102 protein-coding genes and 1 pseudogene (2 of these 103 only partly in view) are annotated in these 115,343 nt (G+C 60.2%); 51 read left to right on the plus strand and 52 right to left on the minus strand.

What is annotated here, in order from left to right:
* Positions 1 to 1,902: the 5' portion of a 7TM diverse intracellular signaling domain-containing protein gene (locus tag AB4N74_RS19985; protein ID WP_460097022.1), read on the minus strand. It extends 453 nt beyond the left edge of the window; 1,902 of the gene's 2,355 nt are visible here — the first part of the coding sequence; the start codon lies at positions 1,900 to 1,902; its stop codon lies off the left edge, out of view.
* A gap of 304 nt (positions 1,903 to 2,206) precedes the next feature.
* Here AB4N74_RS19985 and AB4N74_RS19990 point away from each other — a divergent pair, with 304 nt between their 5' ends.
* The 4 genes from AB4N74_RS19990 to AB4N74_RS20005 all read left to right on the plus strand — a co-directional run bounded on the left by AB4N74_RS19990 (position 2,207) and on the right by AB4N74_RS20005 (position 5,725).
* Positions 2,207 to 3,004 (plus strand): hydroxymethylpyrimidine/phosphomethylpyrimidine kinase, encoded by a 798-nt coding sequence (locus AB4N74_RS19990; protein WP_099759363.1) that lies wholly within the window; start codon positions 2,207 to 2,209, stop codon positions 3,002 to 3,004.
* 18 nt (positions 3,005 to 3,022) lie between these two features.
* The gene (gene thiE / locus AB4N74_RS19995; protein WP_093434631.1) at positions 3,023 to 3,646 is read left to right on the plus strand and encodes a thiamine phosphate synthase; all 624 of its coding nucleotides are present in this window, start codon (positions 3,023 to 3,025) and stop codon (positions 3,644 to 3,646) included.
* A gap of 15 nt (positions 3,647 to 3,661) precedes the next feature.
* On the plus strand, positions 3,662 to 4,945 hold the full coding sequence (hemL, locus tag AB4N74_RS20000; protein ID WP_093434628.1) for a glutamate-1-semialdehyde 2,1-aminomutase: 1,284 nt from the start codon (positions 3,662 to 3,664) through the stop codon (positions 4,943 to 4,945).
* A gap of 225 nt (positions 4,946 to 5,170) precedes the next feature.
* Positions 5,171 to 5,725, plus strand: coding sequence for a tetratricopeptide repeat protein (locus AB4N74_RS20005; protein WP_003228518.1), 555 nt, complete (start codon positions 5,171 to 5,173; stop codon positions 5,723 to 5,725).
* Between the two features lie 112 nt (positions 5,726 to 5,837).
* On the opposite strand, the gene AB4N74_RS20010 is transcribed toward AB4N74_RS20005, so the two are convergent.
* Positions 5,838 to 6,167 carry a DUF1820 family protein gene (locus tag AB4N74_RS20010; protein ID WP_003185742.1) on the minus strand — a complete coding sequence of 110 codons (330 nt, stop codon included), beginning with the start codon at positions 6,165 to 6,167 and terminating at the stop codon, positions 5,838 to 5,840.
* Positions 6,168 to 6,300: 133 nt separating this feature from the next.
* Between AB4N74_RS20010 and miaB the strand changes: the two genes are divergently transcribed.
* The 5 genes from miaB to lnt all read left to right on the plus strand — a co-directional run bounded on the left by miaB (position 6,301) and on the right by lnt (position 11,694).
* Positions 6,301 to 7,629: a tRNA (N6-isopentenyl adenosine(37)-C2)-methylthiotransferase MiaB gene (gene miaB, locus AB4N74_RS20015; protein WP_093434625.1), complete on the plus strand. Its 1,329-nt coding sequence runs from the start codon at positions 6,301 to 6,303 to the stop codon at positions 7,627 to 7,629.
* A gap of 193 nt (positions 7,630 to 7,822) precedes the next feature.
* On the plus strand, positions 7,823 to 8,821 hold the full coding sequence (locus AB4N74_RS20020; protein WP_093434622.1) for a PhoH family protein: 999 nt from the start codon (positions 7,823 to 7,825) through the stop codon (positions 8,819 to 8,821).
* Positions 8,814 to 9,308 carry an rRNA maturation RNase YbeY gene (gene ybeY / locus AB4N74_RS20025; protein WP_095122053.1) on the plus strand — a complete coding sequence of 165 codons (495 nt, stop codon included), beginning with the start codon at positions 8,814 to 8,816 and terminating at the stop codon, positions 9,306 to 9,308. The genes AB4N74_RS20020 and ybeY overlap by 8 nt, the downstream gene beginning before the upstream one ends.
* Positions 9,309 to 9,313: 5 nt before the next feature.
* Complete coding sequence (locus AB4N74_RS20030) at positions 9,314 to 10,153, plus strand: HlyC/CorC family transporter (RefSeq protein WP_007909641.1); 840 nt, start codon at positions 9,314 to 9,316, stop codon at positions 10,151 to 10,153.
* 17 nt (positions 10,154 to 10,170) lie between these two features.
* Positions 10,171 to 11,694: an apolipoprotein N-acyltransferase gene (gene lnt / locus AB4N74_RS20035; protein WP_116255900.1), complete on the plus strand. Its 1,524-nt coding sequence runs from the start codon at positions 10,171 to 10,173 to the stop codon at positions 11,692 to 11,694.
* Positions 11,695 to 11,777: 83 nt separating this feature from the next.
* Here lnt and AB4N74_RS20040 read toward each other — a convergent pair whose 3' ends face one another.
* Positions 11,778 to 12,539, minus strand: a complete 762-nt coding sequence (locus AB4N74_RS20040; RefSeq protein ID WP_095125492.1) for a YdcF family protein — start codon at positions 12,537 to 12,539, stop codon at positions 11,778 to 11,780.
* Positions 12,540 to 12,643: 104 nt separating this feature from the next.
* Entirely contained in the window at positions 12,644 to 12,967 is a 324-nt protein-coding gene (locus AB4N74_RS20045) for a hypothetical protein (RefSeq protein WP_095048767.1), read from the minus strand.
* Positions 12,968 to 13,222: 255 nt separating this feature from the next.
* Between AB4N74_RS20045 and leuS the strand changes: the two genes are divergently transcribed.
* The 4 genes from leuS (at position 13,223) to arfA (ending at position 17,947) form a co-directional block, all read left to right on the plus strand.
* Positions 13,223 to 15,829 carry a leucine--tRNA ligase gene (gene leuS / locus AB4N74_RS20050; RefSeq protein ID WP_257356227.1) on the plus strand — a complete coding sequence of 869 codons (2,607 nt, stop codon included), beginning with the start codon at positions 13,223 to 13,225 and terminating at the stop codon, positions 15,827 to 15,829.
* Between the two features lie 87 nt (positions 15,830 to 15,916).
* On the plus strand, positions 15,917 to 16,522 hold the full coding sequence (locus AB4N74_RS20055) for an LPS-assembly lipoprotein LptE (protein ID WP_093434604.1): 606 nt from the start codon (positions 15,917 to 15,919) through the stop codon (positions 16,520 to 16,522).
* A gap of 39 nt (positions 16,523 to 16,561) precedes the next feature.
* Complete coding sequence (holA, locus tag AB4N74_RS20060; RefSeq protein ID WP_460097025.1) at positions 16,562 to 17,599, plus strand: DNA polymerase III subunit delta; 1,038 nt, start codon at positions 16,562 to 16,564, stop codon at positions 17,597 to 17,599.
* A 183-nt stretch (positions 17,600 to 17,782) separates the two neighbouring features.
* On the plus strand, positions 17,783 to 17,947 hold the full coding sequence (gene arfA / locus AB4N74_RS20065) for an alternative ribosome rescue factor ArfA (protein ID WP_016986126.1): 165 nt from the start codon (positions 17,783 to 17,785) through the stop codon (positions 17,945 to 17,947).
* Positions 17,948 to 17,998: 51 nt separating this feature from the next.
* Here the strand turns inward: arfA and AB4N74_RS20070 are convergent, their stop codons facing one another.
* On the minus strand, positions 17,999 to 18,931 hold the full coding sequence (locus tag AB4N74_RS20070) for a hypothetical protein (protein ID WP_093434598.1): 933 nt from the start codon (positions 18,929 to 18,931) through the stop codon (positions 17,999 to 18,001).
* 241 nt (positions 18,932 to 19,172) lie between these two features.
* On the opposite strand from AB4N74_RS20070, the gene AB4N74_RS20075 reads away from it, so the two are divergent.
* Positions 19,173 to 20,495: a lytic murein transglycosylase gene (locus AB4N74_RS20075; protein ID WP_460097027.1), complete on the plus strand. Its 1,323-nt coding sequence runs from the start codon at positions 19,173 to 19,175 to the stop codon at positions 20,493 to 20,495.
* A 125-nt stretch (positions 20,496 to 20,620) separates the two neighbouring features.
* On the opposite strand, the gene AB4N74_RS20080 is transcribed toward AB4N74_RS20075, so the two are convergent.
* The 13 genes and pseudogenes from AB4N74_RS20080 to AB4N74_RS20140 form a co-directional block, all read right to left on the minus strand.
* Positions 20,621 to 21,571 carry a S66 peptidase family protein gene (locus AB4N74_RS20080; protein WP_414925477.1) on the minus strand — a complete coding sequence of 317 codons (951 nt, stop codon included), beginning with the start codon at positions 21,569 to 21,571 and terminating at the stop codon, positions 20,621 to 20,623.
* Positions 21,572 to 21,744: 173 nt separating this feature from the next.
* Entirely contained in the window at positions 21,745 to 22,743 is a 999-nt protein-coding gene (gene lipA / locus AB4N74_RS20085; RefSeq protein WP_161986515.1) for a lipoyl synthase, read from the minus strand.
* A 25-nt stretch (positions 22,744 to 22,768) separates the two neighbouring features.
* The gene (gene lipB / locus AB4N74_RS20090; protein WP_320336278.1) at positions 22,769 to 23,416 is read right to left on the minus strand and encodes a lipoyl(octanoyl) transferase LipB; all 648 of its coding nucleotides are present in this window, start codon (positions 23,414 to 23,416) and stop codon (positions 22,769 to 22,771) included.
* Positions 23,416 to 23,691, minus strand: coding sequence for a DUF493 domain-containing protein (locus tag AB4N74_RS20095; RefSeq protein WP_008087908.1), 276 nt, complete (start codon positions 23,689 to 23,691; stop codon positions 23,416 to 23,418). The genes lipB and AB4N74_RS20095 overlap by 1 nt, the downstream gene beginning before the upstream one ends.
* An 85-nt stretch (positions 23,692 to 23,776) precedes the next feature.
* On the minus strand, positions 23,777 to 24,934 hold the full coding sequence (locus tag AB4N74_RS20100) for a D-alanyl-D-alanine carboxypeptidase family protein (protein ID WP_038361911.1): 1,158 nt from the start codon (positions 24,932 to 24,934) through the stop codon (positions 23,777 to 23,779).
* A 187-nt stretch (positions 24,935 to 25,121) separates the two neighbouring features.
* Positions 25,122 to 26,130, minus strand: a pseudogene (locus tag AB4N74_RS20105) (septal ring lytic transglycosylase RlpA family protein).
* Positions 26,130 to 27,140 carry a lytic murein transglycosylase B gene (mltB, locus tag AB4N74_RS20110; protein WP_093434581.1) on the minus strand — a complete coding sequence of 337 codons (1,011 nt, stop codon included), beginning with the start codon at positions 27,138 to 27,140 and terminating at the stop codon, positions 26,130 to 26,132. Before mltB ends, AB4N74_RS20105 begins: the two are co-directional and overlap by 1 nt.
* Before the next feature lie 17 nt (positions 27,141 to 27,157).
* Positions 27,158 to 28,261: a rod shape-determining protein RodA gene (gene rodA / locus AB4N74_RS20115; RefSeq protein ID WP_175559619.1), complete on the minus strand. Its 1,104-nt coding sequence runs from the start codon at positions 28,259 to 28,261 to the stop codon at positions 27,158 to 27,160.
* 31 nt (positions 28,262 to 28,292) lie between these two features.
* Positions 28,293 to 30,188 carry a penicillin-binding protein 2 gene (mrdA, locus tag AB4N74_RS20120; protein ID WP_093434576.1) on the minus strand — a complete coding sequence of 632 codons (1,896 nt, stop codon included), beginning with the start codon at positions 30,186 to 30,188 and terminating at the stop codon, positions 28,293 to 28,295.
* A 10-nt stretch (positions 30,189 to 30,198) separates the two neighbouring features.
* The gene (gene rlmH, locus AB4N74_RS20125; RefSeq protein ID WP_003185785.1) at positions 30,199 to 30,666 is read right to left on the minus strand and encodes a 23S rRNA (pseudouridine(1915)-N(3))-methyltransferase RlmH; all 468 of its coding nucleotides are present in this window, start codon (positions 30,664 to 30,666) and stop codon (positions 30,199 to 30,201) included.
* A 9-nt stretch (positions 30,667 to 30,675) separates the two neighbouring features.
* Positions 30,676 to 31,170 (minus strand): ribosome silencing factor, encoded by a 495-nt coding sequence (rsfS, locus tag AB4N74_RS20130; protein WP_016986117.1) that lies wholly within the window; start codon positions 31,168 to 31,170, stop codon positions 30,676 to 30,678.
* A 72-nt stretch (positions 31,171 to 31,242) separates the two neighbouring features.
* Positions 31,243 to 31,965, minus strand: coding sequence for a nicotinate-nucleotide adenylyltransferase (gene nadD / locus AB4N74_RS20135; RefSeq protein WP_093434574.1), 723 nt, complete (start codon positions 31,963 to 31,965; stop codon positions 31,243 to 31,245).
* Positions 31,934 to 33,205: a glutamate-5-semialdehyde dehydrogenase gene (locus tag AB4N74_RS20140; RefSeq protein ID WP_099759364.1), complete on the minus strand. Its 1,272-nt coding sequence runs from the start codon at positions 33,203 to 33,205 to the stop codon at positions 31,934 to 31,936. The genes nadD and AB4N74_RS20140 overlap by 32 nt, the downstream gene beginning before the upstream one ends.
* A 177-nt stretch (positions 33,206 to 33,382) precedes the next feature.
* Between AB4N74_RS20140 and AB4N74_RS20145 the strand changes: the two genes are divergently transcribed.
* The 6 genes from AB4N74_RS20145 (at position 33,383) to AB4N74_RS20170 (ending at position 45,468) form a co-directional block, all read left to right on the plus strand.
* Entirely contained in the window at positions 33,383 to 34,078 is a 696-nt protein-coding gene (locus tag AB4N74_RS20145) for a DNA-3-methyladenine glycosylase (RefSeq protein WP_427119856.1), read from the plus strand.
* Positions 34,079 to 34,149: 71 nt separating this feature from the next.
* Positions 34,150 to 35,466 (plus strand): bifunctional DedA family/phosphatase PAP2 family protein, encoded by a 1,317-nt coding sequence (locus AB4N74_RS20150; protein ID WP_093434568.1) that lies wholly within the window; start codon positions 34,150 to 34,152, stop codon positions 35,464 to 35,466.
* A gap of 549 nt (positions 35,467 to 36,015) precedes the next feature.
* On the plus strand, positions 36,016 to 37,848 hold the full coding sequence (locus AB4N74_RS20155; RefSeq protein WP_460097030.1) for a hypothetical protein: 1,833 nt from the start codon (positions 36,016 to 36,018) through the stop codon (positions 37,846 to 37,848).
* A gap of 49 nt (positions 37,849 to 37,897) precedes the next feature.
* Positions 37,898 to 41,371, plus strand: a complete 3,474-nt coding sequence (locus AB4N74_RS20160; protein ID WP_460097032.1) for a calcium-binding protein — start codon at positions 37,898 to 37,900, stop codon at positions 41,369 to 41,371.
* Between the two features lie 353 nt (positions 41,372 to 41,724).
* Positions 41,725 to 43,452 carry a hypothetical protein gene (locus AB4N74_RS20165; RefSeq protein ID WP_460097034.1) on the plus strand — a complete coding sequence of 576 codons (1,728 nt, stop codon included), beginning with the start codon at positions 41,725 to 41,727 and terminating at the stop codon, positions 43,450 to 43,452.
* Positions 43,453 to 43,500: 48 nt separating this feature from the next.
* Positions 43,501 to 45,468 (plus strand): hypothetical protein, encoded by a 1,968-nt coding sequence (locus tag AB4N74_RS20170; protein WP_093434556.1) that lies wholly within the window; start codon positions 43,501 to 43,503, stop codon positions 45,466 to 45,468.
* Positions 45,469 to 45,527: 59 nt separating this feature from the next.
* Here the strand turns inward: AB4N74_RS20170 and AB4N74_RS20175 are convergent, their stop codons facing one another.
* From AB4N74_RS20175 to AB4N74_RS20195, 5 genes are all read right to left on the minus strand, one after another.
* Positions 45,528 to 46,088 (minus strand): hypothetical protein, encoded by a 561-nt coding sequence (locus AB4N74_RS20175; protein ID WP_093434553.1) that lies wholly within the window; start codon positions 46,086 to 46,088, stop codon positions 45,528 to 45,530.
* Between the two features lie 71 nt (positions 46,089 to 46,159).
* Entirely contained in the window at positions 46,160 to 46,390 is a 231-nt protein-coding gene (locus AB4N74_RS20180; protein WP_093434550.1) for a hypothetical protein, read from the minus strand.
* 114 nt (positions 46,391 to 46,504) lie between these two features.
* The gene (locus tag AB4N74_RS20185; RefSeq protein WP_093434547.1) at positions 46,505 to 47,095 is read right to left on the minus strand and encodes an LON peptidase substrate-binding domain-containing protein; all 591 of its coding nucleotides are present in this window, start codon (positions 47,093 to 47,095) and stop codon (positions 46,505 to 46,507) included.
* A gap of 10 nt (positions 47,096 to 47,105) precedes the next feature.
* A complete protein-coding gene (locus AB4N74_RS20190; protein WP_053124192.1) occupies positions 47,106 to 47,822 on the minus strand; it encodes an LrgB family protein in 717 nt (238 codons plus the stop codon).
* Positions 47,822 to 48,184: a CidA/LrgA family protein gene (locus AB4N74_RS20195; RefSeq protein ID WP_194934912.1), complete on the minus strand. Its 363-nt coding sequence runs from the start codon at positions 48,182 to 48,184 to the stop codon at positions 47,822 to 47,824. Before AB4N74_RS20195 ends, AB4N74_RS20190 begins: the two co-directional genes overlap by 1 nt.
* A gap of 193 nt (positions 48,185 to 48,377) precedes the next feature.
* On the opposite strand from AB4N74_RS20195, the gene AB4N74_RS20200 reads away from it, so the two are divergent.
* From AB4N74_RS20200 to AB4N74_RS20210, 3 genes are all read left to right on the plus strand, one after another.
* Positions 48,378 to 48,833 carry a MaoC family dehydratase gene (locus AB4N74_RS20200; RefSeq protein ID WP_007909575.1) on the plus strand — a complete coding sequence of 152 codons (456 nt, stop codon included), beginning with the start codon at positions 48,378 to 48,380 and terminating at the stop codon, positions 48,831 to 48,833.
* Between the two features lie 112 nt (positions 48,834 to 48,945).
* Positions 48,946 to 50,673: a C13 family peptidase gene (locus tag AB4N74_RS20205; protein WP_093434541.1), complete on the plus strand. Its 1,728-nt coding sequence runs from the start codon at positions 48,946 to 48,948 to the stop codon at positions 50,671 to 50,673.
* Positions 50,674 to 50,700: 27 nt separating this feature from the next.
* Complete coding sequence (locus tag AB4N74_RS20210) at positions 50,701 to 51,342, plus strand: oxidoreductase (RefSeq protein WP_093434538.1); 642 nt, start codon at positions 50,701 to 50,703, stop codon at positions 51,340 to 51,342.
* Positions 51,343 to 51,449: 107 nt separating this feature from the next.
* Here the strand turns inward: AB4N74_RS20210 and AB4N74_RS20215 are convergent, their stop codons facing one another.
* The 4 genes from AB4N74_RS20215 to AB4N74_RS20230 all read right to left on the minus strand — a co-directional run bounded on the left by AB4N74_RS20215 (position 51,450) and on the right by AB4N74_RS20230 (position 56,414).
* A complete protein-coding gene (locus tag AB4N74_RS20215; protein ID WP_007909569.1) occupies positions 51,450 to 51,734 on the minus strand; it encodes a YceK/YidQ family lipoprotein in 285 nt (94 codons plus the stop codon).
* Complete coding sequence (gene ubiX, locus AB4N74_RS20220; protein ID WP_007909567.1) at positions 51,727 to 52,374, minus strand: flavin prenyltransferase UbiX; 648 nt, start codon at positions 52,372 to 52,374, stop codon at positions 51,727 to 51,729. Before ubiX ends, AB4N74_RS20215 begins: the two co-directional genes overlap by 8 nt.
* Entirely contained in the window at positions 52,371 to 53,720 is a 1,350-nt protein-coding gene (gene mpl / locus AB4N74_RS20225) for a UDP-N-acetylmuramate:L-alanyl-gamma-D-glutamyl-meso-diaminopimelate ligase (protein ID WP_007909560.1), read from the minus strand. The genes ubiX and mpl overlap by 4 nt, the downstream gene beginning before the upstream one ends.
* Before the next feature lie 780 nt (positions 53,721 to 54,500).
* Entirely contained in the window at positions 54,501 to 56,414 is a 1,914-nt protein-coding gene (locus AB4N74_RS20230; RefSeq protein WP_257356255.1) for a sigma-54-dependent Fis family transcriptional regulator, read from the minus strand.
* Between the two features lie 301 nt (positions 56,415 to 56,715).
* Between AB4N74_RS20230 and exaC the strand changes: the two genes are divergently transcribed.
* From exaC to AB4N74_RS20285, 11 genes are all read left to right on the plus strand, one after another.
* On the plus strand, positions 56,716 to 58,236 hold the full coding sequence (gene exaC / locus AB4N74_RS20235) for an acetaldehyde dehydrogenase ExaC (RefSeq protein ID WP_016984137.1): 1,521 nt from the start codon (positions 56,716 to 56,718) through the stop codon (positions 58,234 to 58,236).
* Positions 58,237 to 58,516: 280 nt separating this feature from the next.
* Complete coding sequence (gene eat, locus AB4N74_RS20240) at positions 58,517 to 59,887, plus strand: ethanolamine permease (RefSeq protein ID WP_099757281.1); 1,371 nt, start codon at positions 58,517 to 58,519, stop codon at positions 59,885 to 59,887.
* A gap of 184 nt (positions 59,888 to 60,071) precedes the next feature.
* Positions 60,072 to 61,466, plus strand: coding sequence for an ethanolamine ammonia-lyase subunit EutB (locus tag AB4N74_RS20245; protein WP_099757283.1), 1,395 nt, complete (start codon positions 60,072 to 60,074; stop codon positions 61,464 to 61,466).
* A complete protein-coding gene (eutC, locus tag AB4N74_RS20250) occupies positions 61,463 to 62,296 on the plus strand; it encodes an ethanolamine ammonia-lyase subunit EutC (RefSeq protein ID WP_371914441.1) in 834 nt (277 codons plus the stop codon). The genes AB4N74_RS20245 and eutC overlap by 4 nt, the downstream gene beginning before the upstream one ends.
* Before the next feature lie 115 nt (positions 62,297 to 62,411).
* Positions 62,412 to 62,873, plus strand: coding sequence for a GNAT family N-acetyltransferase (locus tag AB4N74_RS20255; RefSeq protein ID WP_007910890.1), 462 nt, complete (start codon positions 62,412 to 62,414; stop codon positions 62,871 to 62,873).
* A gap of 230 nt (positions 62,874 to 63,103) precedes the next feature.
* Positions 63,104 to 63,754 (plus strand): DedA family protein, encoded by a 651-nt coding sequence (locus AB4N74_RS20260; protein ID WP_064118832.1) that lies wholly within the window; start codon positions 63,104 to 63,106, stop codon positions 63,752 to 63,754.
* Positions 63,755 to 63,758: 4 nt separating this feature from the next.
* Complete coding sequence (locus tag AB4N74_RS20265; RefSeq protein ID WP_460097041.1) at positions 63,759 to 64,571, plus strand: M90 family metallopeptidase; 813 nt, start codon at positions 63,759 to 63,761, stop codon at positions 64,569 to 64,571.
* Positions 64,572 to 64,683: 112 nt separating this feature from the next.
* The gene (gene ppa / locus AB4N74_RS20270; protein ID WP_003205933.1) at positions 64,684 to 65,211 is read left to right on the plus strand and encodes an inorganic diphosphatase; all 528 of its coding nucleotides are present in this window, start codon (positions 64,684 to 64,686) and stop codon (positions 65,209 to 65,211) included.
* Between the two features lie 223 nt (positions 65,212 to 65,434).
* Positions 65,435 to 66,181 carry a S24 family peptidase gene (locus AB4N74_RS20275; RefSeq protein ID WP_186621772.1) on the plus strand — a complete coding sequence of 249 codons (747 nt, stop codon included), beginning with the start codon at positions 65,435 to 65,437 and terminating at the stop codon, positions 66,179 to 66,181.
* A 430-nt stretch (positions 66,182 to 66,611) separates the two neighbouring features.
* Positions 66,612 to 66,851, plus strand: coding sequence for a type II toxin-antitoxin system RelB/DinJ family antitoxin (locus AB4N74_RS20280; protein WP_016984130.1), 240 nt, complete (start codon positions 66,612 to 66,614; stop codon positions 66,849 to 66,851).
* Entirely contained in the window at positions 66,841 to 67,137 is a 297-nt protein-coding gene (locus AB4N74_RS20285) for a type II toxin-antitoxin system RelE family toxin (protein WP_016984129.1), read from the plus strand. Before AB4N74_RS20280 ends, AB4N74_RS20285 begins: the two co-directional genes overlap by 11 nt.
* A gap of 54 nt (positions 67,138 to 67,191) precedes the next feature.
* On the opposite strand, the gene AB4N74_RS20290 is transcribed toward AB4N74_RS20285, so the two are convergent.
* From AB4N74_RS20290 to AB4N74_RS20315, 6 genes are read right to left on the minus strand one after another with little or no spacing between them, the layout of a single operon-like run.
* Positions 67,192 to 68,004, minus strand: a complete 813-nt coding sequence (locus AB4N74_RS20290) for a YfaP family protein (RefSeq protein WP_460097044.1) — start codon at positions 68,002 to 68,004, stop codon at positions 67,192 to 67,194.
* A 3-nt stretch (positions 68,005 to 68,007) separates the two neighbouring features.
* Positions 68,008 to 69,627: a DUF2300 domain-containing protein gene (locus tag AB4N74_RS20295; protein ID WP_460097045.1), complete on the minus strand. Its 1,620-nt coding sequence runs from the start codon at positions 69,625 to 69,627 to the stop codon at positions 68,008 to 68,010.
* Position 69,628: 1 nt separating this feature from the next.
* Positions 69,629 to 74,203, minus strand: a complete 4,575-nt coding sequence (locus AB4N74_RS20300) for an alpha-2-macroglobulin family protein (protein WP_460097046.1) — start codon at positions 74,201 to 74,203, stop codon at positions 69,629 to 69,631.
* Positions 74,200 to 74,850 (minus strand): DUF1175 domain-containing protein, encoded by a 651-nt coding sequence (locus tag AB4N74_RS20305; protein ID WP_460097047.1) that lies wholly within the window; start codon positions 74,848 to 74,850, stop codon positions 74,200 to 74,202. Before AB4N74_RS20305 ends, AB4N74_RS20300 begins: the two co-directional genes overlap by 4 nt.
* Positions 74,835 to 76,547 (minus strand): DUF2138 domain-containing protein, encoded by a 1,713-nt coding sequence (locus tag AB4N74_RS20310; protein WP_460097049.1) that lies wholly within the window; start codon positions 76,545 to 76,547, stop codon positions 74,835 to 74,837. The genes AB4N74_RS20305 and AB4N74_RS20310 overlap by 16 nt, the downstream gene beginning before the upstream one ends.
* Positions 76,548 to 76,595: 48 nt before the next feature.
* Positions 76,596 to 77,387, minus strand: a complete 792-nt coding sequence (locus tag AB4N74_RS20315) for a YfaP family protein (protein WP_460097051.1) — start codon at positions 77,385 to 77,387, stop codon at positions 76,596 to 76,598.
* Positions 77,388 to 77,742: 355 nt separating this feature from the next.
* On the opposite strand from AB4N74_RS20315, the gene AB4N74_RS20320 reads away from it, so the two are divergent.
* The 4 genes from AB4N74_RS20320 to AB4N74_RS20335 all read left to right on the plus strand — a co-directional run bounded on the left by AB4N74_RS20320 (position 77,743) and on the right by AB4N74_RS20335 (position 82,907).
* Complete coding sequence (locus AB4N74_RS20320; protein ID WP_003228627.1) at positions 77,743 to 77,985, plus strand: exodeoxyribonuclease VII small subunit; 243 nt, start codon at positions 77,743 to 77,745, stop codon at positions 77,983 to 77,985.
* Positions 77,982 to 78,869, plus strand: coding sequence for a (2E,6E)-farnesyl diphosphate synthase (gene ispA, locus AB4N74_RS20325; protein WP_460097053.1), 888 nt, complete (start codon positions 77,982 to 77,984; stop codon positions 78,867 to 78,869). Before AB4N74_RS20320 ends, ispA begins: the two co-directional genes overlap by 4 nt.
* A 91-nt stretch (positions 78,870 to 78,960) precedes the next feature.
* Complete coding sequence (gene dxs, locus AB4N74_RS20330; RefSeq protein ID WP_093434498.1) at positions 78,961 to 80,859, plus strand: 1-deoxy-D-xylulose-5-phosphate synthase; 1,899 nt, start codon at positions 78,961 to 78,963, stop codon at positions 80,857 to 80,859.
* A gap of 164 nt (positions 80,860 to 81,023) precedes the next feature.
* Entirely contained in the window at positions 81,024 to 82,907 is a 1,884-nt protein-coding gene (locus tag AB4N74_RS20335) for a TonB-dependent receptor domain-containing protein (protein ID WP_099757291.1), read from the plus strand.
* Positions 82,908 to 83,017: 110 nt separating this feature from the next.
* On the opposite strand, the gene AB4N74_RS20340 is transcribed toward AB4N74_RS20335, so the two are convergent.
* The 12 genes from AB4N74_RS20340 to nrdR form a co-directional block, all read right to left on the minus strand.
* Positions 83,018 to 83,818, minus strand: a complete 801-nt coding sequence (locus AB4N74_RS20340) for a cobalamin-binding protein (RefSeq protein WP_460097054.1) — start codon at positions 83,816 to 83,818, stop codon at positions 83,018 to 83,020.
* The gene (locus tag AB4N74_RS20345) at positions 83,818 to 84,237 is read right to left on the minus strand and encodes a hypothetical protein (protein WP_016984118.1); all 420 of its coding nucleotides are present in this window, start codon (positions 84,235 to 84,237) and stop codon (positions 83,818 to 83,820) included. Before AB4N74_RS20345 ends, AB4N74_RS20340 begins: the two co-directional genes overlap by 1 nt.
* Positions 84,234 to 84,851, minus strand: a complete 618-nt coding sequence (ribA, locus tag AB4N74_RS20350) for a GTP cyclohydrolase II (RefSeq protein WP_016984117.1) — start codon at positions 84,849 to 84,851, stop codon at positions 84,234 to 84,236. Before ribA ends, AB4N74_RS20345 begins: the two co-directional genes overlap by 4 nt.
* Positions 84,852 to 85,086: 235 nt before the next feature.
* Positions 85,087 to 85,824, minus strand: coding sequence for a substrate-binding periplasmic protein (locus AB4N74_RS20355; protein ID WP_460097057.1), 738 nt, complete (start codon positions 85,822 to 85,824; stop codon positions 85,087 to 85,089).
* Positions 85,825 to 85,861: 37 nt separating this feature from the next.
* Positions 85,862 to 86,365, minus strand: a complete 504-nt coding sequence (locus AB4N74_RS20360; protein ID WP_007910933.1) for a phosphatidylglycerophosphatase A family protein — start codon at positions 86,363 to 86,365, stop codon at positions 85,862 to 85,864.
* Positions 86,362 to 87,327, minus strand: a complete 966-nt coding sequence (thiL, locus tag AB4N74_RS20365; RefSeq protein WP_099757294.1) for a thiamine-phosphate kinase — start codon at positions 87,325 to 87,327, stop codon at positions 86,362 to 86,364. The genes AB4N74_RS20360 and thiL overlap by 4 nt, the downstream gene beginning before the upstream one ends.
* A 27-nt stretch (positions 87,328 to 87,354) precedes the next feature.
* The gene (gene nusB / locus AB4N74_RS20370) at positions 87,355 to 87,855 is read right to left on the minus strand and encodes a transcription antitermination factor NusB (protein ID WP_034153728.1); all 501 of its coding nucleotides are present in this window, start codon (positions 87,853 to 87,855) and stop codon (positions 87,355 to 87,357) included.
* Positions 87,852 to 88,328: a 6,7-dimethyl-8-ribityllumazine synthase gene (gene ribH, locus AB4N74_RS20375; protein ID WP_003228649.1), complete on the minus strand. Its 477-nt coding sequence runs from the start codon at positions 88,326 to 88,328 to the stop codon at positions 87,852 to 87,854. The genes nusB and ribH overlap by 4 nt, the downstream gene beginning before the upstream one ends.
* 91 nt (positions 88,329 to 88,419) lie before the next feature.
* Positions 88,420 to 89,511 carry a bifunctional 3,4-dihydroxy-2-butanone-4-phosphate synthase/GTP cyclohydrolase II gene (ribBA, locus tag AB4N74_RS20380; protein ID WP_039761895.1) on the minus strand — a complete coding sequence of 364 codons (1,092 nt, stop codon included), beginning with the start codon at positions 89,509 to 89,511 and terminating at the stop codon, positions 88,420 to 88,422.
* Between the two features lie 16 nt (positions 89,512 to 89,527).
* Positions 89,528 to 90,190, minus strand: a complete 663-nt coding sequence (locus tag AB4N74_RS20385) for a riboflavin synthase (protein WP_093434480.1) — start codon at positions 90,188 to 90,190, stop codon at positions 89,528 to 89,530.
* Between the two features lie 47 nt (positions 90,191 to 90,237).
* A complete protein-coding gene (gene ribD / locus AB4N74_RS20390) occupies positions 90,238 to 91,371 on the minus strand; it encodes a bifunctional diaminohydroxyphosphoribosylaminopyrimidine deaminase/5-amino-6-(5-phosphoribosylamino)uracil reductase RibD (RefSeq protein ID WP_099757295.1) in 1,134 nt (377 codons plus the stop codon).
* On the minus strand, positions 91,368 to 91,832 hold the full coding sequence (gene nrdR, locus AB4N74_RS20395) for a transcriptional regulator NrdR (protein WP_007910946.1): 465 nt from the start codon (positions 91,830 to 91,832) through the stop codon (positions 91,368 to 91,370). Before nrdR ends, ribD begins: the two co-directional genes overlap by 4 nt.
* Before the next feature lie 128 nt (positions 91,833 to 91,960).
* Here nrdR and AB4N74_RS20400 point away from each other — a divergent pair, with 128 nt between their 5' ends.
* From AB4N74_RS20400 to trxA, 3 genes are all read left to right on the plus strand, one after another.
* Positions 91,961 to 92,425, plus strand: a complete 465-nt coding sequence (locus AB4N74_RS20400; protein ID WP_093434474.1) for a YbaY family lipoprotein — start codon at positions 91,961 to 91,963, stop codon at positions 92,423 to 92,425.
* On the plus strand, positions 92,422 to 93,075 hold the full coding sequence (locus tag AB4N74_RS20405) for a class I SAM-dependent methyltransferase (protein ID WP_093434471.1): 654 nt from the start codon (positions 92,422 to 92,424) through the stop codon (positions 93,073 to 93,075). Before AB4N74_RS20400 ends, AB4N74_RS20405 begins: the two co-directional genes overlap by 4 nt.
* 162 nt (positions 93,076 to 93,237) lie before the next feature.
* Positions 93,238 to 94,110 (plus strand): thioredoxin, encoded by an 873-nt coding sequence (gene trxA, locus AB4N74_RS20410; RefSeq protein ID WP_093434468.1) that lies wholly within the window; start codon positions 93,238 to 93,240, stop codon positions 94,108 to 94,110.
* A gap of 88 nt (positions 94,111 to 94,198) precedes the next feature.
* Here trxA and AB4N74_RS20415 read toward each other — a convergent pair whose 3' ends face one another.
* The gene (locus AB4N74_RS20415; protein ID WP_099757297.1) at positions 94,199 to 94,558 is read right to left on the minus strand and encodes a hypothetical protein; all 360 of its coding nucleotides are present in this window, start codon (positions 94,556 to 94,558) and stop codon (positions 94,199 to 94,201) included.
* A gap of 135 nt (positions 94,559 to 94,693) precedes the next feature.
* On the opposite strand from AB4N74_RS20415, the gene AB4N74_RS20420 reads away from it, so the two are divergent.
* The 5 genes from AB4N74_RS20420 (at position 94,694) to AB4N74_RS20440 (ending at position 98,882) form a co-directional block, all read left to right on the plus strand.
* Entirely contained in the window at positions 94,694 to 95,287 is a 594-nt protein-coding gene (locus AB4N74_RS20420; protein WP_093434462.1) for a DUF2796 domain-containing protein, read from the plus strand.
* A 140-nt stretch (positions 95,288 to 95,427) separates the two neighbouring features.
* Positions 95,428 to 96,138 (plus strand): ABC transporter ATP-binding protein, encoded by a 711-nt coding sequence (locus AB4N74_RS20425; protein WP_016984101.1) that lies wholly within the window; start codon positions 95,428 to 95,430, stop codon positions 96,136 to 96,138.
* Between the two features lies 1 nt (position 96,139).
* Positions 96,140 to 97,405 (plus strand): ABC transporter permease, encoded by a 1,266-nt coding sequence (locus AB4N74_RS20430; protein WP_093434459.1) that lies wholly within the window; start codon positions 96,140 to 96,142, stop codon positions 97,403 to 97,405.
* Between the two features lie 11 nt (positions 97,406 to 97,416).
* On the plus strand, positions 97,417 to 97,935 hold the full coding sequence (locus AB4N74_RS20435; protein ID WP_093434953.1) for a DUF3299 domain-containing protein: 519 nt from the start codon (positions 97,417 to 97,419) through the stop codon (positions 97,933 to 97,935).
* A gap of 248 nt (positions 97,936 to 98,183) precedes the next feature.
* On the plus strand, positions 98,184 to 98,882 hold the full coding sequence (locus tag AB4N74_RS20440) for an OmpW/AlkL family protein (RefSeq protein WP_007910962.1): 699 nt from the start codon (positions 98,184 to 98,186) through the stop codon (positions 98,880 to 98,882).
* A gap of 381 nt (positions 98,883 to 99,263) precedes the next feature.
* On the opposite strand, the gene AB4N74_RS20445 is transcribed toward AB4N74_RS20440, so the two are convergent.
* Both AB4N74_RS20445 and AB4N74_RS20450 read right to left on the minus strand, forming a co-directional pair.
* A complete protein-coding gene (locus AB4N74_RS20445; protein ID WP_257356298.1) occupies positions 99,264 to 100,196 on the minus strand; it encodes an NAD-dependent epimerase/dehydratase family protein in 933 nt (310 codons plus the stop codon).
* Positions 100,189 to 101,073: a sugar nucleotide-binding protein gene (locus AB4N74_RS20450; protein ID WP_049802170.1), complete on the minus strand. Its 885-nt coding sequence runs from the start codon at positions 101,071 to 101,073 to the stop codon at positions 100,189 to 100,191. The genes AB4N74_RS20445 and AB4N74_RS20450 overlap by 8 nt, the downstream gene beginning before the upstream one ends.
* A 307-nt stretch (positions 101,074 to 101,380) precedes the next feature.
* On the opposite strand from AB4N74_RS20450, the gene AB4N74_RS20455 reads away from it, so the two are divergent.
* Complete coding sequence (locus tag AB4N74_RS20455) at positions 101,381 to 105,667, plus strand: DEAD/DEAH box helicase (RefSeq protein ID WP_257356301.1); 4,287 nt, start codon at positions 101,381 to 101,383, stop codon at positions 105,665 to 105,667.
* A gap of 115 nt (positions 105,668 to 105,782) precedes the next feature.
* Here AB4N74_RS20455 and AB4N74_RS20460 read toward each other — a convergent pair whose 3' ends face one another.
* A complete protein-coding gene (locus AB4N74_RS20460) occupies positions 105,783 to 107,876 on the minus strand; it encodes a mechanosensitive ion channel family protein (protein WP_460097061.1) in 2,094 nt (697 codons plus the stop codon).
* A gap of 362 nt (positions 107,877 to 108,238) precedes the next feature.
* Between AB4N74_RS20460 and AB4N74_RS20465 the strand changes: the two genes are divergently transcribed.
* The 4 genes from AB4N74_RS20465 to AB4N74_RS20480 are packed head-to-tail and all read left to right on the plus strand — an operon-like array spanning position 108,239 to position 112,213.
* A complete protein-coding gene (locus tag AB4N74_RS20465; protein WP_460097063.1) occupies positions 108,239 to 109,165 on the plus strand; it encodes a DUF72 domain-containing protein in 927 nt (308 codons plus the stop codon).
* Entirely contained in the window at positions 109,162 to 109,959 is a 798-nt protein-coding gene (locus AB4N74_RS20470) for an endonuclease/exonuclease/phosphatase family protein (protein ID WP_093434443.1), read from the plus strand. The genes AB4N74_RS20465 and AB4N74_RS20470 overlap by 4 nt, the downstream gene beginning before the upstream one ends.
* Complete coding sequence (gene clsB, locus AB4N74_RS20475; protein WP_460097064.1) at positions 109,956 to 111,230, plus strand: cardiolipin synthase ClsB; 1,275 nt, start codon at positions 109,956 to 109,958, stop codon at positions 111,228 to 111,230. Before AB4N74_RS20470 ends, clsB begins: the two co-directional genes overlap by 4 nt.
* Complete coding sequence (locus AB4N74_RS20480; protein WP_460097066.1) at positions 111,227 to 112,213, plus strand: lysylphosphatidylglycerol synthase domain-containing protein; 987 nt, start codon at positions 111,227 to 111,229, stop codon at positions 112,211 to 112,213. Before clsB ends, AB4N74_RS20480 begins: the two co-directional genes overlap by 4 nt.
* Before the next feature lie 115 nt (positions 112,214 to 112,328).
* Here the strand turns inward: AB4N74_RS20480 and AB4N74_RS20485 are convergent, their stop codons facing one another.
* The 3 genes from AB4N74_RS20485 to AB4N74_RS20495 all read right to left on the minus strand — a co-directional run.
* Positions 112,329 to 113,087 carry an alpha/beta hydrolase family protein gene (locus AB4N74_RS20485; protein ID WP_093434434.1) on the minus strand — a complete coding sequence of 253 codons (759 nt, stop codon included), beginning with the start codon at positions 113,085 to 113,087 and terminating at the stop codon, positions 112,329 to 112,331.
* Positions 113,077 to 114,186 carry a DUF3182 family protein gene (locus AB4N74_RS20490; protein WP_460097068.1) on the minus strand — a complete coding sequence of 370 codons (1,110 nt, stop codon included), beginning with the start codon at positions 114,184 to 114,186 and terminating at the stop codon, positions 113,077 to 113,079. The genes AB4N74_RS20485 and AB4N74_RS20490 overlap by 11 nt, the downstream gene beginning before the upstream one ends.
* A 280-nt stretch (positions 114,187 to 114,466) precedes the next feature.
* Positions 114,467 to 115,343, minus strand: the 3' portion of a protein-coding gene (locus tag AB4N74_RS20495) for a GlxA family transcriptional regulator (RefSeq protein ID WP_093434428.1). Its footprint extends 125 nt past the window's final position; only the last 877 of its 1,002 coding nucleotides appear in the window; its start codon lies beyond the right edge, outside the window — the gene reads right to left on this strand; its stop codon occupies positions 114,467 to 114,469.

The following is a 115,343-nucleotide window of genomic DNA, read 5'->3' on the forward strand; positions in this document are numbered from 1 at the left end:
GCCACGTCCAGGTTCGGAGCGATGAGTAAGCTTGCCGCCAAGCAGCTCGACCAACTGTCGGCAGATCGCCAGCCCCACGCCCAGTCCGCCGTATTCGCGGGTCATCGAACCGTCGAGCTGGAAGAAGCGCTGGTACATCGTCGCCTCGCCCAGATCGGTAAAACCGATGCCAGTGTCGATCACCGCAAACGACAACGCCAGGCGATTGTCCGTCGACGGTTTGCCGGTCACCCGCAGCGCCAGCCCGCCGACGCGGGTGAACTTGATCGCGTTGTCCAGCAGGCATTCCAGACATTGCGCGAGTTTGGCGCTGTCGCCGTGCAGGCGATCCGGCAGGGTCGGCAGCACCTCGACCTTGAAGTCCAGCGACTTGCTCGCCGCGTTGCTGTCGAACTGCACGCGCAGCGCTTCGACCACCGCGCGCAGGCTGAAACTGCCCGGCACAGCCTTGAGCTTGCCGGCCTGCAATTCCGTAAGGGTGAGGATGCCGTTGACCATGCGCATCATGTCCCGCGCCGAACCGGCGGCGGTCTGCTGGTATTGCTCAAGCTCCGGATCCAGCTCGACGGTCTGCATCAGTTCCAGCGAACCGATCACGCCGTTCATCGGTGTGCGCAATTCGTGGGTCAGGGTTGCGAGGAATTCGTCCTTGAGTTTGTTGCTGTGGGCCAGTTGCTGGTTGAGCACTTCGAGTTTTTGCCCGGCGTCATACAAGGTCTGCGCCTGTTGCTCGCGCATCGCGTTGATCCGGTCGGCCAGCGCCAACGACAGCAGCGCCACCTCGATCGCCGAGCCGATCTGGCTGGCGTACATGGTCAGGAATACGTTCGGCAGCAGGCCGAGCACCATCAGCGTGTTGACGATGCCGCCGAGCAGAAACGCCGACCACGCGATGATGAAATAGCGCGCCACCCGCAAGCCGCGCCACCAGGCCAGAATCCCGGCGGCGAAAATCACCACAGTGAAGGTCAGCGCCAGTATCGTCGCCAGGCGCAGCGACAACGCGTAACTGGTCATCAGCGACAAACCAACCACCAGCGCACCGAACGCGATCAGTGCAATCAGCAGGCGATCAAGCCAGCGACTATGGTTTTTGGTCTGCAGGAAACTGCGGGCGAACTGACTGCCGAACAGCCCCGCACAGCCGATGAAAAATGGCGTGGCCGCGTTGGCCCACCACGGATTGTCCGGCCAGAAATACTCCACCGCCGCGCCGTTCACCGACAGCTGATAAAGGCCGAACGAGGCGATATAGAAGATGTAATAGAGGTAACTGGTGTCGCGCACACTCAGGTAGATGAACAGGTTGTAGACCAGCATCCCCAACAGCACGCCATAAATGATCCCCAGCACATACAGGCGCACCGGCTGATCTTCGAGGTACGCCGTGCTCGACCACAACGTCACCGGTGCCTGAATCGAGCCTTCACTGGCCAGTCGCAGGTACACGGTTTGTTGTTGACCCGGTGCGAAAGCGAGGTCGAACAAATAGTTGTTCTGGCGGATCTCGCGGCTGGCGAACGGCCAGGCGTCGCCGGTTTGCCGGACGAGGCGGTAGTCGCCATTGGCGTCGGCCGTATAGAGGTCGAGATGGTCAAGCGGTGGATAAGCCAGTTCCAGCAGCCAGGTGCGCTGGACGGCGGGATTGCTCGGACGGTACTGCAGGTCAATTTTCAGCCAGAACGCCGAGCGCGAGTAACCGGCATTAAGCGTGGCCTTATCGTGAACTTTGAAATTGCCGGCGGCAGCTTGCGCACGAACATCGGCAATGCTCGCCTGACCGCTCGGGTCTTCGAACACTTGCAGCGACCGGCCCAGAGGGAGGCTCTGGGTAAATTCGTCGAATTCGACGGCGCTCGCCATGAGGGGCAAGCAGAACAACAACATCAGCAAATAGCGCATTGAAGCCCCAGCGTGGCTCGTCCGGTTGTGTCAGGAAGCCCCCCCATTCCCTTTGAGTAGACGTAAAACCGGTATTACCTGTTATTGGTTTGGATCCAGACTAGCATAGCCGTTGATGGCCATTGAGCACCATTGAAATTTTTCCTACAAAGGCTCTAGAACGGGCGTTCCAGAGCAAAGCAGCGAGCTAGAGCTGTTGAGATGGTCAGCTTGTGACAGAGCGGTCGGATTCTCCTGCCAGGTTAGTGGCCCGGGACAACGGCACTGAACCCGAAAATCAGGTTTGGTGGTAAGCTCGCGCACCATGAATATCTACAGCTCCCGCCCCGTTGTCCTCTGTCTCTCCGGCCACGACCCAAGTGGTGGCGCCGGCTTGCAGGCAGATATCGAAGCCCTGCTCGCGCAGGGTTGCCATGCGGCTCCGGCCGTCACCGCCCTGACCGTGCAAGACACCGTCAACGTCACTGACTTCCGCGTCCTCGACCGTGAGTGGGTATTGGCTCAAGCCAATGCCGTACTCAACGACTCCGAAGTCGCGGCAGTCAAACTGGGCATGCTCGGTTCGCTGGAAATGGTCGACACCGTTGTCGAACTGCTCTCGGCGCACCCGCACTTGCCGGTGGTCTGCGACCCGGTGCTGCGCGCCGGCGGCGGCGGACGTCTGGGCAAGGACGAGGTGGGTTACGCGATGCGTGAGCGTCTGCTGCCGCTGTCGATCATTGCCACCCCTAATCTTCCCGAAGCGCGCATCCTCGCCGAACTGCCTGAAGGCACCGCCGACCAGTGCGCTGAAAAACTCCTGCCGTTCGTCAAAAACCTGCTGATCACCGGCGGCCATGGCGACGAAACTGAAATCCACAACCGCGTGTATAGCCGCGACGGTCTGCGTGAAACCTTTATCTGTCAGCGTCTGCCCGGCAGCTATCACGGTTCCGGCTGCACACTGGCCAGCGCGTTGGCCGGTCGCCTGGCGCAGGGCGAACATCTCGCCAGCGCTGTGCGCAGTGCTTTGGATTACACCTGGCGCACCCTGCGCGATGCCGAACAACTGGGCAAAGGCCAGTTCGTCCCGCGTCGCCTGCCGCTGGATTTCTGCTCGTAACGTCGTGAGGTCTGCCTGATGAAACTACGTGGCCTGTATGCCATTACCGACAGCCAGTTGCTGGCCGGCAAGTTTCTGTCTTACGTGGAGGCGGCGCTGGAAGGCGGCGTCACCCTGCTGCAATACCGCGACAAGAGCAACGATGAGGCCCGCCGTCTGCGCGAGGCCGAAGCGCTGCGCGATCTGTGCGAGCGCTACAAGACGCAGCTGATCATCAACGATGACGCTGAGCTGGCGGCGCGCCTCAACGTTGGCGTGCACCTCGGCCAGACCGACGGCCCGCTGTCGCCGACCCGCGCCCTGCTCGGCTCGAAAGCGATCATCGGCTCGACCTGCCACGCGCAAATCGCGCTGGCCGAACAAGCGGCCAAAGAAGGTGCGAGTTATGTCGCCTTCGGTCGCTTCTTCAACTCCAACACCAAGCCCGGCGCGCCGACCTGCAGCCTCGATCTGCTCGACGAAGCCAAGTGCACACTGCACCTGCCAATCTGCGCGATTGGCGGCATCACCCTCGACAACGCCGCGCCGCTGGTGGCCCATGGGGTCGACCTGCTCGCCGTGGTCCACGGTCTGTTTGGTGCCGAGAGCACCGCCGAAGTGACCCGCCGCGCCCGCGCGTTCAATGAATTACTGAAAGTCTGATTTGAGAGCCCGATCATGTCTCGTTCCGAAACCCTGTTTGCCAATGCCCAGAAACACATTCCCGGAGGCGTGAATTCGCCGGTTCGCGCGTTCAAAAGCGTGGGCGGCACACCGCTGTTCTTCAAGCACGCTGAAGGTGCTTACGTTACCGACGAAGACGACAAGCGTTATGTCGATTACGTTGGTTCGTGGGGTCCGATGATCCTCGGCCACAGCCACCCGGACGTGCTGGACGCAGTGCGCAATCAGCTGCAACACGGCTTGTCGTACGGTGCGCCGACCGCGATGGAAACCGAGATGGCCGATCTGGTCTGCTCGCTGGTGCCATCGATGGACATGGTGCGCATGGTCAGCTCCGGCACCGAAGCGACCATGAGCGCGATCCGTCTGGCCCGTGGTTACACCGGCCGTGACAGCATCATCAAGTTCGAGGGCTGCTATCACGGCCACTCCGACAGCCTGCTGGTCAAGGCCGGTTCCGGCGCACTGACCCAGGGCGTACCGAGCTCCGCCGGTGTGCCGGCGGCTTTCGCCAAACACACCCTGACCCTGCCGTTCAACGACATCGACGCGGTTGAGAAGATGCTCACTGAAGTCGGCCAGGAAGTGGCCTGCATCATCGTTGAGCCAGTGGCCGGCAACATGAACTGCGTACCACCAGCACCAGGCTTCCTCGAAGGCCTGCGCACGCTGTGCGACAAGCATGGCGTGGTGCTGATTTTCGACGAAGTGATGACCGGTTTCCGCGTTGCCCTCGGCGGTGCTCAGGCGTATTACGGGGTCAATCCAGACCTGACCACCTTCGGCAAGATCATCGGTGGCGGCATGCCGGTCGGCTGCTTCGGCGGCAAGCGTGAAATCATGCAGCGTATTGCGCCGCTGGGCCCGGTGTATCAGGCCGGCACGCTGTCGGGTAATCCGTTGGCCATGGCCGCCGGCTTGACCACGCTGCGTTTGATCAGCCGTCCGGGTTTCCACGCCGAGCTGACCGACTACACCACGCGCCTGCTCGATGGCCTGCAACAACGCGCCGATGCTGCTGGCATTCCGTTCGTGACCACGCAGGCTGGCGGCATGTTCGGTCTGTACTTCAGCGGCGCCGACGACATCGTCACCTTTGAAGATGTGATGGCCAGCGACGCTGCCCTGTTCGGTCGCTTCTTCCACCTGATGCTGGAAGGTGGCGTGTACCTGGCGCCGAGCGCCTTCGAAGCCGGGTTTACCTCGATCGCCCACGGCGAAGCCGAGTTGAAACTGACACTGGACGCTGCCGAGCGCGCCTTCGCCGCACTGAAATAACCGCCGTACCGCTGACGTTGGCTATCGCCAGCGTCAGCATTCACCTACATCGACGCTATTTTTCCGATGCTCCTGCTAAAAATCTCCCCTAAAGTGGGCGATATATTCCCCGCGCAGCAGAAAAACGAGTAAAGACTTTGTAAGGTTGGCCCTGCTTATTTCATAATGCGCGCTTATTGGATCCCTCGATGGGTCCGCGTGCCCTTCAGAGGTAAGTCGATTCCCATGAACCGCACCGGCCGCACCCTTGCCTTGGGCTGCCTGTTGCTCCTTCAGCCCCTGCTCGCGCATGCACAAGCAGGCGGCAACTCGTTGTTGATCCCGGCGATGGGTCGTTGCACCCTCAATACTCAGCCGCAAGACGTCACGCAGGCACTGGCCGCCTGCCAGAAAGCGGCAGACGAAGGGGATGCGCAAGCGCAATACGAGTTGGGTGAGTTCTACTACGACGGCAAGAATGCCCCGCGCGACCTCAATCAAGCCTTGAGCTATTTCGAAAAAGCCTCGTTGCAAGGCCACGCTCAGGCGCAATTCAAACTTGGCACCATGTTCTTCCACGGTGAAGGCGTGCAGGCCAACAACATTCAGGCGTATATCGTGCTGAAGATGGCCGCCGTCAACGGCGCTGAAGACGCGCTGGACACGGCCGACGAAGTCTCCGAAAAAATGTCTCGCGAAGACCTCGAAACCGCAACTCAGGTGCTCGGGCAAATTTTCCGTAAATACCTGATGGAACTGCAGAGCGCCGATGGGCGTACGCCGTTCTCGCCGCTTCCTTAAGTTCTGCGCCGATCTTTCTGGCCCCATCGCGAGCAGGCTCGCTCCCACATTGGAATGCATTTCCCTGTGGGAGCGAGCTTGCTCGCGAATGAGGGCGACGCGGTCTTGTGTTTTACTTCTCAGGCATCGGCATCGGAAACGGCATCACATTGCCGACCGCGCCGCGGGCTTCGCTGATTTTCGGGGTGCCCAGACGTTCCACTTCATCGATGCGCACAATCGAATGCATCGGCACAAAGCTGCGCACCACGCCTTCGAACTGCGCCTTGAGCTTTTCTTCGCTCGGATCGACGACCACTTGCGTGCGCTCGCCAAAGACGAACTCTTCCACTTCCAGAAAGCCCCACAGATCACTTTGATAGATCTGCTTGGCGTACATTTCGAACACCTGGCCCTGGTTGAGGAAAATCACCTTATAGATTGGAGCTTCGCGTTTGGTCATGGCGGGGGGATAACATCGGGGATAAAAATGAGGGCGCAAACTATAGCATAGCCACCGGACGCGCAGCGGTAGGAACCTGAAGGCTTGTTCCCTATAATGCGCGGTTCTTTGAATCACGTGATGACCCTAATCCATGGCCAAGAAGCTTTACATCGAAACCCACGGTTGCCAGATGAACGAGTACGACAGCTCGCGCATGGTCGATCTGCTGGGTGAACATCAGGCCCTGGAAGTCACCGCGCGTGCCGAAGATGCCGACGTGATTCTGCTCAACACCTGCTCGATCCGCGAGCGCGCCCAGGATCGCGTGTATTCGCAGCTCGGCCGCTGGCGCGAACTGAAACTGGCCAACCCGGAAATGGTGATCGCTGTCGGCGGTTGCGTGGCCAGTCAGGAAGGCGCGGCGATTCGCGATCGCGCGCCGTACGTCGACGTGGTCTTCGGCCCGCAGACCCTGCACCGCCTGCCAGAAATGATCGACGCCGCGCGCATCACCAAGCTGCCGCAAGTCGACGTCTCGTTCCCGGAAATCGAAAAATTCGACCATTTGCCCGAACCGCGCATCGATGGCCCGAGCGCTTACGTGTCGGTGATGGAAGGTTGCAGCAAGTACTGCACGTTCTGCGTGGTGCCTTACACCCGTGGCGAAGAAGTCAGCCGGCCGTTCGATGACGTGGTCGCCGAAGTCATTCACCTCGCCGAAAACGGCGTGCGTGAAGTGACGCTGCTGGGGCAGAACGTCAACGGCTATCGCGGTACGACCCATGACGGTCGTCTGGCTGATCTCGCCGAGCTGATCCGCGTCGTCGCCGCCATCGACGGCATCGACCGCATTCGCTACACCACCTCGCACCCGCTGGAATTCTCCGACAGCCTGATCCAGGCCCACGCCGACGTCCCGGAACTGGTCAAGCATCTGCATTTGCCGGTGCAGTCGGGTTCCGACCGGATTCTCGCGGCGATGAAGCGCAACCACACGGCGCTGGAGTACAAATCCAAGCTGCGCAAACTGCGTGCGGCGGTGCCGGGCATCTGTATCAGTTCGGACTTCATCGTCGGCTTCCCCGGCGAGACCGAGAAAGACTTCGAACAGACGATGAAGCTGATTGCCGATGTCGGTTTCGACTTCTCCTACTCGTTCGTTTACAGCCAGCGCCCAGGTACCCCGGCGGCCGATCTGGCCGACGAGACCCCGGAAGAGTTGAAAAAGGAACGCCTGAACGCCCTGCAACATCGCCTGAATCAGCAAGGCTTTGAGATCAGCCGACAAATGGTCGGCTCGATCCAGCGCATTCTGGTCACCGACTATTCGAAGAAAGACCCGGGCGAGCTGCAAGGGCGCACCGAGAATAATCGAATCGTCAACTTCCGCTGCGACAATCCGACCCTGATCGGCCAGTTCGCCGATGTGCACATCGACGCGGCGCAACCGCACTCGCTGCGCGGCTCGCTGGTCCAGTAACACTGCATTTCCCTGTGGGAGCGAGCCTGCTCGCGAAGGCTGCGACACATTAAACATTCATGTGTCTGACAGACCGCCTTCGCGAGCAGGCTCGCTCCCACATGAACCGTGGTGATTTAAGAGCTTTCGCACCCAGGCCTCTGGCGTTATCCTTGATTTCATCTTAATTGCCCCAGGGCGGCTAAATACGACCTTGAACGCACCCATAGAACCACATCGTTTTATCCTCGAGCCTTTTGAGGCTCGCCGCTTCGCCAATCTGTGCGGGCAATTCGACGAGCATTTGCGCTTGATCGAACAGCGCCTGACCATCGAGATCCGCAACCGCGGAAACCAGTTCGAGTTGATCGGCGACCCCAAGCACACCACGTCTGCGGAAAACCTGCTGCGCCGCCTGTACCGGGAAACCAAAGGTACCGAGCTGTCGCCGGACCTCGTGCACCTGTTCCTCCAGGAATCGGCCGTGGTCGAGCTGGACAATCACGCCCCCGCCGAAGCCTCTGTCGCCCTGCGCACCAAGAAAGGCATGATTCGCCCACGCGGCTTGAATCAACTGCGCTACGTGAAGGAAATCCTCGGTAACGACATCAACTTCGGCATCGGTCCGGCCGGTACCGGCAAGACCTATCTGGCCGTGGCCTGCGCTGTCGATGCCTTGGAGCGCGAGCAGATCCGTCGCATCCTGCTGGTGCGTCCGGCGGTTGAAGCGGGTGAAAAACTCGGCTTCCTGCCCGGCGACCTGTCGCAGAAGATCGACCCGTACCTGCGTCCGCTCTACGACGCGCTCTACGAGATGCTCGGCTTTGAATACGTGGCCAAGCTGATCGAGCGTCAGGTGATTGAAGTTGCGCCGCTGGCCTACATGCGCGGTCGCACGCTGAATAACAGCTTCATCATTCTCGACGAAAGCCAGAACACCACCGTCGAACAGATGAAGATGTTCCTGACCCGGATCGGCTTTGGCTCCACCGCAGTCATCACCGGTGATATCACCCAGGTCGACCTGCCGCGTGGCACCAAGTCCGGCCTGCATCATGTGATCGAAGTGCTCAAAGACGTGCCGGGCATCAGCTTCACGCACTTCCAGCCTAAAGACGTCGTGCGCCATCCTTTGGTACAGCGGATCGTCGAAGCCTACGAGCGCTTCGAAAACCGTGACGATGCCCCCAAGGACACCTCGCGAAATGCTTGAGCTAGACCTGCAAATCGCGACTGACGCGAACGCGCCGAGTGAGGCCGACTTCCGCCTGTGGTGCGAACTGGCCCTGCGCCAACGCACCGCCGACTCGGAAATGACCATTCGTCTGGTCGACGAGGAAGAAGGCCGCGAGCTCAATCACACCTGGCGCCACAAGGATTACGCGACCAACGTCCTGTCGTTCCCGGCTGAAGTGCCTGACGAGTTTCTCGACATCCCGCTGCTCGGCGATCTGGTGATCTGCGTGGCCGTGGTCGAGCGCGAAGCCGCCGAACAAGGCAAGGAACTAAAGGCCCACTGGGCACATCTGGTCATTCACGGCTGCTTGCATCTGCTTGGTTACGACCATATAGATGACGAAGAAGCCGAAGAAATGGAAGCACTGGAACGCGAGTTGCTTGCTGAACTGGGCTATCCCGATCCGTACGCGGACGACGAACCCGAAACATCCCCTATCGTTACAACAAAGGATTCAGAGTAATCGCTATGAGCGAAGATCGATCGAGCAACGGGCAGAAGTCATGGCTGGGTAAACTGACCCAGGCTTTTGCCCACGAGCCGAAGAACCGTCAGGAGCTCCTCGAGCTGCTGCGTGATGCACATCAGAACAAACTGCTGGACAGCGAAGCGCTGGCCATCGTCGAAGGCGCCATTCAGGTGGCTGACCTGCAAGTACGCGACATCATGGTGCCGCGTTCGCAGATGATCAGCATCAAGGCGACCCAGACACCCCGTGAATTCCTCCCGGCCGTGGTCGACTCGGCCCACTCGCGCTATCCGGTGATCGGCGAAAGCCATGACGACGTGATGGGCGTACTGCTGGCCAAGGATCTGCTGCCGCTGATCCTCAAGGAGAACGGCGACAGCTTCAACATCAAGGATCTGCTGCGCCCGGCCACCTTCGTGCCGGAGTCCAAGCGCCTGAACGTGTTGCTGCGAGAATTCCGCGCCAACCACAACCACATGGCCATCGTCATCGACGAATACGGCGGCGTGGCCGGTCTGGTAACGATTGAAGACGTGCTGGAACAGATCGTCGGCGACATCGAAGACGAACACGACGTCGAAGAAGACAGCTACATCAAGCCGCTGCCCAGCGGTGACTTCCTGATCAAGGCCCTGACCCCAATCGAGAACTTCAACGAGTTCTTCGACAGCGAGTTCTCCGATGACGAGTTCGACACTGTCGGCGGCCTGGTGATGAGCGCGTTCGGGCACTTGCCAAAACGCAACGAAATCACTGAAATCGGCGCCTATCGTTTCCGCATCCTGAACGCCGACAGCCGTCGGATTCATTTGCTGCGACTGACCCCTATCGCCCGGTAAGAAATCTAAGGACTGAAATGCGCTGGACAACCCGCCCCGGCTGGCCCGGTAACCTGCTGGCCGTGGCGGCCGGTGCAATCACCACTTTCGCTCTGGCACCGTTCAACATCTGGCCGCTGGCTTTGCTGGCGGTCGGCTTGTTTTATGCCGGTTTACGCGAGCTGAGTCCGCGTCAGGCACTGGGCCGTGGCTGGTGCTTCGGTTTCGGCCTGTTTGGTGCCGGCACCAGTTGGATCTATTACAGCATCCACCATTTCGGCGGCGCTTCGGTGCTGTTGGCCGGATTCCTGATGCTGCTGTTTACCGCGGCGATCGCCTGGTTCTTTGCCCTGCCGGCCTGGCTGTGGGCGCGCTGGTTGCGCCGTAACGAAGCACCTGTGGCTGATGCCTTGGCGTTCGCTGCCTTGTGGGTCGGCCAGGAAGCGTTTCGCGGCTGGTTCCTCACTGGTTTCCCGTGGTTGTACTCGGGTTACAGCCAGCTCGATGGCCCATTGGCCGGACTCGCTCCAGTGGGTGGCATGTGGCTGGTGTCGTTTGTTCTGGCACTGACCGCAGCACTGATCTACAACGCCCCACGCCTGCTGCAAACCGGCCGCAAAGGTTTTGTTGCCGCAGGTTTGGTGCTGCTGGTTGGCCCTTGGGTGGCCGGCATTGCGCTCAAGGGCCATGCCTGGACCAGCCCCTCCGGCGCGCCGCTGAGTGTTGCCGCGATTCAGGGCAACGTCGCGCAAAGCATGAAATGGGATCCGGCCGAGCTCAACGCGCAGTTGGCTTTGTATCGCGATTTGAGCTTCCGCTCGAAACCGGTGGACCTGCTGATCTGGCCGGAAACCGCCGTGCCGGTATTGAAGGAGTCCGCCGAGGGCTACCTGACCATGATGGGTACCTTCGCCGCCGAGCGTAAATCGGCGCTGATCACTGGCGTACCGATCCGCGAAACCGTTCGTCACGAAAAACGCTTCTTCAATGGCATCACCGTGGTCGGCGAAGGCGATGGCACCTACCTGAAGCAGAAACTGGTGCCCTTCGGCGAATACGTGCCACTGCAGGATGTATTGCGCGGGCTGATCGCCTTCTTCGACCTGCCAATGTCCGACTTTGCCCGTGGCCCGGCCGATCAGGCGTTGTTGCAGGCCAAGGGTTATCAGATCGCACCGTTCATCTGCTACGAGGTGGTCTATCCGGAATTCGCCGCCAGCCTGTCGGCGCGCAGTGATTTGCTGCTGACGATCAGCAACGATACCTGGTTCGGCACCTCGATTGGCCCGCTGCAGCATTTGCAGATGGCGCAGATGCGTGCGCTTGAGGCTGGGCGCTGGATGATTCGTGCAACCAACAACGGTGTGACCGGACTGATCAACCCGTTCGGGCAGATCACCGAGCAGATTCCGCAGTTTGAACAGGGCATCCTCTACGGCGAAGTGGTGCCGATGCACAACCTGACGCCGTATCTGCAATGGCGCTCGTGGCCATTGATCATCCTGTGCTTGCTGCTGTTTGGCTGGGCACTGATGGCCAGCCGGATGTCGAAAACGCTTTAAAGCAAAGATCGCAGCCTGCGGCAGCTCCTACACGGAATTTGTATTTTCCCAAGGAGCTGCCGCAGGCTGCGATCTTTTGATCTTCAGCGGTAAAACAGCGAATACCCCACCTGCCCCACCGCTTCATTCAACAACTGCCCGCTCTGCCAGATCGACTTGAACTCCGGCAGCCAGCCACCAAACGGTCTCGCGTTATCGGTTCCGAGAAATCCGACCGGGGCCGGCACCACTTCAAAACCCGCCTGTTGAAAACTCCATACCGATCGCGGCATGTGCCAGGCCTGCGTCACCACGACCACGCGCTTGATCCCCTGCGGCAACAAGATATCGGCCGTGAACTTCGCATTTTCCCACGTAGTGCGGCTCTCGCCTTCCTGCCAGCGCACGGTCACGCCAAAATCGTCGCGCAATGAATCCGCCATCAACTTCGCCTCGGTCGGCGGCGTACCATAATGCAGGCCACCCGTGGTCAAAATCGGCAAACCGGATGCCTTCGCCAGTCGAGCCGCATACCGCTGACGCTCAAGGCCCACGCCGGTCGGCTGATCCTCTCCCCAGGCCAGATCACCGCGCTCGCGGCCGGAACCCAGCACCACAATCGCGTCAGCGCGCTGCGCCAACGTCGCCCACTCTTCACGGGCCAGCGGTGGCTCGCGTTCCAGAGCTTTCGCGCCCCACTGCACGACCACCGGCAGGCTCATCAGCCACATTCCGCCAAAGCCAATGGCAAAACACAATCCAGCCAGGCGCGGCCGTGAGCGGCGCAGCCACCAAGCGGCCAGCAACAGCAGCAAAAGAATGCCGGGTGGTAACAAAAGTTGTTTGATGAAATAACGAAAAGGCATCGAGCATCTCCACAGATGCCCGAAGCCTAAGAGTGTTAATAAAGCGTTACAACCAATAGGTGGGATCCCGTTGAAAAAGATCCGGTTCTTGACCTGCCATGCGTTTACTTGGCCTGTACAGAGCGAACCTTGACGGTGTCTCTGCCGGGCGCCTTGTCCTTGAGCCAGATGACCTTGGCCGAATGTGCTGCATCGAGCTGCTTCACTGCCTGTGACAAGCATCCGTGCGTTTCACGTTCACTGCGATCCAGATAGGCCTTGACCAGTTTGAACTCGGCGGGGCTCAAGCCACGCAATTCCAGTTCCAGGGGGCGCTCGTCGCGCAGCCGGTCAGCGGTTTTTAATGCGTCCAGGGCCATACCAAGACGATCGATCAATCTTTCGTACAACTCGGGTTTCGTCACGTTTTTTTGCCGTTGCTCCACCATCCCTCACCTCATTGAAGATAAGACTCACTCCCCAGTTAGAGCTTAGCTTCGCTGCACAAACCGGCTGCACGCCGCGACCAACGGCCCTCGCCACGGATTTGCCGGGACAAACAGCTGTAATCAGGGTTTCCCTAGGCCGAGCGCGGTCATGTATGCTACGGCGCTTCCTGTAATTCCACTTCCAGCTCGTCCGGGCCAACCCCGGCACCTGCGTTGAAGAGGATTAGGCCACCCCTATCCAGTACAAAAGTAGCCATGCACGAACAATATCAGCCCCGTGAAATCGAAGCCGCCGCCCAGTCGTTCTGGGACGAGCAAAAGTCCTTTGAAGTCAGTGAACAGCCAGGCAAGGAAACCTACTACTGCCTGTCGATGTTCCCTTACCCCAGCGGCAAGCTACACATGGGGCACGTGCGCAACTACACCATCGGCGACGTGATCTCCCGCTACCAGCGCATGCTCGGCAAGAACGTTCTGCAACCTATGGGTTGGGACGCGTTCGGCATGCCGGCAGAAAACGCCGCGATGAAGAACAACGTCGCGCCGGCCAAGTGGACCTACGAAAACATCGCCTACATGAAAACCCAGCTGCGCAGCCTGGGTCTGGCGGTCGACTGGTCGCGCGAAGTCACCACCTGCAAACCGGATTACTACCGCTGGGAACAATGGCTGTTCACTCGTCTGTTCGAAAAAGGCGTGATCTACCGTAAAAACGGCACCGTGAACTGGGACCCGATCGACCAGACCGTTCTCGCTAACGAACAGGTGATCGACGGTCGCGGCTGGCGTTCCGGCGCGCTGATCGAAAAGCGCGAAATCCCGATGTACTACTTCAAGATCACCGCCTACGCGGATGAGCTGCTGGAGAGCCTCGACGAACTGACTGGCTGGCCTGAACAGGTCAAGACCATGCAGCGCAACTGGATCGGCAAATCCCGCGGCATGGAAGTGCAGTTCCCGTACAACGTCGACTCGATTGGCGAAGCCGGCACCCTGAAAGTCTTCACTACCCGTCCGGACACCCTGATGGGCGCGACCTATGTCGCCGTGGCTGCCGAGCATCCACTGGCGACCCAGGCAGCGCAGAACAACCCTGAGCTGCAAGCGTTCATCGCTGAATGCAAGGGCGGCAGCGTCGCTGAAGCCGACGTCGCCACGCAAGAAAAGAAAGGCCTGCCGACCGGCCTGTTCGTCGAGCATCCGCTGACCGGTGAAAAACTCCCGGTCTGGGTCGCCAACTACGTGCTGATGCACTACGGCGACGGCGCAGTCATGGCTGTACCGGCGCACGACGAGCGCGATTTCGAATTCGCTCACAAGTACAACCTGCCGGTGAAATCGGTAGTGCGTACCAGCTCTGGCGACAGTAACCCGGCCCCGTGGCAAGACGCCTATGGCGAGCACGGTACGCTGATCAACTCTGGCGAATTCGACGGCCTCGACTTCGCTGGCGCGTTCGACGCCATTGAAGTGGCCCTGATCAAGAAAGAACTGGGCGCCTCGCGCACCCAGTTCCGCCTGCGCGACTGGGGCATCAGCCGCCAGCGCTACTGGGGCTGCCCGATCCCGATCATCCACTGCGATGCATGCGGTGACGTGCCGGTGCCGGAAGATCAATTGCCTGTCGTCCTGCCGGAAGATGTGGTTCCAGACGGCGCCGGTTCGCCGCTGGCGCGCATGCCTGAGTTTTACGAGTGTAGCTGCCCGAAATGCGGCCAGCCTGCCAAGCGTGAAACCGACACCATGGATACGTTCGTCGAGTCGTCGTGGTACTACGCCCGTTACGCCTCGCCGCACTTTGAAGGTGGCCTGGTGGAAAAATCCGCAGCCGACCACTGGTTGCCTGTCGATCAGTACATCGGTGGTATCGAACACGCCATTCTGCACCTGCTTTACGCGCGCTTCTTCCACAAGCTGATGCGTGACGAAGGCCTGGTCAGCTCCAACGAGCCGTTCAAGAACCTGCTGACCCAAGGCATGGTGATCGCCGAAACCTACTACCGTCGCGAAGCCAATGGTGCTTACACCTGGTTCAACCCGGCGGACGTAGAACTCGAGCGCGACAGCAAAGCCAAGGTCATCAGTGCCAAGCTGAAATCCGACGGTCTGCCGGTAGAAATCGGCGGCACCGAGAAGATGGCCAAGTCGAAGAACAACGGCGTTGACCCACAGTCGATGATCGATCAGTTCGGCGCCGACACCTGCCGCCTGTTCATGATGTTCGCTTCGCCACCTGACATGAGCGCCGAATGGTCCGACTCCGGCGTCGAAGGTTCGCACCGTTTCCTCAAGCGCGTCTGGCGTCTGGCGCAAGCCCACGTCACTCAGGGCTTGCCGGGCAAGCTGGACATCGCCAGCCTGAATGACGAACAGAAGGCCGTGCGCCGCGCCATTCACGTGGCCATCAAGCAGGCCAGCCACGACGTCGGCCAGAACCACAAATTCAACACCGCCATCGCCCAGGTAATGACGCTGATGAACGTGCTGGAAAAAGCCGCGCAAAGCACCGAGCAGGATCGCGCGCTGATTCACGAAGGTCTGGAAGCCGTGACGCTGTTGCTGGCACCAATCACGCCGCACATCAGCCACGAACTGTGGAACCAGCTGGGTCACGCCGATGCAGTCATCGACGCCGGTTGGCCGGCAGTGGATGAAAGCGCTTTGGTGCAGGACAGCCTGACCCTGGTCATCCAGGTCAACGGCAAACTGCGCGGCCAGATCGAAATGCCGGCCAGCGCGACCCGCGAAGAAGTTGAAGCAGCAGCCCGCGCCAACGAAAACGTACTGCGTTTCGTCGACGGCCTGACTATTCGTAAAGTGATCGTTGTGCCGGGGAAACTGGTCAACATCGTCGCCAGCTAATTGGATCGGGCGTCAGGCTCGCCTGGCGCCAAGTAAAACCTTTCGGGCCGTACAGTCGGCCCACGTGGTTTCAAGGGGAGCAACACAATGATCAAACGCAATCTGCTGGTGATGGGCCTCGCCGTTCTGTTGAGCGCCTGCGGTTTCCAGCTGCGCGGTACCGGCACCAACGAACTGTCGATCAAGGAACTCGACCTGAGCGCCCGTAACGCCTACGGCGAGACGGTCACGCAACTGCGCCAGGTGCTGGAGTCGAGCGGCGTCAAGGTTTACAGCGGTGCTCCGTACAAGCTGTTCCTGGCTGACCAGCAAGAGAGCCAGCGCATCCTCAGCTACGCCGGTGCCGGTCGTACGGGCGAGTATCAAGTCAGTACTGTTCTGAACTACGAGATCCGTGGCGACAAGAACCTGCAACTGCTCAGCGACAAACTTGAAGTTCAGAAAGTGTTTATTCACGACGGTAACAACCTCGTGGGCTCCGATCAGGAAGCCAACGACGCCCGTCGCGAAACCACTCGCGAACTGGTCCAACGCATGATGTTGCGTCTGCAGCAACTGACCCCGGGTCAACTGCAGCAGCTGCAGCAAGCCGCCAATGACCGCGCCAAGGCAGAAGCCGATGCGCTGCAAGCGGCACAAAAGGCTGAAGCGGAAACCCCGCGCCAGTCGCCGCTCGAAATACCGCAGCAGTAAGACGTTCGGGGCGCTCAGGCGCCCCGTTCGGCATTTCTTATGAAGCTCACTCCCGCCCAACTCGGTAAACACCTGCAAGGTGCTTTGGCGCCTGTCTACATCATCAGCGGCGATGACCCGCTGCTGTGCCAGGAAGCCGCCGACGCCATCCGCAGCGCTGCGCGTCAGCAAGGTTTTGATGAACGCCAGGTCTTCGCCGCCGACGCCAATTTCGATTGGGGCACGTTGTTGCAGGCCGGCGCCAGCATGTCGTTGTTCGCCGAAAAGCGCCTGCTGGAACTGCGCCTGCCCTCGGGCAAACCCGGTGACAAAGGCGCCGCTGCATTCATCGAATACTGCTCGCGTCCCGCTGAAGACACGGTGCTGCTGATCAGCCTGCCGAAGATGGATGGCAGCGCGCAGAAGACCAAGTGGGGTAAGGCGCTGGTGGAAGGCCAGCAGACCCAGTTCATCCAGATCTGGCCGGTGGACGCCAATCAGTTGCCGAGCTGGATTCGTCAGCGCTTGTCTCAGGCTGGTTTATCGGCCAGCCAGGACGCGGTCGAACTGATTGCTGCACGCGTCGAAGGCAACTTGCTCGCTGCCGCGCAGGAAATCGAAAAGCTCAAATTGATGGCCGAAGGTGGGCAGATCACCATTGAAACCGTGCAGGCCGCCGTGGCCGACAGTGCGCGGTTCGACGTGTTCGGCCTGACCGATGCCGTGCTCAACGGCGAACCGGCTCACGCTTTGCGCATGCTTGAAGGCTTGCGCGGTGAAGGTGTCGAACCGCCGGTGATTCTCTGGGCGCTGGCGCGGGAGCTGCGCTTGCTGGCTAATATTTCGTTGCAATACAGCCAGGGTACGCCGCTGGACAAGTGTTTCAGCCAGGCGAAGCCGCCGGTCTGGGACAAGCGCAAACCTTTGATGAGCAAAGCCCTGCAACGCTACTCGGCGCAACGCTGGGCGCAGTTGTTGCTTGAGGCGCAGCGTATCGATGCGCAGATCAAAGGTCAGGCTGCCGGCTCACCGTGGATGAGCCTGAGCCGCTTGGCGTTGTTGATGGCTGGCCAGCGTCTGACACTCCCCGCCGAATAACCTGCTCTACCGCATAACGGCCATTCGCGAGCAAGCTCGCTCCCACATTGGAATGTATTCCAAATGTGGGAACGAGCTTGCTCGCGAAAGCGCCAGAACATTCCTACACAACAGAGACTGGACAGACGCCTGACATCGGCAGATTATTTCCCCCGCAAAACCCACTCAATCGAGAGAACCCTCATGAGCAAAAAGCCATCGAAACATGGCCCCAACAAGGCCAAATCCATCGTCGCCCAGCCCCTGTTCCGCAGTCGTCAGGAACGACCAACCAAGGGTAAAGGCAGCTACCGCCGCGAAGCCTTCCAGTCTGACAGCTGGGAGGCTTCTTACTTTCTGGCTGCCTGAAATTCACCCTTTTCCCTCCTCCCTTCCCTCGTTCCGGCTTCTTGTCTTCTGTTATTGAGTCTGGTCTGTCGCCTTAAAGATAAATGACGCTGATTGCTCAAGTGTTTGTGGCAGCGGGATGTAAATGATCGGAATTGTCACCCCTGTCAGTGCCCGGAAACGCCGCTGGTAAAGTTGCGCCCCCGCCAGACCAGTTGGCTTGGTGTAAAAAAAGGCTTCAATCGGCAATTGGCCCGGGATGTTCTGCGCCCAGGTTTTAAGCTTCGTGTCGTTGGGTGTGTTGAATGCATCTGGAGAAACCAGCCGGCCAGCACGCATACCTTCCAGAAACCGTCCAGCTGCTTGGTTATTGACAGAGTCACGTACATTAAATGAACACATTGACTCAAATTTATTGCCGCTAGCAGCGTCGTTTCGATACTTGCTCGCCCACTTGGCTGCCGTGTCAATTATCGGATTCTGTTCCTCGCAGCTTTTACTGGCTACCGGGTATCTGGGATGAGCCGCACAACCTCCGTTGGGACGAGCATTTGATGAACCATCAACCGGAAAGAAACACAAAATCTCTATGAGCTGTTTGCCCGGTGGCGTGCTCAGGATGGGATAAAAGATCAATCCACTGTCATAGGTATAAGCGAGGCGTTTGACTTTGTAATCCGATCGCAAATAGGTGAACGATACTCCACCGTTAGCAACTGACGTCGGGCTCGGGTTCCAGGCATCGAACTGCGTGGATGGCTCCGTGCCACGCACCAGCAACCCGGAACACAGGAAAGCAGGTTTCGACGCGGCGCCACAATTGTCACGTGTATCTCGATAACGTTTTTCCAACTCCACTGCCAACTGTGCTCCACTGACAGCATTGGCCGAGGCGCCAACCTCCACTGCGGCGCCATCAGAATGCTCATGCTGTTTTTCAAGGGTATTGGAGGAGGAGCATCCGGCCATCAATGCGAGCAACAGTATTGTTGAGAACCTTTTCATTTGAGCACCTGCATCCTAGAGAGATGAGACGCGCGACGGCTGAAGATGCGCGATACCAGGAGGATTAAACGCTTGAAAATATCCATAGAACAGCTGTTAGAACTGACAGTTGAGTGGGCAAGAAAAAGGGGCTACGATTCTCAGTCAGGCTGTGCGTGACAATGCAATTTCTGGCTGGGCAGCCGATTCATTCAGCAGGCATGTTAAGGTCTGCACCTGATTCGTTTTCCTGGAACTGTGCATGCCCCCAAGTCTTTCCCGTCGTTGGCCTGTTCGCCAACTGATCGCTGCCTCCAGCTTCATTCTGCTTGTCGCCTGCGCGGAAAAACCCACCGCCGCCGATGCGCAACCCCTTCAAGCTGCCCCTGTCGCCACGGCCCCAGCGATTATCCCGCCGGTAGTGCCGTCCGCCGACCCTCTCGACCTGCAACCGACTCAAACCTTCGCTGAATGGCAGGCCGGTTTCCGCAAGGATGCCCTGGCCGCCGGAATTCGCGCGGAGCTGTTCGATCGCGCGTTCGCCAATGTCAGCTTCGACGCCAGCGTGATTCGGGCCGACCGCAGTCAACCGGAGTTCTCCCGGCCAGTGTGGGAATACCTCGATGGCGCCCTCTCGCCACTGCGCGTCCGTAAAGGTCAGGCACTGATCAGTCAGTACGCCGACATCCTGCAAAGCATCGAACAGCATTATGGCGTTGACCGTCAGGCACTGGTTTCGGTGTGGGGCATGGAAAGCAATTTCGGTCAGTTTCAGGGCAGCAAGTCGGTGATCAACTCGCTGGCCACCCTCGCTTACGAAGGCCGTCGGCCGGGCTTTGCTCATGCGCAATTGATCGCTGCGCTGCAGATCCTGCAACAGGGTGACATCACGCCAGAGAAGATGCTCGGCTCGTGGGCTGGCGCCATGGGGCAGACCCAGTTCATTCCGACCACTTACAACACTCACGCAGTGGATTTCGACGGTGACGGTCGCCGCGATATCTGGGGCAGTCCTGCCGATGCGCTGGCCTCAACTGCGCATTACCTGCAAAGCTCCGGCTGGCAACGTGGCCAGCCGTGGGGGTTTGAAGTGCAGCTGCCGAGCAGCTTCAACTACACCCTGGCTGATGGCGCGATTCGCAAGAGTGTCGCCGAATGGCGTCAGTTGGGCGTGACTCTGCCGAATGGCGGTCAGGTGCCAGCAGGCTCTGAACAGCTGTCTGCCGCCCTGCTGCTGCCGGCTGGTTATCGTGGGCCGGCGTTCCTGATCCTCGACAACTTCCGTGCGATTCTCAAGTACAACAACTCCTCGTCGTACGCGCTGGCAGTGAGCCTGTTGTCCGAGCGTTTCAGCGGTGGCGGCTTGATCAACGGCAGTTGGCCAAAAGATGACCTGCCGCTGAGCCGCACCGAGCGTATGGAGTTGCAGACCCTGCTGAGTGCGCGCAATTACGATGCCGGCACGGCGGACGGGATTATTGGCGCCAATACGCGCAAGGCGATTCGCAGTGCCCAGCAGTCATTTGGCTGGCCGGCGGATGGTTATCCGACGCATAAACTGCTGGAAAACCTGCGTTCCCAGTAGTGGTCAGTTTGTATGGCTGATGGCGCCTTCGCGAGCAAGCTCGCTCCCACATTGGATATCTGTCATTCACAGAACCCTGTGGGAGCGAGCTTGCTCGCGAAGACTGACTGTCAGGCAACCGACTTCTAAGCCTTGATCACCACATCCTGCTCCAGCATCAATTCCTTCTTCCCGGCATCCAGCCGCACCAACGCGCCCATCGGCAATGTCAGGTTCGGATCACAATGCCCGCTACGCCAGCCAGACAAAACCGGAATTCGTAAAGGCTCGAAGGTCTGCTTGAGCAAGCGGTTCAGCGCTTCGACATCCACGCCAGCAATATCCCCAACCAACACCCCGCGCAACTTGGCCAACTTGCCGGCCAGACGCATCTGGGTCAGCAACCGGTCAATACGATATAGCGGCTCGTTGACGTCTTCGATCAGCAGAATCACCCCTTCGACATCAATCTCGTATGGCGTACCCAACGTCGATGCAATCATCGCCAGATTGCCGCCAAGCAAGCGACCGTGGGCGATACCGGGTTCGACCGTGGTCAACGGATAAGCCACCGGATGGCTCAGCACACTTCCCGCCTTCAATTGCCCGCGCAGCATGGCAAAGAACGAAGTGACGGTTGGCGGCTCCTTGTCGCCCAGCAGATCGGCATTGAGTAGCGGCCCGTGGAAGGTCACGAATCCGGCATAACGGCTGATGGCCAAGTGCAGCGCGGTGATATCGCTGTAGCCAACGAATGGCTTGGCATGGCGGCTCAGCAGGTCGTAATCGATCCGGTCGAGCAGGCGCGGCGTGCCGTAGCCGCCGCGCAGGCAAATGATGGCATCGACCTCGGGATCAGCGAACGCCGCGTGCAGGTCACGCAAGCGCACATCGTCACTGCCGGCCAGATATCCGTCCTTTTCATAGACACCGGGAAACACCTTCAGCCCATAGCCACGGGCGCGCATCCATTGCACCGCCTTGTCGGTGTCCAGAGCACCGGGACCGGCAGGTGCAATAACACCGACCAGCCCCTCTGAAGGCAGTGCGGGCACGGCTCTGTGTGGACAAAGTGTGTGAGTCGGTCGAACGGTCATCCTTGGATCTCCCTGTGAAGTCATGCACACACAGTAGTCAGGTACGGCGGCAAACAGAAGAGGGTCAGCCACGCCGTGGATTGAAGGAAAAATCAGCAGCGAAGGTAATCCGGGCAAAAAAATGCCCGCCGGGCGTTAAAACCTCGGCGGGCATTTTTTCATTCAGCGCCGGATCAGGAACCCAGCAGCTCAGCCTTGACCAGCTTCGCTTGCTCGTCGGCGTGGTATGAAGAACGCACCAGCGGCCCCGAGGCAACGTTTTTGAAGCCCATCTTGTAACCTTCCTCGGCGAACCAGGCGAAGGTGTCCGGGTGCACAAAGCGCTGCACCGGCAAGTGACTACGGGACGGTTGCAGGTACTGGCCGAGGGTCAGCATGTCGATGTCATGTTCGCGCATGCGCTTCATGACTTCGATGACTTCCTCGTCGGTCTCACCCAGACCCAGCATCAAGCCGGATTTGGTCGGAATATGCGGCATCATCTGCTTGAAGCGTTGCAGCAAGGTCAGCGACCACTGGTAATCCGAACCTGGGCGCGCTGCCTTGTAGAGGCGCGGCACGGTTTCCAGGTTGTGGTTGAACACATCCGGCGGCTCGGCCGCGGTGATTTCCAGCGCGACATCCATGCGACCACGGTAGTCCGGAACCAGAGTTTCCAGCTGCACGTTCGGCGACAGTTTGCGGATTTCGCGGATGCAGTCGGCAAAGTGCTGGGCACCGCCGTCGCGCAGGTCGTCGCGGTCAACCGAAGTGATCACCACGTACTTGAGCTTGAGGTCGGCAATGGCGATGGCCAGGCTTTCCGGCTCATTGACGTCCAGTGGCTTCGGACGACCGTGGCCGACGTCGCAGAACGGGCAGCGACGGGTGCAGATGTCGCCCATGATCATGAAGGTCGCGGTGCCGCCGGAGAAGCACTCGCCAAGGTTCGGGCAGGATGCTTCTTCGCAGACGCTGTGCAGCTTGTGCTTGCGCAGCAGGCTCTTGATCCGGTCGACTTCCGGCGAAACCGGGATACGCACACGAATCCAGTCAGGTTTCTTCGGCAGTTCGGTGGTCGGAATGATCTTTACCGGGATGCGTGCAACCTTCTCGGCGCCGCGCAGCTTGACGCCGGCTTCTACCTTGGGACGCGGGGCCGGGCGCTCGGTCACGTCGAGCGTCGGGATCATGGTTTGCACTGCATCAGTAGTCATATCAGTCGATTCCGCCCGTCAGGGTCGTCTGCTCAGCATAGTCGAGGTGTTTGACGAGCTGCGCGCGCAGCCGGGCACTTACCTCGGCAAATTCAATCGATCCTGCGTGGTCGCTCAGCTGGGTCATCGCCAGCCCGGCATAGCCGCAGGGATTAATCCGTCGAAACGGTTCCAGGTTCATATCCACGTTCAGGGCCAGGCCATGAAAGGAACAACCGTGGCGAATCCGCAAACCCAGAGAAGCGATTTTCGCTCCATTGACGTACACGCCGGGAGCGTCTGGCTTGGCGGCAGCGATTACGCCGTAGCTGGCCAGCAGTTCAATCAGGCAAAGCTCCATGCGGCTGACCAGATCGCGCACGCCGAAACCCAGCTTGCGTACATCCAGCAGCAGATAGGCGACCAACTGGCCGGGGCCATGATAAGTCACCTGCCCGCCGCGATCGACCTGCACCACCGGAATATCTCCCGGAAGCAACAAGTGTTCGGCCTTGCCGGCCTGGCCTTGAGTGAACACCGGTGGGTGCTCGACGAGCCAGATTTCGTCGGCGGCATCGCTGCCGCGTTCGTTGGTGAAGCGTTGCATGGCATGCCAGACCGGCTCGTAAGCCATCTGGCCGAGCTCACGAAAGCCCAGCGTGCCCGACATCACAACACCATGTGCACGAAGCCGGTCGCCCGCAGTTCGCTGTTGATGTTGTACAGCTGATCCTGATCGGTCGCGACGATGTGTAACTGAATGGTGGTGTATTTGCCGTTGCTGCTCGAACGCTCGTCGACACGCTCATCATTGATCTTCGCGAATTTCTTCACGATTTCGATGATCTTGTCTTTGTGGCCAACCCCCGTGTCGCTGATTACCTTAACCGGATAATCAACCTGGGGAAATTCGATCTTTGGCGCCTTTACTTCGGTATCGGTCATGGCGTAACGGCCTCTTGAGCGCAAGCCGTGATAACGCGCATGGCCCCGCACCAGGTCGGGGCGGGGCCATGCAGGTCAACACAAATCAGTTGAACAAGCCGTAGAAGAATAGACGGATGCTATCCCACATGCGGCGGAAGATACCACCCTCCTCGACGCCATCCAGAGCGATCAGGTCAGCGCTGTGCACGACCTTGTCTTCCAGTTTGACTTCGACTTTACCGATCACGTCGCCCTTGGCGATTGGCGCGGTCAGTTGCGGGTTCATGGTCATGCTCGCAGCAAGCTTTTTCAGCTGGCCTTTTGGCAGGGTCATGGTCAGGTCTTCAGCCAGGCCGGCCTTGACTTGATTGGTGGTGCCTTTCCACACCGGGGCCTGAGCCAGTTCGGTGCCCTTCTGATAGAAGGTCTGGGTTTCGAAGAAGCGGAAACCGTAAGTCAGCAGCTTCTGGGTCTCAGCGGCGCGTGCCACTTCGCTGTTGGTGCCGAACACCACGGCGATCAGACGCTGGCCGTCACGTACAGCCGAGGACACCATGCAGTAGCCGGCTTCGTCGGTGTGACCGGTTTTCAGACCGTCAACGGTCTTGTCGCGCCACAGCAGCAGGTTGCGGTTAGGCTGCTTGATGCCGTTCCAGAAGAACTCTTTCTGCGAGTAGATCGCGTAGTGAGCCGGGTCTTCGTGGATGATCGCACGGGCCAGGATCGCCATGTCGTGAGCCGACGAGTAGTGCTCCGGGTTTGGCAGACCGGTCGGGTTCATGAAGTGGGAATTGGTCATGCCCAGATCAGTCACAGTCTTGTTCATCAGGTCGGCGAACGCGTCTTCGCTGCCGGCGATGTGCTCGGACAGCGCCACGCTGGCGTCGTTGCCGGACTGGATGATGATGCCGTGCAGCAGGTCGCTGACAGTCACCTGCGAGCCGACTTTGATGAACATCCGCGAACCGCCGGTGCGCCAGGCGTTTTCGCTGACGGTCACCGGATCGTTTTCACCGATCTGGCCGCGACGGATTTCCAGGGTCGCGATGTAAGCGGTCATCAGCTTGGTCAGGCTGGCCGGTGGCAGACGCTGGTCGCCATTGTTCTCGACCAGTACGTTGCCGCTGCTGGCATCCATCAGAACGTAGGCCTTGGCAGCCAGTTGCGGTGGCGACGGCATCATCTCGGCCGCGAAGGCGGCTGGCGAGAGGAGCAGCGGGACTAGCAGACACAGGCGTTTGGCAAAGGTGGTGATGTTCATCCGTCTCTCGAAATCGCTAATGGAAACTGTCCTTGCGGACAAAATTTAATCAGATGACTTTCTAACGAGTCATCGCGTGTTCAGTTGCTCACTCCAGTCACCCTTGCCGGGCTTTTGTTCTTCGACGAGCCAACAACCTGGTTCACCCCCCGATACCGCAAGTGAACCGTCAATCAAGTTCTACGTATTACTCGGTGACCACACTTGGCGAACCAAGGTTGGCCAGGCGCACGCTGTTCTGCACCTGGGCAATTTCACCCGGCGAGCCGATCGGCCCCAGGCGAACCCGGTGCAGGGTCTGTTGATTGCGCACGATCGAGCTGATGAACACCGGAGCGCTCACCATCCCGCTGAGCTTCGACCTCAGCAGTTCTGCAGCGTCCGGGTTGGCGAACGCGCCCACCTGCAGATACTGGCCAGACGCTGGTGCAGAAGCGTTTTTTTGCACTCATCGGCACAGGGACGGTGTCGGAGGCATGTTGCTGCGGTGGTGGCGTCCATTGCTCGACGGTGCCGGCCGAGGCCGTGATCACCGGGGCGCTATTCTGCGCGACTTGCGGCTCGTTGAGCATCAAAGGCGCCGGACGGCCCTTGGCGGCCCACCATTGCTGAGGATCGATGCCTTCGACCTTGACCCGCGCGGTGCCGATTTCGGCATAACCGAGCTTCTTCGCCGCAGCATAGGACAGGTCGATGATACGGTCGGAATAGAACGGCCCACGGTCGTTGACCCGCAGGATCACGCTCTTGTTGTTGTCCAGGTTGGTCACCCGAACGTAACTTGGCAGTGGCAATGTCTTGTGGGCGGCACTCATGCCGTAAAGGTCGTAGACCTCGCCGTTGGCCGTGTTCTGACCGTGAAACTTGGTGCCGTACCAGGACGCCGTGCCCGAAGCCACGTAGGTCTTCGATTCCTGCAGCGGGAAGTAGGTCTTGCCCAGCACCGTGTACGGGTTGGCCTTGTACGGACCGGTGTGCAGGGTCGGCGTGGCGTCCGGGATGCGCGACACATCGACGTCCCACCACGGCGCGCCATCTTTATGCGCACGGTTGATGTCCAGGCCCGGCTGGGCACGCACAGCGGTCGTGGTGGTTTTCTGAGTCGGCGAACGGCTGGTCGAGCAACTGGCGACCAGCACCGCCAACGCAGCGAATGCCACCAGCTTCAGGGGTTTATTGTTAGGCAATGCCCGCATTACTTGACGCCCCGTGCTTGTACCAGCTGTTCAGACAGTTGATGTACGGCCATGGCGTACATCACGCTGCGGTTATAACGCGTGATCGCGTAGAAATTCTTCAGGCCCATCCAGTATTCAGGGCCGTTGTCGCCTTCGAGGCGAAATGCAGTAACCGGCATATCATCGCGCAGCGCATCATGACTTGACCAGCCCAGCGCCCGCAACTCTCCAACGGTTTTCGTCGGCTCAATGCCGGTGGTCAGGCCTTCATCGACCTGCTCGCCGCGGACATCGGCACGGCTGACCACCGGCTCACCGGCGACCCAGCCGTGACGCTTGAAATAACTCGCGACGCTGCCGATCGCATCATCCGGGTTGTTCCAGATATTGATGTGGCCGTCACCGTCGAAATCCACCGCATAGGCGCGAAAGCTGCTCGGCATGAACTGCGGCAGGCCCATGGCCCCGGCGTACGAGCCTTTGAGGGTCAATGGATCGACCTGCTCTTCACGCGCCAGCAGCAGGAACTCACGCAGTTCCTTGCGGAAAAATTCGGCACGGGGAGGATAGTCGAAACCGAGCGTCGACAAGGCATCGATCACCCGGTAATTACCGGTATTACGTCCGAAAAAGGTTTCAACGCCGATGATCGACACGATGACTTGTGCCGGCACGCCGTATTCCTGCTCGGCCCGGGCCAGGGTGGCCTCGTGCTGACGCCAGAAGTCCACACCACGGGCGATACGCGCGTCGGTGATGAACATCGGACGGTATTCTTTCCACTGCTTGACCCGCTCGGCAGGCCTGGAAATGGCGTCGAGAATCGCCTGCTTGCGCTGAGCTTCGCGGAACACCGCCATCAGCTGCTCACCAGCAAAACCGTAGTCGCGGGTCATTTCACCGACGAACTCGGCCACCTGCGGCGAGCCTTCGTATTCGCCGGCCAGCGCTTCCTGCACGCTGCCCAGCAGGCCCATCAGGCCTACCAATGGCGCGCATCGAGTCGCCCAGCCACGCATAACTTGCATTGAACTCTTCACCTTATTCAAACCTGTGCGATCCACTTGCGATGGGTATGGATCGACATCAAAACCCCAAACGCTGACAGCAGCGTCACCAGCGAAGTTCCTCCGTAGCTAATGAACGGCAACGGCACCCCTACAACCGGCAACAGGCCACTGACCATACCGATGTTGACGAAAACGTAAACAAAAAACGTCATGGTCAACGCGCCGGCGAGCAATTTGCCGAACAGCGTCTGGGCTTGAGCGGTAATCACCAGCCCCCGGCCAATCAGCAACAGATAGATCAGCAACAGCGCGCAGATACCGACCAGACCGAACTCTTCGCCGAGTACGGCAATGATGAAGTCGGTGTGGCTTTCCGGCAGGAAGTCCAGGTGCGACTGGGTGCCGAGCAGCCAGCCCTTGCCGAACACGCCGCCGGAACCGATCGCGGCTTTCGACTGAATGATGTTCCAGCCGGTGCCGAGCGGATCGCTTTCCGGGTCGAGGAAGGTCAGGATTCGCTGCTTCTGGTAGTCGTGCATGATGAAAAACCACATCGCCACCGACACCGGGATCGCCGCCGCCAGCACGCTGAGAATCCAGCGCCAGCGCAACCCGCCCATGAACAGCACGAACGCACCACCGGCGAGAATCAGCAGCGAAGTGCCGAGGTCAGGCTGACGGACGATCAGGATGAACGGCACACCGATCAGCATCAGGCTGATGCCGACATGCTTGAGTTGCGGCGGCAACGTGCGCTTGGACAGATACCAAGCGATGGTCGCCGGCATCAGGATCTTCATGAACTCCGAAGGCTGGAAGCGGATAACCCCGGGGATGTTGATCCAGCGCGTCGCGCCCATGGCGTTGTGGCCCATGATGTCCACCACCATCAGCAGCACCACGCCAATCACATAACCGAGCGGTACCCAACGGGCCATGAAGCGCGGTTCGAACTGGGCGATGACGATCATCGACACCAGACCGATACCGAACGAAGTGGCCTGTTTGGCCAGCAGATCCCAGCTTTTGCCACTGGCCGAATACAGCACGAACAGGCTACCGGCGGCGAGGATCAGCAGCAGGATCAACAACGGGCCATCGATATGCAGTCTTTGCAGCAGCGTCGCGCGGCGACGCATCACATCCTCACTGGAGAGCATGCGATCAAAGTTATTCATCACGGGCCGTAGCCTCCGCACTGATTGGGCTGGCGTATTCGGCCTTCAAACGTCCGTCCTGATCGAGCAGCCAGGCATCCATGACCTGGCGCACCACCGGCGCGGCAACGCCGGAACCGGACTCACCGTTCTCGACCATCACCGATACGACGATGCGTGGATCGTCGGCCGGAGCAAAACCGACGAACAAGGCGTGGTCGCGGTGGCGCTCCTGAACCTTGGAACGGTCGTACTTCTCGCCCTGTTTGATCGCCACGACCTGCGCGGTACCCGACTTGCCGGCGATGCGGTATTGCGCGCCGATCGCCGCTTTGCGCGCGGTACCACGGGCACCGTGCATGACCTGCTGCATGCCGTGGTTGACCTTGGTCCAGTCCGACGGATCACGCAGGACAATGTCCGGCATCGGGTTTTCATCCACCGGCTTCACCCCTTCGAGGGATTTGGCCAGGTGCGGACGGTTCCACACGCCTTTGTTGGCCACCAGCGCTGTGGCTTGTGCCAACTGCAGCGGAGTCGATTGCATGTAGCCCTGGCCGATCCCGAGGATCAGGGTTTCGCCGGGGAACCACGCCTGCTTGCGCGTCGCCCGCTTCCACTCGCGGGACGGCATCAGACCTGGGGATTCTTCGAACATGTCCAGCGAGACCTTCTGGCCGATGCCGAACTTGTTCATGTAAGCCGACAGCCGATCGATGCCGAGCTTGTGGGCCAGGTCATAGAAGTAGGTGTCGTTGGACCGCATGATCGCCGTGTCGAGGTCGACGAAACCGTCACCGGTACGGTTCCAGTTACGGTACTTGTGGTCATAGTTGGGCAGCATGTAGTAGCCAGGGTCGAATACCCGGCTCGACGCAGTGACCACACCGGAATCAAGGCCAGCAATTGCCACCGCCGGTTTGATCGTCGAGCCCGGCGGGTACAGACCGCGCAACACGCGGTTGAAGAGCGGCCGGTCGATGGAATCACGCAACTCGGCATAGGCCTTGAAGCTGATCCCGGTGACGAACAGGTTCGGGTCGAAACTCGGCTGACTGACCATCGCCAGCACTTCGCCGGTCTTCGGATCGAGCGCAACTACCGCACCACGACGTCCACCGAGCGCAGCCTCCGCGGCTTCCTGCAACTTGATGTCCAGGCTCAGAACAATGTCCTTGCCGGGAATCGGATCAGTGCGTTTGAGCACGCGCAAGACGCGGCCGCGGGCGTTGGTTTCGACTTCTTCGTAACCGACCTGACCGTGCAATTCCGGCTCGTAGAAACGCTCGATGCCGGTCTTGCCAATGTGGTGGGTGCCGCTGTAGTTGACCGGATCGAGGGTCTTCAGCTCTTTCTCGTTGATCCGCCCCATGTAGCCGACCGAGTGCGCAAAGTGCGCGCCCTGCGGATAGTGACGAACCAGCTGCGCCACCACTTCTACGCCGGGCAGCCGGAACTGGTTCACCGCAATCCGGGCGATCTGCTCCTCGGTCAGCTCGAACAGGATCGGCACCGGCTCGAACGGTCGGCGCCCCTGACGCATGCGTTTCTCGAAGATCACCCGGTCCTCAGGCGTCAGCTCCAGCACTTCGACGATGACGTCGAGCACTTGCTGCCAGTCGCCGGAGCGCTCGCGGGTCATGCTCAGGCTGAAGCTTGGACGGTTGTCCGCCACCACCACGCCGTTGCGGTCGAAAATCAACCCACGGGTCGGTGGAATTGGCTGCACATGGACACGGTTGTTTTCCGAGAGCGTCGAGTGGTACTCGTACTGGATCACCTGCAAGTAATACAGCCGCGCGATCAACACGCCGATCAGCAACATGATCGCAATGGCCCCGAACACGACGCGGCTACGCACCAGGCGTGCGTCCTTTTCGTGGTCCTTGATGCGGATCGGCTGAGACATGTGGGCTGGATTACTTGTGGTAAGGGTGACCGGACAACACGGTCCAGGCACGATACAACTGTTCGCCGATCAGGATCCGCACCAACGGGTGCGGCAACGTCAGCGGCGACAACGACCAGCGCTGATCGGCACGGGCGCAGACTTCAGGCGCCAGCCCTTCCGGGCCACCGACCATGAAATTGACCGTGCGCGAATCCAGCCGCCAACGGTCGAGTTCGACCGCCAACTGCTCGGTGCTCCAGGGTTTGCCGTGGACTTCCAGCGTGACGATCCGCTCGTTCGGCCCGACCTTGGCCAGCATGGCTTCGCCTTCCTGGCGGATGAATCGGGCCACGTCGGCATTCTTGCCACGGGTATTGAGCGGTATTTCCACCAGTTCCAGCGCCAGCTCGGACGGAAGACGCTTGGCATATTCATGCCAGCCTTCTTCCACCCACTTGGGCATGCGTGAACCGACGGCGATCAGGCGCAGTCGCACAGCAACCCCTTACAGCTGGTCTTTGTTGAGCTTGGTGAAATGCTCGTGGGTGTTTTCCGGGCTGTGATGCTTGGCGTCGGCCGCGCGGCTTTGCTCGGCACCGGCCCACAGGCGTTCCAGGTCGTAGAACTGACGTGCCGAGGCGGTCATCATGTGCACGATCACCAGGTCCAGGTCGAGCAGCACCCAGTCACTGTCGCCCTTGCCTTCTTCGCCCAGCGGCTTGGCGCCCTGCTTTTTGACTTCTTCGCGAACCTTGTCGAGCATCGCGTTGATCTGGCGGTTGGAAGTACCGGTGGCGATGATCATGTAGTCAGTGATGCTCTGCTTGTCGCGAACATCGATGATCTGGATGTCTTGTGCCTTGACGTCTTCCAGGGCAGCCACGGCCAGTTTGACCAGCTCGTCGCCTTTCAGCGGCTCATTGGTGTTGACCGGTTCTGGCAGCGGGGCGCTCTTGAATGTGCCTTTGCGCTTTACTTTGGTTTGGTCTTTGTCAGTCATATAAAACTCGTTTTGCTCGTATATTCGGCGGCTTGGCGACACGTGGATTCGTATCAGTGAAGCACGCCTTGTTCAGTTCGACGCACGGTACAGACCGTGCGCATCGATGTAGGCCAGGACCGCGTCGGGCACCAGGAAACGTACCGACTTACCGCTGGCCAGCAGTTGACGGATCTGGGTGGCGGAAACCGCGAGCGGTGTCTGCCAGACGAATGCAATCTGTCCGCTCGGCCCTTTCAGGGCCAGCGGGTCGCTCACCGAACGCGCTGCCAGCAGGTTGCGCAAGGCATCCGGCGGTTCGCTGTCGGCGTCCGGGCGCTGTAGCACCAGGATATGGCAATGCTGGAGCAACTCTTCCCAGCGGTGCCAAGTGGGCAGGCCGCAAAATGCGTCCCAGCCCAAAAGCAGAAAAACCTGGGTCTCGGCGGGCATTTCAGCGCGCATCGACTCCAGGGTATCAATAGTCCAGGACGGTTTGTCCCGCTGCAATTCGCGGGCGTCCACCACCAGCGGCGGCAATCCGGCCACCGCACATTCGACCATCGCCAGCCGATCCTGCGCCGAGACCTGCGGCGTACCGCGATGAGGCGGCCGCGCGTTCGGCATCAGGCGCAACTCATCGAGCGCCAGCGCTTCGGCGACTTCCAGCCCACCGCGCAAATGGCCGATGTGCACCGGGTCGAACGTGCCGCCCAGGACGCCAATGCGCCGGGGGCGGGACTCGTTGCCGGTTTGCGGCGCTGTCAGGTCGAGGCCGGTCAAGTCAAACCGTCGCCTGGCCGCGCAACTGGCCATCACCGACCACAACGTACTTCTCGCAGGTCAGTCCTTCGAGACCCACCGGGCCGCGGGCGTGCAGCTTATCAGTAGAAATGCCGATCTCGGCACCCAATCCGTATTCAAATCCATCGGCAAAGCACGTCGGCGTGTTGATCATCACCGAGGCCGAGTCGACTTCCGCCACAAAGCGGCGGGTATCGGCGAGGTTTTCGCTGACAATCGAATCGGTGTGATGGGAGCCGTAATGGTTGATGTGTTCGATAGCCTGATCCAGACCGTCGACGACGCGAATCGACAGAATCGGCGCCAGGTACTCGGTGTTCCAGTCGTCTTCGCTGGCGGCAACGGCTTCGATGATCGCCCGGGTGCGCTCGCAGCCGCGCAGTTCGACGCCTTTTTCGCGGAACTGGGCGGCCATCGACGGCAGGAAATCCTTGGCAACAGTTTGATCGACCAGCAAGGTTTCCATCGCACCGCAGATGCCGTAGCGATAAGTCTTGGCGTTGAAAGCAATGCGTTGAGCTTTCGGCAGATCGGCGTGGGCACTGACGTAAACGTGGCAGATACCGTCCAGGTGCTTGATCACCGGCACGCGCGCGTCGCGGCTGATGCGCTCGATCAGGCCACGGCCACCGCGCGGCACGATCACGTCGACGTACTCGGGCATGGTGATCATCGCGCCAACGGCGGCACGGTCTGTGGTTTCAACCACTTGCACCACGGCAGCCGGCAATTCGGCCTCGGCCAGACCGCGCTGAATGCAGGCGGCAATCGCCCGGTTGGAATGAATCGCTTCAGAGCCACCGCGCAGGATGGTCGCGTTGCCGGACTTCAGGCACAGGCTGGCAGCATCGATGGTCACGTTGGGTCGGGATTCGTAGATGATTCCGATCACGCCCAGCGGCACGCGCATCTTGCCGACCTGAATGCCCGACGGACGGAAGCTCATATCACGGATCGCACCGACCGGATCCGGCAGTGCAGCGACCTGCCGCAAACCGACGATCATGCCGTCGATGCGCGCCGGGGTCAGTTCCAGACGCTCCAGCAGTGCCGGTTCCAGACCATTGGCGCGACCGGCAGCCAGATCCTGCTCATTGGCGGCGGCAAGCTCGGCGCGCGCGGCGTCCAAGGCATTGGCAGCAGCCTGCAAGGCGCGGTTTTTCTGCGCGGTGCTGGCACGGCCGATGACCCGGGAGGCTTCGCGGGCGGCGCGACCCAATCGGGTCATGTAGTCAAGAACGGACTCAGTCATGGTCTGCTGGGGTCTTGGCAAAGAGGAAAGCGGCAGATTATAGCTGTCGCGTCCCGGGACTAACAGCGGTGACGGGCGGATGGTCGAAATGAACGCGGATTCGCCGGCGTTCAGGCCCAATTAAGCCGCGCGTTGTTATCATCACGACCTCCTGAGCCTGGATAAACATTGCCTGCCATGTCCAACCTGACCGTTCGCAACCGCGCCGAACGCCTGCCGCTAGGGCTGCCGGACGCCTTTTTCGACCGTGATGCGCAAGTGCTGGCGCAGGATCTGCTCGGCAAAGTCATTCGTCACCGGGTCGGCGATCTGTGGCTGAGCGCGCGAATCATCGAAACCGAAGCCTATTACTGCGCAGAAAAAGGCAGCCACGCCTCGTTGGGCTACACAGAAAAGCGTAAGGCTTTGTTTCTGGATGGCGGCCACATCTATATGTATTACGCCCGTGGCGGTGATTCGCTGAATTTCAGTGCGCAGGGGCCGGGCAATGCGGTACTGATCAAATCCGCCTATCCGTGGGTCGATGAAATCAGCGGTCCGGCGAGTCTGGCGCAGATGCTGCTGAACAATCCCGACGCGCAGGGACGTGCGCGGCTTTCGCAAAAGCTCTGCGCCGGGCAAACCCTGCTGTGCAAAGCGCTGGGTCTGAAGGTGCCGGTGTGGGATGCCAAGCGTTTTGATCATGAAGTCCTTCTGGTAGAAGACACCGGGCCGGCACCTTCGCACATTATCCAGACAACACGCCTGGGCATCCCCCACGGCCGGGACGAACACTTGATGTACCGCTTCGTCGATGCGACTTACGCGCAATGGTGCACGCGGAACCCGCTGCGACGGGGTCAGGTCGAAGGCCGGGATTATTTTCTGCTGTAACCACACACTCATGTAGGAGCTGCCGAAGGCTGCTCCTACAGGAGGCCATTAATGATTTGGAGTTTTTCTGTATGGGCCCATGGCTCGATAGCATTACCGGTTGGCTGGCAGCCAATCCACAATGGCTGGCGGCTGCTGTTTTCATTGTGGCCTTTGTGGAATGCCTGGCGATTGCCGGTTTGATCGTGCCGGGCACCGTGCTGCTGTTTGCCGTCGCCGTGCTGGCCGGCAGCGGTGCCCTGTCATTGAGCGAGACATTGTTGCTGGGCTTTCTTGGCGGGATTCTCGGCGATGCCGTTTCGTACTTCCTCGGTCGCCATTTCCACCAGAACATTCGGCGCCTGCCGGGGCTACGGCATCATCCGGAATGGATGGCCAGTGCCGAGTCGTATTTCCAGCGCTACGGCATCGCCAGTCTGCTGGTCGGTCGTTTCATCGGGCCATTGCGACCGATGCTGCCCATGGTCGCCGGCATGTGCGACATGCCTTTCCCGCGTTTCGCCGCTGTCAGCCTGCTGGCGGCCGCCGGCTGGAGTCTCGCCTATCTGCTGCCGGGCTGGGCCACCGGCGCGGCCTTCCGCCTGCCATTGCCTGAAGGGTTCTGGCTGGAGGCCGGCATTGTCGCTGGCAGCATCGCCGCAATGGTCGGTCTCAGCGTGAACAGCAGCCTGCGTCGCCACCGTCGCGCGACCATCTGGATCAGCAGCATGAGCCTGTTGATTCTGATTGGTCTGTTCATCGGCTATCCGTACCTGACAGCGCTCGATCAAGGGGTGATGACACTGGTGCAGGAACATCGCCAGCCAATGCTGGATGAAATTGCGGTCACACTCACCCTGATCGGTGAGTTCCGCAACATGCTGCTGTTCAGCGTCCTGCTGACCGGCCTGTTGCTGGTGTGCCGGCAATGGCGTCATGCGATCTTCGTTGGCGGTACGCTGCTGGTGACCGCATTGGCCAACACCGGGACCAAATACTTCTTCGCCCGGGTGCGTCCGGAAGTGCTGACCGACCCACTGACCACTTACAGCATGCCCAGTGGTCATGCCTCAGGTTCGTTTGCACTGTTTCTGACCCTGGCGGTACTCGCCGGCCGTGGCCAGCCGCCACGCATGCGCCTGACCTGGTTGCTGATCGCCTGTATTCCGGCCCTCTCCATCGCCCTGTCGCGGGTCTATCTGGGCGCTCATTGGCCAACCGACGTGCTGGCCGGCGCCATGCTTGCCGCCTGTGTCTGCGCTGCCGCCCTGTGGCTGAGCCAGCGTAAAACCCCACTCAATCCCATGCCGTTCAAGATCTGGTGGTTGATCCTGCCGGCAATGTTGGCGCTGTTCGGATTTTTCGTCCTGCGGCACTTGCCTCATACCTTGTTGCGTTACGCCTATTGAATCTGGCGATACACAAGCCTTAATCCTTCTGCACTGCTCTTTTAGGAATTCTCCGACAAGAGCAGCGCTGTTCTCTTATTCAAACTTACTCGCCCACGGTAAGAATCCTTATTTACCAAACCGCAACTTCGCACACTTCAAACTAAAAACAACCGAAGTTACATATCAATTACGAACCCTAACGCCAGCGCCTTCCATAACTTGAAAAACCGGTTAGATTAAATCCACATATTTGAAACCCTTCGGCACATTCTCACCCATTAAAGTGAGACCGCCTGCACTTGCCTGCCCAACAATCAATTCAACTGACGAAGCGAGGGTTTCAATACATCAACTGATTTCGAGTACGCCATGAGTCCAAAGACACCGCGCAAACCACCCCAGAGCTCAACGCAACAACCTGACGCAAGCACATACCCGCCCCTGCGTACCGACACACCGTTCACTCCAGGTGGCCCTTCGATTTTCCGGTTACCGGGTTTGCCGAGTGGCCAGAATCCCGTTGACACCGCTGGCGGCCGGCCGGTCGCGGATGGAACCCCGCCTGCCGTGGTCATCCAACCGATGCAGGCGACGAACCCTGCCCGCCTCGCAAACGATAATTCCCCCGACACTTACTGGCTGCGTGACGACTTCCTGCGTGGAATGAAACCGGCGGAGGATGACGGTTTTCGCTGGATCGTCGGACGACAGTTTGTCGACGTCGAATATGAAGGCGACTTGCGCACCACCCATGTCGGCCAGGATGCCGATGGGGTTTATCGCTGCAAGATGGTCACCGAGCGGTCCGCGTCCGGACCGGCGCTGTACCGGAATGAAGGCCGGTTGACCTGGCGCCTGACGGAGCATCCGGCACCCGCCTTGGCCTCGACAAAACGACCTGCGCCGCTACCGGGCGATCAACCGGGGATCGCCCCCGGCGCGAAACGGCCTCGACCCGCCCACCTCGATTCGAATCTGTACAAGGCATCGCTGCGTTCACCGGATGCCCAAGGCTATTACGAACTGGCCCCCGCATTCGGGGCGAACAACGCGATCACGCAATTTGCCTTTATGGACGCTTTTGGTCACTGGATCCCGGTCGATCCGCCCGCAGACGGATTCGGTGCCCAGCCCACGCTCTTGAAGCATTGGACAGACCATGAGATCTGGCAGGTGTACAACATCCATGGCCAGGATCTCGTGCGTTTTCGCACCGAAGCCCAAGCCAGCGGCAAGAGTCCGCAATGGGCGATTCCCGAAGTCACGAACCCGCACCGCGACTTGCTACGCGACACCCTGCGCTGGCTGCACCCAAGCATGAATCCTGCACAGCGCGAAGCATTTCTGCAGTCCTATAACCTGCTGCCCAGCCAGCTGGCCCGCTTGCAACAGGACCTGAAGACCGAACTGAAAATGCCGCAATGGGCGCAGGCACACAAACACCTGATCGACGATCTCGACCATCCGCAGCGCCTCGAGCAACTGAGCCGCGAGGCTGTCGAGGAACTTAACCTCAAGCACGATGCCCGGCATGACTGGTATAGCCCGGAAACCAGCATGACCGCGCCAGTGCGCGAAGCGCTGCTGGGCAAACTCGGCTATCTGCGCAACAAGAACAATTGCCTGTACCGCACCGACGTGCCGGCGCTGTTCCGTGGCGATGAACGCACACCGTTCGAGCTCGCCAATGACGGCTTCATGCTACCGCGCTACCAGCATAAACCGGGCGCCACCACGCATAAGCCGATGAGCGCAACCTTCAGCCTCAAAGAAGGCCTGGTGTACGCAAGGGAGCCTGACCCCGAGTACTTGCGGTTCAACAGCCAGACGAGCAAATACCCGGGGCGGGATGCTGACGATAGCGCCTCGGGCAGCGATGTCAGTGATACCGAGAGCAGCTCATCGTCCGAATGGTCCGACGCCACAAGCCCGGTGCCGTGGGATCGTGATCGCCGCTATGAATCAACACGCACACGTCAGCGGGAAATGTTTCTGTATGTGCTCGACACCCGCGAACTGGAAGTGGTGCCTCATGAAGAAAACATGAGTTTCAATTCAGCGGCCCGCGACACACCCCCCACCTGGTTTCCCTCCGATGACTTCGAAGGGCTGATATCAGTCAGCCGCAGAGGACTGGATGCCGAGCGTATCTGGCTGCTGAATTCGCACCTGAGCAAAGCCGTGAGGGTCGATGACCTCAAGGAACAGGCAGGCGCGAACGCCGAGCGCATCGAAGCCGCCACCCATGCCGGACACGAGAACAAATTCGCCTACGACCAGTTGATCGACAACGCCGAAGCAGCCGGCAAACCTGTGCTCAGTCTGTCGGGTAACGGCGACGAATTCGCCTACGCCATCCACTGGCCCGAGTCGACAACGCCGGCGGCTCGACATCAGTGACACACCGGTAGGGACACCGCTCAGGCGTTTTCATTAAAGGATTAATGACATGTCAAAACTTATCGCTCCGCCACTTCAAATCGCCAATAGCAGCGCCGTTCAGGTCAATCCCGCCAGCGCCTCGGCCAACCCCCATGCGCCGCCGGCGGGCACGCTCAACGCAGTGTTGCCAGACGACGCTGACGCCCCTTATCGACGCACACTCAAATCCCTCGACAAACATTTCGGCCCCTTGCGCATCGGCGAAATACTCACCAGCCGCGTCGAACTCCTGGCCTTGGGCGCGACCGTACACGGCCAACCCATCAGCCCGGCGAATGCCGGCATGCAGCGCGTGGATCAACACTTTCTCGACGGACTCAATTTCGATGCAGACCGGGTGCAGGCGCGTCTGCTGTCCATCGATAACCCGGACAGCAATGTAGCGGCGATGCTGTTTTATGAAATCGCCTGCAAGCGCTCGGTCGATGCCGGGCCGCTGTTCGTCGCCGATATAACCATTGCCACCGGCAGCGCGGTGGACCGCCTGAACCAGTTGGGCAAGGCTGCGCAAAAACTGGATATTCATCGCGCCGACGCACTGGAAAATGCCCCGGGCTGGATCAGCAAAAACAAAAGCTATTTGATGAGCGGCGCCGGGGTCGGCATGCAGGCGTTCGGCATCTACAGCGGCTACAAGGCGATGATTGATGCGATCAAGCACGGAGACACGCTGGAAGCGGTTTTCCAGGGTGGCTCGATCGCCGCCGAGTTCGGCTCACTGATCATCGAACGCGGGCTGACTAAGACCGGTGAGGCCATGCTCAGAAACGGCGGCAACGCGCTGAAGTATTTCCCGCTGACCTCGGTGGGCAAATACATGAGCCGCGGTGCCGGGATGTTCGCCAGCGCCATCACCTTGCCCTTCGACATTGTCGATGCCATCAAGTCGTTCAATGCCGCCGCCGCGGCGCAGGGCAAAGAGGCCCAGGATCATTACGTCAGCGGCGGTCTTAGCGTCGCCGGGGCGGGTATCAGCCTGGTGCTGGGCGTCGCCGCACTGGCCGGGTTTGGCAGCGTCGCCGGGCCGGTCGGGCTGGTCGCCGCCGGACTGCTTATCGCCGCCTCGATGATCTACCAGGCCGCCCGAGTGGTGGACGACATCGATGACTACATCGAACTGACGTTTGAAGAACGCATGCGCTCGGGCTGGTTCGCCTTCACCAACAAGGAATTGGACCAGGACGTACTGGATCGCTTCAAGCTCGCCAAGGGCTATCGGGACCACCAGCGACAACTGCAGTTGTCGGCCAAGGACATGCTGGAGAACGCCTACAAACACACCATCGAACACGTGATCAACGGTGCCTTTCAGGTTGAATTGAAGCCCGTTGAAATCTGGCGCTACCAGTGGGACGAAAGCGCTGGCCAACAACCGTTCAAGCTCGACAACCAGGCCGTGGTTGTCGACGGCGATGACGTGATCGATGCCGGCAAAGGCCTGCCCGCCAACCTCAAAGGCAAAGTGTCGGGCAGTGCCGGTGATGACAAAGGCATTTTCTGGCGCTTGGGTGACGGCAATGACCGGGTTATCGGGGTCCGGGACAAGCCCAATCTGTTCACTTATCGCGCGGATCACAAGGCTTTGACCGGAGGCGACAGGGACGATGCGTTCTATCAGGACATTACCGAGCAGCAATTGAACCTCACCAGCAAACCGGCCCACCTCAATGTGCTGGACGGCGGCGCAGGTGCCGACACCCTGGCCTTCGAAGGCAGCCGCCCGCTCAGCGACACCCGCCATATCGGTCACGACATCAACCTGCACAGTGGCAGGGTGGCGCTGCGCGGTCTTGATCCTGAGGAAAATGCCGTTGACGTCGCGCAGCTCACGTCGATCGAAAACGTCTCGACCCTGCGCAGAGGCACCAGCCGCGTCAGCGGAAACGACGCGGCCAACCGGATTTCCGCCAATGGCTACGACCGCATCAGCGCCGGCGCAGGCGATGACACGATTGCCGTCTACGGAGTGGACTGCCGGGTGGACGGCGGCAGCGGCGCAGATCGTTTTTACATCGCCAGCAGCAACGCCCGCACGACCATCAACGAGGACGCTGAAGCGTCGAGTCTGATCGAGTTCGGCTGGCCGGCGGAGGTCATCCAGCGTTGGCAGATCGTCGGCACTGCGCTGGTGATCAGCTCATTGCGCGGCAAGGATGGTAACGACCCGGAACATGTACTGACACTCGAAAATGTCTACCAGTGGGTCGATGGCAAACGCCTGTTGAACAATGACCGTTTCCGTTTCAAGACCGAGGATGGCTATGAGCTGCTGGTCCAGCTACCCCAGCAGCCAGGTGAGGTGCTGCAGCAGGATATAACCCCCGTCGTTGTCGTCATCGGCCAACCCGCCGCTGCACCGCAAATCGTTAACGGCGGCATGATCGAGATCGCCGAACAGGGCTTGAAGCAGCACTTTGTTGCTCGCACCGAGCGTCCGGTGGAATTCGTTGCCCAGCGCAATACCGCCGAAACGTCCCGCACTGTTTATCTGGAATTCGACAACGCCGAAATCATCGATGTGCAGGTCAGTTATGAGGTGCAGGTGCGCAAAGGCGTCTCTGGGACGACCCACTTGTACTACACAGACTTCACCCTGTCGGTCTCCCTGCCGTCGAAATTGGTCATGTTCAAAGGTGTGGTCCAGCCCATCGCGGCAGCCACCGGTTACAGCGGCAGAAACAACCTGAAAGTCACCACCCCACGCCTGCAGCAGGATGTTGTGCTGGTGCTGCAGGACCAGGTTTCCTACCGCCTGCAAGTTCCCGCACTGGATTATGAAGACGATGTAAAAAACCCCGGCACCCGCGTACGCAGCACGCGAAGTTGCCTCAAGCAACGCAATGGCAACTATCGCTTTGTCAGACCATTGGCCAGCGTGAAACCGCTGATAACGGCAGAACCCAGTCGCATCACCATCGACACCGGTTCGCACACCGGCATCTATGTACTCGATGGCCAGAGCTCGACGTACGATGTCCATCTGGCCAGCAACACCATCATTCGCCTTTCGACGCCAGGCGCTGCAGCGAAAACCGCCGATGCGTCAACCTGGACGCTGTACACCGACAAAATGAAAGAAACGGTCACCCGCGACGACATCCAACTGGACGGCAATCGTCTGCACATCGCCAGCGTCACCGTCGAATTGCCCGATATCGAAGACGACGTCCCGGTGGAATCCATCAGCGTGGCCACTTCGGCCGGCCATATTTATGAAGTGTCGCTGTTGTTTGAAGTGCTGCAGCTTTACGTCATCGATGCACGTGGCTACGCCGATATCGAAGCTCTGTTGGCCGAGATCAATGCCCATCAACAGCGAAACGAACTGGCAGCAAGGGTTCATGTAACCCACGTCGGAATCGACGCCGGAACGATCGGTACGGTGGTTTACAACGCAGTAAGGAAACACTGGGCGCTGGCCAGCGATCCACAGATACGAATCAACCCGCAAGACCTGGTCTTTTCCAACGACAAGACCTGATCCTCGCCACGTGCCCGTATGGACCTGACGTCCACACGGGCACCCGTCCTCCTCAGCCTACGGACAGGCTGACTCGCAAAAAACGGAGTTTATTCATGCGTCAAAAACCCGGACTACGGCCTAAATCACCTTCAGTCGAAACGCCCGCCACCTCAACACTGGCCTCCGCAGATCATTCGCCGAGCAGAGCGATAGTTGCAAACCCTGAAAACATTCCGGGGCCTATACCCGTCGAGGCGCCCTCTTCACCCAAGCGAGCTCGTCTGGAGGAACCCGGGACCTCCCAAGCAAAAACCTCACCCATCGAAGTGAGCGTCACATCGAGATCCCCCACAGACAGACAGGACTTTTCGATGACGTCGCTGGAAGATTTCGCCCATCCGTATTTCGGCGATCTGCCAGGTCCGAATGAAGCCGGTATCCGGCGTTATCTCGCCAAGGACTGGGTGGACGTGCGACTGCCAGGCTCAGAAGGCCGACACCACGTTTGTGTTCAATATGATGCCGACCTCAGGGCCTATCGGGCGATGTCCTCCTGGCACCTGGCACCAGGCCCACCCATTTACCGGACCACGCAAGGCCATCTGTGGAGCCTGGATCGGCACCTCACCCTCCTCAACGTCGATGACTACACGTTTTCCGCGACACCGAATGCTGACGGTTACTACACCTTTCGCGCTCTCGAAACGAGCGGCGATGACGCCATCCTCGGCTATGCCATCAAGGATCCGGAGCATCACTGGATTGCCATCGATCCCGCGCAGGCAAAACGCGACAGGAAAGCCGATGCGCCACTTGCGCAATGGTCGAATCAGGACATCCAGCGCATGTACATTCTGGATGACACCCGGATTGCCGCCTTCCGCGCAGAAGCACAAGCGGCCGGTAAGCCACCGGACTGGGCTCTTCGCGCGCAGAACACCGAAGACCATCTGTTTGTCGCTGATTCTTTGAAGTGGCTGCATCCACACATGACCCTTGCCCAGCGCCTGCAATTGCAGCGCAGCTATAACCTGACCCAGAACCAACTGTGTCGGCTGCGCACAGAGTCGGGCGACGGCCAGATACCGCAATGGGCTGAACAGCACAAACGCCTGACGCTCGATGCGACCAATGAGCAGCGCTTCAAGCTGATCGGCGAGGAGCTGGAAAACTACGTTGAGGAATTACGGAGTCAAGGGCTGGCCCTCGCCCACCATTGGCCCGCCACCCGCTACAGCGACGCCTTTTTGGCCGACTACGCGACCCACCTCGGCTACCAGCGAACCCGCCACGGCATGTTATATCGCACCGACATTCCGGCGATGTTCCGCGGCGAAACCCGATTACCCTTCGAGTTGGCGCGGGATGATCGAATGATGCACCGTAAAGGCAATCCCAAGGGCACCACGAACAAGCGCGCATTGAGTGCAACGTTCGGACTGCATGACGCCACCGCCTACGCGGCGACCAAGGGCGGCTTCTATCACGAGCTGCATTACAACTCGCAGGCCAATCGCTTTCCCGGGGTGAATCCTCAAAGCTCGAAAACACGAACCGGCGAATCCTCCGACTCGGGCAGCAGTTCGGTGTCGGAGGGTAAACGAACCGGCGACGAGACCGACTCTGACAGCTCGTTCGTTTTCGATGATTCGAAAGATTATGTATCCACGCGCCGCCAGCAAACCACGTCATTCGTCTACGCCATTGATACCCGAGGCCTGGAAGTGGTGCCGGGGGCGGAAAACAAGGCATTCAACCCCGCTAACGGCACATTCCTCTTCGACGACCTGGAAGGGCATATCTCCACGCCCACACGCGGCATCAGTGCCGAGCGGATCTGGCTGGTGCGTTCCGACCTGACAAAAGCCGCCCGGGTCAAGGATGTGCTGACACAGGCGGGTGACCGGGTCGCGGCCATCGAGCAGGCCACCTGGGCGGGAACCGACAGTCGTGCTGCCGGGTATTTTGGCGCCAACGCCTATGACAGCCTTATCGATGAAATCGCCGGTTCTGGCGGCGTGATACTGGATCTGCCCAAAGGCGACAAGACGTTCGCCGACGACATTGTCTGGCCGGTACCCGAGCACGACCGGCCCTGACCCTGTTCAGCCATTGGATGGCTGACTCAACCACATGGAGTGACATTTATGCGCCAAAAACCCGGGCCGCTGCGCCCATCCCCCACACCCGAAACGCCCGGCACCTCGACCTCCCGGCCTGTGCCCTACGATCGACCTGTCGAACTGGATTCCCGTCTACCTGGACGCATCAAACCGGACGGTTCAACCGAATCGCCGGGCATTCACTCCGACAGTCCTCACAGCAGCACCGAGAGAGTCGAGCCCGGCATAACGATTACGCAAATGCCCGAAACGCAGACACCTCAACGTCGAGCAGCGACATCACCTCTGGAGCCCTATTTGCAGAATGTCGACGAGTCGTTGAGTCACAATGCCGAAGGATTGAAGGTGTACAAGGGTCGAACATTCGCTGACATCGCCAACGACGACGGGGCAGCCGCCGGACTGACGGTGATGGTGGCGTTTCACGATCTGATCAAAACCTACCGCGCCCGGTTACCCAGTGAGCGGGTGCCATCAGGACCTCCGCTTTATCGCGTGGCCGACAGTAATGTCTGGAGCCTGAACAAGCCGATCGAATACTACGACCCGATGCAATACGCCTCGTCTTATACCGTGGATGCACGGGGATACTACTCAGTTCACGAACACCGGGCGGTGGAGCACGCTGGCCCGTATGGCAAGTGGATTGAGTTCATCGTGGTGAAGCGAGAGGCAGGTTTCGCCTTTATCGATGAGCATCGACGCTTGATTCGGGTTGATCCGGACGAGGCACGGGGCGATACATCTGTCCCGCTCAAACTTGCGCATTGGAGCGATGGTGATATTTGGAGCCTATACCGCCTGAAGGGCGCGCAGGCCCTGGTCTTTCGAATCGAAGCAGAAGCCCTGGGAAAAGCACCAGACTGGGCCACGCGTTTCAACGAGCCGGATACGCGCAAATTTCTCAGCGACTCATCGAGATGGTCTTATCCACAGAAGTCCGAGACGGAACGTGCGCAAATCCTGCGCAGCTACAACTTGAGCATGGCTCAGCAAAACCGACTGCGACAAGACATGGAGCATGGGCGGTTCCCAGAATGGGCCGAACAGCACAAACGCCTGACTCAGAATCTGTCGGACGACAGCCGCTTTGAGCAGATTGCAGAAGAATTGCAGCCTCTTATTCTAAGAATGAGAGAGGGAGGCCAGACCCCTTACTTCGACTCGCATCCCGTTGAGCAGCGCTATGAAGAGAGCTTTCTGAAGAGCTATCTGGAACATGCCGGCTACCAGCGCAATCAGCATGACTACCTTTATCGAACGGACATTCCCGCCATGTTCCGCGCCGATTTGCGCACGCCCTTCGAACTGGCTCGGGACAAACGCTTGGTGAAGTTAAGGGGGAATCCCTCCGATTCCACGACCAAATCGGCCTTTAGCGCGACATTCGGTGCGGCCAATGCTTTGAGCTACACGGGATTTGATTACTACTCCAACCCTCGGCACTACAACACTCAGGCGAACCTGTATCCAGGGCATTTTTCTGACAGTGATTCCTCTAGCGGGTATCGACATAATTCGGCTGAAGAATCTGATACATCCTTTGAAATGGATCACTCGCGTGACTATCCATTGCTCCGTCGCAAACAAACATTGGGCTTTGTGTATGTCATCGACACCCGCGGCATTGAAGTGGTCCCGCGAGTCGAAAACATTTATCTGAACGACAAGGATTTTGACGGGGACAAACTGGAAGGCCGGATATCAATGCCCACACGTGGGATCAGTGCAGAGAGGATCTGGTTGGTGAACTCGGACCTGAGCCAAGCGGCAAGAGTCGAGGATATTTTGCGCGAGGCCGGGGACAACGCTGAGGCTATCGAGAAAGCCACATGGGCAGGAGCCGATTTCATGCGGTATGGCGCTACCGAATATGACCAGTTGATCAATCGAATAGCCCACGCCGGTGGCGTTGTGTTGAAGCTGCCCAAAGGTGAAAACAGCTACTCCAACGATGTGACCTGGCCGGTACCCGAGCATTACCGAACCTGAAAAAAGGCGCCATTCATCCAGACATGAATGGCGCCTTTTTAGGGAGTAGCGGCTGGGCGCTATTGGATAACCTTGATCACAAATATTGCCGGTTTGTGATTGAAGGCGTTATGCCCCGTCCTGTTAGGATCGACGTCGAGGAATGTGCTCATTCCGCTGCTTATATGGCGATACAAGGGCTTGTCATCAGGTTCGCGGATCAACTCCAGATAGGCAGGACCGGATTCGATATCACTGAAGGAGGCCTTTGAAGCACCAGACTTGCTGATTGAAAAGTATTGCTCTGGCGCACGGGTACTGGCCAACAGATTATGAGTCTTGTCCTCTATGAATAACCGCGCACCATCGAATGTTCCTGCGAGCACAAGGCTGATGGCATATTCGTCACCCTTTGGGACGAACTTCAACAACAGTGGTGTGTCGTCATCATGGTCAGCCAGCGTTATGAAGCTGGACACGCGCGAATCCGCCAACCCCACTTCGGCATCCAGTTTTTCCGCCTTGGTTATGCGAAGGTCACGCAAAGCCTGTTGCAGACGTAGTTGATTAAGTACCACTGGCCGGCCATCAAGATAAAGATGCGCAGTGAATGTCTGGTTATTTGTTTTTGCTAAAGCCATGGGATTGCCCACCTGTAAACACCCCGCCGTCAATTAGCCACGACGACAGGCAATGCTGAAAAAGGAAATAATCAAACCGCAGTCGCAGTCACTACGCTGGTGGCGGACGCCGACATCCGTGGCACTTCGCCGCCAGGAACTTTTTCAGATTTTCGTTTACGCCGGGCTATTACCATCCGGTCCGCATAAGTGGATGCCGCCTCAATCACGTGGCTAACGTTATGATCCGTCTCGGCATGTTTCAAAATATACTTGCCGGCAATATCATCCCAAAACGCCCATTCATCTTCATAGACAGTCATGCTTTCATCCTTATTTTTATTCAAGTTATCCGCTTCCTGCGGACAACTTGAAATTAAGACAAAGACAAAAGCAAAACAATGCTGGCAGGCGCCATCAGTTAATTCAAAGTGCAACTAGGCGAACAATTCACCTTGTAGTTCGTCGAGCAGCGCCTGAATTGCATCCAGCCGCTGCTGGGGATCATCGAGTTGTAACAGATCGATCTTGTCTTCTTCGGCGAACGGCAGCAGATAGGCCAACTGATTGGCCAGCGATTGCTGACCCAGCGCTTCAGTGCCCATGTCCAGCGCTTCCACCATCGGGTGCTCGGCCAGTGCCTTGAGCAGCGCCACCAGATCAGCATCCTCGTCCTGTAACGGTTGCTCGGGTTCGTCATCCAGCCAGTCGACATCGGCGAGGATCAACTGATCGCGCTGCACCTCGGTACGCAACACCGCGAACCGCCGCCCGCCCTGCACACGAATGCCGAGCAAGCCGTTGTCCTGCTGCTGAAAGTCGGTGATGCGCGCTTCGCAGCCGACCCGAGCCAAACCTTCTGGCGCGACGCCGACTTCTTCTCCATCAAGGATGCACACCACACCGAAACCGCCACCCTGCTTCATGCAGCGGCCGATCATGTCGAGATAGCGCGCCTCGAATATCTGCAAATCGAGGTTGCAGCCGGGAAACAACACGGTGTTCAGCGGGAAAAGCGGCAGACTCATAGACATTTCCTTACACCACCATCGACACCGCCAGCGGCAGGAAGACTGCCGTGGCCACGCCCATCAGACTCATCGCCAGCGCCGCAAACGCGCCGCACTCATCACTTTCCTGCAACGCCACCGACGTGCCGACCGCATGCGCGGTCATGCCCAGCGCCATGCCACGCGCCTCGGGACTGTGCACGCCGAGGCGGGTCAACAACGCCGGGCCGAAGATCGCACCGATCACCCCGGTGATCAACACGAATACCGCCGCCAGCGCCGCAACGCCACCAATCTGCTCAGCCACCAGCATTGCGATCGGCGAGGTCACCGACTTCGGCGCCATGGTCATCAGAATCATGTGCTCGGCACCGAACCACCAGCCCAGCAACACGCCCATGCCCGTCGCGACCACCCCGCCTATCACCAGCGTAGTAAAAATCGGCCAGAACAATTGGCGAATACGCCGCAGGTTGAGATACAGCGGCACCGCCAGTGCCACGGTCGCCGGGCCCAGCAGAATGCTGAGGATCTCGGTGCTCTTGCGATATTCGGCATAGGTCAGGCCACAGCCGACCAGCACACCGATCACCAACAGCATGGAGACCAGCACCGGTTGCAGAAAGATCCAGCGGGTTTTCTCGAAAGCCGCCAGCACCAGTTGATAGGCGCCGAGGGTGATGCCGATGCCGAACAACGGATGATGGATAACGGAGGCCCAGGCGCCCTGCCAGTCAAAGAGCATCAGGACTCCTCCGACGCGGGGGCGTGCCGTTTGACCAGGCGTTGCATCAGCACCCCGGCGAAGGCCATCGACAGGATCAACGACAGCACCAACGCGCCGACAATCGCCCAGAAGTCCGCGGCAATGTCGCTCGCATAAACCATCACGCCCACGGCCGGGGGCACCAGCAGCAATGGCAGATAGCGCAGCAGGCTGCCAGCCGCGAGGTTCAGCGGCTCACCCACTTCACCGCGAACGATCAGGAAGACCAGCAACAGCAGCAGACCGATGATCGGCCCCGGCAGCACCGGCAAGAGCAAATGATTGAGCGCCGTGCCGAGCAATTGGAACAGCACCAGCAGGGTCAGGCCACGTAGCAACATCCGACATCTCCGTCTTACTTTTCACCCAGCAGGGGCTCGGCATTATAAGCACGCCTGCGCTATGGATCGGCATTCGCCAAAAGCATGGTCGGTTGACCGGAGCAAATCGCCATGATGATCTACAGTGGTTCGCAGGGCGGTCAAATCCCCCACCTGAAAAACTATAAAACCGATGAACCCAAGGAGAGTCTCAATGCCCTATGTTCCCGTTGCAGAGCTCAAAGATTATGTCGGCAAGGAACTCGGACGTTCCGAATGGCTCACCATCGATCAGGAACGCATCAACCTGTTCGCCGAAGCCACCGGCGATTATCAGTTCATTCACGTCGACCCGGTCAAAGCCGCGCAAACGCCATTTGGCAGCACCATTGCCCACGGTTTCCTGTCGTTGTCGCTGATCCCGAAATTGATGGAAGACATCCTGATTCTGCCGCAAGGCGTGAAGATGGTGGTCAATTACGGGCTGGACAGCGTGCGTTTCATCCAGCCAGTGAAGGTCAATTCCAAGGTCCGCCTCAAGGTCGATCTGGGCGAGGTGACCGAGAAAAAACCGGGCCAGTGGCTGCTCAAGGCCACCGCGACACTGGAGATAGAAGGCTCGGACAAACCGGCCTATATCGCCGAGCCACTGTCGCTCTGCTTCGTCTGATGGTTCTGGATGCGAAGCAGCGCACGCTGTTTCGCGTCAACACTGTTTTTACCGGCTGCATTAGGTCACATAGCTGCGGCATACTCGGTCGCCTAATTGCCCGGATCCCGCTATGCGCTCACTCGCTCGTCTTGCACCCCTTGCCTTGACCCTGATGCTCACCGCGTGCGGCGACGGCGAATCGCTGCTGCCCCCGGATGCGCGCCTGCCCGACGGTGGACGCTATCGTGGTGAACTGGTCGATGGCTTGCTGCAAGGTCAAGGCCGCGTCGACTACCCCAACGGCAGCTGGTATGCCGGGCAGTTCGATAAGGGTCAGTGGCACGGTCAGGGCGAATGGCATGGCAGCAACGGCGAGGTCTATCGCGGGCAGTTTCAGCAAGGCCTGTTCGACGGCCAAGGCAGCCTGACCACCAACGCCAGTAGTTACACCGGCGGCTTCAAACAGGGACGCCGCGAAGGCGAAGGCACCCTGAAAGAAAACGCCATGACCTACCGTGGCGAGTTCAAGGCTGACCAATACTCCGGGCTCGGCCGTCTGGAAATGGACGACGGCAGCTCCTATCAAGGCCAGTTCGCCCACGGCAAGCCCAACGGCGAGGGCCAGCGCGGCGATGCCAGCGGTAACTCGTTCAGCGGGCATTTCGTCAACGGTCAGCTGGAAGGCAATGGCACCTTCAACAGCGCGGACGGCGATATCTACGTCGGCGGCTTCAAGAACAATCAACTGCACGGCAAAGGTCGCTACGAAAACGCCGACGGCGATGTCTGGCTCGGCCAGTTCAAGGAAGGCGCGCTGACCGGCAAGGGCGAACTGATCGGCGCCGACGGTAGCCATTACATCGGCACGTTCAGCGACTGGCGCTTCAGCGGTCAGGGCCGCTTGAACCTGTCCGATGGCAGCTTTTACATCGGCGGCTTCGACAACGACAGTTACTCCGGACGCGGCACCCTGGTGCTCACCGATGGCAGTGTGATGAGCGGCACCTGGGTCAATGGCCAGCGCGTGCGCGACGCCGACGGCAAGTTATTGCCCGATACGCTCGAACTCGGCTTGCTCGCTCAGGGCCGCCTGCTTGATGACGCGTTGGCCGCCATTCCCGCGTCGACCCCGGCGGTCGAGTTGTACACGTTGACCCTCGGCGGCGACGGCAAACAAAGCGTATTCCTGCGCGAATCCGACTACGTCGCCAACATGCTCAACACGCGCTTCGGCGCTTATGGCCAGGTCCGTCTGGTCAACCACCGTGACCACCTCGGCGACCGGCCGATGGCCACCCGCGAGAACCTGCGTCGTGCCGCGCAAACGCTGGCCGAACGCAGCGGCCCGGAAGACCTGCTGTTCATCTACCTGACCAGCCACGGCACCGCCGAACATGAGCTGGTGCTCGACCAGCCACGCATGGAACTGGCCGACCTGCCCGCCGATGAACTCGCCGCTGTACTGGCGCCGCTGAAAAATCGCGACAAGATCATCGTGATTTCGTCGTGCTACTCCGGCGGCTTTATCCCGGCGCTGAAAGACGAACGCACGCTGATCATGACCGCCTCGCGCGCCGATCGGGTGTCCTTCGGCTGCTCGGAAGAAGCCAACTTCACCTACTTCGGCGATGCACTGTTCGCCCAGGCGCTGAACCAGACCGATGATCTGGAGCAAGCCTTCAAACTGGCCAAGGCCACCGTCGCCGAGCGTGAACTGGCGGATAATTTCGAAGCGTCGGAGCCGCAGATCTGGGCGCCGAAAACCGTGCTGTCGCACTGGCAACTGCTGCGCAAACAGCAAGCCAGAAAAGCATTGCAGAGTGCTGCATTGAACGACGGAGCGACAAAGAGCAACTAAGCTGAACAGTATCAAGGGAGAGACACTATGTACTTGACGCCTCAGCACGTATTGCTTGCCGGAGCCACCGGTTTGACCGGTGAACATCTTCTCGACCGTTTGCTCAACGAGCCGACGATTTCTCGCGTGCTCGCCCCTTCCCGTCGCCCCTTGGCCGAACATCCGCATCTTGAAAACCCGGTGGGCGATCCGCAGGTGTTTCTGCCGCAACTCAGTGGCCGCGTCGACATCGCCTATTGCTGCCTCGGCACCACCATCAAACAGGCCGGCTCTGAAGCAGCGTTTCGCGCGGTGGATCTGGACATGGTGGTGGCGTTCGCCAAACGCGCGCGGGAGATGGGCGCGCGGCATCTGATCGTGATCAGCGCAATTGGCGCGGATCCGAAATCGTCGGTTTTCTACAATCGGGTCAAAGGCGAAATGGAGCAGGCCTTGCGTGCGCAGGACTGGCCGCAATTGACCATTTGCCGGCCTTCGCTGTTGTTGGGTGAACGGACCGAACCACGTCTGGCCGAGCAACTGGCCGCGCCGTTGTCAAAGCTGATTCCGGGTAAATACCGGGGCATCGAAGCGTGCCAATTGGCGCGGGCGATGTGGCGGTTGGCGCTGGAAGAGCAGGATGGGGTGCGGGTGATCGAGTCGGATGAGCTGCGCAAGCTGGGCAAATAATCCATAGCGTCAGGAAGAAAGCTTTCGCGAGCAGGCTCGCTCCCACAATTGCACCGCGTCCCCCTGTGGGAGCGAGCCTGCTCGCGAATAGAGTGCGCAGCACTCCCCTACAATCCACCAGTCGCCTGAAAACTCACGCCAATCACCGTGAGCAGTGACAACGGCAGCAACAACGTATCGAGTAATGCACTCGCCGGCAGATCCACCCCCGGATAGCTCGGCGCTTCAGCCCCGAACCGATCCATCGCGCAACACCCGCCATTCAATGCATACAAGTCCAGCCGCGTCCCGGAATACACCACCGGCGCGCCCGGTTTGGCGGCGTCGAGAGTGCGCGCAGTGGCGCAACCGGTCAGTTGCAGCGCCAGCAAAATCGCCAGCAGCTTATTCATCGCTGCTCAGATGATGCTCACCCCAACGCGGCAGCATGTCCTGGGGAATGCCGAGCAGATTGAGAATCCGCGCCACAACGAAATCGATCAGGTCATCAATGGTCTGCGGCTGATGATAGAAACCCGGTGAGGCCGGCAGAATCGTCACACCCATGTTCGACAGCTTGAGCATGTGCTCCAGATGAATACTCGAATAGGGCGCTTCGCGCGGCACCAGAATCAATTGGCGACGCTCTTTCAAAGTGACGTCGGCGGCGCGTTCGATCAGGTTGTTGCAGGCGCCGGTGGCAATCGCCGACAACGTCCCGGTGGAACATGGCACCACGACCATCGCTGCCGGTGCGCCGGAGCCCGAAGCCACCGGCGACATCCAGTCTTCCTTGCCGTACACGCGGATCTGCCCGGCGGCAGCTCCGGTGTATTCGGTCAGGAAGGCCTGCATCATTTGCGGCTTGGGCGGCAGCGTCACATCGGTCTCGGTGGCCATCACCAGTTGCGCAGCCTTGGAGATCAGGAAGTGCACCTCGCGATCTTCCCGCACCAGGCAATCGAGCAGGCGCAAGCCGTACTGAGCGCCGGAGGCACCGGTCATGGCCAGCGTGATGCGTTCGGGGCCATTGCTCTCAAAACGAGTGTTCATTGCAGCGCCTCGGCGAGTTTGCCGTGCAGGCCGCCGAAGCCGCCGTTACTCATGATCACCACATGCGTGCCCGGCTGCGCCTGGCTCTTCACGCGCTCGATGATGCCTTCCAGCGAGTCGCTGACGATCGACGGCACGGTGCACAACGCGGCGGTGCCGGCCAGGTCCCAGCCGAGGTTGGCCGGGGCGTACCAGATCACCTGATCGGCATCGACCACGCTGTCTGGCAAACCATCACGGTGCGCGCCGAGTTTCATCGAGTTGGAGCGCGGTTCGATGATCGCGATAAGAGGCGCATCGCCAATGCGTTTGCGCAGGCCGTCGAGGGTGGTGGCAATGGCAGTCGGGTGGTGGGCAAAGTCGTCATAGATGGTAATGCCGCGTACTTCAGCGACCTTCTCCATGCGGCGTTTGACGTTCTTGAACGCGCTCAGGCCAGCGATGCCCATCGACGGCACCACGCCCACATGACGCGCAGCCGCCAAAGCAGCCAAGGCGTTGGCGACGTTGTGCTGACCGGTCAGCTCCCACTCGACGGTGCCTTGCGACACGCCTTCGAACATCACTTCGAACGCCGAGCCGTCTTCGCTGAGCAGTTTGACCTGCCATTGGCCGCCGGCACCGGTGGTCTGCACCGGGGTCCAGCAGCCCATTTCGATCACCCGTTGCAAGGCCGGCTCGGTGGTCGGATGGATGACCAGGCCTTCGCTCGGGATGGTCCGCACCAAGTGGTGGAATTGCCGCTCGATCGCTGGCAGATCCGGGAAGATGTCAGCGTGATCGAACTCAAGGTTATTGAGGATCGCTGTGCGCGGACGGTAGTGGACGAATTTCGAGCGCTTGTCGAAGAAGGCGCTGTCGTACTCGTCGGCCTCGATCACAAAGAACGGCGTACCGCCTAAACGCGCCGACACCGAGAAGTTCTGCGGCACGCCACCGATCAGGAAGCCCGGGCTCATGCCGGCGTGTTCCAGGACCCAGGCGAGCATGCTGCTGGTGGTGGTTTTGCCATGCGTACCGGCAACCGCCAATACCCAGCGACCTTGCAGCACATGGTCAGCCAGCCATTGCGGGCCGGACACGTACGGCAGACCTTTGTTCAGCACATATTCCACCGCCGGATTGCCGCGGGACATGGCGTTGCCGATTACCACCAGATCCGGTGCCGGATCAAGTTGCGCCGGATCGTAGCCCTGCGTCAGTTGAATGCCTTGGGCTTCCAGCTGCGTGCTCATCGGCGGATAGACGTTGGCGTCGGAGCCGGTCACGTGATGGCCCAGCTCTTTGGCCAAGACCGCCATCGAGCCCATGAAAGTCCCGCAGATACCCAGAATATGAATGTGCATAGTCGACCTCGTAAAACATGGCCGCAGGTTAGCGTAGGGAGGGGGAAATCGCACTCTTTAGGTGAGGGGCGGGACTGGTTGACCTCAGCATCTCGGTTCGGCTGCTGATTGTCGCCCCTCACCCCAGCCCTCTCCCGAGGGAGAGGGAGCCGATCTCGGTCGCTTTCAAATCTTGAGTTCGGCTCAATATTTCAGATCGGCGTAAATCGCCAGAACACCTCGATCAGCCCCCTTTCCCCCAAGTAGAAAGAGCCAATCTCGGTCGCTTTCAAATCCTGAGTTCGGCTCAATATTTCAGGTCGGCGTAGATCGCCAAAACACCTCGATCAGTCACCTTTCCCCCTGGGAGAGGGAGCCGATCTTGGCTGCCTTCAAATCCTGAGTTCGGCTCGATATTTCAGGTCGGCGTAAATCGCCAAAACACCTCGATCAGTCACCTTTACCCCAGGGAGAGGGAGCCGATCTCGGTCGCTTTCAAATCCTGAGTCCGGCTCGATATTTCAGGTCGGCGTAAATCGCCAAAACACCTCGATCAGTCACCTTTCCCCAGGGAGAGGGAGCCGATCTCGGTCGCTTTCAAATCCTGAGTTCGGCTCAATATTTCAGGTCGGCGTAAATCGCCAAAACACCTCGATCAGTCACCTTTCCCCTCGGGAGAGGGAGCCGATCTTGGTTGCCTTCAAATCCTGAGTTCGGCTCAATATTTCAGGTCGGCGTAGATCAGTAGACCGACTCGGTCAGTCCCCTCTCCCTCCGGGAGAGGGCTAGGGTGAGGGCCTTCTAACTGACCCGCCGCTCAATCCCATGCTTACGCAGCTTCCTGTAAAGAGTGTTGCGGCTGACACCCAGTTGCTGAGCCGTTTGGGTCATGTGCCAGCGGGTTTGCTCCAGCGTATTGAGCAGAGCCAACCGTTCGGCGTCTTCCAGCGGATGATCGGACTCCTTAACCGCTAATACTGCCGGACTCCCCTGCCGAATCATCACCGGTAAATCCTCAACCCCGATCCGCCCTTCATCACACAACGCCGCCAGCGTACGCAGCACATTGCGCAACTGCCGCACATTCCCCGGCCACTTGAAGGCCAGCAAAGCCTGTCGCGCCGGCTCTTCGATCAGGATCGCTTCAGCGCCCGCCTCTTCAGCCAGCAGAAAATCCAGCAACTGCGATTTATCACTGCGCTCGCGCAAAGCCGGCAACGCCACTTCCAGGCCGTTGAGCCGATAATACAAATCCTCGCGGAAGCTGCCATCCGCAACCCGATCCAGCAGATGGCGGTGGGTGGCGCTGATGATCCGCACGTTGACCGCTTCCGGTTCGCCGCCAATCGGCACCACCTGCCGATCCTCCAGCACCCGCAACAACCGAGTCTGCAAGGCCAGTGGCATATCGCCGATTTCATCGAGGAACAACGTGCCGCCGTCGGCCTGTTGCAACTTGCCACGCATGCCGTCCTTGCGCGCACCGGTGAAGCTGCCCCCGCGATAGCCGAACAGTTCGCTCTCGATCAGGCTCTCGGGAATGGCCGCGCAATTAAGGGCAACGAAAGCTTTGCTCGAGCGTTGACTGGCCTGATGCACGGCCTTGGCGAAGGCTTCTTTGCCGGAGCCGGTTTCGCCGTTGATCAACAGTGGTACGTCGCGCTCGAAGACGCGCAAGGCTTTTCGGAAGTCAGCCTGCAACGCCTCATCACCGAGACAGATACCCGACAAGCGCGGCGCCTCAGCCACTACCGGCGTCGATAGCATCGGTACAGGTTTGCGCGATTCCCCGCGCAACACAGCAAACAAATGTCGCCCGTCACAGGTGCGCAGTGGCCAACTGGCACTGGCATTGGCACTCGCGCGGCCAAGCAACTCATTCAGTGAACAATCGAAAAACGCCTCCACCGGTTTACCCAGCAAACCACCGCGAATATGCCCGAGCAAATTCAGTGCACTCTGATTCACCGCGCTGATCCGCCCTTCCCCGTCAAACGCCAACAAGCCTTCGCTGAACAACCCGACCGATTCGGCCTGCAGATGAAAACGCAACAACCATTGGTTATCGAAACAACGCAGGAAGTAGCAACTCTCGATCATCTTCGCCGAGAGGTTGACCAGCGCCATGGTATGAAACTGGCTCTGCCGCGAGACATCGTGACGCGCTGAAGACACGTCGAGCACCGCCAACAGTTCACCGTGCGGGTCGAACACCGGGCTCGCCGAACAGGTCAGGCCGGTGTGACGGCCGCGGAAGTGTTCGTCCTGATGGATGGTCAGGGCCTGACGCTCGACCAAGCAGGTGCCGATGCCGTTGGTGCCTTCGCAGGCCTCGCTCCAGTCAGCACCAAGCCACAGCCCGGCGCGTTCGAAGATCTTGCGTTCGGCCGGCGCGGTGACGCAGTTGAGGATCACCCCGCGCGCGTCGGTCAGCAGCACCGCGTGGCCAGCGCCGGAGAGTTGTTGATGCAGGCTGCTCATTTCATTGCCGGCGATCTGCAGCACTTGTTGCAGGCGTTCGCGGCTTTCCAGTACGCGTCCGTGTTCAAGCACGGTCGGCGCCATGCTTAGCGCCGGGTCGAGGTGATAGTCCTCAAGACAGCGCAGCCATGAACGGGCAATCGACGGATCGGCGCCGGGCCCGTGCAGGTGCGGTTTGCCCTGGGTCACGGTGAGAACCTGTTGGGCATGGCGACTCAAATGATTGTCGTGCATTTCTTATTGTTCTCCCCGAGGCTCGACGGCCCAATGCTGAGGTGATGCCCAGCATCCTCCAGCCATCGACGCATTGCAATGCTGGCAAGACTGCCCGGTCACTGGCTGTGCCAAAAGCGGTACAAGCTGTCACCCCCGCTGTACCGAAACCGTCACAGGTGCCATCCGCCCGTCCGACAAAAACCTGCCAAACCCTTGATTTACCTGCCCTGCAAGGCAGTGGCCCGACCTTTGCTCTACGCTTATAGCAAGCGCACTTGCGCGTTTCTCTAATAAGTACAAAGCCAAGGAGAACATCATCATGCGTTACGCTCACCCCGGTACTGAAGGCGCCAAAGTCTCGTTCAAAGCCAAGTACGGTAACTACATCGGCGGCGAGTTCGTCGCGCCTGTCAAAGGTCAGTACTTCACCAACACCTCGCCAGTCAATGGCCAACCGATTGCCGAATTTCCCCGTTCCACTGCCGAAGACATCGACAAGGCACTGGACGCCGCCCACGCCGCTGCCGACGCGTGGGGCGCGACCTCCGTGCAGGCGCGCTCGCTGATCCTGCTGAAAATCGCCGACCGCATCGAACAGAATCTCGAACTGCTGGCGATCACCGAAACCTGGGACAACGGCAAAGCCATTCGCGAAACCCTCAACGCCGACATCCCGCTGGCCGCTGACCATTTCCGCTACTTCGCTGGCTGCCTGCGCGCCCAGGAAGGCAGCGCTGCCGAAATCGACGGCAACACCGTGGCCTATCACATTCACGAACCGCTGGGCGTGGTCGGCCAGATCATCCCGTGGAACTTCCCGATCCTGATGGCCGCGTGGAAACTCGCGCCAGCGTTGGCCGCCGGCAACTGCGTGGTGCTCAAACCGGCCGAGCAAACCCCGCTGGGCATTACCGTGTTGCTGGAACTGATCGGTGATCTGCTGCCGCCGGGCGTGCTGAACATTGTTCAAGGCTATGGCAAAGAAGCCGGCGAAGCGCTGGCCACCAGCAAACGCATCGCCAAGATCGCCTTCACCGGCTCGACCCCGGTCGGCTCGCACATCATGAAGTGCGCCGCCGAAAACATCATTCCGTCGACCGTGGAACTGGGCGGCAAGTCGCCGAACATCTTCTTCGAAGACATCATGCAGGCCGAGCCGACCTTCATTGAGAAAGCCGCTGAAGGTCTGGTGCTGGCGTTCTTCAACCAGGGCGAGGTCTGCACCTGCCCATCGCGCGCGCTGGTACAGGAATCGATCTACGACGAGTTCATGGCTGTCGTGATGAAGAAAGTCCTGCAAATCAAACGCGGTGATCCGCTGGACACCGACACCATGGTCGGCGCGCAGGCGTCCGAGCAGCAATTCGACAAAATCCTTTCGTACCTTGAAATCGCCAAGGGCGAAGGCGCCGAGTTGCTGACTGGCGGCAAGGTGGAAAAACTCGAAGGCAATCTGTCGACCGGCTATTACATCCAGCCGACCCTGCTCAAGGGCACCAATAAAATGCGCGTGTTCCAGGAAGAAATCTTCGGCCCGGTGGTGAGCATCACCACGTTCAAGGACGAAGCCGAAGCCCTGGCGATCGCCAACGACACCGAGTTCGGCCTCGGCGCCGGTCTGTGGACTCGCGACATCAACCGCGCCTACCGTATGGGCCGGGCGATCAAGGCCGGCCGCGTATGGACCAACTGCTACCACCTGTACCCGGCACACGCCGCGTTCGGCGGGTACAAGAAGTCCGGCGTCGGCCGTGAAACCCACAAGATGATGCTCGATCACTATCAGCAGACGAAAAACCTGCTGGTGAGCTACGACATCAATCCGTTGGGCTTCTTCTAAAAACCCGGGGCAACACTGATGTTTCAGTGTTGCCCTATCGACCGCTATCGCGAGCAGGCTCACTCCTACAATTGCACCGTATTCCTCCTGTAGGAGTGAGCCTGCTCGCGATTGGCGTCCTCAATGACACAACACAAGGCCTGGCCGCTCTGGCACGGCCCTTGCGTACCCGTCATTCAGGTTTCGCACTAAAACTGCCGCTGCGTGAACAGCACTCATCCACCCAACTACTGCACCCGAAAGTCCAACAGATCGAACAATAAAAAAACAGAGAGGACTTATGACTTCCACCACACAGCTCAAACCCACACTCGGCACCCTGCATCTGTGGGGCATTGCCGTCGGCCTGGTGATTTCCGGCGAATACTTCGGCTGGAGTTACGGCTGGGGCACCGCAGGCACCCTCGGATTTCTGGTCACGGCGCTGATGGTCGCGACCATGTACACCTGCTTCATCTTCAGCTTTACCGAATTGACCACCGCCATCCCACACGCCGGGGGGCCGTTTGCCTACAGCCGTCGGGCGTTCGGCGAAAAAGGCGGATTGATCGCAGGCATCGCCACGCTGATCGAGTTCGTCTTCGCGCCACCGGCGATTGCCATGGCCATCGGCGCTTACCTGAATGTGCAATATCCGGAACTTGATCCGAAGATCGCCGCCGTCGGCGCGTATTTCGTCTTCATGACGTTGAACATCCTCGGCGTCAGCATCGCGGCGACCTTTGAGCTGGTAGTCACCGTGCTCGCCGTCGCCGAGTTGCTGGTGTTCATGGGCGTGGTCGCGCCGGGCTTCAGCTTCAGTAACTTCGTGCTGAATGGCTGGTCGGGCGCCAACGAATTCACCCTGGGCTCAATTCCGGGAATATTCGCAGCGATACCGTTTGCAATCTGGTTCTTCCTCGCCATCGAAGGTGCGGCCATGGCGGCCGAAGAGGCGAAAGACCCGAAACGCACGATTCCCAAGGCCTATGTCAGCGGCATTCTGACCCTGGTGTTCCTCGCCATCGGTGTGATGGTCATGGCTGGCGGTGTCGGCGACTGGCGCCAACTGTCGAACATCAACGATCCGCTGCCGCAAGCGATGAAAGCCGTGGTCGGTAATAACTCGTCGTGGATGCATATGCTGGTGTGGATCGGTCTGTTCGGGCTGGTGGCGAGTTTCCACGGGATCATCCTCGGCTACTCGCGGCAGTTCTTCGCCCTCGCCCGCGCCGGTTATCTGCCTAAAGGCCTGGCCAAGCTCTCGCGATTCCAGACGCCACATCGGGCAATTCTGGCCGGTGGCGTGATCGGCATCGCGGCGATTTACAGCGACGGCCTGGTCAATCTGCAAGGCATGACCCTGACGGCGGCGATGATCACCATGTCGGTGTTCGGGGCGATCGTGATGTACATCATCAGCATGCTCAGCCTGTTCAGACTGCGTAAGACCGAACCGAATCTGGAGCGCACCTTCCGCGCCCCGGGCTATCCGGTGGTACCGGCGATTGCGCTGTTTCTGGCGGTGGTGTGCCTGATCGCGATGGCGTGGTTCAACACGCTGATCGGTTGTGTGTTCCTCGGTTTCATGGCCGCCGGTTACCTGTATTTCCAGCTGACCGCCAAGCAGCGCTCCGAAGCGCCGGCAGACGCTATGCTCGAAGGTATCTAGTTGCACCGGCACCGGGCCAAATACCTGGTGCCCGCATTATTGAAGTGCATACAACACCTGTAGGAGTGAGCCTGCTCGCGATCGCATCGACGCGGTATGACTGTTGTACCGAGTTGCCTGCATCGCGAGCAGGCTCACTCCTACACAAAAGCAGATTGCAGTAATTACTGGAGGACAACGCCCCATGGCCGCATTCGCCCATTCCGTCGGCGCCCAGACCTATCGCTTCGACAGCCTCAAGGACGTCATGGCCAAGGCTAGCCCGGCGCGTTCCGGGGACTTTCTTGCCGGCGTCGCCGCACTTAACGACGGCGAGCGGGTGGCTGCGCAAATGGCGCTGGCCGACATCCCGCTCAGGCATTTCCTGCAAGAGGCGCTGATTCCTTATGAGTCCGATGAAGTCACCCGACTGATCATCGACACCCACGACAAGCAGGCCTTCGCGGTCGTCAGCCACCTTACCGTCGGTGGTTTCCGCGACTGGCTGCTCAGCGACGCCGCCGACGAAACCAGTCTGCGTAACCTCGCCCCGGGCCTGACCCCGGAAATGGTCGCCGCCGTGTCGAAGATCATGCGCGTGCAGGATCTGGTGCTGGTGGCGCAAAAGATTCGTGTCGTCACCAAATTTCGCGGCACCCTCGGACTGCGCGGACGTTTGTCGACGCGCCTGCAACCCAATCATCCGACCGACGAACCGTCCGGCATCGCCGCGAGCATTCTCGACGGTCTGCTCTACGGCAACGGCGACGCGATGATCGGCATCAACCCGGCCACCGACAGCATCGCCTCGATCTGCGCGATGCTGGAAATGCTCGACGCGATCATCCAGCGCTACGACATCCCGACCCAAGCCTGCGTGCTGACCCACGTCACCACCTCCATCGAGGCGATCAACCGCGGCGTGCCGCTGGACCTCGTGTTCCAGTCGATTGCCGGCACCGAAGCGGCCAACGCCAGTTTCGGCATCAACCTGAATGTCTTGCAGGAAGGCTACGACGCCGGCCTGAGCCTGAATCGCGGCACCCTCGGGCAAAACCTGATGTATTTCGAAACCGGTCAGGGCAGCGCCCTCTCGGCCAACGCCCACCACGGTGTCGACCAACAGACCTGCGAAACCCGGGCCTACGCGGTGGCCCGACATTTCAAACCGTTTCTGGTGAACACCGTCGTAGGATTTATCGGCCCGGAGTACCTGTACAACGGCAAACAGATCATCCGCGCCGGCCTCGAAGACCATTTCTGCGGCAAGTTGCTCGGCGTGCCGATGGGTTGCGATATCTGCTACACCAACCACGCCGAAGCCGATCAGGACGACATGGACACCCTGCTGACCCTCTTGGGTGTCGCCGGGATCAACTTCATCATGGGCATCCCCGGCTCCGACGACATCATGCTCAACTACCAGACCACCTCGTTCCACGACGCCCTCTACGCCCGCCAGACCCTGGGCCTGAAACCGGCGCCGGAGTTTGAGCAGTGGCTGGCGAACATGGGAATCTTCACCCAAGCGGACGGCAAGGTTCGCTTCGGTAACAACTTGCCGCCGGCCTTCCGCCAGGCGCTGGCGCAACTGGGATGAGTCACATGGAAAAACCGCCCGTGGACCCGCAAAACCCTTGGCTGGAACTGCGCCGCCTGACCCCGGCACGGATCGCCCTCGGCCGTACCGGCACCAGTCTGCCGACCAGCGCGCAACTGGATTTTCAGTTTGCCCACGCGCAGGCACGCGATGCCGTGCACTTGCCATTCGATCACGCCGGGCTCAGCGCGCAATTGACTGAACGCGGACGCGAAAGCCTGCTGCTGCACAGCGCCGCTACGGATCGAAACAGTTATCTGCAACGCCCGGATCTGGGGCGCAAGCTCAGCGATGAATCGGCGCAGGCCTTGCGTGAATACGCTGCGGCGCATCCGGGTGGTGTCGATCTGGCGATTGTCGTGGCCGACGGCCTGTCGGCACTGGCGGTTCATCGGCATACCCTGCCGTTTCTGACCCGACTGGAGGAGCAAATGAGCGCTGACGGCTGGTCGATGGCGCCCGTTATCCTGATGGAACAGGGTCGCGTTGCCGTCGGTGATGAAATCGGCCAATTGCTCGGTGCAAAAATGCTGGTGATGCTGATTGGCGAGCGCCCGGGCCTCAGCTCACCGGACAGTCTCGGTTTATATTTCACCTACAATCCAAAAATCGGCCTGACCGACGCCTACCGCAACTGCATCTCCAATGTGCGGCTCGAAGGCTTGAGCTACGGCATGGCGGCGCATCGCTTGCTCTATTTGATGCGCGAAGCCTGTCGGCGGCAGCTGTCAGGGGTCAACCTGAAGGACGAAGCACAGGTTCAGACGCTGGAATCGGACGCCGGTGTAGACATGAAAGGTAATTTCCTACTCGATCCGCCCACAACCTGAACCGTTTCCGCATTGCGTTTCTGCGCCGGTTTCAGGCAGGATCGATGCACGGCCGCACGGGTTTCCCATCGCCGTCAGAGCAGTTGAAGACAGCCACTTGAAGACGAGACCTATCATGCGGATTATTCAAGCGACCCTCGAACATCTGGATTTGTTGACTCCGTTGTTCGTCAAATATCGCGAGTTCTACGGTTCCCTGCCTTACCCGGATTCCTCCCGTGCGTTCCTTGAAAAGCGTCTGCGCCGCAAGGAATCGGTGATCTACCTGGCCCTGGCCGACGATGACGACAAGAAGCTGATGGGCTTTTGTCAGCTCTATCCGAGCTTCTCCTCGTTGTCGCTCAAACGCGTGTGGATCCTCAACGACATCTATGTCGCCGAAGACGCGCGCCGGCAACTGGTCGCTGACAACCTGATCCGCACTGCGAAGAAAATGGCCAAGGAAACCCAAGCCGTGCGCATGCGTGTCTCCACCAGCAGCAACAATGAAGTCGCGCAGAAAACCTACGAGTCCATCGGGTTCAAGGAAGACACCGAGTTCAAGAACTACGTGTTGCCGATCAGCGAAGAGCTTTGACCGCGCATGCAGCCTGTGATGAGGGAGCCTGCTCCCTCAGCCACGTTGAATACATCCTGACAATTGCTCACACCCCGACATCCCCCGCGACAAAACCAACGCGCTTTTCATCTTTCAGACCGTATAATCCCGAGCTTTCCGGCTTGTAAGAAAAACTACACCCCGCTGTAGGCTTACACCCGAATCATCCGCACAGGCCTGTAGAGTCAGGCCGTCATACAGGTGCCCCCATGGATTTCAACCCGCTCGACCTTATCCTGCATCTCGATGTGTACCTCGATTTGCTGGTGAACAACTATGGTCCATGGATCTACGCCATCCTGTTTCTGGTGATTTTCTGTGAAACCGGGCTGGTGGTGATGCCATTCCTTCCGGGTGATTCGTTGCTGTTCATTGCCGGTGCCGTGGCCGCTGGCGGTGGCATGGATCCGGTGCTGCTGGGCGGCCTGCTGATGCTCGCGGCCATACTGGGCGACAGTACCAACTACGTGATCGGACGAACGGCGGGCGAGAAGTTGTTCAGCAACCCGAACTCGAAAATATTCCGTCGCGATTACCTGCAACAAACTCACGACTTCTACGACAAGCACGGTGGCAAAACCGTGACCCTGGCGCGTTTTCTGCCGATCATCCGCACCTTTGCACCCTTCGTCGCTGGTGTAGCGAAGATGCCCTACCCGCGTTTTTTCGGTTTTAGCGTGTTCGGTACGGTGTTGTGGGTTGGCGGTCTGGTGACATTGGGCTACTTCTTCGGCAACGTGCCGTTCATCAAGAAAAACCTGTCGTTGCTGGTCGTCGGCATCATTCTACTGTCGCTGGTACCGATGATTATCGGTGTGGTTCGCAGCCGCTTCGGCGGCACCAAAGCCCAATCGCACTAAGCCGATGTGGTCGCTGAGCGCCTGGCGTCGCCGGCGCACTCTGACAAAGCACCCGATTGCCGACGACATGTGGCAACGGGTGCGCCATCACCTGAGCTTCCTTGACGGCATCAGCGCAGCCGAAGACCAGTGGCTGCGCGAAGCCTGCGTGCTGTTCCTTGCAGACAAACACCTGAGCACCCTGCCCGGCGTCGAACTGCATCAGGAACAACGCCTGTTGCTCGCCGCCCAGGCGCAGCTGCCGCTGCTCAATCTCGGCGATCTGAACTGGTATCAGGGTTTTCATGAAATCGTCCTCTACCCGGACGATTTCCTCAGCCCGCAACGTCATCGTGACGCCAGCGGTGTCGAGCATGAGTGGGACGGCGAACACAGCGGCGAAGCCTGGCAGCAAGGGCCGATCATTCTTGCCTGGCCGGGTGTGATGGCCAGTGGTGGCTGGGAAGGCTACAACCTGGTGATCCACGAACTGGCGCACAAACTCGACATGCTCAACGGCGACGCCAATGGTCTGCCGCCGCTGCATGCCGACATGCGTGTCAGCGACTGGGCCGACGTCATGCAAAAGGCTTACGACGACCTCAACCGTCAGCTCGACCATGATCCTGACGCCGAAACCGCCATTGATCCCTACGCCGCCGAAAACCCCGCCGAGTTCTTTGCGGTCACCAGCGAGTACTTCTTCAGCGCCCCGGATCTGCTGCACGAGGCTTATCCACAGGTCTATGCGCAGTTGCAGCTTTTCTACCGGCAGGACCCGCTGGGCAGGTTGCGGCAACTTCAGGCCACAGACCCGGTCTATCAGGCGCACGACTAAGGTCTGCACGACTTTCGGTACATGGCGTCGACGGCAGAATATGCCTATAATCGCCGCCACTTTTTGGTCAATCCGGCCAAGTGTTTTTGGTCAACTACGGGGGCAACGCCCAATGAGCTACAGCAAGATTCCGGCTGGCAAAGACCTGCCGAACGACATCTACGTCGCGATCGAGATCCCGGCCAACCACGCGCCGATCAAATACGAAATCGACAAAGACAGCGATTGCCTGTTCGTTGACCGTTTCATGGCCACCCCAATGTTCTACCCGGCCAACTACGGTTACATCCCGAACACCCTGGCTGACGACGGTGATCCGCTCGACGTACTGGTTGTGACCCCTTACCCGGTTGCCCCAGGTTCGGTAATCCGCGCGCGTCCAGTCGGCATCCTGAACATGACCGACGACGGCGGCGGCGATGCCAAAGTCATCGCAGTACCACACGACAAGCTGTCCCAGCTGTACGTCGATGTGAAGGAATACACCGACCTGCCGCCACTGCTGATCCAGCAGATCGAGCACTTCTTCGCGAACTACAAAGATCTCGAAAAAGGCAAATGGGTCAAGATCGAAGGCTGGGCCGGTGCAGACGCCGCCCGCGAAGCGATCACCAAGTCGGTTGCCGCCTACAAAGGCTAAGCAGTTGCGCTACGCGTGAGGCTTGAAGAAAACCCCGGTTGATCCGGGGTTTTTTGTGCTCGGGAAAAGCCGCCTTAAACAGAGTGTTTATGACGGACTACAGAAAAGTTTTATCTTGTGTAATTTCCCACAAGAACGTCTTACATCCCGTCGCAAAATTCAGCCCGTTTTTGAACGCCCGGTTTATTCAAACCGCTCTGGCACGGCCGTAGACTCCGTGTTTATGAGAAAGAACACTAGCGGTCCAAGATTCAAGGCACTCCTGGAAGCTGCGAACATCTCGACGACGGGTTTCGCAAAGTTCTGGGGCACGGAAGCCCAAAATGTCCACAACTGGTACACCCGGGGCGTCCCGGCGTATCGCATGGAAGAAGTCTCACGCCTGCTGTCCGTCAACAGCGAATGGCTGAAAACCGGACAAGGCACAAAAGAGCTGCCAAGCCTGACTCCGCCAGCCAGCAATGGCGACAGCTTTGACGCTCAGGATCCCCAGGGGTCCTATCGATTCATCCATCCCAACGACATCGAACTGGCCTTCTTCAAAGAAACACCCCTGACCAACGGCTCCGACAAAAACCACGTCATTCAGGACCCGGACCTGTCCATCCGCCTGCTACGCGCACAGCTTGATCAACTGGAAATCCGCCCCGCCGACGCCATCTGCGCGCACATGATCGGCAACAGCATGGCTGAACGCATCGAAGACGGCTCCGTCGTCGCCATCGACCGCAGCCTGACCCAGGTCGTCGACGGTGAGATCTACGCCATCGAACACGACGGCATGCTGCGCATCAAATACCTGCACCGCATGCCCGGCAACGGCCTGCGCCTGCGTAGCCACAACAACGCCGAATACCCGGACGAAGTCTTCCGCCCGGCACAGATCGAGGAGCAAAGGATTCATATATTGGGCTGGGTGTTCTGGTGGTCGACCGTGAGCAAGCGGCGGCCGGTGGTGCCGTTTCTATGATCTCACGGCCTGCAAAGCCTCCTGTAGGAGTGAGCCTGCTCGCGATGAGGCCCTGATAATCGGTACAAATCTCGAATTTGTTCGACTGCGGTTGCTCTAAACCGCACTTCAGGCTGGGAATCCACAACAAAACTCAGTATCCTGCGCCCCACATTTGCGCATCGACCCGCCCCGCGGCTCAGACAGCGCCCGACGCGGCAGACCAACGTCTGACCAAGTCCCACAGCCGGACGCAGATCCGGATGTACGTTTTGAAGGCTGGCAAGGCTTACCAAAAATAGGCCAAGCCAGTCCCCGAGAAGCCGGCCACAAGCCGGCTTTTTAATGCCTGAAATAAACCCGGCCTACCGTCTGAAACATAAATTCGCGCTTGTCGAACAGAAGAGCCTCTTGGTACCGTAACGACAAACGTCATTACAGGTATTTCATCATGGCCTCCATCAACATTCGCATCGACGATGATCTGAAGCAGCGCTCCTTCGCCGAACTGGAAAAGCTGGGAGTAACTCCCTCAGAGCTTTTGCGTCAGACACTCCAATACGTCGCCGAGCGAGGCAAGCTACCCTTCAAAGCAGCATTGCTCAGCGAGGAAGATGAAGTACTCATAGCCGTAGTCACCGAACGCCTCGCGGCACCTCAACGAGTCAAGGTAAGTCTGGATGACCTATAACCTTGAATTTGATCGTCGTGCTTTAAAGGAGTGGAACAAACTCGGCGATACGGTTCGCCACCAGTTCAAGAAGAAGCTCACAGAGGTATTGGAGAATCCTCGAATAGAAGCCAATCGACTTCGCGAGCTCCCGGATTGCTACAAAGTGAAGCTGAAAAGCGCTGGCTATCGCCTGATCTATCAGGTCCTTGATCAAGAGATTGTGGTGTTTGTAATCGCAATCGGGAAGCGAGAGAGAGAAGCTGCTTACGAGGTTGCGCAGGACCGTCTTTCGCTCCTGCCCTGAGTCGGTCCAATGTCTGCGACCTGAAATTGGGCAGCAACCCGCAGCCCAATTCCCTCACGGATAACTGAACGCCTTAACCAACGTCAACTCCCCCACCGCCCGCATCGGGATCAAAAACGTCTCCATCTTCTCGCTCGGCGTACCCTCTTCAGTAATCACCGTCACCTGCGCCGTGGTCAGTGCCTGTACCGCTTCATCCCCGCCCTCGTCATCCCCGCGATACCCACCGCCGTAATAATTCACATACACCAGATACTGCCCCTTGATCGGCGCCGGCATGGCGAAGATTTCCGGGCCATAACCGGTGGTGACGTCAACGTCGAGTGCGGCGCCGTTGGCGGCGCTGCGGTTGCCGTACCAAATGTGCGCGCCGTCAGGGGTGATCAGGTGCAGGTCGAGGTCGGTGCCGTCGCTGTCCCACGCCAGCAGTACGCGCAGTTTTGCCGGGGTGGCGCCGCCGCTGGTATTGAGGAATTGCGTGCGGTGGCGTTGCTGGCCGTCGGGACTGCGTACTTCGACGCTGTTGCTACCGTTGGGGAAGGAGAACGGGCGGTCGAAGCGGCCGCTGTCGTCGATTTTCAGCGGCATGTTCACGCCGTTGACGATCAGGCGGCCGGGTTCGTTGTCCTTCCGCGCAGCTTTGATCTCGCCGCTGATGCGGGCAGTGTTGGCCTGGCCGACCGGGGTGTTGACCGATGAGGCCGGGTAATTGACGGTCTGGCGGAAGCTTTCACCCTCGCCTTCGGGGGCGCCGCTGCGCCAGCCGCCGATCGGGGTGTCGAGTTTGACGCCGTCGGCAGCGATGGCTGGCGAGAGCGCAGTCAAGGTGCAGAGCAGCAGCAAGACCTGTGGATAACGGAGTGTCATGGTCTATTCCAGCAAAAGGTGACGGGCGAGCCCTTCGATGTAGGTTTCATCCTGGCCGTTGGGGTGTGCTTCAAAGGCCAGGTGCAGATATTCGTGGGTCAGGTCGAGGCGATCCTGCAGGGTCAGTACGCCACGCACGTAGATACGTTGGCGTTCGCGGTCGACGAAGGGCCTGCCGAACGCCAGTTTGCACACGGCGAATGTGCTGACTTCGTTGTAGCCGGTTTCGCTTTCCAGCTTCGGGCGCCAGCCGCGTCGCTGTTTCTGCAGCCAGTCTTGCGCGGCGGGCAGTGCCTCACAGGAGGCGACCGGATTGTCCCAGCGACTGAGGCTGGCGCGCGGATAGGCGTGCAGGAGGATCGCGTCGTAGCGCTGACCGGCGTTGGCCTGCTCGACGGCTTGTTGCCAGGCGAGTTTGTCCGGGCCGGGTTGATCGGAGTGATAGGTGACGGTGCTACCGGCCAGTACCAGATCCGCCGTCCACGCCGCGATGTTGCGTGACTCGGCCGAGGCTGGACGCGGGGCGACGCGTTGGCGATTGCTGCTGTCGTCGATGTTCAGGCAATCGCCGTTGCGCGTGGCGTTTTGCAGCAGATAGGTGCGGATTGCCACGGCCAGCGCTTTGGCCGCTTCGGCGGGTTCGGGTTTGGCTTCGCGCTCAAGGACGCGAGCTACATATTCTTCGCGATCAAGCCTGGCGACCAGTTTGTCGTTGAGCAGAAACAGTTCGCCGTCACTGTGGATATCCAGCGCGTTGCCATTGGCGAATTCGACGCGGTAATCGCCCTGCAACGGGCCGGACGTCACCACCCGCTCACCAGCCAAAACCCGCGTGAGCGGATAGCGCGAGAACAACCCGACTTCAACACAGCGCCCGGCTTCTGCCGGCCATGCGGCGGGCAACACCGTCGCCAGTGCCTGCCCGTAATGGCGCAAAACCATCTGACTGGTACCACGCCCACCCGCCCAGAGCGGAGATCCGTCCGCGGTCCAACCGGCGAAACCACCCTGGCGCGACTGCGGATCCTGATCGCCAAGCCAGCTCCAGGTTTTCACCCGCAAACGCCCGCCCAGTTCGCCGACGACATTACCGTCCGCCGCATTCAGCACCACATCGAGCAGCACTCGACGCGCTTGATCCTGCGCCGGCAAAGCAGCCAAGACCTTCAACAACTCAATCACGGAAACCCGTTGAGCCGGCTGTACCGACGGCAAATCCAGCAGCCACGATGGCGCCCGCCGCGCCTGCCAATACGTGCGCCAATCGGCAGAAGAAAGCCCCAATCGCGCAGGCTCAAAGTACAACCCGCAGGATTTCACCAACGCCTGATCACGCTCGATCCTGCTGCCCGCCGAGCAGCAATAAACCTCTTCCTTCGACTGTCCGCGACATTCATAAGCAGGCTCACGCGCACCGCTATCGACCAGCCATGCGTATACGAACAATTTCCACAGACTGCCCAACGGGGTATCGAGCGTCGGCGGCAAGGGCTCGCGGGCGATCAGTTGTGTCTGATTCAGCGACAACAACTCGCCCTTATAGGCCACGCGCAGCGGCTCATCCTGCGCCGTCGCCAGCGCAGGTATCACACACATCAGCAGCCACAGCAGCGGCCGGCTCATGTCAGTTGACCGTGACCTGACCAAGGGCGGCTTTCGCTTCCTGGGCCTGATGCTGCGGCGCGTAGACTTGCTTGAAGCGCACCGGCGGCAGGTTGAACTGGCCCTTCTGCGAGAAGCGCACCAGATGGCGCAGGCGCAACTCACCACTCAACGCATCGACCGGCACCGCGTACGCCAGTTGACCCGGTTCGAAGCGCGCCTTCTCCAGCGCGGTCGGCTCGGTGCCGTCCTTGCCCTGCAACTTGATGCCCCAGGTGGTGCGCTCGACATCGGCGCCCGGTGGTAGCGGCACTTCGAGCATGCCGTAGCGCAGCGGTTTCGGCGCTTTGCTGGTGAGGATCACTTCGTCCAGATACAGGCTGTCGCTGGACAGCGGCTTGCTGCCGATCGGCTCCAGTTTGAAGGTGAACGCTTCGTCGCCCGGCACCAGTCGCGACAGGCGACGGGTGATGGTCACGGCCATCGGATCGACTGCCGCTTGCTGGGTCTGGAAACTCAACGCCGCGCGCAGCGGACGCTCCTGCGTACCGGACACCGACAACACGCTCGGCACTGGCGTCGCGCCCTGCCACGTCCAGTACATCTCGCCGCTGGCTCCGTAGTTCTTCTTCCAGCCTTGACCCGGCGTCAGTGCAATGGTCGGCGACGCCTGGGCGATGTTGCGTTGCAGCCAGGTTAGCGCCAGCGCACGTTCGAGGGTCGATTGCTGCGGCAGCAAACGTTGCAACAACGCCGTAGCACGCGCCTGATCGAACGCTTGCAGCGACAGGTTCAGCGCCTCGGCGAACGGCTGCGAACTGACCGCCAGACGCTGTTGCGCAGCCCCCACCTGACGATTGAACGTTTCCGGCAAGGCAACCTTCGACTGCGTGGCCAACGCAGCGGTCAACACCCGCGCCGCCGCCAGACCGAGCGCCGAATCCGGGTCGCTCATCACCAGACTGTCTTCGCCGTCGTCCATCAGGGTTTCGGCGTTGCCTTCACCGGCCTTGGCCAGATCCTCCATCAAGCCGCTGAGCAAGGTGTTCACCGGCAAATGCATCTGCTTGGCGAACGACAGAATCAGCGCGCGCTGCAGCAACGGTGTGTTCGGCGCTTGCTTGGCGTAGACCTCCAGCACTCGCTGCCAATGTTCCGGCGGCAAGGTCAATTCCAGCACCTGGCTAGCGTTCCAGTCGGCGTAGTAAGCGTAAGCCGTGAGGAACGCATCCGGCTCACCGTCGTAGCCCCACCAGGTGAAGCTCGCCGACGGCCCGGCCATTTGCACCAGACGCAGACGGCTGTTCTGCATGATCAGGCGCAAGCGATCACGAATCTGCGGATTCGATGCCAGCGATGGATAGGCAATGCTCAACGGCAGCAAACGGCTGGCAGTCTGCTCAACGCCGCCGTACGGATAGCTGAGCAGATCATCGAGTGCCGAGCGGAACAACGCTTGCGGGCTGTCATCCAGACGCAGGCGAATATCGGTGGCGTCGGCCGGCAGACTCAACGGTGTGTCACCGCTGGCCACGTCGAGGCTTTGAGTCTGAGTGACTTGCCAGCCGTCACCGGTCGCACTCAGGCGCACGGCGAGAGAGTCGGCGGTCTTGCCGTCCTGCACCAACTCCGCCGTCCATTCGCCGGAAGCCAATGAGAACGCCGGCAGCGGCAGATAATTGATGCCGTTGTTCAGGGTCACAGGCAGACGCTGTTCGGCGCCCGCATAGTGAGTCACCAGTTCAGCCTTGACCGGTTTCTCGGCCTGACTGAACGCAAACACGCCAAGTTGCGGCTGATCACCCTTGCGGAATTTGCTCGGCCCGCTCCACTTCAGGTACAGCGGTTTTTCCGAACGCACGAACTGCTTCTTCTGCCCGACCTGACCATCATCGGCAATTGCCCGCGCGGTGATGCGCCAGCGGGTCAGCGAGTCCGGCATCTTGAAGGTGAAACGGGTTTTGCCGTCGGCCCCGGTCAACAACTCTGGCTGCCACGCAGCGGTATCGACGTCCTCACGACGCGGCCGCTCCAGCACTTTCACCCCGCGCTCGCTGCGGTTGGCTTTGCCCGGTGCGCCGGGGCTGCCCGGCAACGCGACGTCGTAACTGATGAACGACAGGCTGGCACTGGTGCGCACGTTGTTACGGCGCGGGTGATAGAAGAACTGGTCGATGGTCGGCGCGACTTCCGGTTGCAGTGCGTAGACCATTTCGTCGACAACACTGACGGTCAGATGCGCCGGAACCGCTTTGCCGGCGAACTGGGTGGTCAGATCAACCGTGACCGTGTCGCCCGGCAGGTACACCGCTTTGTCGGTGCTGATCGCCACGTCGATTTGCGGCGCAACCACTTTGATCCCGGCGTTCTGGAAGCTGTACTGACCGCCCTTGGTGTAGAGCACGGAGAAGGTCAGGTTCGGTGCAAAGTTGTCCTTCACCGGAATGCGCGCGCGGTATTGGGTGTCGCTGAGTTTTTCCAGTTTCAACCAGTCGCCGCCCTTGGCCAGCAGCGCGGTGGCTTCGACCTTGTCGCGTTCCAGCGAGAGCAACGCATCACTGACCGGCTCCGGGAAAGTGATCAGCGCCAGCGCTTCATCGCCGGCCTTGTACTCAGGCTTGTCGAGGACGATTTCCACAGTGCCCGGTACCGCTTTGACGCCGTCGCCAGTGACCGAATGCCCCGTGGCACCGAGGACGCGACCGTGTTGATCTTTCAAGGTCAGGTTGTAAGTGCCCGGGCGTTCGAAGGCCATGCTAAAGCCCTTGTCAGTCGCCGCGAGCTTGCCTTCACCGGTGCTCTGGTCTTCCAGACGTACCCAGCCATAGGTGCTCGGCGTCACCGCTTTGCTTTGCTCGGTGCCGCCCTCGTTGGCGTAGCTGAATGCGACTTTGTCGCCGACCGCGCTGAAGCGTTGCGGCGCACTCAGACGGAAGCTCGCCGCGCCACGGTCGATAAGGATTTCCTTGGTGGTCTTGACCCGATACGCCGCGCCATCGCTGGCGAGCACGGTGAGCATGTAGCGGCTCGGCTTGTCGGCGGCCGGCAGGTCGAGGCTCGCATTGCCTTTGCTGTCGGTGGTCAGTTCGGTGCTGGTCAGCTCCACCGGGAATTGCCCGAGGTATTGCAGCTCGTTGTCGACCATCGACAGTTGCTGGGCGCGCAGGCTCAGGGTCAACTTGGCGTTAGCTACCGGTTTGCCGTCCGGGTACAGCAACAGCAGACTGCCTTTGACCGGCTCGCCAGTGCGGTAATCCTGCTTGGCCAGATTCAGCGAAATCTCGAAGTGCGGCTTGATGTACTCGGCCACGCGGAAAGCGCTGCTGTAAGCCTGGTCCTTATAGTTGAAACGGATCTCGTAACCACCGGCCACAGCGTTGTCCGGCAACTGGAAGCGGCCCTGAGTGCCGGCCTTCGAATCGAGCTTCAGGTCGAGGTGTTGCAACTCAGTGCCTGTGGCGTCAAGCACGCTGACCGTGACATCTGCAGCACCCGGCAACACCGAGTCCCGCGCATTCTTGAACTCACGACCAACGATTTTCAGCGACACCCAATCACCTGGGCGATACAGCGGCCGGTCGGTGAACGCGTAGAGTTTGGTGTCGTAGATTTCGCTGTCGTAATAGAAGTTCTCGGAGACGAACACCCCGCCCTCTTCGTCCTCGCCGATGACGAACGAACGCTCCGGGCTGACGTGTTTCAGGCGCAGCAAACCGTCAGTATCGGTGGCACCGCTGCTCATCACGCCGAGGCCGTCGGTCCACAGCACATTGACCTTGGGTACCGAACTGCCTTCGTGTTTGCGCGCGGCCCAGACCAGCAATTCATCACCGGCAATCTTGCTCACCGCGACGGTGTTGGAGACGAACACCATGGTGGTTGCGCGGTACTTGCCGATCAGCGCTTCGACCAGGTACAGACCCGGCTTCAGATTGCCCAACGGGATATAAACGTTACCCGGCGCGACGCTGACGAAATCGCTCGAAGACCCGGCCAGATTGACCCCTTCCGGCGGCTGAATCGGCTTGGCCTGCCACAACGGATAACGGAACTGGCTGACCACCGGCAGACCCGGAATCAGCGCAAATTGCGGCTGCGCGTCGTACGGCGTCGGCGCTGCGATGGCGTTGCCCATCTTCAGTTCCGGCACTTCTTCGGTGACCTGTTTGCGCGATTCATAAGAGAACGCGCGCTGCATCACCCGCCGGGATTTGCGGTACCAGTTGTCCCACAGATACGCGAGGGTGTTGGACAGGCCTTCACCCTTGAACTGGCCGTCGCTGACCACGCGGTGCAGGTTCTTCTGGCGCTTGAGGAAATCCAGCGGTTTGTCGATCCGGTACACACGAATGTCGGCGCCGCCGTACGGTTCCATGCGGAAGCGACGGTAATCACGGCCCGGCGCTTCGAGGCGCACCATCGCCTGTTCATCAGCAGCAAAACTGCTGTCGGCGAGCAGGAAAAAGCTTTCACCCGAGACCGGCGTGTAGCCGCTCGGCTCGACCGAATCTTCGGCGCTGACGGTAGCCACTGGCAGCAACAGCGCCAGCAGCAAAGGAATTCGGGAGCAGAGTCGCAACATGCGGGCACCGGTCATTGGGAGAGAAAGTTCAGTCGATAGACGCCGATGAAGTTGGGGTTGGCTGCGTCGGGTATCCATCGGGTGTCCTTCCATGTCATGAGTTGCTGCAGGCTTGCCGAACGCATGCCGTTGTCAGTGGGGGTGGTGGTGCCGGTGTGATAGGCGATGTAGCGGCCCATCCAGATCATCAGGTGCTGGTCGTCGCCCTGATCGAAAAACATCAAATCACCGGGCCGTGCCTGCGAGACGTCACGGCTGACCAGATGACTATTGAACTGAATCAGTTTGATCGCGTTGACGTACGGCCCGACCTTGCCGCCGCCCTGCTGCCATTGCTGGGCGAGCTTGCGTTGCTCATCGGTGAGCGACAGCTCCGGCGGCAGATAACGATTGGACAGGCCGTTGCTGCGCAGCCATTTGTCGTCGTGGACTTTCAGCGCTTCGTTGGCGGCAAAACGCACCAGCCCGGCACAGTCCTGCTGATACCAGCGCGGACTTGGGCCTTGGCTCAACTGCTCTTGAGCGATGCGCACGAACCAGGCGCGAAACACCTGGGATTGCGCCGGGTCCAGCGCTGGCGTTTCAACGGCTCGGGCACCCGCACTCAATAGCAGCGCAAGCAGGCCGAGGCTACGGATCAGTGTCGTCACAGCGCTTTCCATTCCAGCGGCAGCCACTGCCAGTGGCCGTCAGGCTCGCTGCCTTCAGGCAAAGTCAGGGCATATTTGCCGTAGCCGCCAAGGGTGCGCAGTTTCGGGATCAGGTAGGTTTGCGCGGCGTTGTAAAACACCGGCTCCATGTCCTGCGGCAGGCTGTCGAGGGTTTCCTGCTGCATCAGTTGCGCGATCGAATCCGGGCCGAAGTAGATCGGCATCAGCACATCTTTCGGCAGCACGTCGGCCATTGGCGGGAAGCGCTTATCGAGGGTGCCGAGGGCCTTGTCGACGAGTTTGTCGTCGAGGGAAAACAGCAGCGTCGAGCCGTGACGGGCAAGACTGACTTTCATGAATGCCTTGCCGGAAATCGCGTCCGGGTTTTCCGCAGTCTTCGCCGCGTAGGGGCCGAAATTGGAACTGACCTGACGCTGCCAGACGTGGTTCTGACCTTCCTGCTTCTCGACCACCGGGAACACGTTTTCTTCGACGTTGGCTTCGAATGCACCGACCATCGAACCGAACAGTTTGCCAAGATCACCGTCGAGTTTGCTGCTGTCCTCGTCTTTCAAACTGGCCACCAACAATGGCGTGTACAACCGCGAATCGGCGTACCAGCACAGGCCTGCCGCGCCGGCCACGTGTTCGGTGAGAGTTTGCGCCACGGTTTCTTCAGCGCCGAGTTTCACCAGCAATGGTTTTTGCGGTTCGGCCGCGACCGGAAGGGTCACGCAGGCACTGGCGCCCAGCGGCATTGCTTGCCAGACCGGTTTGAAATCGAAGTCGGGCTGGTTGTCCAGTTCGTCCATGGCGAGGTAGCTGTGCCAGCCCTTGTCATCCATGTCGAAGCGCAGCCCGGCGAAGTTCGGGATGAAACGTTGATAACCCATGGCCAGAACGCTGGAGTTGACCGACAGGCGTTGCTTGGTTTCCGGAGTTTTCGCCGGCAGGCCGAACGCTTCGGGGAACAGTTTTTCGCCATTGAGCAGCGCCGCCAGCGCTTGTGGCGAGACATGGCCGGATTCCTCGGAGGCGCCGCTTTCCGGGTCGTAATACTTGGCCGGGTTGGACAGCACCACCAGTTTGTCGCCGTGGGAGGCGAACAACAGGGCTTTGCTGGCGTTATAGGTCAGTTGATACAGCGGCACAGTGTCGCCGCCGACCTTGAGTTCGCTCATCTGACTGAGCTGCGTGTCATCCAGCGCGACTTTCGCCAAGGGCTCGAGCAGTTTCGCCAGCCCACCACGATCCATCACCAAAAGGAAATCCTTCAAGCGCCCATCCGCGCCACGCCACAACGCAACGTCGGCCGGTTGATCGAAAAGCTGCTCGATCAGGCTGTCCTGCAACTTCAGATCATGCTCGTAAATGATCCGGCGCAGACTGCCGATCAAGCCGAGGCGATCAGCATGGGTCTCGTAATAAAAGACGAAATCTTCGGTCAGCGTGGCCTTGAGGAACGGCACCGTCAGCAAGTCCTTGGGCAACTGACTCAGCGAGCGGGTTTCCAGCAACGCATCCGGGCGGCTGAGGCCGAGCTTGTCACTGGCCAATTCCGCCGGCGGCGCCTTGGGCTTGAGCAGCAGCCAGCCAAAACCACCCGCTACACCGGCCACCAGGCACAACCCGGCCAGCAGCAAGGGCCAGCGCCGCGAAGGTTTGGCCGCTGGCGTGTCGGCAGCCGAAGTAACAGTGTTATCGCTCATCTTTTCGCTCATTTCCCAAAGCTCAGGATTTCATCCGTGGCGGAATGCTTAATAGTTGAAAGTCTTGACCAGCAGCAGATCACCGATCGCCCGCAGGGGCACGATGAACGTTTCGCGTTTTTCGTCGACGGTGTTTTCGTTGAGCACCAGCGTGATTTGCGAGGTGATGACCTCGTTCTGGTTGCTGGTCTCCTCGAAGTTATAGCCGCCGTTGCCGAAGTTGCCCCAATAGTTGACGTAAACCAGATAAGTGCCGTGCAGCGGCGCAGTCATGGTGAACATTTCCGGGCCGGGGCCGTCGACGCCATCCGGGTCGAGACCGCCGCCATTACTCAGCGCCGGCTGCGCCCAGAACGCATGCTGACCGTCGGGCGTGACAATGTGCAGATCGAGCTCGGCTTTTGGATCGTCCCAGCCCAAGACAAGACGAATTCGCGCCGGCGTGCGCAAATTGTTTGCTTCATAAAATTGCACGCGCTTGAGCGACTGGCCTTCGGCGCTGATCACTTCGACGCTGTTGGAGCCGGCGCCGAACGCGTAGGGCCGGGCGAAACGGCCCTGGTCGTCGGTGTACAGATTCAATGGATTGCCATTCACGGCGAGGCTGTGCGGCGGGCGCATGTGGCCGATGGCCTTGAGCTGGCCCTGGATCATCGTGCGATTGCGCTGAATGCCGCGATCAATCGGCGGCGTGGGATAGGCGACTTGCGGATTTTCCGTGCGATCGAGCAAGCCGTGATAGCGCCAGCCGCCCACCGGTTCCGACAGTTCAGCGCTCGGCGCGGCCAACAGCGCGGGCGCGCAAGCCAGGCCGATCAGCAGCCAAAAAAATGAACGCATGTAATGCCTCCTGCCATGCCTGAACGAAACCTTGCACCCGATCCTCGGTACTTCACAGCGGTGAAAACTGCGTTTCGTCTGAAAGACCCGTGACTGTGGGGTCGTAGAAGGCGCGAAGATTAGCCATTTGGCGGTTTTTTAACAATCGGATACATTTGCAATCGCTGTAGGAAACCTGCTTTTCAAGGGGCGTGAGCCGAATAGAGAGATTATTCGGCTCACAAAATGAGCCGAATAGGTTTCAGCCATCCCGAATCGCCTCAGGAAAAAGGGCCGGTCGCACCCCGCTCATTTGCCCATAAACCCCCTATCTGCTAGTGTCGCGCCGGTTTAACGTCAACCGGAAATCGCCGCCATGGCCCGCAAAAAAGCTGCACTGGATTTCGAACAGTCCCTCGCCGACCTGCAAACATTGGTCGAGCGTCTGGAGAACGGTGAATTGTCGCTGGAAGACTCGCTGACCGCTTTTGAGCAGGGCATCGGTCTGACCCGTGATTGCCAGGCAGCGCTGGCGCAAGCCGAGCAGAAGGTGCAGGTGCTGCTGGAGCGCGATGGCGAACTCGCCGAGGAACCCTTCGACGCGGAACAGCCAGAATGATTGCGGCGTACACGGCGACCAGCCAGACCCGGGTCAACGCCGCTCTGGAAACCCTGTTCAACGCGCCGTTGCCGGAGTTGGCGCGGCTTTACGAAGCCATGCGCTACAGCGTGATGAACGGCGGCAAACGCGTGCGTCCGCTGCTGGCCTACGCCGCGTGCGAAGCGCTCGGCGGTAAAGCCGAGCAAGCCAACGGCGCGGCCTGCGCGGTCGAGCTGATCCACGCTTATTCGCTGGTGCACGACGATTTGCCGGCGATGGATGACGACGATCTGCGTCGTGGTCAGCCGACCACCCACAAGAAATTCGATGAAGCCTGCGCGATTCTTGCCGGTGACGGTTTGCAGAGCCTGGCCTTCAGCGCCCTGCTCGACCCGCGCCTGAGCGATTGCAGCAGCGACATCCGCCTGCAAATGGTCACTGCGCTGGCACAGGCTGCGGGCCCGGCAGGCATGGTCGGCGGTCAAGCCATCGACCTCGGCTCGGTTGGCCTGAAACTCGATCAGAAAGCCCTCGAACAGATGCACCGGCACAAGACCGGCGCGCTGATCGAGGTCAGCGTCAAACTCGGTGCTCTGGCCAGCGGCCGCGCCGAGAAGGACGAACTCAAGGCCCTGCAGACTTATGCACAGGCTATCGGTCTGGCCTTTCAGGTGCAGGACGACATCCTCGACGTCGAAAGCGATACCGAAACCCTCGGTAAACGCCAAGGCGCCGACATCGCCCGCGACAAGCCGACCTACCCGGCGCTGCTCGGCCTCGACGCCGCCAAGGCCTACGCGCTGGAACTGCGTGATCAGGCTCTGCACGCCCTGCGACCGTTTGACGCGGCCGCCGAGCCATTGCGCGAGCTGGCCCGGTATATCGTCGAGCGGCGCAACTGACGGCGTATCCGCCAAAAAAGACCAACGCGTGGGCAGGGGGCGATGCATCAGGTAAACTGCCGCATCTTCTATACCTATAACGATTCGCCTGATGCCCACGACGTTTCATGAGATTCCCCGCAAGCGCCCGACCACGCCCCTGCTCGACCGCGCGAATACGCCGGACGGCCTGCGCCGGTTAGGCGAAGCCGAGCTGGAAACCCTGGCCGATGAGTTGCGCCTGGAATTGCTCTACACGGTCGGTCAGACCGGTGGGCATTTCGGTGCCGGCCTGGGCGTGATCGAGCTGACCATCGCGTTGCATTACGTCTTCGACACACCGGACGACCGTCTGCTGTGGGACGTCGGGCACCAGGCGTATCCGCACAAGATCCTAACCGGTCGCCGCGAGCGCATGGGCACCCTGCGCCAGAAGGACGGCATTGCCGCGTTCCCGCGTCGCGCCGAGAGTGAATACGACACCTTTGGCGTCGGCCACTCCAGCACTTCGATCAGCGCTGCACTGGGCATGGCCATCGCCGCCCGCCTGCAGAACAGCGATCGCAAGGCAATCGCGGTGATTGGTGACGGCGCGTTGACCGCCGGCATGGCTTTCGAGGCGCTGAACCACGCGCCGGAAGTCAACGCCAACATGCTGGTGATCCTCAACGACAACGACATGTCGATCTCGCGCAATGTCGGTGGCCTGTCGAATTATCTGGCGAAGATCCTTTCCAGCCGCACCTACGCGAGCATGCGTGAGGGCAGCAAGAAAGTCCTGTCGCGCCTGCCCGGCGCCTGGGAAATCGCCCGTCGTACTGAAGAATACGCCAAAGGCATGCTGGTCCCCGGCACCCTGTTCGAAGAGCTGGGCTGGAACTACATCGGCCCGATCGACGGCCACGACCTTCCAACCCTGATCGCCACCCTGCGCAACATGCGCGATCTGAAAGGCCCGCAGTTCCTGCACATCGTCACCAAGAAAGGCAAGGGTTTCGCCCCGGCGGAAGTCGACCCGATCGGCTACCACGCGATCACCAAACTCGAACCGGTCGATGCTCCGGCTGCTGCGCCGACAAAGGCTGGCGGTCCGAAGTATTCGGCGGTGTTCGGCGAGTGGCTGTGCGACATGGCTGCTACTGATCCGCGTCTCGTCGGGATTACCCCGGCGATGAAGGAAGGCTCGGATCTGGTGGCGTTCAGTGAACGTTTCCCGCTGCGCTATTTCGACGTGGCGATTGCCGAGCAACACGCGGTGACATTCGCGGCCGGCATGGCCTGCGAAGGCGCAAAACCGGTAGTGGCGATCTACTCGACGTTCCTGCAGCGTGGTTACGACCAGTTGGTGCATGACGTCGCGGTGCAGAACCTCGACGTGCTGTTCGCCATCGACCGCGCCGGCCTGGTGGGCGAAGACGGCCCGACCCACGCTGGCAGCTTCGACCTGTCCTACCTGCGTTGCATCCCGGGCATGGTCATCATGACCCCGAGTGATGAAAACGAACTGCGCAAAATGCTCACCACCGGCCACCTGTACAACGGCCCGGCAGCTGTGCGCTATCCACGCGGCACCGGCCCGAACGCGACGATCGACAAAGACCTCGAGCCGATTGAAATCGGCAAAGGCATCGTCCGTCGCCAGGGCAGCAAAGTCGCTCTGCTGGTGTTCGGCGTGCAACTTGCCGAGGCGCTGAAGGTGGCTGAAAAACTCGATGCCACCGTGGTCGACATGCGTTTCGTCAAACCGCTGGATGAAGCGCTGGTGCGCGAGATTGCCGGCAGTCATGAGTTGCTGGTGACCATCGAGGAGAACGCGATCATGGGCGGCGCCGGTGGCGCGGTCAGTGAATTCCTCGCGCGGGAGAACATCCTCAAGTCGATGCTGCATCTGGGCTTGCCGGACGTCTACGTCGAACACGCCAAGCCTGCGCAGATGCTGGCCGAGTGCGGGCTGGATGAGGCAGGGATCGAAGCGTCGATTCGTGAGCGTCTGGAATTGCTCAACAAGTAATCGCAATACCTGTGCAAAACCCTGTGGGAGCGAGCTTGCTCGCGAATGCGGACTGTCAGTCGACTCACTCATGACTGACCCACCGCATTCGCGAGCAAGCTCGCTCCCACAGTGGTTTATGAACTTTCAAAATTGAATTCGCCCTACGCGTCAACGGACCACCGATGAACCTCTCGCGCCTCGCCCTGCCCTTCCTCCTGCTGCCAGCCGCCAACGCCCTCGCCGACACCTTCGAACGTGAGCAAGCCCTGAAGCTGCCCGACATGCTGATCTCCGCCAACCGCCAGGTCGAAGCCCGCAACGACAGCAGCGCCGCCAACACGGTGTTCACCCGCGAAGACATCGACCGCCTGCAGCCGAGTGACGTGCCGGACCTGCTGCGTCGCGTCCCTGGTGTGCAAGTGGCGCAGGCCGGCGGACGTGGCAGTCTGCCGGGCATTTACATTCGCGGTACGCAGTCGGCGCAGAGTCTGGTGCTGGTCGACGGCCAGCGTATCGGCAGCTCCACTTCCGGTGACAGCAACCTGCAGCATCTGAACATCGAGCAGATCGAGCGGGTGGAAGTACTGCGCGGTTCGCGTTCGGTGATTTACGGCAGCGATGCGATTGGCGGGGTGATTCAGATCTTCACCCGGCGCGGCACTGAGCAAGGTTTGCAGCCACGGATGCACGTCGGTTTCGGCAGCAACCAAACGTGGGAACGCAGCCTCGGCTTGTCCGGGGGCGACGAGAAAACCCGCTTCAATCTCGGTGCCAGCCTTGATGAAACCGACGGAGGTGACCGTACTCACCAGTCGTACCCAAGCGATGCCGATCACGACGCCTACCGCAATGAGTCCGTTAGCCTGAGCCTCAGCCATGCGCTGAGCGATGACATCGAAGTCGGCGCCAATCTGCTGGATAACCGCGGCAAGAACGAGTTCGACAACCCGTTCGGCCGCTTCGACATGAACACCTTCGAATCGGTCCAACAGCAGCCCTACAGCGATTTCAACGTCAGCAGTGTCAGCAGTTACGTCGATGCTCGGGTCAACGAAACCTGGAAAACCCGGATCGAATTCGGCCATACCGAGAACCGCGAGAAGAGCCTCGACAAGCTCAGCGACGAACGCACGGTGTTCAACACCTACCGCGACTCGGTGAACTGGCAGAACGATCTGACGCTGGACGCACGCAACAGCCTGATTCTCGGCGGCGACTGGTACGAAGACCGGGTCAACAGCAGCACCGCATTCGACGAAGACAGCCGCTGGAACCGCGCCGCATTCATCCAGCATCGCTATCAGGCCGACAGCTTCTCCACGGAACTGGGTCTGCGTCACGACGACAACCAGCAATTCGGCAGCCAGAACACCTGGAGCGGCACGTTCACATTGCCGCTGAACCCGGACAACGACCTGTTGCTGAGCTATAGCGAAGGCTTTCGTGCGCCGACTTTCAACGATCTGTACTACCCCGACTTCAGCAACCCGGATTTGAAACCGGAAACCTCGAAAAGCTATGAGTTGCAGTGGCGCAGCCAGTTGAGCGACAGCAGCCGTCTCGAGGCGTCGATTTACCGTACGGACCTGGAAGACGCGATCATCTTCGGCAGCAATTCACGCCCGGAGAACGTCGCGTCGGCGCGGATCAACGGTTTTGAAGCGGCACTGAAGCAGGAACTGTTCGACTGGCAGAGCAACCTTGGCGTATCGATCATTGATCCGCGCGACCGTGATACTGGCCACACCCTGGCCCGGCGTGCGCGGCGCACGTTGAGTTGGGATCTGGATCGACAATTTGATCAAGTCAGCCTCGGTGCCAGTTGGCAGGCGGTCAGCAGCAGTTATGACGACCTGAAAAATGAAAACCCGCTGGGTGGTTATGCGTTGTTCGGCTTGCGCAGCAGTTGGGCGTTGAACCGCGAGATCAAGCTGGATCTGAAGGTCGATAATGTTTTCGACAAAGGTTACAGCCGGGCGAATTACAGCTATGACGGCAGCCAGTACGGTTATCGCGAGGAAGGTCGGGTGTGGATGTTTGGGGTGACTTGGACTCCCCAGCTTTGATTTGAATCTTCGGTGATTTGACTGACCCCTTCGCGAGCAGGCTCGCTCCCACATTTGGAATGCAATCCTCCTGTGGGAGCGAGCCTGCTCGCGAAGAAGTCACCGCAATTTCAGCGGTCAGGCGCGATCAATTGGCAGAGTTTGGCGGTAGCGCTGATCATTTGGCCACTTGGGCGTTCGAGACCTTTGTCGGTGACCAACAGTAATTTTTCCTGCTTCACCGCCGCCACCTGTGGCCAGGCTTTCCACGCATTCAGTTGCGCCTGATCACTCGCCAGAATCACTTCAGGGTCGCGCTGCAACACTGCCTCAATACTCACCTGCGGCGCCGGCAGACTCAGGTCGGCGAACACATTGCGCGCCCCGCACACCTCAAGCGCATCGCTGATAATCTGCCCACCACCGACGGTGTACAGCGGTTTGTCCCAGACCTGATAGAAGACCCGCAACGGCACTTCCCGGCGATAGCGCTGGCGCAACTCCACGAGTCGTTGGCGCAACGCCGCCGCCCGTTTCACCCCACGCTCCGGTCGCCCCAATTGCACGGCAATGGCTTCAATCTGGGTGGTGAGTTGTTCTAAAGAATGCGGTTCGGCGACGAAGGTCGGGATGCCCAGGCGCTTCAGTTGATCACGCTGCGCCGGGCCGACACTGCCGGGCCACAGCAACAACAAGTCAGGTTTGAGGCTCAGCAACTGCTCCATATCGAGCTGACCATAGCGGCCGACAGAAGGAATGCTGGCAATCGCCGCTGGCCGCTCACCGGCATCAAGCACACCGACCAACAGATCTGCCGAATCCAGCTCAACGACAATTTCAGAAAGGGACGGCGCGAGGCTGACCACCCGCAGGCCCGCCAGCACCGGAGTCGAGACGACCAGCAGCAGAACCGCCAGCCAGAGGCGGCGCATCAGCCGAGTTGACGCGGGATACGGTAGAGATAAAACAGCACCGCCGTGGACAACGCCAACAGCATCAACGGTACGGCTTCAAGACCGACAAACACCGCCAGTGCGCCGATCCACGCCGGCAAGGCTGCCACGAGAAAAGCCGCACGACGACGAGCTGCAAGCGCAATCCACGCGGCCGGTTCATCCGGGGTATCGAGGGCTTTTTGCGTGGCGATCAGCGCATGTTTATAACGGCCAAAAAATTTCAGGCTGACAAACATCGATGCCACGCCGGCAATAAAGAACGGCATCGCCAGCACAGGAAGAATGCCTTCGCCCTGACCGAACAACGCGTTGAGTACGAACAGCGGCACCAACGCCAGTGCGAGGTATTTCCACCAATCGACCGATAACCGGCGCCGCACCTGACCCCGCGTCACGCGCGATCGACCTCGCCCTGATGCTCGTTGCCCATCATGTGGTCGAGCTTGCTGGCCTTGGTCGCCAGATACAGTTTGTTGTGGGGGTTGTGACCGGTGTGTAGCGGCACGCGCTCGGCGACAGTAATGCCCATATCGGTCAAGGCTTTGACCTTGCGCGGGTTGTTGGTCATCAGGCGCAGGGATTTCACGCCCAGATGCTCGAGCATCGGCAGGCACATGGCGTAGTCACGCTGATCAGCGGCAAAGCCCAGACGCTCGTTGGCTTCAACGGTGTCGGCGCCGCCATCCTGTAATTCGTAGGCACGGATCTTGTTCAACAAGCCGATGCCACGACCTTCCTGACGCAGGTACAGCAACACACCACGACCTTCACGGGCGATGGCTTTAAGCGCGCCTTCCAGTTGCGAACCGCAGTCGCAACGCTGGCTGAACAAGGCATCGCCGGTCAGGCATTCGGAGTGCAACCGGCCGAGTACCGGGGCACCGTCGGCAATTTCACCCAGGCTCAGCACGACGTGCTCGCGGCCGGTGGCTTCATCGAGAAAACCGTGCATGGTGAATTGCGCAAAAGGCGTTGGCAGCTTGGAAGCGGCGACAAAGACGACAGGCACCGGTGTGCTCCTGATCTAAAGAGTCTGAAAATTCGCAGGCCGGCATTGTAACAGCAGGTTCCTACCGGCGCTTAGGCTGAATTATCGGGCATAACGATCAAAAAGTTTGATAACAACTGAGTTGCCTCGATCCCCTGTGGGAGCGAGCCTGCTCGCGAAGGCGTCGTGTCCATCGCCCCAATGCTGGCTGAACCACCGCTTTCGCGAGCAGGCTCGCTCCCACAGGGGTAAGTGGTCAGTTCGAGTTGAACGGATACGGCTGCTTCCACTTCTCGAAGATCGGCTTCAACTCGCCGCTCTTCACCAACTGCTCCATACGCTGGTCATACAGCGCCATCAGCGCTCGCGCCTGTGGCGTGTCGGCAAAGCCGAGAAACAGCGGCAGCTCGGCCAGGTGTGAATAGCGATACTGCGCCGGATCGACTGCGGTTTTCACCACGGCTTCAATCTCGGTCAGCGCATCGATGTAGTAATCCGCCCGCCCCTGCTTGAGCATCGACAGGATCCCGCTACGCCGCTCGATCTGGTTGTAGCGCTTGATATTCGGCAAGAAGTTTTCGTAGCGATAACCGCGCACCCAAGCCAGGCGATACTTGCCCAGCGTCGCTTCGGTAGGCGCCGGATTACTCGCCAGGCCTAATGCGTAAATGTGGTCGGAATCGAAATTCCAGTGCGGGTACAGGACCTGTTCGGCTTCGTCGCGGTAGGAACCGACCAGCGCGTCGACTTCCTTCAATTGCACCAGCCCGACCGAGCGGGTGTAAGGCACGCTGCGAATGTCCAGCTTGACCCCGGCCGGTTCGAACACTTTGCGCAGCACGTCCCAGCCCAGGCCATGGCCGTCAGCGGCGGTGTAGTCTTCCCAGTCTTCGCTGGCCAGATGGATGACTGCCGTCGTCGGCGCAGCTTCCTGCGCACCGGCCACGGTGCTCAGTAAAGCCAAAACCACTAGCGCCAACCAGCGTCGAGCCATCCCTAGTCCCCTCACTTGACCCTGATATCCCTTGGACTCAGGCGAAAATCCAAACCAGTCCCTGCATGGCCAGCCAGGCGAACACGCCGGCCAACACGTCGTCGAGCATGATGCCGACGCCGCCATGCACGTGCCGGTCGATCCAGCGGATCGGCCATGGCTTGAGAATGTCGAAGAAACGGAATACGAGGAAACCCGCGAGCAACCAGTACCAGCCTTCCGGCACCAGCCACAGGGTGATCCACATCCCGACCATTTCGTCCCAGACGATGCCTTCGTGGTCGTGTACCCGCAGATCGTCAGCGACTTTGCCGCACAGCCAGAAGCCGAACAGCATGGTGATCCCGAGCATCAGCCAGTAACCCCAGTCGGGCAACATCTGCCATAACGGGATAAAGGGTAGCGCAACCAGCGAGCCCCACGTTCCCGGCGCCTTGGGCAAGGTGCCGGAACCGAAGCCGAACGCGAGGAAATGCCAGGGATTGCGCCAGACCGACGGCGGAACGAATTCGGCCGGAACCTGTTTCGGGTGATCTGTCACGGTGTCTCCTGAAAATGTTGATAACCCCGGATTTGCGGGGTGATGTCGTGCCCTTCGCGATCCAGCAGGACCACGCCCTGACCTTCTGCCACGCGACCGATTACATGGATCGGCCAGCCGTTGGCCAGCAGCGCCGGCAATTCGACGGACGGCAGGGTGAACGCCAGCACGTAATCATCGCCACCGCTCAGCGCAGCGCGCTCGGCGCCGCGCTGACCGAGAAACGCCACTAATGCATCCGACAGCGGTACGCGCTCGCGTTCAATCTCAAGTCGGACCTTTGAGGCCAGCGCGATATGGCCGCAGTCGGCGAGTAATCCATCGGAGATGTCCAGCGCCGAGGTGGCTTTGCCACGCAGGGCCTGGCCGAGGGCGAGTTGCGGTTGTGGTGACCAGTAATGATCGAGCAGCGGTTGGGCGACGTTCGCTTCGGCGTCACGCTGACCGAGCACCAGCGGCAAGGCGCCGGCCGCATTACCAAGTTCGCCACCGACACAGAGCAAGTCGCCCGGTTGCGCGCCACTGCGGGTCAATGCCTGACCAGCAGGCACGCGACCAAACACGGTCACCGTCAGACTCAACGGCCCGCGCGTGGTATCGCCGCCGACCAGCGCAACGCCGCAGCTCTGCGCCATACGGTTCAAACCGTGGGCATAGGCTTGCAGCCAATCAGCAGTCACCGTCGGCACAGTCAGGGCAAGGGTAAAGGCAACGGGCGTGGCGCCCATGGCGGCCAGATCGCTGACCGCAACGGCCAGCGAGCGCTGACCGAGCAGAAACGGATCGCAGGGGTCGGCGAAATGCACACCGGCCACCAGCGTATCGGTAGAAATCGCCAACTGCTCCCCGGAAGGAACAGCGAGCAAGGCGCAGTCATCGCCGATCCCCAGCGCAACGCCTTCGCCGCCCTGCGCACAAGGCGCGGCGGCGAAGAAATTGCGGATCAGCTCAAACTCGCCCATGGCTGAGACAAAGTGTTCAAGCGCCGATCAGCGCTTGAACGCCTTCACTTCAGCTTCACGCAGGCGCGGGGCCAGCTTGTCGAGCACGCCGTTGACGAACTTGTGGCCGTCGGTCGAACCGTAGACTTTCGCCAGTTCGATCCCTTCGTTGATCACCACGCGGTACGGCACGTCGACGCGCTTGAGCAGTTCCCAGGTCGACAGGCGCAGTACGCACAGTTCAACCGGGTCGAGCTCTTCGATGGTCAGGTCCAGGCACGGCGCCAGCGCAGTGTCGATCTCGGTCAGACTGGCCGGAACACCGTGCAGGATGTCGTGAAAGTAGCTGGCATCGGCGAAGGTGAAATCGTTATCGACGCGGAACTGCGCTTCGATTTCGTTCAGCGAAGTACTGGCCATGTGGCGCTGGTACAACGCTTGAGTCGCCAACTGACGGGCAGCGCGGCGCTTTTCACTTTTCGAAGGCTTGCCGGCGTCGGTTGGACGCGGCTCGCGCGGGTTGAAACGATCGCTTTCGTCGCTAATCACTTGGCCTCCAACTGCGCCAGCAGGCTGACCATTTCCAGAGCGGACAGGGCAGCTTCGGCACCTTTGTTACCGGCCTTGGTGCCGGAACGTTCGATGGCTTGCTCGATGGAATCAACGGTCAGGACGCCGAAGGCAACCGGCACGCCGAACTCCATGGACACCTGGGCCAGGCCCTTGGTGCACTCGCCTGCCACGTATTCGAAGTGCGGAGTACCGCCACGAATGACCGCGCCGAGGGCAATGATGGCTGCGAATTCACCTTTCTGGGCGACTTTCTGCGCAACCAGCGGGATTTCGAAGGCGCCAGGTGCGCGGATGATGGTGATGTCGCTTTCGCTCACGCCGTGGCGAACCAGGGCATCAACTGCACCGCTGACCAGGCTTTCAACGACGAAGCTGTTGAAGCGGCCCACTACCAGAGCGTAGCGGCCTTTGGGGGCGATGAAGGTACCTTCGATGGTCTTCAGGGTCATTCGTCAGTTCTCTTAAAGAGCCGGGACGCGTCTGCTACGCGTCCCTCAGTGATTTATTTGCCGCGAATCGGAGACCGGAAACAACCGGTCATTATTCGGAGGGCACGTATTCTACAACTTCCAGATCGAAACCGGATATCGCATTAAATTTCATTGGCGCAGACATCAATCGCATTTTGCGCACACCGAGGTCACGCAGAATCTGCGAACCGGCACCGACGATGCTGTAAGTGGTCGGTTTTTTCGGCGCTGCCTGCTCACCCGTTTCACGGATATGTGCCAGCAGCACATCGCCATCGAGCGGGTGACCAAGCAACAACACGACACCGCTGCCCGCCTCGGCGACCGCAGCCATGGCGGCGCGCAGGCTCCAACGGCCCGGTTGTTTGACCATCAGCAGGTCGCGCAGCGGATCCATGTTGTGCACCCGAACCAGGGTCGGCTCTTCGGCGCAAACAGTGCCCAGCGTAAGGGCCATGTGCACATCGCCTTCCACCGAATCACGATAGGTCACCAGGTTGAATTGACCCAGTTCGCTGTCCAGTGGCTGCTCGGCAATCCGCTGAACGGTACGTTCGTGGATCATCCGGTAGTGAATCAGGTCGGCGATGGTGCCGATCTTGATGTTGTGCTCAGCAGCGAACGCTTCCAGTTCAGCGCGACGGGACATGGTGCCGTCGTCGTTCATCACTTCGCAGATCACGCCACTTGGCTCGAAACCGGCCATGCGCGCGAGGTCGCAAGCCGCTTCGGTGTGGCCGGCACGAGCGAGGGTGCCGCCGGCCTGGGCCATCAGCGGGAAAATGTGGCCCGGGCTGACGATGTCTTCAGCCTTGGCGTCTTTGGCGGCCGCCGCTTGCACGGTGCGCGCACGGTCGGCGGCGGAAATGCCAGTGGTTACGCCTTCGGCGGCTTCGATCGACACGGTGAACTTGGTGCCGAAACCGGAACCGTTGCGCGGCGCCATCAGCGGCAGCTTCAACAGTTCGCAGCGCTCGCGGCTCATCGGCATGCAGATCAAACCACGGGCATGTTTGGCCATAAAGTTGATGTGCTCGGCCTGGCAGCATTCGGCGGCCATGATCAGGTCGCCTTCGTTCTCGCGGTCTTCGTCATCCATGAGGATGACCATCTTGCCTTGGCGGATGTCTTCAACCAGTTCTTCGATGCTATTGAGCGCCACAAGGCACCCCCTTCAGTCAGGATTTGAGGTAGCCGTTGGCGGCCAGAAAGCTTTCGGTGATGCCACCAGCGCTCGGCTCTGCGGCCTTGTCGCCGAGGAGCAGACGCTCCAGATACCGTGCCAGCAAGTCAACTTCCAGATTCACCCGGCGACCTGGCTTGTACGACGCCATGATGGTTTCACTCAGGGTGTGCGGAATGATCGTCAGCATGAACTCGGCGCCATCGACGGCGTTCACGGTCAGGCTGGTGCCGTCGACAGTGATCGAGCCTTTATGGGCGATGTACTTGGCCAGTTCCTTCGGCGCGCGAATGCGAAATTCCACGGCGCGGGCATTGTCGCTGCGCGAGACGATTTCGCCGACACCGTCGACGTGGCCGCTGACCAGGTGCCCGCCGAGACGGGTGGTCGGGGTCAGGGCTTTTTCCAGATTGACCGGGCTGCCGCTTTTCAGGTCGTTCATGGCGGTGCAGTCGAGGGTTTCACGGCTGACGTCGGCGGCAAAGCCGTCGCCCGGCAGCTCAACAGCGGTCAGGCAGACGCCGTTGACCGCGATGCTGTCGCCGAGTTTGACGTCGCTCAGGTCGAGCTTGCCGGTGGCGACGTGGACCCGCACATCACCGCCCTTTGGGGTCAATGCGCGGATACTGCCGATGGATTCGATGATGCCAGTAAACATGGGGTTCTCCTTGAGAACTGGGCCAGCGCTAACGCGATGGCCGGGAATTATACGCTCGCCGAAAGGACAGGGATGGCAGTGACTCGCCAGTCATCGCCCACCGCGCGAATTTCAGTGATTTTCAGCTCCGGCGCATCCTTCATATAAGCCAGCGGCCAGTCCAGCAGCGGACGCGCCGAAGAACCGAGGAACTTGCCGGCGATGAAGATCACGAATTCGTCGACCAGACCGAGCTGAGCAAAGGCACCGGCCAAGCGTGGGCCAGCCTCGACCAGCACTTCGTTGGTGCCTCGCTTGGCCAGTTCGATCAGCAATTGATGCAGATCGACCTGACCGTCATCACCCGGCACGATCAGGCACTCGGGGCCATGCGCGTATTGCTCTTCGATCGCGACACAGGTGGCAACCAATGCCGGGCCAGCCTTGAAGAACGGCGCATCCAGCGGCACCCGCAGGCGCCCGTCGATCAGCACGCGCAGCGGTGGTCGGCTCATGGCCAGCGCGGTTTGCTCGGCATCCAGACCCAACTCGTCGGCACGCACGGTCAAACGCGCGCCATCGGCCAGCACGGTGTCGGCGCCGGTCAGCACCACGGCGGCCTGAGCGCGCAAACGCTGAACGGCCGAACGTGCGGCCGGGCCGGTGATCCACTGGCTCTCGCCGCTTTCCATGGCTGTCCGACCATCGAGACTCATAGCCAACTTGACCCGCACGTACGGCAAGCCGTGCTCCATGCGTTTCAGAAAACCTTGATTGAGCTGGCGCGCCTCGGCTTCGAGCACGCCGCTTTCGGTAGCAATGCCGGCATCGGCCAGGCGCTGCAGACCACGTCCGGCGACTTGCGGGTTCGGATCGCGCATCGCTGCCACCACCCGGGCAACCCCGGCATTCACCAGCGCTTCGGCACACGGCGGCGTGCGGCCATGGTGGCTGCACGGTTCCAGCGTCACATAAGCGGTCGCGCCCCGGGCCAATTCACCGGCGGCGCGCAAGGCGTGGACTTCGGCGTGCGGTTCGCCGGCGCGCTCATGCCAGCCTTCGCCGACGATCTGCCCATCACGCACCACAACGCAGCCGACCCGAGGATTGGGATGGGTGGTGTAATGACCTTTGCGCGCCAGTTCCAGCGCGCGAGCCATGAAGTGAGCGTCGAGGATGGCCTGCTCGCCGGCGCTGGTCATTCTTTCACCGGTTCGCGGGCGAGGCGGTCGATTTCTTCACGGAACTCGTTAAGGTCCTGGAAGCGTTTGTACACCGAGGCGAAGCGGATGTAGGCGACTTCATCAAGCTTTTGCAACTCAGCCATCACCAGTTCGCCGACCACGAGGGATTTGACCTCGCGCTCGCCGGTGGCGCGCAGCTTGTGCTTGATGTGAACCAGGGAGGATTCGAGGCGCTCGACGCTCACCGGACGTTTCTCCAGGGCGCGTTGCATCCCGGCGCGGAGTTTTTCTTCGTCGAACGGTTGGCGGCTGCCGTCGGTTTTGATCAGGCGCGGCAACACCAGTTCGGCCGTCTCGAACGTCGTGAAACGCTCGCCGCAGGCCAGGCATTCACGCCGGCGGCGCACCTGTTCGCCCTCGGCGACCAGACGCGAGTCGATGACCTTGGTGTCGTTGGCACCGCAGAAGGGACAGTGCATGGTGGCTGGCAACAAAAAAAGGGAGGGCCATGGTAGCGCATCCCGGTGGCAAGACAAGCCATAGGCTTTGCGGTATACAGAACGGCATGATCGTTTGATCCATGGATTTCATTTTGCTGGAGCATCCAATGCCGTTACGTCCGCTCGTTTTGCTCAGTCTTTTCAGCCTGCTGGTGGCCTGTGGCAGCGATGCACCCAAGCCCCAGCCGCCAGCACCGGGACCTGCGCCGCAGCAAGCGCAGAAAAAAGCCAAAGAGGCTGCCGAACTTGGCCCGCTGCCGGCTTATCAACGGGAATTGAGCGGCACCCTGCAAGGCGTGCCGGCCGGTGCCGAAGTCGAACTGGCGCTGCTGGTGATCGACGAAAAGGATCGCCCGCAACAATTGCTCGCCAGTTCCAGCCTGATCGGCAACAACCAGATCCTGCCGTTCCGCCTGCGCTTCAACCCGGACGCGTTCCCGGCCGGCGCGCGGGTTGAGCTGCGCGGTCGCGCCAGCCAGTCCGGTCAGTTGATCCTGCATCTGCCGTCGCAAACTATCGGCCAGCCGACCACTCAGGCGTTGGGCCAACTGCAATTTGTCAAAGCACCATGACTGCACCGCTCGACCTGCAACAGGCGTTAGGTGAATTGCTCGGCGACGCCAGACTCAAGGTCTGTGCGTTGCCGGACACTGATTTACAGCTATGGCTGATCGATGGCGACAACATGGATCGCGAATTCAGCCAGGAAGAAATTCAGCGAATTCTGCACGAGCCACCGTATTGGGGTTTCTGCTGGGCCAGCGGTCTGGCGGTGGCGCGGTATCTGTCGGAGTTTCCCGAGTGGGTGCGCGGCAAGCGTGTGCTGGATTTCGGCGCTGGTTCCGGGATTGCCGGGATCGCGGCGGTGAAGGCCGGGGCGCTGGAGGTGGTGGCGTGCGATCTGGATCCGCTGGCGATTTCCGCGTGTCGGGCGAATGCCGAGCTGAATGATGTACAGATGAGTTATTCGACGGATTTCTTTGCCGAAGCGGATCGGTTTGATCTGATTCTGGTGGCGGACGTGTTGTACGACCGGGCGAACTTGCCGTTGCTCGATGCGTTTTTAAGTCGTGGCCGTGAAGCGCTGGTGGCGGATTCGCGGGTTCGGGATTTTAGGCATCCATTGTATGAGCGCATTGAAATGCTTGAGGCGATGACCTTGCCCGATCTGGCGGAGCCGGAAGAATTCAGACATGTCAGCCTCTACCATGCGCGGCGCTAGCTAAAAGCTTCGCGAGCAGGCTCGCTCCCACATTTGGAATGCGTTTCCCTGTGGGAGCGAGCCTGCTCGCGAAGGCGTCCTGCCAGACAACACATCTCTGCCTTCCGGCCACCCCCCGCCAAGCCGTATAGTTGCCCCATTCACGCTTCTACGAGATCCCCCATGAGTGAGCAAACGCCATACATCTTCGACGCCACGACGGCCGATTTCGACCAGTCGGTGATTGAGGCCTCTTTCAACAAACCGGTGCTGGTGGATTTCTGGGCCGAATGGTGTGCGCCATGCAAGGCGTTGATGCCGATGCTGCAGGGCATTGCCGAGAGCTATCAGGGCGAGTTGCTGCTGGCCAAGGTCAACTGCGACATCGAGCAGGACATCGTCGCCCGCTTCGGTATTCGCAGCCTGCCGACCGTGGTGCTGTTCAAGGACGGCCAACCGGTCGACGGCTTTGCCGGTGCACAACCGGAATCCGCCGTGCGCGCCCTGCTTGAGCCGCACGTGCAGATGCCACCACCGGCCGCAGCCGATCCGTTCGAGCAGGCTCAGGCGTTGTTTGATGACGGCCGTTACGCCGACGCCGAGGCAGCGCTGGTGGTGATGCTCACTGAGGACAACACAAACGCCAAGGCACTGATCCTCTACGCGCGTTGCCTGACCGAGCGCGGCGAACTGGACGAAGCGCAAACCGTGCTGGATGCGGTCAAGAGTGATGAGCACAAGGCTGCACTGGCCGGAGCCAAGGCACAGATCAAGTTCCTCGGTCTGGCGCGTGACTTGCCGGATGCTGCCGACCTGAAAGCGCGACTGGCGAAAGATCCGCAGGACGATGAAGCGGTGTATCAACTGGCGATCCAGCAACTGGCGCGTCAGCAGTACGAAGCGGCGCTGGATGCTTTGCTCAAGCTGTTCGTCCGCAACCGCAACTATGCCGAAGGCCTGCCGCACAAGACCTTGCTGCAGGTGTTCGAGCTGCTGGGCAATGATCATCCGTTGGTGACGATGTACCGCCGCAAAATGTTTGCTGCGCTTTATTAAGATCAAAAGATCGCAGCCTGCGGCAGCTCCTACATTGGGATCGTGTACACCCTTGTAGGAGATGCCGCTGGCTGCGATCTTTTGCGGTTCACTCGATCCAGCTGTAGAGCGGCGTATCCCCGCCGCTCACCACTTTCACGTCCGCACTGTGGCGCAGGCGCACCAACAAGCGTTTGCCCGCCACCGCGCTGCCGGTCAGCCCTTCCAGTTGATCAAGCAGATCCGGACCGCTGAGCTGCCCGGCCTTGCGCAACAGATCCTTGGCCAACTGCCACAAGGCATCGTCCTGATTCAGCGGTTTCGCCGCCGGGGCGGACGCGACCGCCTCAGATTGAGCAACCGGCGCCTGCCCATTCAGTGCCGAACCGAGCTTCGCCCAATCGCCGTCATCCAGCTCCACCGTCAAATCCACCGGCACGTCGCCGACGGTTCCGCGTATCCGCAACATTGAGTTCGCTCCTGCACTTTTCTGACGTGCATGCTCCCACGGGACTTGTGCAACGCCAAGCGCACGGGCAAACTCTGCGCACTTTCGTTATAAGATTACATAACAAACTCTTCACTTTACTTCCCGGAGACCGTCATGCGTCGTCTGCTGCTCGCTTTGCCGTTTGCCCTGTTGCCGCTGGCCATCGCCCATGCTGCCGATGAGCACGATCACGACCATGAACACGGCAGCCTCGGTGCGCATGAACATGGTGTTGGCCGTCTGAATGCCGCGCTCGATGGCCAGACCCTTGAGCTGGAGCTGGAAAGCCCGGCGATGAACCTCGTTGGTTTCGAACACGTTGCGACCACGGACGCCGACAAGGCCAAAGTCGCTGCAGCCCGTGCGCAACTGGAAAAGCCGCTGACCCTGTTCAGCCTGCCCACTGCTGCCGGTTGCAAAGTGGTCAGTCAGGAACTGGAAAGCCCGTTGTTCGGCGACAAGCCGGATGCCGATGACCATGACGACGATGAAGCGGACAAGGACGGTCACGAGCATCACCACGACCACAGCGAAATCCACGCGCATTACCAATTCAACTGCGCCACACCGGGTGCGTTGAAGACGCTGGACCTGACTAATGTCTTCAATACCTTCCCGGCGACGCAGAAAATTCAGGTACAACTGATCAGCGCCAGCGGCCAGCAAGGTACCGAAGTGACGGCCAAGGCTGCCGCGCTGAAATTCTAAGCCTCACCGGAATCCCCTTGTGGGAGCGAGCTTGCTCGCGAATGCGATTCGTCAGGCGCCTATGAATTGACTGATCTGCCGCTTTCGCGAGCAGGCTCGCTCCCACAGGGGTTGTGTGTTCACCTCATGAAACTGGTGCCATGACCCAAGCACTCATCGAACTGTCCGACCTGGGCTTCAACTGGCCCGGTCATCCGCCGCTGCTGGACATTCCGGCGTTTCGTCTGGAAGCCGGCGAAACCCTGTTCCTCAAAGGCCCCAGCGGCAGCGGCAAGACCACCCTGCTCGGTCTGCTCGGCGGCGTGCAGAAACCCGGTCGCGGCAGCATTCGCTTGCTCGGCCAGGAGCTGACCGAACTCTCCGCCGGCGCTCGCGACACCTTCCGCGTCGATCACACCGGCTACATTTTCCAGCAGTTCAACCTGCTGCCGTTTCTTTCGGTACGCGAGAACGTTGAACTGCCGTGTCACTTTTCCAAGCTGCGCGCGCAACGGGCGAAACAGCGCCACGGCAGCGTCGATCAAGCCGCCGCCACCCTGCTCGCCCACCTCGGCTTAAAGGATGAAAGCATCCTCAGCCGTCGCGCTGACTCACTGTCAATCGGTCAGCAACAACGGGTCGCTGCCGCGCGTGCCTTGATCGGTCAGCCTGAGCTGGTGATCGCCGACGAACCGACCTCGGCACTGGATTACGACGCCCGGGAAAACTTCATCCGCCTGCTGTTCGCCGAATGCCGCGAGGCCGGATCGAGTCTGCTGTTCGTCAGCCACGACCAGAGCCTGGCGCCGCTGTTCGACCGTCACCTATCCCTGGCCGAACTCAATCGCGCCGCCACGTCTGCCGAGGTCTGAGATGTATCTGTTTCGTCTGGCCATGGCCAGCCTGGCCAACCGCCGCTTCACCGCTTTGCTCACGGCTTTTGCCATCGCCCTCTCGGTGTGTCTGTTGCTCGCCGTTGAGCGGGTGCGCACCGAGGCCAAAGCCAGTTTCGCCAGTACTATCAGCGGCACCGACCTCATCGTTGGTGCCCGTTCCGGCTCGGTGAACCTGTTGCTGTACTCGGTGTTCCGCATCGGCAACGCCACCAACAACATCCGCTGGGACAGCTTCGAACACTTCGCCAGCAACCCGAAAGTGAAGTGGGCGATCCCGATGTCCCTCGGCGACTCCCATCGTGGCTACCGGGTGATGGGCACTACCGAAGCCTACTTCGAGCATTACCAGTACGGTCGCCAGCAGCATCTGCAACTGGCGGACGGTCGTGCGTTTGCCACCGATCCTTTTGAAGTGGTACTCGGTGCGGAAGTGGCCGATGCGCTGCATTACAAGCTCGGTGACAAACTGGTGCTGGCCCACGGCGTGGCCGCGATCAGTCTGGTCAAGCACGACGACAAACCGTTCACCGTGGTCGGCATTCTCAAGCGCACCGGCACCCCGGTCGATCGCACATTGCACATCAGCCTCGGCGGCATGGAGGCGATTCACATCGACTGGCACAACGGTGTTCCGGCGCGTGGCAATGGGCGGATCACAGCGGATCAGGCGCGCAACATGGACCTGACGCCGCAAGCGATCACCGCATTCATGCTCGGCCTCAACAGCAAGATTTCCACCTTCGCCCTGCAACGCGAGATCAACGAATTCCGTGGCGAGCCGATGCTGGCGATTCTGCCGGGTGTAGCCTTGCAGGAGTTGTGGAGCCTGATGAGCACCGCTGAAAAAGCGCTGTTCGTGGTCTCGTTGTTTGTGGTGTTGACCGGGTTGATCGGCATGCTCACGGCGATTCTCACCAGCCTTAACGAACGGCGTCGCGAGATGGCGATCCTTCGTTCGGTCGGTGCGCGCCCTTGGCATATCGCGAGTCTGCTGGTGCTCGAGGCGTTTGCACTGGCGCTGACCGGGGTGATTGCCGGGGTGGCGTTGTTGTACATCGGCATCGCCGCCGCGCAGGGTTATGTACAGGCCAATTACGGTTTGTATCTGCCGCTGGCGTGGCCGAGCGAGTATGAGTGGACGCTGCTCGGTGGCATTCTGGCGGCCGCGCTGCTGATGGGCAGCGTGCCGGCCTGGCGCGCTTATCGCCAATCCTTGGCCGATGGCCTGTCGATCCGTTTATGAGGATGTTCACCATGCCCCGCGCTGCACTCGCGCTGCTGTTGTTGATCGCCCTGCCCGTGTGGGCAGCGGCGCCGAAAGACCTGACGTGGTCGGAAATGATTCCGCCGGACGCCGCGCCGGAAGTGCCGAACATGACCCCGCTGCACGACATGTCGAAGATGAGCGATGCGCTGTCCGCCGAGTCCGCGCCAGCGGCCAAGCAGGACCTGCCGAACGCGCCGGTGGTGAAGTCCCTCGACGGTCAGAACATTCGTTTGCCGGGTTATATCGTGCCGCTGGAAGTCAATGAAGAAGGACGCACCACGGACTTTTTGCTGGTGCCGTATTTCGGCGCCTGCATCCACGTGCCGCCACCGCCGTCGAACCAGATTGTGCATGTGAAAAGCGAGTTGGGCGTGAAGCTTGATGAGCTGTATCAGCCGTACTGGGTCGAGGGACCGTTGCAGGTCAAGGCGTCGAGCAGCGAACTGGCGGATGCCGGGTATCAGATGGATGCGGACAAGATTTATGTGTATGAACTGCCGGAGTAATTCCCGGTAATTTTGTGCTGTTGTAATGACCCCTTGGCGAGCAAGCTCGCTCCCACAGGTTTCGGTGGTGACCATAAATTTTGTGGTCGACTCGATCAATGTGGGAGCGAGCTTGCTCGCGAAGGGGCCTTCAAAGGTTCCACAGAAACCCGCCCCTTCACTGTTTCATTGAGCTGAGTCAAAAGACCGTATCAGTTGGCTTCGTACCATAGGACATCGAACATTTTTAACGTCCTTTCGGAGCCCCCATGAACAAGTCCTTGCTCAGCGCTTCGCTGTTTGCCCTCGCGCTCGCAGCCCCGCTCGCCCACGCCCACGAAGCCGGTGACATCCTCATCCGCGCCGGTGCGATCACCGTCAACCCGAAGGCCGACAGCTCCAGCGTCAAGGTCGATCAGGGTCCGTTGAGCGGCACCAATCTGGGCGGCAAAGCGACCATGAGCAGCGACACTCAATTGGGTCTGAACTTCGCTTACATGCTTACCGATCACGTCGGCCTCGAGTTGCTCGCGGCCACGCCGTTCGAGCATGACGTCAAACTCAAGGGTACTGCCCTGCCAGCGGCCAACGGCAAGCTCGGCACCCTGAAACACCTGCCGCCGACTCTCAGCGTTGTGTACTACCCGCTGGATTCGAAGTCGCCGTTCCAGCCTTACGTCGGCGGTGGCATCAACTACACCTGGATCTATGACGAGCACGTCGGCAGCGAAGCCAGTGCCAACGGTTTCAGCAACTTCAAGGCGAAAAACTCCTGGGGTCTGGCCTGGCAGGTCGGTGCCGACTACATGCTGACTGACAACATCATGCTCAACGCCCAAGTGCGTTACATCGACATCGACACCCGCGCCACCGTCGAAAACAACGCCGTTGCGCCGGGCACTCGCGCACGGGTGAATGTGGATGTGGATCCGTTCATCTACATGGTCGGTTTGGGCTATAAGTTCTAAGTCGATTGACCGAACGTTCACGTGGTGGTGAATGAGGCTTGGTGGCGAGCAGGCATAGAACTGACGGCGACCGTACGCAGTTGATCGGGGGATAACATCCCCTTGCCACAGGAGTAGCGACATATTCCGGCCGTGAAAAAGGCGCCTGTCAAAGGGCGCCTTTTTCATGTCTGCCTGGAATGCGTGGTGAGTTTGAGATCTATCCCCCTCACCCCAGCCCTCTCCCTCAGGGAGAGGGGGAAAGGGAGCCGATTTGGGTGCTTTTCAAATTCGAGTTCGACTCGATATTTCAGGTCGATGTATCTCGCACAAACACCTCGGTCAGTCCCCTCTCCCCCCGGGAGAGGGTTAGGCGGGCGGCGTTCCGATGAGGGGCTCTTTTCAGGCACGCCCCAACAACCGCGCCAAACCCACGCTCATCGGCGTCTGCTGCGGCAGCTTGAAGCGCTCCAGCAAACGAGCGTTATTCGCCCGGGAATGACGGATATCACCGGAACGCGCCGGGCCATAGCTGATCGGCGGCAGTTCACCGACCACCGCTTGCAGGGCTTCAAGCATCTGCTTGAGGCTCATCGCCTGATTCCATCCAACGTTCACCGGACCGACTTCCACCTCAGGTTTTTCGATGCCCTGTACCAGCAAATCGACCAGGTCTTCGACATAGAGGAAATCGCGCGTTTGCTCACCGTCACCGAACACGGTAATTGGCAAGCCTTTCTGTGCGCGTTCGCTGAAGATGCTGATCACTCCGGAGTACGGCGAGGACGGATCCTGACGTGGGCCGAAGATATTGAAGAAGCGGAAAATCACCGGCTCCAGGCCATGCTGGCGGCGATAGAAATCGAAATAATGTTCGCCCGCCAGCTTGTCCGAAGCGTAAGGCGTCAATGGGGCTTTGGGCGTTTCTTCATCAATCGACTCGCCCTCGCCATTGTTGCCGTACACCGCCGCACTGGAGGCATACAACACGCGCTTGACCCCGGCCAGACGCATTTCTTCGCAGACATTCAGCGTGCCAATGAAGTTGCTCTGGTGAGTTTTCACCGGATCGTCCACCGAGGCCTGCACCGACGCCACGGCCGCCAGGTGAGCGACTGCGCTGCAGCCTTGCATGGCTCTGGCCACCAGCGTCGCATCGGCGACATCGCCGACAATCAGCTCAACCTTGGAGTTATCCAGCGGCAGGTTGCTGCGCTTGCCGGTCGACAGATCGTCGAGAATGCGCACCGAATGCCCCTTTGCAAGCAAGGCGTCGGTCAGGTGCGAGCCAATGAATCCGGCTCCGCCGGTGATTAAAACAGTCCCTTCAGCCATGACGGTAGAACCTATCCAGTAAGCCCGGGAGTGCGGCGCGCCAGGCGCGCGGTTTGATCCCGAAAGTGTGCAGAATTTTCTTGCAGGCCAGCACCGCGTGTTGCGGCTCTTCGGCAGCGTCCGGTCGCGCGGCGTGAGCCTGGGCGGTTGGTGCTTCGATCGCTAGGGCGTGCAGGCTGCGCGCTTCGGTCAGAATCGCCTGGCCCAGCGCCAGCGGTGTGGTCGCTTCGTGGCCGGCGTAGTGGTAAGTGCCCCACAGCGGCGCGGCGCAATCGAGTTGTTTGAGCACCGAAATGATCACTCGCGCGGCATCGTCGACCGGGGTCGGATTGCCACGGCGGTCATCGGCCAGCAGCAACTCTTCCGGTTGTTCGGCGCGGGCGAGGAAGCGCCCCAGAGTGCCGTCCGGGCTGTCATCGAGCAACCAGCCAAATCGTAGCAAAACGTGTTGCGGGCAGGTGGCGCGCACACTTTGTTCAATTCGCCACAACGCCTGACCGCGCAAACCCAGTGGCACCGGTTCGTCTTTTTCGCTGTACGCCGTGGCACGCGAACCGTCGAACACCCGATAACTGGAGGGCTGGACGAGGACGATGTTGTGGTGCTGGCACAGTTCGGCCAGACGTTCGATCGCACGTTCCTGCCCGGCCATGCGGCTTTCGCTGACGGTTTCGGCCTGGAACCAGTCGAAATAGTAGGCGAGATTGATCAATGCATCGGGACGGGTGTCGTCGAGCAATTGGGTCAGGCTCGCGGCATCCCAGCCGTTTTCGGGCGGGCGGGGGGCGAGGAAACCGATGTCTTCCTCTGCACCGAGGCGAATCAGCGCCTGCCCAAGGGCATTTCCGCCGCCCAGTAACATAAGGCGCATTCGCATAGAGTCAGCAGGCCCAGTCTGATTGGAACGATGGCTTTAGCGACGGCTCTTGTGAAACCGTCGTCGATAATTGCCGGAATCGTTGCATTTTGCGGGTTTAGTGCGCAACCGTCATCCGTAAAGTGTAGATCGCCGGGATTTGTGTCGTGGCCACTGGCCCCTTCGCGAGCAAGCTCGCTCCCACAAGGGATTTACGGCGCACACAAATCCACTGTGGGAGCGAGCTTGCTCGCGAAGAGGTCCGGCCAGACGCTGAAGATCCCAGCGGTACTTGCATCTTCACACCCGCGCCCGCATAACTTAAGCCATGAATCTGCCCATCCCCACGGACGCGGCCCTGGCAGGCTTTCACCCCGCCGTCAGCGCCTGGTTCAGCAACACATTCGCGACGGTCACCGCCGCCCAGGCCCGCGCATGGCCGTTGATCCGCCAGCGCCGTTCGACGCTGATCGCTGCGCCCACCGGCTCCGGCAAAACCCTCACTGCGTTTCTGGCCGTGCTCGACGACCTCGTCCACCGAGGCCTTGAAGATCCCGACGGCCTGCCCGACGAAACCCTGGTGGTCTACGTCTCGCCACTGAAGGCGCTTTCCAACGACATTCGCATCAACCTGCAAAACCCATTGGCGGGGATCACCGAACACCTGCGGCAGATGAATCTGCCTGGGCTGGCAATCACCACCGCCGTGCGCACTGGCGACACCCCGCAAAAAGAACGCGCGGCCATGCGCAAGAACGCGCCGCACATTCTGGTGACCACCCCGGAATCGCTCTACGTGCTGCTCGGTTCGGAATCGGGACGAAAAATGCTCGGCACCACGCGCACGGTGATCATCGATGAAATCCACGCGATAGCCGCAGGCAAACGCGGCAGTCATCTGGCCCTCAGTCTTGAGCGACTGCAGGCGCTGTGCGGCGAACCGCTGACCCGCATCGGCCTTTCGGCCACGCAGAAACCGGTCGAAGCCGTGGCGCAATTTCTCGTCGGCCATGAGCGCCCCTGCGAAATCATCGACATCGGCCATGCGCGGCCACGGGATCTGGGCATCGAAGTGCCGCCCGTGCCGTTGTCGGCAGTGATGGCCAACGATGTCTGGGAATTGGTTTACGACCGCCTCGCCGAACTCGCTCGCGAGCACCGCACCACGCTGATTTTCGTCAACACCCGGCGCCTGGCCGAACGCCTGAGCCGGCACCTCAGCGAACGCCTGGGCAAACACGCCGTAGCCGCGCACCACGGCAGCCTGGCCAAGGAGTTTCGCCTCGACGCCGAACAACGGCTCAAACGCGGCGAGCTAGAGGTGTTGATCGCCACCGCCTCGCTGGAACTGGGCATCGATATCGGCGAAGTCGATCTGGTCTGCCAGATTGCCTCACCGCGCTCTATCGCCGGTTTTCTGCAACGTGTTGGCCGCTCCGGGCACCAGGTGGGCGGCACACCCAAGGGCCGTTTGTTCGCCACCACCCGCGACGACTTGATCGAATGCACCGCCCTGCTCGACTGCGTGCGCCGAGGCGAACTCGACACCCTGCACATCCCGGTCGCGCCGCTGGATGTTTTGGCGCAGCAGATCATCGCCGAAGTCAGTTGTCAGGAATGGCCGGAGGACGCCTTGCTGGCGATGTTCCGCCGCGCCTCGCCCTACCGCGACCTCGACGAAAAACACTATCAAGCCCTGCTGAGCATGCTCGCTGAAGGTTACAACGGTCGCCAGGGCATCCGCAGCGCCTACCTGCACCGCGACGCCGTCAGCCGCACCTTGCGTGGCCGTCGCGGTTCACAACTGACCGCCGTGACCAGCGGCGGCACCATTCCCGATAACGCCGACTACAGCGTCATGCTCGAGCCGCATGGCCTGAACATCGGCAGCGTCAACGAAGACTTCGCGGTGGAAAGTATTGCCGGCGACGTGTTCCAGCTCGGCAACACCTCCTATCGCATCCTGCGCGTGGAAACCGGCAAGGTCCGCGTCGAGGATGCCCACGGCCAGCCGCCGACCATTCCGTTCTGGCTCGGCGAAGCGCCGGGACGCAGCGATGAATTGTCATCGGCTGTCGCACGTCTGCAAGCACAACTCGATGAACTGCTCAGCGCCAGCCCCGGCAATCTGCAACCGGCACTCGACTGGCTGACACAGACCCTCGGCCTCAACCGCGCCAGCGCCGAACAATTGGTCGAATACCTGGCCCGCGCCCGCCAAACCCTCGGCGCCCTGCCCTCGCAAGACACGCTGCTGATGGAGCGCTTTTTCGACGAGTCCGGCGGCACCCAACTGATCATCCATTCGCCGTTCGGCAGCCGCATCAACCGCGCCTGGGGCCTGGCCCTGCGCAAGCGATTCTGCCGCACCTTCAACTTCGAATTGCAGGCCGCCGCCAGCGAAGACGCGATCGTCCTGTCGCTGTCCACCAGCCACAGCTTCGAACTCGATGACGTCTGGCGTTACCTGCACAGCAACAGCGCCGAGCACATCCTGATTCAAGCCGTACTCGATGCGCCGCTGTTCGGCGTGCGCTGGCGCTGGAATGCAGGGGTGGCACTGGCATTGCCGCGCTTTACCGGCGGGCGCAAAGTTGCGCCGCAGTTGCAGCGGATGAAAAGCGAAGACCTGATCGCCAGCGTATTTCCCGACCAAATCGCCTGTCTGGAAAACCTCGCCGGCGAACGGGAAATTCCCGAGCATCCACTGATCGAGCAAACCCTCGACGATTGCCTGCATGAAGCGATGGACAGCGAAGGCTGGCTCAATCTGCTGCGGCGCATGGAGCGTGGCGACGTGCGCTTGATCAGCCGCGACTTGCCGGCGCCCTCGCCGCTCGCGGCAGAAATTCTCAGCGCGCGGCCGTACACCTTTCTCGACGATGCACCGCTGGAAGAACGTCGTACCCAGGCGGTAATCAATCGGCGCTGGAGCGATCCACAATCGACCGATGACCTCGGTGCTCTGGATGCGGACGCGATTGCCGCCGTGCGTGAAGAAGCCTGGCCGACACCGAACGCTGTGGATGAAATGCATGAGGCGCTGATGAGCCTGGCGTGCATCAGCGATGAGGAAGTGCAAACGAACGAAGGCTGGCGTGCATGGCTGGAAAATCTGGCCAGCAGTGGTCGCGCCTGCCGTCTACAGATCGATGCCGAGCATGGCTTGTGGCTGGCCCGCGAACGCCTGACGTGTCTGCAAGCGCTTTATCCACAGGCCAAATTGCAAGCCGAACTGAAGGCGTTGCCGAGATTCGATGAGGCGTGGACGTTCGATGAAGCGCTGATCGAAGTGATTCGCGCGCGCCTCGGTGCCTTCGGACCGCTGCCGTTATCCGCGATTGCCGAACCGCTCGCGTTGCAGGCCACTGAAGTCCATCAAGCCCTTGCCCAACTGGAGCGCGAAGGTTACGTGCTACGCGGCCAGTTCACGCCCAAGGTCAACATTGAGGAATGGTGCGAACGGCATCTGCTCGCGCGCATTCATCGCTACACGGTCAAGCGCCTGCGCCGGGAAATCGAACCGGTCGCGCTGCAGGATTTCATGCGGTTTCTGTTCGACTGGCAGCATCTGTCGCCCGCAACTCGCGGTCAGGGCAGCGCCGTGTTGCCCGCGATTGTCGGCCAGTTCGAAGGCTACGCGGCGGCCGCTTCGGCGTGGGACAGCGACATTCTTCCGGCCCGCCTCAAAGACTACTCACCGAGCTGGCTGGATGATTTGTGCCGCAACGGCAAACTGGTGTGGACGCGCCTCAGTGCCCGGCAGAAAGTCAGCGGCACGGCGTTGCGCAGCACGCCGATCGTGCTGCTGCCACGTAGTCAGGTCGGTTTGTGGAGTGCGCTGGCCGAACAGACGCCGGTGAACGAACTGTCGCCAAAAACCCAGAAGGTCTTTGAAGCCTTGAGTCAACACGGCGCGTTGTTTTTCGATGAGCTGATTCATGAAGCGCACCTGCTGCGCACCGAGCTGGAAATCGCCTTGCAGGAGCTGGTTGGCGCCGGTCTGGTGAACGCCGACAGCTTCGCCGGCCTGCGCGCCTTGATCACCCCGCCGAGCAAACGCCAGCAGCGCAGCAGTCGTCGCGGGCGCGGGGCGTTCGTCGGTGGAATGGATGATGCCGGGCGCTGGGCGTTGCTGCGGCGCGGAACGGCTGTGGATAACAGCGAAACCCTGGAACATGTCGCGATGACATTGTTGCGCCGTTATGGCGTGGTGTTCTGGCGCTTGCTGGAGCGTGAGGCGGACTGGTTGCCGAGCTGGCGCGAATTGCTGCGCACGTTTCATCGGCTGGAAGCACGGGGCGAGATTCGCGGTGGACGATTTGTCAGTGGTTTGGCGGGGGAACAGTTTGCCTTGCCCGAGGCGATTCCATTGTTGCGCGAAGTGCGTCGGCGACCGCATGACGGCAGTCTGGTCGCGGTGTGCGGGGTCGATCCATTGAACCTGGCCGGGACGTTGTTGCCGGGGACGAAAGTGCCGGCGCTGGTGAGTAATCGGTTGGTCTATCGGGATGGGATTCCAGCGGCGGCGGAGATTGCCGGAAAGCAGCAGTTTTGGCTGGAGCTGGATCAGATCGGCATGGAGCAGGTGCGCGGCAAGCTGATCCGGCATTGAGGTTGGCGGGTCTGGCGCCATCGCGAGCAGGCTCACTCCTACATTTGGAATGCGTTCCCCTGTAGGAGTGAGCCTGCTCGCGATAGCGCTGGCATTCCCACCAAAAATCCACCCGTTAAGTCCGCGATTCCTGCGGCACCTCGCTCACCACCACCGCCCCTTCCTGCTGCCGCTTCGGCAACAAAACCTGCTGTGGATAAGTCTGCGCGAAATGCACCACCGGGCTGTTATCCACAAGCTTCTTCAAACGCTGATTGAACGCCCGGCTCACCGCATACTGCCCACCGGATACCGTGCGGAACTGCGCCGTCAGCACCACGCCGTTCAAATCCATCTTGTCGACACCAAACACATCCAGCGGCCCTTGCAGGTTGTACTTGAGGAACGGGTCTTCACGGATCGAATCGCCGGTCTCGCGGATCAACTCGATGGCCTTATCCACGTCCGTGTCGTAGGTGAACTGCACCGAGAAAAACGCAAAGGCAAACTGCCGCGATTGGTTGGTCACTGCTTTGATCTGACCAAACGGCACCGAGTGCACAAAGCCCTTGCCGTCACGCAGACGCAGGGTGCGAATGGTCAGCCCTTCGACGGTGCCGGCATGGCCCGAATCGAGCACCACCCAATCGCCAATCGACAGGGTGTCTTCAATGATGATGAACAGCCCGGTGATCACGTCCTGCACCAGTTGCTGCGAACCGAAACCGATGGCCAGACCGACCACTCCGGCACCGGCCAGCAGTGGTGCAACGTTGATCCCCAGATTGGCCATAGTGGTGATTGCGCAGATCACCACGAGGATGATTTTGATCGCGTTGCGCAGCAGCGGCAGGATGGTTTTCACTCGCGTACTCGGCTGGCGCGCCGCGCGTTTGCTGAGCGGCGGTTTCAGTGCTTCCTGAATCGCCGTGTCGAGTACCACCCACAGCAACCACGTGACCAGGAAGATCAGGCCAATGCTGCTCAGCGCGTTACTGATGGCTCGTCCAACCGTGCTGCTCTGAGCGAAATCGAGCAACGAAACGCCCCAGATCCGCCCGAGAATATCGATGAAGGCGATAGCGATGACGATCCGCAGCAAGGCATGCAAGAGGCTGAGAAAACGTTCCTTGTAGGCGCTGCTGCGCTGGATCGCTTCGGCTTTTCGTGACTTGAACAAGTGCTGCAGGATCGTGCTGAGGAATACCGTGCCGATTAACAAAACCGTGGTGAACAACGCGCAACGCAGAGCTTTCTGATTGTCCTCGCCGATGCCGATCAGATTCACTGCCGAGACCAGCACCATCAGCACGATTGGCCAGTACCACAGCCCCGAGAAAATCCGCAGCGACTCCTGCAACGACGGTTGTTTCAGGCGTTGGCTCAGCGAACGATTGCGGATCAAATGCGCCACCGGGCGGCGCAGGCGAATCACCAGCAAACCAAAAATGATCGAGGCGATCAGCCCGGTGAACACCGCGACGCTGCTGGTGATATTGCCGCCCAGTTGTCGGGCAATCTGCGGACTGGTCAGCGCATCGCTGAGGGCGGCGAGGAAACCGATCAGAAACAGTGGTCGAGGACAGTAATTGCGGATGATCCGCGCCGCCGGACGTTTATGGCCGACGTTGAACATCACCACCACGCACAACAACATCGAGGTGGAAAAGATGCCGCTGCTGGTGGCGTAGGCCAGACACAGCGCCAGCGCACGGCCGACCGATGCTTGCAGAAAATGGCTGACGTACAGCGTCAGCGGCAGGCAGATCAGCGCCGGCACGGTGTACGGCAGCAAGTAACCAATCAGATCCTGACTGCGCTGGCGGGTGCGCAACCAGCGCCCCTCACGCAGACGCTTGGCCATCAAACTGCCGAGCACGGTCAACAACGCGAAACTGCCAAGCCAGACGCCCGACAGCGTGAGGAAGTCCCCGGCGACGCTCCAGCCCGAGCGGTTCGAGGGTTGGTTGACCAGTTTGTCGACTTCATCGGCGGCGCGATCGGCGCGCAGGCGCCAGGCGTCGACCAGGTGTTCGTTGAGATCGAGTTTGTCCTGCACATCATCGATGCTCGAACTGATCGCACCGAGCAGACCGCCCTGCACTATCGGCTCGGGTTTGGCCGCTTCTTCGGCGGCGGCCGGCACACCCGGCAATGCAGCGGCGTCGATTTCACTGGCGCCGAGAAACAGCAGTGCTCCCAGCACAATGGCGATCCTGAACTTGATCAAAACTCCGATCTCCCGTGGCTGAACCTGTAAGGAACTGATCGATATTTGTACGGCAAGTTCAAGAGCGCCCTCACCCTAGCCCTCCCGAAACGTCGGACCGCCCATAGGGAGAGGGAACTGACCGAGTTGTCTGCGAGAAGTACATCGACCTGAGTGTCCGGAGTCGAACTCAAACCCTGAAAACCCTGAAGATCTGCTCCCTTTCCCCCTCGCCCCCTCTGGGGGAGAGGGTTGGGGTGAGGGGGAACGCTTTTAATCTTCGCCTCAAGACGTGACCGTCCGTAACGCCATCGAAACTTTCCCGAACCGCCCGCAGTCATCAAAAGATACCGGCAACACGGGGACTTTCGACGGAGGGCGGCATGGCAACGATCCACATCGGTATTTCCGGCTGGCGCTACGCACCGTGGCGCGGGGACTTCTACCCCAAGGGACTGTCGCAGAAACGCGAATTGCAGTTCGCTTCGCGGGCGGTCAACAGCATCGAAATCAATGGATCGTTCTACGCCCTGCAACGGCCAGAACGCTATTCGCAGTGGTACGCCGAAACGCCGGACGACTTCGTTTTCAGCGTCAAGGCGCCGCGCTTCATCACCCACATCCGCCGCTTGCGCGAGATCGAAAAGCCTCTGGCCAATTTCTTCGCCTCGGGGGTGCTGGAGCTCAAGGAAAAGCTCGGACCGATCCTTTGGCAGTTCCCGCCGAACTTCAAATTCGAGCCTGAGCGCTTTGAACATTTCCTCGCGCTCCTGCCCCACGATACCGAAGCCGCCGCAACCCTCGCCCATCAACACGACTCCCACCTGCATGGCCACGCCAGCATGAAAGCCTGGCGCAAAAAGCCACTGCGCCATGCCGTGGAAATCCGCAACGATAGCTTCCTTGATCCCGACTTTGTGCGCTTGTTGAAACGCCACAACACCGCACTGGTGATCGCCGACACTGCCGATAAATGGCCGTACCGCGAAGACCTCACCAGCGACTTTGTCTACCTGCGCCTGCACGGCGCCGAAGAACTTTATGCCAGTGGCTACACCGCACCGGCACTCAAGCGCTGGGCCGAGCGCATCGACGCATGGCACCACGGCGAGCAACCCAAAGATGCTCATCTGATCGCGCCACGCTTGAAGCCACGCGCACGCAAATCCCGAGAGGTATTCTGCTATTTCGATAACGACATCAAAGTCCGCGCACCGTATGACGCTCGCGAGTTGCTGCACCGTTTCGAACTGGATAAAGACCTCGCCACCACCCCCGGCGAACCCGCTGGCGAAGGAGTGTTGGCATGAGCATTCCGGAACCGGTCGGTTTTACAGACGAAGGCTCGGTAGTCGCGCCATCGGTACGCACGTTCACCGTGCTGACGGTCAATACCCACAAGGGTTTCACCGCCCTCAACCGGCGTTTCATCCTGCCGGAGTTGCGCGAAGCGGTGCGCAGCGTCGCCGCCGACGTGGTGTTTCTGCAGGAAGTCCATGGCACCCACGAACAGCACCCCAAGCGCTACAACAATTGGCCGACGATGCCGCAATACGAATTCCTCGCCGACAGCCTCTGGCCGCAGTTCGCCTATGGGCGCAACGCGGTGTACCCGGAGGGCGATCACGGCAACGCGCTGCTGTCGAAATTCCAGATCATTCGCCACGACAACCTCGACGTATCGATCAGCGGCCATGAGAACCGTGGCCTGCTGCATTGCGTGCTGCGCCTGCCCGGTGACGGCACCGAAGTGCATGCGATCTGCGTGCATCTGGGCCTGCGCGAGAGTCATCGCAACGCCCAGCTGGACTTGCTCATGCAACGCTTGGCGGAGTTGCCCGACGACGCACCAGTGATCGTCGCTGGCGATTTCAACGACTGGCGCCAGCGCGCCGATGCGCAGCTCAAACCCTGCGGCCTGCGCGAAGTATTCGCCGAGCACCAGGGCAAACCGGCGCGCAGCTTTCCCGCGCGCCTGCCGACACTGCGGCTCGACCGTATTTACGTGCGCAACCTCAAGGCCAGCCAGCCGAAAGTCCTGGCGAACCGGCCCTGGTCGCACCTTTCCGACCACGTTCCTTTATCGGTAGAGATCGAACTATGAGCAGTGCGCCGCTGGAGAAATCCGCCGTGGAACCGATCGCCATCAACCCGCCGATACGCGAGCCCGGCCATGTTGATGTCGAGTACAGCTGGCAGGGCAACAATCGCGTTGAGTTGCTGGAGAACGGCGAGGAGTATTTCCCGCGAGTGTTCGACGCGATGCGCGCGGCGAAGAGTGAAATCCTCCTTGAGACGTTTATCGTTTTCGAAGACAAGGTCGGTGCCGAGTTGCAGGAGATTCTGATCGACGCCGCGCGACGAGGCGTGCGCACCACCGTGAGCTTCGACGGCTTCGGTTGCGGCGAGTTGAGCACCGGTTATCTCACCGCACTGAGCGAAGCCGGCGTGCACCTGCAAATCTTCGATCCGGCACCGAAACGCCTGGGCATCCGCACCAACTGGTTCCGCCGCTTGCACCGCAAGATCGTGGTGGTCGACGGCCTGGTCGCGTTTATTGGCGGGATCAACTTTTCCGGCGATCACCTGGCCGATTTTGGCCCCGAAGCCAAGCAGGATTACTCGGTGGAAGTCCAGGGGCCGGTGGTCGCTGACATCCACCACTTTGCCCTGCTGCAAAGCGGTCGCCCCGGACGCGCACGCTTCTGGTGGCAACGCCGGCGCCAGCGCCGCGCGGAAATGGCGTTCAACGATCACGACGGTCAAGTACGCCTGGTATTCCGCGATAACGACCAGCACAACTCCGACATCGAAGACGTGTATCTGCAGGTGCTGCGGCGCGCCAAACGCCGGGTCGTGATCGCCAACGCCTACTTCTTCCCCGGTTATCGCCTGTTGCGGGAAATCCGCAATGCGGCACGCCGTGGAGTCGAGGTGCGCCTGATTCTGCAGGGGCAACCGGACATGCTGGTGGCCAAACTGGCGGCGCGCATGACCTACGACTACTTGCTCAAGGCCGGGGTGCAGATCCACGAATATTGCCAGCGCCCGCTGCACGGCAAAGTCGCGCTGGTCGATGAAGAATGGAGCACCGTCGGCTCGAGCAATCTCGATCCGCTGAGTCTGTCGCTGAACCTGGAAGCCAACGTGCTGATCCGCGACCGCGCGTTCAATCAGCATCTGTTCGAGCGTCTTGAAGACCTCAGCCAGAACCACTGCAAAGCCATGGACCCGAGCAAGTCCCCGCGTGGTCGGATCTGGCACATGACCGTGGGTTTTCTGGTGTTCCATTTCTTGCGGCATTTTCCGGCGATGGCCGGTTGGCTGCCGGCGCACAAACCACGGCTCAAGCCATTTCGAGGAAACACGCCATGAGCTATTCCGAAGCGCATTCGAGCGGTCATTCGGCACCAGCGACGCACTCGAAATGGAGTCGCTGGAAACGCCCGTTGAGCCTGCTGTTTTTCCTCGCACTGATCGTCTTGCTGACGCTGTTCGCCACGCGTATCGAATGGGCCGAAGTGCTGCAAACCCTTGCCGACTTCAAGCTGCGCACGCTGATCATCGCCGCCGGCCTGACCCTGCTGAGTTTTCTGGTCTACGCCAGTTTTGACCTGATCGGCCGCACCTACATTCGTCAGGACCTGACCTGGAAACAGATCCTGCCGGTGGGGATCATCAGCTATGCGTTCAACCTCAATCTCAGTGCCTGGGTCGGCGGCATTGCCATGCGTTATCGCCTGTATTCGCGACTGGGCGTGAGCAAAGGCAACATCGCCAAGATTCTCGGGCTGAGCCTGGCGACAAACTGGTTTGGCTACATGACCATTGCCGGCGTGGTGTTCAGCAGTGGACTGGTGCGCATGCCGCCGGGCTGGAAAGTCAGTAGTGATGCGTTGCAAGGCATTGGTGTTTTGTTATTACTGATCAGCGCCGGCTATCTCGCGGCGTGCCAGTTTTCCAAGCGCCGCGAGTGGTCGATTCGCGGGGTGGAAATCAATCTGCCCTCCTTGCGCATGGCGGTGTTGCAATTGCTGCTGGGCGCGCTGAACTGGTCGCTGATGGCGGCGGTGATCTTCACGTTGCTGCCGAGCAAACTGGATTATCCGTTGGTGCTGGGTGTGTTGCTGATCAGCGCGATTGCCGGGGTCATCACCCACATTCCGGCGGGGCTTGGGGTGCTGGAGGCGGTGTTTGTGGCGCTGCTGCAACACGAGGCTTCGCGCGGCAGTCTGGTGGCGGGTTTACTGGCTTATCGGGCGATTTATTTTCTGTTGCCGTTGTTGATTACGGTGGTGATGTATCTGGTGGTTGAGGCCAAGGCCAAGGCGCTTCGGATCGAGAAAAACCCCTCTTGAGTTAGTTTTTGAATTCGAAATCGCTATCGCGAGCAGGCTCACTCCTACAAGTGAACGCATTCCAAAATGTAGGAGTGAGCCTGCTCGCGATAGCGTTCGAAAGAACACTAAAAAATCATGCTGATTGAATAATGCTCAACCGTTCGCCCACAACCATCTCGGTAATCCAGTCCACCAGAATCGAGGTGTACGCCTGCTGCGACACCGGTTCGCTCAACGCATGATCGGCGCCATCGATAATCCTGTGCGTCAGTGAATGGGTCTGCTGGCACGCCGCGCGGTAACTCATGATCGCCGCATGGGGCACGTAATCATCGGTTTCCGACTCCACCAGCAACACATCCCCGGTGAATTGTGAACAGGCATGCAGCGCGCGGTTAGTGTCCGCGCGCACCAGCGTGCTTCGATAATCACGTAAATCCGCCTTGTCCAGATCGCGCTTGGGTGTGTGCCATTGCTCATCGCGATACAGCGCCGGTACGCGCAGTGCCAGCCAGCGTACCGGGCGCAATGAGGTAAGGATGGCCGCCAGATACCCACCATAACTGGTGCCGACTACGGCGATAGCCGAAGTGTCGAGCGCCGGATGCGCGAGCAGACGATCGTACGCCGCGAGCAAATCACGCAGGTTATCTTCGCGAGTCACGCGGGTCAGCGGGATCCCGGTACCGCCGGTATGTCCGCGCAAGTCGAACGTCAGGCACACACACCCGAGACCGGCGATGCCTTTGGCCCGCTCCAGATCACGCTCCTGACTACCGCCCCAACCGTGGACAAACAACACGCCAGGCACTTTCGATTTGGGACTGAGAAAGGTCCCGCTCATCTGTTCATCATCAATGTCGATTTGAATGCTTTCGCTTCTAGCCGTCATAGGATTTGACCGTTACGTATTTGAGGAGAAATTCGCTGTTCTCAGCCAGGCCGCGATAAACCTCGATGGCATCCGCCGGCAACGGCTGATCGATGTAGGTTTCTACCGAAGACACACGGATCGCGCGCATCCCCGGATCGTTGACGAAGCTTTGCAACGCGGCAACTTCAGCACTGCTGGCACCGCCCATGCGCCACGATTGTTCGAGCACACCGCTGCGGGATTTACCGTTGCTGTCCAGGCCTTGGGCGATGTCGTAATTGCGCCGCGAGGCATAGAAGCGCGGATAGGCTTCATCCGCCGCACTGTCGAAGACCTGCGCCTGCTCGATGGCCAGGCGCACATCGTCAGGCAACTCCAGCGCCAGCAGTTCCTCGTAACCACCCTGCACCACCAGCAAGTCCGAGCCACCGTAGACGTCTTCGCCGTGAGCATCCTTGGTCAAGTATTGATCACCGCAGTAACTCAGCACTTTATCGCCGATGAACGACTGACCGACGCTGTGGGTGACAACGTCGCTCAAGTCCTGCTCCAGCACCACGCCTTCGCTGAACTGCTTTGCAATGTCGGGTCGGGACAGGATTTCGTCGAAGGCATCAAGGCTCTTGATCACTTCCTGGCCTCGACCGGCGCAGGCGTGAACCGGCTTCATGCGTATCGGGCCGCTGTACAGCAGATGTTCGGCGGCGGGTCGTGCATCTTCCAGGGCAAACACGCTGAGGCCGTCGAGCACCACGTTGCGCACGCGCTCGGAAAACAATGGCGACCAGCCCTGCGGCGCGTGGGCCAGATGACTGCGCAGGCCGTGGCTGATGGCTTTGGTGCAGATGAAGTCGTGCTCGACGAAACCGCCCCACAGATCTTCCGGACCTTTGATGCCGAGTTGCTGAGCGCTGGCCGTGCCGACAATGGTTTGCGTCGGCAGTAGATACAGCTCACGACCGCGATGTTTGTCCGGATCGTAACTGCCGCCGAATTTGCATCCGAGAATCTGCGCCAGCCAGCGCGCCAAGGCTTTATTGGTTTGCACTTCGTGCTGCGGCGCGTCAGGGCGCACCGAATGGGCAACCACGATTTTCCTGCTGGGTGTCGGGGTCATGCGTCCCCCTTCCATCGGTTCGATGACTGTGGCGGTGAGAGGTGCAGAGATCAGGCCAACGGCTGCATCACAAAAATCCTAGCCTAATCAGAAACTTGCCAGAATCGTACTGGCACCGCGCCTGTTTCAATCTGCACGACCGCGCGCCGATCCCCGGCAAATTGCACGATCTATGGCCCGGTGGAATTCAATGTGGGAGCGAGCCTGCTCGCGAAGGCGTAGTGCCAGCGAACAACAGTTTCGCAGATCCACCGCTTTCGCGAGCATGCTCGCTCCCACATTAGATATTCGTCGGCTTCGGGTTTGGGGACACACCAAACCGCGTCCGGTAATCACTCGGCGCCAGCCCGGTAATCTTCTTGAAGATCGCGCGAAACGCCCCCGGATCCTGATAACCCACCGTCCACGCAATGTGATCAATCGTGCCATTACTGAATTCGAGCATTTCCCGTGCCTTGCCCACCCGCAGATGCTGGCAGTACTCGGTCGGTTTCAAACCGGTTGCCGCGCGGAACCGGCGCAGAAAGGTACGTTCTTCCAACCCCGCCCGCTCCGCCATCGCCGCCAAGGAAACATCCGTCGCGCCGGTGCTTTGCAGCCAATGCTGAACCTTGAGAATCGCCGCATCGCCATGCCCGAGAATCGGCGCGAAATTACTGCCGCACTCACTGGCGCTGTCACTGTGCTCTATCACCAGAAATCGCGCGGTGCCGGTGGCAATGCTCGGCCCGAGCAACCTGTCGACCAGGCGTAATCCCAGTTCCGACCAAGCCATCAATCCGGCCGTGGTGATCAAGTCGCCGTCGTCGACAATCGGGGTATCAGCCTTGAGCTTGATCTTCGGGTAACGCTCGGCGAAGGCCTTGGCCGAGGTCCAATGGGTGGTGGCGCTGCGGCCGTCGAGCAGACCGCTTTCAGCCAACATCACCGAGCCTACGCAAACCCCGCCCAGCGTCGCACCGTGGGCATGTTGATCCCGTAACCATTGCATCAGGCTGGCCGGCGCTTGCGCCGCCGAGAACCCGCCGATCGATGGCGGAATCAGTACCGCCAGCAAAGCGCTGTCGTCACCCGCATGACTGGCGTAAGTGCGCGTTGGCGGCTGATCACCTTCGACCTGCCAGTGACTGACCCGCAGCACCGGCAACTGCGCGGCC

It is taken from the genome of Pseudomonas sp. H3_C08 (assembly GCF_054669455.1).

Coding starts and splice junctions, on each gene's coding strand:
- AB4N74_RS20045 (WP_095048767.1), bottom strand. CDS start 12,967: ATGGTGGAGCAACGGCAAAAAAACGTGACGAAACCCGAGTTGTACGAA.
- nrdR (WP_007910946.1), bottom strand. CDS start 91,832: ATGCACTGTCCCTTCTGCGGTGCCAACGACACCAAGGTCATCGACTCG.
- ribH (WP_003228649.1), bottom strand. CDS start 88,328: ATGACCCTGAAGACCATCGAAGGTACCTTCATCGCCCCCAAAGGCCGC.
- AB4N74_RS20150 (WP_093434568.1), top strand. CDS start 34,150: ATGGGCCCATGGCTCGATAGCATTACCGGTTGGCTGGCAGCCAATCCA.
- AB4N74_RS20450 (WP_049802170.1), bottom strand. CDS start 101,073: ATGCGAATGCGCCTTATGTTACTGGGCGGCGGAAATGCCCTTGGGCAG.
- AB4N74_RS20055 (WP_093434604.1), top strand. CDS start 15,917: ATGATCAAACGCAATCTGCTGGTGATGGGCCTCGCCGTTCTGTTGAGC.
- AB4N74_RS20230 (WP_257356255.1), bottom strand. CDS start 56,414: ATGCACGACAATCATTTGAGTCGCCATGCCCAACAGGTTCTCACCGTG.
- mpl (WP_007909560.1), bottom strand. CDS start 53,720: ATGCACATTCATATTCTGGGTATCTGCGGGACTTTCATGGGCTCGATG.
- AB4N74_RS20215 (WP_007909569.1), bottom strand. CDS start 51,734: ATGAATAAGCTGCTGGCGATTTTGCTGGCGCTGCAACTGACCGGTTGC.
- AB4N74_RS20385 (WP_093434480.1), bottom strand. CDS start 90,190: ATGTTTACTGGCATCATCGAATCCATCGGCAGTATCCGCGCATTGACC.
- AB4N74_RS20260 (WP_064118832.1), top strand. CDS start 63,104: ATGGATTTCAACCCGCTCGACCTTATCCTGCATCTCGATGTGTACCTC.
- rsfS (WP_016986117.1), bottom strand. CDS start 31,170: ATGACTGACAAAGACCAAACCAAAGTAAAGCGCAAAGGCACATTCAAG.
- AB4N74_RS20170 (WP_093434556.1), top strand. CDS start 43,501: ATGCGCCAAAAACCCGGGCCGCTGCGCCCATCCCCCACACCCGAAACG.
- eutC (WP_371914441.1), top strand. CDS start 61,463: ATGAGTCACATGGAAAAACCGCCCGTGGACCCGCAAAACCCTTGGCTG.
- AB4N74_RS20175 (WP_093434553.1), bottom strand. CDS start 46,088: ATGGCTTTAGCAAAAACAAATAACCAGACATTCACTGCGCATCTTTAT.
- AB4N74_RS20290 (WP_460097044.1), bottom strand. CDS start 68,004: ATGACACTCCGTTATCCACAGGTCTTGCTGCTGCTCTGCACCTTGACT.
- AB4N74_RS20180 (WP_093434550.1), bottom strand. CDS start 46,390: ATGACTGTCTATGAAGATGAATGGGCGTTTTGGGATGATATTGCCGGC.
- AB4N74_RS20430 (WP_093434459.1), top strand. CDS start 96,140: ATGTATCTGTTTCGTCTGGCCATGGCCAGCCTGGCCAACCGCCGCTTC.
- AB4N74_RS20030 (WP_007909641.1), top strand. CDS start 9,314: ATGAGCGAAGATCGATCGAGCAACGGGCAGAAGTCATGGCTGGGTAAA.
- AB4N74_RS20355 (WP_460097057.1), bottom strand. CDS start 85,824: ATGGCTCGACGCTGGTTGGCGCTAGTGGTTTTGGCTTTACTGAGCACC.
- ubiX (WP_007909567.1), bottom strand. CDS start 52,374: ATGAACACTCGTTTTGAGAGCAATGGCCCCGAACGCATCACGCTGGCC.
- AB4N74_RS20465 (WP_460097063.1), top strand. CDS start 108,239: ATGGCAACGATCCACATCGGTATTTCCGGCTGGCGCTACGCACCGTGG.
- dxs (WP_093434498.1), top strand. CDS start 78,961: ATGCCCACGACGTTTCATGAGATTCCCCGCAAGCGCCCGACCACGCCC.
- AB4N74_RS20400 (WP_093434474.1), top strand. CDS start 91,961: ATGCCGTTACGTCCGCTCGTTTTGCTCAGTCTTTTCAGCCTGCTGGTG.
- AB4N74_RS20190 (WP_053124192.1), bottom strand. CDS start 47,822: ATGCTCTTTGACTGGCAGGGCGCCTGGGCCTCCGTTATCCATCATCCG.
- AB4N74_RS20335 (WP_099757291.1), top strand. CDS start 81,024: ATGAACCTCTCGCGCCTCGCCCTGCCCTTCCTCCTGCTGCCAGCCGCC.
- ribD (WP_099757295.1), bottom strand. CDS start 91,371: ATGACCAGCGCCGGCGAGCAGGCCATCCTCGACGCTCACTTCATGGCT.
- AB4N74_RS20415 (WP_099757297.1), bottom strand. CDS start 94,558: ATGTTGCGGATACGCGGAACCGTCGGCGACGTGCCGGTGGATTTGACG.
- AB4N74_RS20435 (WP_093434953.1), top strand. CDS start 97,417: ATGCCCCGCGCTGCACTCGCGCTGCTGTTGTTGATCGCCCTGCCCGTG.
- AB4N74_RS20200 (WP_007909575.1), top strand. CDS start 48,378: ATGCCCTATGTTCCCGTTGCAGAGCTCAAAGATTATGTCGGCAAGGAA.
- AB4N74_RS20280 (WP_016984130.1), top strand. CDS start 66,612: ATGGCCTCCATCAACATTCGCATCGACGATGATCTGAAGCAGCGCTCC.
- lipB (WP_320336278.1), bottom strand. CDS start 23,416: ATGTCGGGCACGCTGGGCTTTCGTGAGCTCGGCCAGATGGCTTACGAG.
- thiL (WP_099757294.1), bottom strand. CDS start 87,327: ATGGGCGAGTTTGAGCTGATCCGCAATTTCTTCGCCGCCGCGCCTTGT.
- thiE (WP_093434631.1), top strand. CDS start 3,023: ATGAAACTACGTGGCCTGTATGCCATTACCGACAGCCAGTTGCTGGCC.
- AB4N74_RS20095 (WP_008087908.1), bottom strand. CDS start 23,691: ATGACCGATACCGAAGTAAAGGCGCCAAAGATCGAATTTCCCCAGGTT.
- AB4N74_RS20420 (WP_093434462.1), top strand. CDS start 94,694: ATGCGTCGTCTGCTGCTCGCTTTGCCGTTTGCCCTGTTGCCGCTGGCC.
- AB4N74_RS20295 (WP_460097045.1), bottom strand. CDS start 69,627: ATGAGCCGGCCGCTGCTGTGGCTGCTGATGTGTGTGATACCTGCGCTG.
- AB4N74_RS20140 (WP_099759364.1), bottom strand. CDS start 33,205: ATGACTGAGTCCGTTCTTGACTACATGACCCGATTGGGTCGCGCCGCC.
- lnt (WP_116255900.1), top strand. CDS start 10,171: ATGCGCTGGACAACCCGCCCCGGCTGGCCCGGTAACCTGCTGGCCGTG.
- AB4N74_RS20470 (WP_093434443.1), top strand. CDS start 109,162: ATGAGCATTCCGGAACCGGTCGGTTTTACAGACGAAGGCTCGGTAGTC.
- mrdA (WP_093434576.1), bottom strand. CDS start 30,188: ATGTCTCAGCCGATCCGCATCAAGGACCACGAAAAGGACGCACGCCTG.
- leuS (WP_257356227.1), top strand. CDS start 13,223: ATGCACGAACAATATCAGCCCCGTGAAATCGAAGCCGCCGCCCAGTCG.
- AB4N74_RS20480 (WP_460097066.1), top strand. CDS start 111,227: ATGAGCTATTCCGAAGCGCATTCGAGCGGTCATTCGGCACCAGCGACG.
- AB4N74_RS20075 (WP_460097027.1), top strand. CDS start 19,173: ATGCCCCCAAGTCTTTCCCGTCGTTGGCCTGTTCGCCAACTGATCGCT.
- AB4N74_RS20310 (WP_460097049.1), bottom strand. CDS start 76,547: ATGAGCGATAACACTGTTACTTCGGCTGCCGACACGCCAGCGGCCAAA.
- AB4N74_RS20255 (WP_007910890.1), top strand. CDS start 62,412: ATGCGGATTATTCAAGCGACCCTCGAACATCTGGATTTGTTGACTCCG.
- lipA (WP_161986515.1), bottom strand. CDS start 22,743: ATGATCCCGACGCTCGACGTGACCGAGCGCCCGGCCCCGCGTCCCAAG.
- AB4N74_RS20160 (WP_460097032.1), top strand. CDS start 37,898: ATGTCAAAACTTATCGCTCCGCCACTTCAAATCGCCAATAGCAGCGCC.
- AB4N74_RS20285 (WP_016984129.1), top strand. CDS start 66,841: ATGACCTATAACCTTGAATTTGATCGTCGTGCTTTAAAGGAGTGGAAC.
- AB4N74_RS20185 (WP_093434547.1), bottom strand. CDS start 47,095: ATGAGTCTGCCGCTTTTCCCGCTGAACACCGTGTTGTTTCCCGGCTGC.
- AB4N74_RS20440 (WP_007910962.1), top strand. CDS start 98,184: ATGAACAAGTCCTTGCTCAGCGCTTCGCTGTTTGCCCTCGCGCTCGCA.
- miaB (WP_093434625.1), top strand. CDS start 6,301: ATGGCCAAGAAGCTTTACATCGAAACCCACGGTTGCCAGATGAACGAG.
- AB4N74_RS20010 (WP_003185742.1), bottom strand. CDS start 6,167: ATGACCAAACGCGAAGCTCCAATCTATAAGGTGATTTTCCTCAACCAG.
- AB4N74_RS20205 (WP_093434541.1), top strand. CDS start 48,946: ATGCGCTCACTCGCTCGTCTTGCACCCCTTGCCTTGACCCTGATGCTC.
- eat (WP_099757281.1), top strand. CDS start 58,517: ATGACTTCCACCACACAGCTCAAACCCACACTCGGCACCCTGCATCTG.
- trxA (WP_093434468.1), top strand. CDS start 93,238: ATGAGTGAGCAAACGCCATACATCTTCGACGCCACGACGGCCGATTTC.
- nadD (WP_093434574.1), bottom strand. CDS start 31,965: ATGGCCAGTTGCGCGGCCAGGCGACGGTTTGACTTGACCGGCCTCGAC.
- clsB (WP_460097064.1), top strand. CDS start 109,956: ATGAGCAGTGCGCCGCTGGAGAAATCCGCCGTGGAACCGATCGCCATC.
- ispA (WP_460097053.1), top strand. CDS start 77,982: ATGATTGCGGCGTACACGGCGACCAGCCAGACCCGGGTCAACGCCGCT.
- AB4N74_RS20080 (WP_414925477.1), bottom strand. CDS start 21,571: ATGACCGTTCGACCGACTCACACACTTTGTCCACACAGAGCCGTGCCC.
- AB4N74_RS20425 (WP_016984101.1), top strand. CDS start 95,428: ATGACCCAAGCACTCATCGAACTGTCCGACCTGGGCTTCAACTGGCCC.
- rodA (WP_175559619.1), bottom strand. CDS start 28,261: ATGCGTCGCCGCGCGACGCTGCTGCAAAGACTGCATATCGATGGCCCG.
- AB4N74_RS20455 (WP_257356301.1), top strand. CDS start 101,381: ATGAATCTGCCCATCCCCACGGACGCGGCCCTGGCAGGCTTTCACCCC.
- hemL (WP_093434628.1), top strand. CDS start 3,662: ATGTCTCGTTCCGAAACCCTGTTTGCCAATGCCCAGAAACACATTCCC.
- AB4N74_RS20165 (WP_460097034.1), top strand. CDS start 41,725: ATGACGTCGCTGGAAGATTTCGCCCATCCGTATTTCGGCGATCTGCCA.
- AB4N74_RS20040 (WP_095125492.1), bottom strand. CDS start 12,539: ATGCCTTTTCGTTATTTCATCAAACAACTTTTGTTACCACCCGGCATT.
- AB4N74_RS20070 (WP_093434598.1), bottom strand. CDS start 18,931: ATGAAAAGGTTCTCAACAATACTGTTGCTCGCATTGATGGCCGGATGC.
- AB4N74_RS20490 (WP_460097068.1), bottom strand. CDS start 114,186: ATGACCCCGACACCCAGCAGGAAAATCGTGGTTGCCCATTCGGTGCGC.
- AB4N74_RS20485 (WP_093434434.1), bottom strand. CDS start 113,087: ATGACGGCTAGAAGCGAAAGCATTCAAATCGACATTGATGATGAACAG.
- ppa (WP_003205933.1), top strand. CDS start 64,684: ATGAGCTACAGCAAGATTCCGGCTGGCAAAGACCTGCCGAACGACATC.
- AB4N74_RS20340 (WP_460097054.1), bottom strand. CDS start 83,818: ATGCGCCGCCTCTGGCTGGCGGTTCTGCTGCTGGTCGTCTCGACTCCG.
- AB4N74_RS20245 (WP_099757283.1), top strand. CDS start 60,072: ATGGCCGCATTCGCCCATTCCGTCGGCGCCCAGACCTATCGCTTCGAC.
- AB4N74_RS20145 (WP_427119856.1), top strand. CDS start 33,383: ATGTCCAACCTGACCGTTCGCAACCGCGCCGAACGCCTGCCGCTAGGG.
- AB4N74_RS20100 (WP_038361911.1), bottom strand. CDS start 24,934: ATGAACATCACCACCTTTGCCAAACGCCTGTGTCTGCTAGTCCCGCTG.
- AB4N74_RS20445 (WP_257356298.1), bottom strand. CDS start 100,196: ATGGCTGAAGGGACTGTTTTAATCACCGGCGGAGCCGGATTCATTGGC.
- arfA (WP_016986126.1), top strand. CDS start 17,783: ATGAGCAAAAAGCCATCGAAACATGGCCCCAACAAGGCCAAATCCATC.
- AB4N74_RS19990 (WP_099759363.1), top strand. CDS start 2,207: ATGAATATCTACAGCTCCCGCCCCGTTGTCCTCTGTCTCTCCGGCCAC.
- exaC (WP_016984137.1), top strand. CDS start 56,716: ATGCGTTACGCTCACCCCGGTACTGAAGGCGCCAAAGTCTCGTTCAAA.
- AB4N74_RS20210 (WP_093434538.1), top strand. CDS start 50,701: ATGTACTTGACGCCTCAGCACGTATTGCTTGCCGGAGCCACCGGTTTG.
- AB4N74_RS20320 (WP_003228627.1), top strand. CDS start 77,743: ATGGCCCGCAAAAAAGCTGCACTGGATTTCGAACAGTCCCTCGCCGAC.
- AB4N74_RS20300 (WP_460097046.1), bottom strand. CDS start 74,203: ATGACCGGTGCCCGCATGTTGCGACTCTGCTCCCGAATTCCTTTGCTG.
- AB4N74_RS20315 (WP_460097051.1), bottom strand. CDS start 77,387: ATGCGTTCATTTTTTTGGCTGCTGATCGGCCTGGCTTGCGCGCCCGCG.
- AB4N74_RS20405 (WP_093434471.1), top strand. CDS start 92,422: ATGACTGCACCGCTCGACCTGCAACAGGCGTTAGGTGAATTGCTCGGC.
- AB4N74_RS20195 (WP_194934912.1), bottom strand. CDS start 48,184: ATGTTGCTACGTGGCCTGACCCTGCTGGTGCTGTTCCAATTGCTCGGC.
- AB4N74_RS20275 (WP_186621772.1), top strand. CDS start 65,435: ATGAGAAAGAACACTAGCGGTCCAAGATTCAAGGCACTCCTGGAAGCT.
- AB4N74_RS20005 (WP_003228518.1), top strand. CDS start 5,171: ATGAACCGCACCGGCCGCACCCTTGCCTTGGGCTGCCTGTTGCTCCTT.
- AB4N74_RS20305 (WP_460097047.1), bottom strand. CDS start 74,850: ATGGAAAGCGCTGTGACGACACTGATCCGTAGCCTCGGCCTGCTTGCG.
- AB4N74_RS20265 (WP_460097041.1), top strand. CDS start 63,759: ATGTGGTCGCTGAGCGCCTGGCGTCGCCGGCGCACTCTGACAAAGCAC.
- ybeY (WP_095122053.1), top strand. CDS start 8,814: ATGCTTGAGCTAGACCTGCAAATCGCGACTGACGCGAACGCGCCGAGT.
- holA (WP_460097025.1), top strand. CDS start 16,562: ATGAAGCTCACTCCCGCCCAACTCGGTAAACACCTGCAAGGTGCTTTG.
- mltB (WP_093434581.1), bottom strand. CDS start 27,140: ATGCAAGTTATGCGTGGCTGGGCGACTCGATGCGCGCCATTGGTAGGC.